We start from the raw sequence: 113080 nt of genomic DNA, 5'->3' as shown, positions 1-113080 counted from the left end.
CGGGTCGGGACGCTGTTCGCCGGCGTCCAACACGGCGAACACCCGCTCCGCGGAGGCCACCCCGGACTGGAGCAGGTTCGCCATCGAGGCCACCTGGGTCAGCGGCTGGGTGAACTGCCGGGAGTACTGGATGAACGCCTGCACCTCACCGAGGGTCATCGCCCCGGAGGTCACCCGCAGCCCGCCGACGACCGCGATCGCCACGTAACTGAGGTTCCCGATGAACATCATCGCCGGCATGATGATTCCCGACACGAACTGGGCACCGAAGCTGGCCCGGAACAGCTCCTCGTTCTTGTCGGCGAAGGCCGCCTCCACCTCCCGCTGCCGGCCGAAGACCTTCACCAGTTCGTGCCCGGTGTACGCCTCCTCGATCTGGGCGTTCAACGCCCCGGTGTGCGTCCACTGCGCGATGAACTGCTTCTGCGAGCGCTTCGCGATCCGCTGCGTGACCAGCACCGACAACGGCACGGCGACCAGCGCGATAAGCGCCAGCAACGGGGACACCACGAACATCATCACGAGTACGCCGACCACGGTGAGCAGCGACGTGAGCAACTGGCTCAGGGTCTGCTGGAGACTCTGCCCGACGTTGTCGATGTCGTTGGTGACCCGACTGAGCAACTCGCCGCGCGGTTGCCGGTCGAAGTACGGCAACGGCAGGCGGTTGAGCTTGTCCTCGACGTCCGCCCGCAGCCGCAGGATGGCCCGTTGCACCACTCCGGTGAGCAGGTAGCCCTGCCACCAGCCGAGCAGGCTGGATACGACAAACAGGCCGAGAGCCAGCGCCAGCACCTGGGACAGCAGGGGAAAGTCGATCCCGACCCCGGGCACCACGTGCATCCCGGAGAGCATGTCGGCGAACGTGCCGTTGCCCGACACCCGAGCGCCTTCGGCGGCCTGCTCCGCGGTCGTCCCCGGCGGCAGCTGCTTGCCGATGACGCCGGAGAAGATGATGTCGGTGGCCCAGCCGAGGACCCGTGGCCCGATGACGCTGAGGCCCACGCTGATCACCGCGAGGCCGATGATGACGACCAGGCTCAGCCGGTACGGCGCGAGCAGGCCGAGCAGCCGTCGGGCCGACGGGCCGAAGGTCATCGGCTTCTCGGTCGGCATCCCGGCGCTCATCCAGTGGCCGCGCCGCGCCTGCGTACCGGCCTCCGGAAGGCGCCTCGGCGTGGCTTCGTCGGTGCGTTCGGTGCGTTCGCTCATGCCGGGCTGGCTGGGCATGGGCTCACGGCCCTCGCTTCGCTCGGTGCGTTCGCTCATGCCGGGCTGGCTGGGCATGGGCTCACGGCCCTCGCTTCGCTCGGTGCGTTCGCTCATGCCGGGCTGGCTGGGCATGGGCTCACGGCCCTCGCTTCGCTCGGTGCGTTCGCTCATGCCGGCACCGCCGTGGTCTGCTGGGACGCCACGATCTCGGCGTACGTTGGACAACTGTCGAGCAGTTCGTCGTGCCGGCCGCGGCCCACGATGGCGCCGTCCTCCAACACGATGATCTGGTCGGCGTCGATGATCGTGGAGACCCGCTGCGCGACGATCACCACCGTGGCGTCGGCGGTAACCGGTGCCAGGGCGGCCCGCAGCCGGGCGTCCGTGCCCAGATCCAGGGCCGAGAACGAGTCGTCGAACAGGTAGATCTCCGGTCGGCGGACCAGGGCCCTGGCGATCGCCAGGCGTTGTCGCTGCCCGCCGGAAACGTTGGTGCCGCCCTGGGCGATCGGCGCGTTCAGTCCCTCCGGTAGCGCCGCGACGAAGTCGCGGGCCTGAGCGACCGTCAGCGCCGCCCACAGTTCCTCGGCGGTGGCGTCCGAGTTGCCGTACCGGAGGTTGCTGGCGATCGTGCCGGTGAACAGGTACGGCCGTTGCGGCACCAGCCCGATGCGGCGCCACAACACTTCCGGGTCCAGGTCGCGGACGTCCACTCCGTCGACAAGCACCTGACCGCGGGTGGTGTCGAAGAGCCGGGGTACCAGGGAGACGAGTGTGGTTTTCCCGGCGCCGGTGCTGCCGATGATCGCGGTGGTCTGCCCGGCGGTGGCCCGGAACGAGATGTCCCGCAGCACCGGGGCGACCGCGCCGGGGTACTGGAACTCCACGCCACGCAGTTCGAGTTCGCCGTGACCGGTGACATCGGTGACCGGCCGGCTGGCCGGGACGACCGAGGACCTCGTGTCCAGCACCTCGGTGATCCGTTCTGCGCAGACCGCCGCGCGCGGCACCATCATCATCATGAAGCTGGCCATCATGACCGCCATCAGGATCTGCATCAGGTAGGCGAGGAAGGCGGTCAGCGCGCCGACCTGGATCTGGCCGGCGTCGACCCGGCCCGCCCCAAACCACAGCACCGCGATGCTGGAGGTGTTGAGCACCAACATCACTACTGGGAAGATCAGGGCCATCAACCGGCCGGTACGCACGGCGGTGGCGGTCAGTTCGGCGTTCGCGACGCCGAAACGCTCCGTCTCGTACGGCTCCCGGACGAATGCCCGGACCACCCGGATGCCCATGATCTGCTCGCGCAGCACCCGGTTCACCGTGTCGATTCGGGTCTGCATGAGCCGGAACTGCGGCATCATCTGCCGGATGATCGCGCCGATCGCGAGGGCCAGCACGGGCACGCTGATGACCATGAGCCAGGACAGGCCGAGGTCCTCACGGAGCGCCATGATCACGCCCCCGATCATCATGATCGGGGCGGCCACCAGCATCGTGCAGGACATCAGCACGAGCATCTGCACCTGCTGCACGTCGTTGGTGTTGCGGGTGATCAGGGACGGGGCACCGAACTGGGCCACCTCCCGGGCCGAGAACGTGCCGACGCGGCCGAAGATGGCGGCCCGTACGTCGCGGCCGAAGGCCATCGCGGTGCGGGCGCCGAGGTAGACGGCGGCGATCGAGCAGGCGATCTGCACCAGGCTTACCAGCAGCATCCAGCCGCCGGTGGTGACGATGTAGCCGGTGTCGCCGAGCGCGATGCCCCGGTCGATGATGTCGGCGTTCAGGCTCGGCAGGTAGAGCGACGCGATGGTGCCGACCAGTTGGAGCAGCACCACACCGGCGAGCGGCGCACGGTAGGGCCGAAGGTTGGTGCGCAGCAGGCGAGTCAGCACGGTTCACCGCCCGGCGTCCGCCCGCCCCGGAGATGTGCCTCGATCACTGTCGGGTCCTCTCCCTCGGAGGTGGCTTGGATCAGTTCGAGGAGGAACTCGCGGATCACGGCCGCCTTGGCCGGGTCGGCGTCGACCGAGGTGAGCGGCCGGTCGGTGGAGATGACGCCGAGCAGTTCCCGGGCGTGCCGTTCGCCCTCGCTGGTCAGCGCGAGATGCACCGCCCGCCGGTCGGCCGCGTCGCGGCGCCGCTCGACCAGGCCGCTGCGTTCCAGCGTGTCGACGATGCCGGTCAGTGTGGCCGGTCGGACGTAACAGACCTCGGCCATCCGCCGGTGTGTCATGTGCCCACCCTGGGCGAGGGTGAACAGCACGGACATCCCGGCGGGGGTCAGCCCGTGATGCTCGGCGAGGTATCGGCTCCAGCGTTGGGACATCAAGCGGGCGGCAAGGTCGATCAGCCGGCCGAGCGGAAAGTCCCGGGGGGTGAGCAGCTCCACGCGGCTAGATTAGCCCCCTCACCATTAGGGGCCAAACTAATATCCGACGACCACCGCCACAGCGGCGGCCAGGAATACCGCCTGGAGCAGGGTGCGCAGCGGCAGTGGCGTTACCGGACGGCCACCCAGGGTGAGGTGGCGGCGGGCCGCGGAGACGTTGGCCGGGAACATGGCGATCATGAGCAGGGCGAGCCCCCCGGCGGCGAGCCGGGCGGTGGCCGGGACTAGCAGCCCGGCCGCGCCGGCCAGTTCGAGTACGCCGGTGATCGTGACCAGCAGGTCGGGCCGCGGCATTCGGGGTGGCACCATGGCCACCAGGTCGTCCCGTCGGCCCACGAAGTGCGCCAGGCCGGTGACGACGAACATCACCGCCAGGCCGACCCGGAGGGCGGGGTGCCAGCCGTCCAGGGGATCGACACCGACCAGGCCCGCCAGCCGGGCCAGCAGGAATCCGCCGATCAGGGCGATGAGGGGTGCCATCGGGCCGCTCCATCCGTCGCGTCAATCTTGTCGCTGACAAGACTGGTCCGGATGACGCATCTTGTCAACGACAAGATATGGTGACGGGCATGACACCGCGTGCGTACCACCACGGAGACCTACGGCGAGCGGTGCTCGCGGCGGCGGTCGAAGCGGTCGAGGAAACCGGCGTCGCCGCACTCAGCCTTCGCGACCTGGCCCGCCGGGCGGGCGTGTCGCACGCGGCGCCGGCCCACCACTTCGGCGACAAGGCCGGGCTGCTCACGGCCCTCGCGGCCGAGGGCTTCAACCGGCTCGCCGAGAGGTTACGGTCGGCCGGGGACGACCTGCTCGCGGCCGGCATGGCCTATGTCGATTTCGCCGCCCGGCACCGGGCCCACTTCGAGGTGATGTTCCGGCCGGAGCTGTACCGGGCGGACGACCCCGAGGTCGTGGCCGCGCGGACCCGTGCCGGACAGGCGCTGCGGGCCCGGGTCGACGGCCTGGCCGGCGGCGACCCGGACCGGGACGCCCTCGCCGCCTGGTCCATCGCGCACGGGTTCGCGTCACTCTGGCTCGCCGGCGCGTTGCCGGAACCGGTAGGCCCCGATCCGGCGGTCGCCGCCCGGCCGGTCCTCCGCCGCCTCTTCGAATGAATGGACGTCCGGACGGCGCCGCCCGGCCCGACGAGAGGCGGGCCGGGCCGTCACCAACTCGTCGGCAGCGGCATCCCTTCGGTGTACCCGGCTGTGCTCTGCACCCCGACCAGCGCACGCTCGTGGAACTCGGCGAGGTTCGCCGCACCCGCGTAGGTGCAGGCGCTGCGGATCCCCGCGACGATCTCGTCGATCAGGTCCTCCACCCCCGGGCGGTGCGGGTCCAGGTGCATCCGGGCCGACGAGATGCCCTCCTCGAAGATCGCCTTGCGGGCCCGCTCGAACGGGCTGTCGTCGCCGGTCCGGGCACTGACCGCCCGTGCCGAGGCCATCCCGAAGCTCTCCTTGTAGCGGCGGCCGTCCGGATCGACGTACAGGTCACCGGGGGACTCGTAGGTGCCGGCGAACCAGGAACCGATCATCACGTTGGACGCTCCGGCGGCCAGTGCCAGCGCCACGTCGCGCGGGTGGCGGACCCCGCCGTCCGCCCAGACGTGCCGGCCCACCCGGGCCGCCTCGGCGGCGCACTCCAGCACGGCGGAGAACTGCGGCCGGCCCACCCCGGTCATCATCCGGGTGGTGCACATCGCGCCGGGGCCGACGCCGACCTTCACGATGTCCGCGCCGGCGTCAACCAGGTCCCGTACCCCGTCGGCGGTCACCACGTTGCCCGCGACGACCGGGACCGGCGGGTCGACCTTGCGGACGGCCCGCAGCGCCGAGATCATCCGTTCCTGGTGGCCGTGCGCCGTGTCGACGACGAGCGTGTCCACGCCGGCTTCGACAAGCGCGGCGGCCTTGCCCGTCACGTCGCCATTGATGCCGATGGCGGCCGCCACCCGCAACTGTCGGTCGCTGTCGAGCGCCGGCCGGTAGAGGGTGGCTCGCAGGGCGCCCTTGCGGGTCAGCACCCCGACCAGCCGACCGTCCGAGTCCACCACCGGAGCCAGCCGGCGCCGCCCCGCGGAGAGCCGGTCGAAGCCGGTTCGTGGATCGGCCTCGGCCGGTACGGTGTGCAGCTCGGTGGACATCACGTGTCGGAGCTGGGCGAACCGGTCCTCACCCTCGGTGTCCGCCTCGGTGACCACGCCGAGCGGCCGGCCGTCCGGGTCGATCACCACGACGGCGCCGTGTGCGCGCTTGGGCAGTAGGTGGATTGCGTCACCGACGGTATCCGTCGGCCCGAGGGTGATCGCGGTGTCGTGCACCAGGTGCCGGCGCTTCACCCAGGAGATCACCTCGGCCACCACGTCGATCGGGATGTCCTGCGGCAGCACGGTCAGCGCGCCGCGCCGGGCCGTCGTCTCGGCCATCCGGCGCCCGGCGACCGCCGTCATGTTGGCGACCACCAGCGGGATCGTGGTGCCGGTGCCGTCGGAGGTGGACAGGTCGACGTCGAGCCGGGACCCGATCTCGGAGCGGGCCGGGGCCATGAAGACGTCGCTGTAGGTCAGATCGTGCGCGGGAGCCGCGCCGGAGATGAACCGCACCCGGCCATCATCGCCGGTCGGCACCGGACTCGCTCTGCGATGGTTAGGTATCCCACGTCAACCGACGAGCAGTGACACGGCGAGTGCCGCCATCAGCACCGCGATCACGCCGTCCAGCACCCGCCACGCCGCGGGCCGGGCAAGCACCGGCGCCAGCCGGTGGGCGCCGACGCCGAGCGCGGTGAACCACACCGCGCTGGCCAGCGCCGAGCCGACGCCGAACAACCAACGGTACGGGTGCCGCTGGGCCACCGAGCCGATCAGCAGCACTGTGTCCAGGTAGACGTGCGGGTTGAGATAGGTGAAGGCCAGGCAGGTCAGCAGCGTCGCACGCAGCGCGGCGGGGGGCCGGTCCGCGGGTACGAGAGAGGTGGGGCGCAACGCCCGGCGGGCGGCCAGTACCGCGTACCCGGCGAGGAAGGCCGCGCCCAGCCAGCGGACCGCGAGCATCGCGGTGGGCCGCTCCGTCACCAGCGCACCCAACCCGGCGATGCCCACCGATATCAGCAGGGCGTCGGAGACCGCACAGGTCAACACCACCGGCAGCACGTGTTCCCGGCGCAGTCCCTGACGTAGGACGAAGGCGTTCTGGGCGCCTATCGCCACGATCAGGGCGAGCGTCACCGAGAAGCCGGCGACCATCGAATTGATCATGAGTTGGGTACGGGGTGGGTCACGAGGCGACGGTAGGCCGGTCCGCCATCGCATTCCAGCTAACCTTTCTATGGGTCATTAAGCTGAGCTTATGGTTGACCTTGACTCCAGTCAGCTCCGCACCCTCGCCGTGGTGGTGGCGGAGGGCAGCTTCGAGGCCGCCGCTCAGGCCCTGCACGTCACCCCCTCGGCGGTCAGCCAGCGGATCAAGGCGCTCGAAGCGGCCGTCGGTCAGGTGTTGGTCCGCCGTTCCCGGCCATCCCGGGTGACCGACGCCGGCAAGCCGCTGCTCCGGCTCGCCGGACAGTTCGCACTCCTCGAACGGGAGGCGCTGGACGCCGCCAGGATCGCGCCGGCCGGGGGTCCCGACTGGACCAGGGTGGCCCTCGTGGTGAACGCCGACTCCCTCGCCACCTGGTTTCTCGACGCGTTGGCCCGGCTACCGGCGGAGCCTCGGCTCGCCTTCGAGATTCACACCAACGACGAGGGGCACACGGCGGAACTGCTGCGGGACGGCACGGCGATGGCGGCGGTCACCGCGGAGAGCGAGCCCGTGCAGGGCTGCCGGGTCGAACGGTTGGGTGCCATGCGGTACCTCGCCGTGGCCGCGCCGGCGCTGGCCGACCGGTACTTCGCGGACGGATTGACCCCCGACGCCCTCGCCGCCGCGCCGGTGATGGTCTACGACCGGCGGGACCAGACGCAGCACCGGTTCATCCGGGCGGTGACGGGCCGCCTGCTGGATCCCCCGGTGCGGTACGTCCCGTCAGTCCCCGGCTTCAGCGAGGCGATCCGGCTGGGCCTGGGCTGGGGGTTGGTCCCGGAAGCCCTGGCCCGCCCGGACCTGGCCGGTGGGCGGTGCGTCGACCTCGCTCCCGGCCGGCACGTCGACGTGCCGCTGTACTGGCAACACTGGCGGCTGGACTCGGTGGTGCTGCGCTCCCTCGCCGACGCGGTCCGGGAAGCGGCGGCGGTCGCCCTCAGGTGATTGCGCAGATGGCGGCGCCAGCGGTGATGACGGCGCCGACCTCGGCACTCAGGCCACCCACCACACCGCCCTTGTGCGCGTGCAGCGGCTGCTCCATCTTCATCGCCTCCAACACCACCACCAGGTCGCCCTCGGCCACCGTGTCACCCTCGGCCACGGCGATCTTGACGATGGTGCCCTGCATCGGCGAGGTCAACGTGTCACCGCCGGCCGCCGCCCCCGCCTTCGAACCCCTGCCACGCCGGGCCGGCTTCCGGGCGCCGGGGGCGCCTCCGGGGCCGGCCACGGTGGTCGTACCGGCGCCGAGGCCCGCGGGAAGGGTGACCTCCAGCCGCTTGCCGCCAACCTCGACCACCACGGTCTCGCGCTCCGCCGGCGCGTCGGCCCCACCCGCGCCCCCGGTGTACGCCGGCACGGTGTTGGCGAACTCGGTCTCGATCCACCGGGTGTGCACGGCGAACGGCGCACCGGTGAACGCCGGGTCGCGAACCACCAGCCGGTGGAACGGCAGCGCCGTGGCCATGCCCTCGACCACCATCTCGTCCAGCGCCCGGCGGGCCCGCTCCAGCGCCTCGGTACGGGTTTCGCCGGTAATGATCACCTTGGCCAGTAGCGAGTCGAAGTTGCCGCCGATGACGTCTCCGGCGGAGATGCCGGTGTCCACCCGGACCCCGGGGCCGGTCGGCAGCCGCAACTCGGTCACCGTGCCGGGGGCAGGCAGGAAGTTGCGGCCCGGGTCCTCGCCGTTGATCCGGAACTCGATCGAGTGACCTCGCGGCGTCGGGTCGGCGCCGAGCCGGAGTTTCTCCCCGTCGGCGATCCGGAACTGTTCGCGGACCAGGTCGATCCCGGCGGTCTCCTCGGTGACCGGGTGTTCCACCTGGAGGCGGGTGTTGACCTCCAGGAACGAGATGGTGCCGTCGGCGCCGACCAGGTATTCCACGGTGCCCGCACCGTGGTAGCCGGCCTCGCGGCAGATCGCCTTGGCGCTGTCGTGGATCTGTCCCCGCTGCTCGTCGGTGAGGAACGGCGCCGGCGCCTCCTCGACCAGCTTCTGGTGCCGGCGCTGCAACGAGCAGTCCCGGGTGCCGACCACCACGACGTTGCCGTGCTGGTCGGCCAACACCTGCGCCTCGACGTGCCGCGGCTTGTCCAGGTAACGCTCGACGAAGCATTCGCCCCGACCGAACGCGGCCACCGCCTCCCGGGTGGCCGACTCGAACAGCGCCGGGATCTCCTCCATCGTCCGGGCCACCTTGAGCCCGCGACCGCCGCCACCGAACGCGGCCTTGATGGCGACCGGCAGGCCGTGGTCGACGGCGAACGCGATCACCTCGTCCGGGCCACCCACCGGGTCCGGGGTGCCGGGTACCAGTGGCGCGCCGGCCCGCTGCGCGATGTGCCGCGCGGTCACCTTGTCACCCAGGTCGCGGATCGCCTGCGGGGTGGGGCCGATCCAGGTGAGACCGGCGTCGATCACCGCCTCGGCGAAGTCGGCGTTCTCGGACAGGAAGCCGTAACCGGGGTGTACGGCGTCGGCGTCGGCCCGGGCGGCGACGTCCAGCAGTTTGTCGATCCGGAGGTACGTGTCGGTGGCCGAGTCGCCGCTCAGCGCGTACGCCTCGTCGGCCAGGGTGACGTGCAACGCGTCCCGGTCGGAGTCCGCGTACACGGCCACGCTGCTCAGCCCAGCGTCCCGGCAGGCGCGGATGACCCGTACGGCGATCTCGCCCCGGTTGGCGATGAGTACCTTGCGCACGGCGGGGGTTCCCCTTCTTCCGGCGAGGAGTGGACGTTACTGCCCGGGAGTGTATCGGTCTACTTGATCAACTTAACGATGGCTCGGTGTGATCTGAACGGGATGCGTCATCGGTGACCGTCATTATTCGTGGAGTTCGCCCCGGGGTGGACGGGTCGTTCCGCCGGTCGGGGTGACTTGCGGAGCGGATTGGCGGGCGCTACGGTATTTGCATGTACATGCAGTCGTCCTCCGGTGAGACCCCGGTCAGTGATGCCGGCCTGAGTGCCGCGTGGTCACGGGTCGCCGCGTTCGCTTCCGCGGTCGACGCCGACCTGGACAGGTGGCTCGCGGATGCGTACCGGGTCGGGCTCACGGAGTTCCGCGCCCTCGCCCTCCTCGGTCAGGCGACGGACAAGGAGTTGCGGGTCAATGACCTCGCGCAGCGGGTCGGGTTGAGTCAGAGTTCGGTGACCCGGTTGGTGAGCCGCCTGGAGGCGAAGGGGCTCGCGCGTCGGGACCTCTGCCCGGATGACGGGCGTGGTGTCTACGCGGTCCTCTCCGGGGAGGGTGAGACGTTGCTGCGTGAGGTGCGGGAGCCCTACGAGCGGCGGGTTCGGGAGCTGTTGAGTCAGGCGTCCGGGCATTTTCCGCACCTCGACCTGGGGCAGCTCGGCCTCGCTCTCGGTGCGGTCAGGGCCCTCGTCGCGGACTGACTGCCAGGGTCCGTGGTGGCGGGTTCGCGACCACGCGCTCCTATACCTGCATGTACATGCATTGGAATTCCCATCGGAAAGGGCGCCATGGACTCGAAAGGAAGACCATCATGAGCTGGCTCTACCTGGGCATCGCCGTCATCTTCGAAGTCGCCGTAGGCATCCTCGCCAGCAAGGCGCAGGGCTTCACGAAACCAGGCTGGACGATCGGCACCCTGGTCAGCGGTGCGATCGCCACCTTCTTCCTCAGCCTCGCGCTGCTCACCTTCGACGTCGGCGTCGGCTATGCCATCTGGACCAGCGTGGCCGGGGTCGGGATCGTCATCGTCGGCGCGCTCTTCCTCAACCAGCGCCTGAACTGGAAGAAGGCCCTCGGCATCGCCGTGGTCATCGCCGGCGTCGTCGGCCTCCAGCTCAGCGGAGCAGCGTGAACCGTCGCACCCCCACCAACCTGAAAGGACGAGATGCGATGACCACCACCGCGAACACCAGGAAGGCCGGCCCCTGGCTGGTGCTGCTGTTGGCCGGAGCCTTCGAGGTCGGCTACGCGCTCAGTGTGGCGGGCAGCGAGGGCTTCACCATCCTCGGATGGTCGATCTCCGCCGCCATCTTCTTCCTGCTGACCCTGTTCTGCCTCAGCGTCGCCCTCAAGGCGATCGACGTCGGCATCGGCTACGCCGTCTGGGCCGGTATCGGCGCCGTCGGCGCGGCACTTCTCGGACCGGTCTTCTTCGACGAGGTGCTGAGCCCGGTCCGCGCCTCCTGGCTGGCCGTCATCATCGGCGGGGTCGTCTGGCTCAAGCTCGCCGACAGCCCGCGGAGCCGGCGGAGTCCGGCCGAGGTGACGGCGTAGCGCCCGTCCCGACAGGAAGGGCGGTTGTCCCCGCTGCCGGCGCGCGGCACCGCGCGCCAGCAGCGGGGACAACCGCCCGCTACTCAAATTTGGCTATTACGCTTGACGGGTGTCTGCCACCCGAATGATGATCCTCGGCCTGGTCAAGTGGATGCAGCCGGTGCACGGCTACGACGTGCGCCGTGAGCTGCTGAGCTGGAACGCCGACAAGTGGGCAAATGTCCAGCCCGGTTCGATCTATCACGCGCTGCGCAAACTGACCGAGGAGGAACTGCTGCGCGCGGTCGCGACCGAGCAGGTCGGCGCCCGGCCGGCGCGGACCACGTACGAGATCACCAACAAGGGCATCGACGCGTTCGAGGGGATGCTCCGGGAACTGTGGTGGGAGTTGCGCCAACCGGCTGACCCGTTTCTCGCCGCGTTCTCCTTCCTGCCCGTGCTGCCTCGGGAGGAGGCGGTGGCCGCATTACGTAACCGGGCCCGGATGCTCGCCGCCAGCGTGGCTTCCGTACAGGCGTCGGTGGAGTCGTTCTGGATTCAATCGAAGCCAACCAATGTCGCCTGGATGATGGAGTTGTGGATCGCGCGGGGTGAGGCCGAGGCGGCCTGGTGCGAGCGGGTCGCCGACCAGATCGAGGCGGGAGTGTCGTACCTGCCTGTTGAACTGTCACCGGGCGAAGGCTGGGCCGGTTGGCGGGACCAGGTGCGCCAGGGCGCGACGGCCGAGGGGCCGGGTGCCGCCGACGGCCCGGCTTCCGGCGCCGGGGGCGCGAACGCCGACAGCTCCCGCTGATCCAGTTCAACCGTTAATATTCAAGCTTGACCAACGAAGCTATATCGCGTTAGCGTGCTCCGCGACGCGATTGGGGTTGGGCGCCACTGGCGTGGCCCCGGGATCACCGTCGACCCCGACGGCCGTCAGGAGCGGCCCGGCGGTGTCGACGAATGCGGCCAGCGACCGGCGCCGGCCCGGCCAGACCAGGAGCAGAGATGATCGAGACCAAAGGGCTGCGGAAGTCGTTCCGCTCCCGGCAGGGACGGGAAAAGAAAGAGGTGGAGGCCGTCCGCGGCGTCGACCTGCTGGTGCGGGAAGGGGAGATCTTCGGCTTCCTCGGACCGAACGGTGCAGGCAAGACCACCACCCTGCGGATGCTCGCCACCCTGATCGAACCGGATGGTGGCGAGGCCGTCATCGCCGGCGCCAACCTGCGTACCGACCCGGCCGAGGTACGCCGCCGGATCGGTTACGTCGCCCAGGGCGGCAGCACCTGGGACGACTCGACCGCCCGTGAGGAACTGGTGCTCCAGGCCCGGATGTACGGACTGGGCAAGGCGGAGGCCCGGGAACGAGCCGACCGGGCCCTGGCCGCCTTCCAGCTCAGCGAGTACGCCGACCGCAAGTGCAAGACCTACTCGGGTGGGCAGCGGCGGCGGGTGGACATCGCGCTCGGCATCATCCACGAGCCGCGCATCGTCTTCCTGGACGAGCCGACCACCGGGCTCGACCCACAGAGCAGGGCACACATGTGGGACGAGATCCGCCGGCTCCGCGCCGAAGGCATGACGGTCTTCATCACCACGCACTACCTCGACGAGGCCGACGCGCTGTGCGACCGCATCGCGATCATGGATCACGGCGAGATCGTCGCCGAGGGCACGCCGGCCACGCTCAAGCGGGAGATCTCCGGGGACATCGTCGAGATCGGCATCCGGGGGCAGGCGGCACGCGGCGCTGAGGTGCTGGACACCCAGCCGTACGTGACCAAGTTGGAGACACCCGACGAGGGCGGCCTGCGGCTGTTCGTCGACGACGGGGCGGTCGCCATTCCGCAGATCCTGCGCGCGTTGGACGGCGCCGGGATCGAGCTTGAGACGATCGGCCTGCACCGGCCCAGTCTCGACGACGTGTTCCTCACCAAGACCGGCCGCTCCCTGCGGGAAAGCTGAAAGGCACCGATCATGAAACTCGCCCGGGACACCTGGCTGATCTTTCAGCGGCAGATCATGCTGTTGCTGCGCAACCCCGTCTGGATCTTCGTCGGCGTCTTCCAGCCGGTGATGTACCTGCTCCTCTTCGCGCCGCTGCTCAAGCCGGCGCTGGCTCCCCTCGGCGCGACCACGGACGCGGAGACCTACCGCATCTTCGTGCCCGGTCTGCTGGTGCTGCTGGCCATCTTCGGCGGCCTCTTCCAGGGCTTCGGACTGATCGCCGAGCTGCGCGCCGGAGTCATCGAGCGGTCCCGGGTCACCCCGGTCAGCCGGTTCGCCCTGCTGCTCGGCCGTTCCCTGCGCGACGTCGTCTCGCTGCTGGCCCAGGCAGTGATCATCACGCTGCTGGCACTCGCCTTCGGGCTGCGTGTCCACCTCGGAAACCTGCTGCTGGCGTACCTGCTGCTGGCCCTCATCGCGCTGATGACCTCGGCCGTCTCCTACGCGGTCGCCCTGATCACCAAGAGCGAGGACGCCCTCGCCCCGCTGATGAACACCGTCGCGCAGCCGGTCCTGCTGCTCTCCGGCATCCTGCTGCCGCTCGCCTTCGCACCGACATGGCTCCAGCGGATCGCCGACTGGAACCCGTTCTCCTGGGCGGTCGACGGCGCCCGCGCGCTGTTCGCGGGCGACATCGGAGACAACTCGGTGTGGCAAGGGCTGGTCGTGGTGGGCGTTATCGCGGTGCTGGCCGTGGTCTGGGCCGCCCGGGAGTTCGCCCGCAGCGTCCGCTGAACCGCGCAGCGTCCGTCGCCTCCGCGCCGCTGCTCGCCCGGGTCTCCGGCATCGCGGCCAGCGGCGCCTCGCTGACGATCCGCTCACATCGGAGGGTGGGCACGGCTTCGCCACTTGTAGCGTCGGGCCGTGCCCCGCCTCGTCCACGACCGGACCACCTGGTTGGCCTACGCCCAACTCGGCGTCTGGGGTTACTTCCTCTACGGCTTCGGCCCCGTGGTGCCGTTGCTGCGCGACGAACAGGGCACCACGGCCGCCGTCGCGGGCCTGCACAGCACCGCCATCGCGGCCGGTGCGTTGCTCGGCGGATTCCTCTTCGCGCCGCTGGTCAACCGCCTCGGCCGGGGCGGCACCGGCTGGCTCGGCCTGGCCGGTGTCATGGTGGGCGTGGTCGCGCTGACCGCGCTGCGACCGCTGCCGGCCACGCTGACCTCGGTGGCCGTGACAGCCACCTTCGGAATGCTGGTGGTCAACGGAGTGGTCGCCACCCTCGCCAGCCGCCACGGACCGGCCGCGCCGGCCGCGATCAGCGAGGCCAACGCCGCCTGCGCGGGCATGGGGCTCCTCGCCCCGCTGGTCGTCGGGATCACCGTCGGCACCGGCCCGGGCTGGCGGGCGGCGATCGCCGTCGAGGTCGGGCTCATCGTGGCGGTCGCGCTGGTCGCCCGCGTTTTCCGGGTACGCCCCCCGCGGCCCGCCCCCGCTGTCGCGGCTGCCGCCGGCAACCCGCCGGCGTCCGCCCCCGCTGTCGCGGCTGTCGCCGGCAACCCGCCGGGCCGGTTGCCCCGGCCGTACTGGATCGCTTGGCTGCTCATGTCCGCCACCGGCTCCATCGAGGTGTGCCTGTCCCTGTGGGCGGCGCTGGAACTACGGGACAACGCGAGCATGTCGCCCGGCGGCGCATCCGCGGCGCTGTCCGCGATCGTCGGCGGGATGTTCCTCGGCCGGTTATTGGGCGGCCGGGTCGCGCTTCGGGTGGCACCGGTCCCGCTGCTGTTGGCGGCCCTGCTGGTGTCGCTGTCCGGGTTCGCCCTGTTCTGGACGGCCCCGTCGGCCGGGGTGGCGGTGGCCGGGCTGCTGGTGCTCGGCCTGGGCAACGCGCTGCATTACCCGCTGGCCATCGCCATCGCCATGGCCAGCGCCAAAGATCACGCCGACCGGGCCGCCGGTTACGCGTCGTACTCGATGGCGGTGGGGTTCGGTCTCGCCCCGGTGCTCCTCGGCGGGATAGCCGACGCCGTCGGGGTACACCTGGCGTTCCTGCTGCTGCCGGTCTTCATCGTGGCCGCGGCGCTGCTGGCCGGGCGGCTGCGCCGGATACCGCGACCGGCGGTCGCCGGGTCGCCGGTTGGCTGATCCACCGGCGCGGACGGCCCCTGTGGTCCGCTGGCGCGGACGGCCGGCTGATCTGCTGGCGCGGACGGCCCCTGTGGTCCGCTGGCGCGGACGGCCGGCTGATCTGCTGGTCAGCGCAACGCCTCGCGGCGCCTCATCCGGCAGACGTCGCCTGCTTCGGCGATGTCGCCTCACCCGGCGTCAGCGCCGACGGGCCAGCGTCATCCCGTCGGCGACCGGGAGCATCACCGCCTCGACCCGGTCGTCCCGGGCCACCGCGTCGTTGAAGTCGGAGATCACCCGGTCGGACTCGTCCTGTGGCGCCAGCACCCGGCCGCCGCGGAACACGTTGTCGACGCCGATCAGTCCGCCGGGACGCATCCGCGGCACCAGTTCAGCCCAGTACGCCGGGTAGCCGACCTTGTCGGCGTCGATGAACGCCAGGTCCAGATGCGGCTCGGTGGGCAACGCCCGCAGTGTCTCCAGGGCCGGCGCGATCCGCAGGTCGATACGGTCCTCGACACCGGCCCGTCGCCAGTACCGTCGGGCGATCGCGGTGTACTCGTCGGAGATGTCGCAACAGATCAGCCGGCCGTCCGCAGGCAGGGCGCGGGCGATGGCCAGCGCGGAGGTGCCGGTGAAGGTGCCAACCTCCACCGCGGTACGCGCTCCCACCAGACGGGTCAGGAAACCGAGCAGCGCCGCCTGTTCCGGGGACACCTGCATCTCGGCGTTCTCCGGCAAAACCGCGCGCGTCTCCGCGTACAGTTCCCGGGCCACCTCGTCAGGCGCCGAACCGTGCGCGACAAGATAGGAATGCAACTCGTCGGTGATGGGGACGGATCTGGTCGTCATGAGGGAACCGTAGCGCCGTCCTGAGCACGCATGGGTACCCCCGTCCACAGGTCGCTGACCCGAAGCCCGAAGTCGGCCAGCAAGGCGCGCAGCATGGGCAACGACAGGCCGATCACGGTGCCGGGATCGCCCTCGATCCGCTCGACGAACGGACCGCCGAGGCCGTCGATGCAGAATGCCCCGGCCACCTCAAGCGGCTCGCCGGTCGCCACGTACGCTGCGATCTCGGCGTCGTCCAGATCGCCGAAGTGCACCGTCGTCGCGGCGACCGCCTCCGCCCGGGCACCCGCCGGGTCGATCATGCAGTGGCCGGTGTAGAGAACCCCGCTGCGGCCTCGCATCGCGGCCCAGCGGCGGAACGCCTCCTCCGGGCTGGCCGGCTTACCGAGCACCTCACCGTCGAAGGCGAGCACCGAGTCACAGCCCAACACCAGGGTGCGGTACAGACCGTCGGCGCCCTCGTCACCGGCTCGCCCGGCGAGTGGCGTCCGGCCCTCGGCCCCCCATCCGGGGCGACTGATCCGCTCCACCACGGCCTCGGCCTTGAGCCTGGCGAGCTGGAGGCACAGGCGGTCCGGCTGGGACGTCACCACCTGCGACTCGTCGACGCCGCTGACAATGACCTCGGGGTCGATCCCGGCGGCACGCAGCAGCTTTCGGCGGGCCGGGCTGGCGGAGGCGAGCACGAAGCGGAGCGGGCTGGCATCAGGCACCCGCCCAACATACCGGCGGCCGGGCCGGCGCCGTCGCCGCGGTCGATCCGCCGCACGTGGTGCATGCCCCGTCCGGGACCGTGGTGCGATCCCTACCGGGCGTCGTCGTCGGGGGACCGTCGGCGCAGTCGGGGCACGAACAGGACCAGCGCCACCGCGACCGAGAGCAGCGCGGCCACCGAGACCACGATCCCGGTGAGAACCCGTTCGCCGGTGTCCCGCCGCGGTTCCCGCGCCGCGACGGACGGGCTGCCGGCGGTCGGGCTGTTTGCGTCGGGCGTCGGGTCCGCCGACCCGGAAGGCGCCAGCGGCGGTACGTCGGCGGTCAGCGCGGCCAGCAGGTTCAGCTCCCCGTAGCCGTACTCGGGGTCACGGCCCGGCAACCCGCGGTCGGTGGCGGTCGCGGTGAGCCGATGCACCACCTCGGCCGCCGACAGATCGGGAAACCGGCTGCGCACCAGGGCCGCCGCGCCGGCCACGATCGCGGTGGCGTCCGAGGTGCCGGTGCCCCGGCGGTACCTGCCGTCCCGACTGGTGCTGTAGATATCCACCCCGGGCGCGACAAGAGCCAACTGCGGACCGGTGACCGAGATCGACGCGCGGTTTCCGTTCCGGTCCGACGCCCCCACCGCCACCACACCCTCGTACGACGCAGGAAACCCCACGCTAGTGCTGTTGGGCCGATTACCAGCGGCAGCAACCACCACCGCATCAGCCTTGATTGCCGTATCCAGGGCTCTTATCTCTTCTACAGAAGACCCACCACCGAATGGCATGCAGATCACTTCGGTAACCCGTAGCGCAGCAATATTGATGGAGGTAGCCACCGCCTTCGAATCAGTAGTTTCTTCGCCAGCTGCTTCGGTATACCGGAGCGACAGGACTTTCGCCCCGGGCGCCACGCCTAGGGCGCCGGTGCCGGGTCCCCGTCCGTGGGCGGCGATCAGTCCGGCCATCCCGGTCCCGTGTCCGTCCGCGTCCTGCCGGCCGTCGCCGGTGCCGCCCGGGAACGTCTCCCGTCCGGGGAGCACGTTGTCGCGCAGGTCCGGGTGAGGATCCACGCCGGTGTCGATGACTGCGACGGTCACCCCGGCCCCGGTGCTGATCCGGTGGGCCTCCGCCACCCGCAGGTAGCGCAGGTGCCACTGGTCGTCGCGGATCCGGTCCGCCCGAGCCGGGGCGGCCGGGAGTACGATGAGCGCGGACGCACAGAGGGCAGCAATCAGCCGCCGGCCGCGCTCTCGGATCACTGGTCGAGGCCGATCGCCGGCCCCGGGTCAGCCCGCCTTGGCTCGGGAGGTGGATGGATCACCGGCGGCACCCCGCTCGCGGTCCGCCATTGGCGACTCGGACCCGAGCGCTGCCCGTCCGAACCGAGCGCGGCTGGGGGATACCCGAGCGGTGTAGGCGGGGAGCTGGACGGTCGACCAGCGGGCGTCGGGACCGTCGGACTGCCTAGAACGCCGCCAACCGGGTTGACCTGCCGGGCAGGGGCGGTCCCCGCGACCTGGGGGACTCCGCTGATCACGCCACCGGGCGGCAGCGCGCGGCCGGGACCGGAGCCCTCGCCGGCCGGCGTCCGCAGTGGGCCCGGCATCAACGACCCGACGGAGGGAGGTGTAACCACTGGTCGACTGCCTGTGGCGGGCGGCACGACCTGCGGCGGTACGACGGGAAGCTCATGGTTCATCGACGGCGCCGGGATGAACGGCCCGGAACTTGCCAGTCCGTAAGCACGTACCGAGCCTGTCATCATCGCGGGTTCGGACGCTCCAGTTAGAACTGGGCCGGAGCCTGGCGGGGTAGCCAGCCCGGCGGCGGTGACGGGCGCCTTGGCCGACCTCTGCGCGCCGGTCGGTACGGGCACTATCGGTGGTATGGACGGCGGCTCTGATTCGCCGTAAACGTCCGGGTTGGCTACATCGAATGACGGCCGTCTGTTGTACGTCGGAGGTTGGCGGATCTGGGACCGTGCCTGAGTCAGCTCACCACTGAGCGCGATCATCACATTCCGGGCCCGGTCGTTGAGTTGTTCCACCTCCGCCTCGGTCACCGGCGCCGGTCGCCAGGGGTGGTATCCGATGGCGGCCAACTCGGCCCGCTGCCGTTCGTACGTCTCCCGGGCGTGCCGCATCTCGACGTACTCCTGATGGATCTTCTCAAGCCTGTCGCGCGAGGCGGCGATGGCGCCGGTGGTGGCGGCGAGCACCGTGTAGTTGGCGCTGGCCACCTCGGCGGTCCGCGTCACGCTCTCGATGAGGTGGTCGAGCCGGGTCAGGTAGGCCCGCGCCGCCGGGCTTCGCTCCGGCGACCAGGCCCGCGCCACCGCCTCCCGGTATGACCGCAACCGGCCGACGTGCGACGAGGCCAACTCGGCGGTCCTGCGCCAGCCGGCCACCTGCCGCCACTGGGCGTCGGTCCGCTGGGGCTCCAGGATGCGCCACATCGACGGTACGTCGTGCCGGCTCCAGTCGGTGCCGGCCCGACGCTCTACCCCGGCGTCGAACTCACTCATCGACCGGCACCCGGGCCACGGCGGTGCGGTCCAACGCGGATTCCACGTCCCGGACCCGGGCGGCGGCGAACGCGTCGGTGCCGGCGTACCGCTGGCTGATCTCGCTGGCGGCGAGGGCGAACCCGCCGGTGGCGTCGCGGAAGGCGTACGCGTTGTTCGTGGTGTTGACCTGGGCGACGCGGTGCTCGTCGAGGAATGCGCACAGTTCCGGGAAGTCTGCCGACGGGGCCGGGATGTCGACCGCGACATCGTCGTCGATGACGGCCAGGTGCGGCTGGTAGTTCTGTCGTACCTCGTTGTCCAGCGCTGCCGCGAGCTGCGTCATCTCGCGGATGTCGGCCTCGATGCCGGTCAGGTCGCGCAGCCAGGCCGGCGGCCGATCCTCGTCTGGTGTCGCCACGGACTCCTCCCCGCTGTGACGGTGCGCTGTCCCAGCGTGAGGTTAGTCCGTGAGTGTCGGTTCCGGCAGCCCCGACTCAGCTCGGGAGCCCGGAGCGCCGCCAACCGTCCCGGCCGGCGGTGACGGCGGTACGCGGCAGGGCGCTGCGCCGCCACGCGGACGGCGCCGCAGGTGTCGCCGCGGCGACCGGACGGGACCGGGCCACCAGCACCCCGACCAGCGCCGCCACCTCGGCTGCCGTGGGGGTGCCGCGAACCACGCGGAACAGGGGTTCTTGCTCAGCCATTCCGTGAGGGTAGCGTGGGTGGCGCGCACCACGATTTGTCCATGGCGTGCCGCCGGTGTAGGGCGGGACACGGCCGGGTACCGTCACCGGGATGTCCACGCCCCAGCCCCGTCTTGTCGCCGACCGCTACCGGCTGCTCGAGCCGCTCGGTCAGGGCGGCATGGGCCGCGTCTGGAAGGCCCGGGACGAGGTGCTGCACCGGGACGTGGCCATCAAGGAACTGGTCCCGCCGCCCGGCCTCACCGACGACGAACGCCGCGAGATGCGGGAACGGTCGCTGCGTGAGGCGCGGGCGATCGCCCGGCTCAACCACATAAACGTGGTACGCGTCTTCGACGTTCTGCGCACCGACGCCGACCCGTGGATCGTCATGGAGTACGTCGCCTCCCGGTCGCTGCATGACGTGCTGACCAAGGACGGGCCGGTGTCGGTGGACCGGGGCATCGACATCGGGCTCGGCGTGCTCGGCGCGTTGAAGGCGGCGCACAAGGCCGGCGTGATGCACCGTGACGTCAAGCCCGGCAACGTGCTGCTCGGCGACGACGGCCGGGTGGTGCTCACCGACTTCGGCCTGGCCACGGTGCCGGGCGATCCGAACGTGACGCGTACCGGCCTGGTGCTCGGTTCGCCCGCGTACATCGCGCCGGAACGCGCGAAGGACGGCACCGCCGGGCCGCGCTCCGACCTCTGGTCGTTGGGCGCCACGCTGTACGCGGCAGTGGAGGGGCAGTCGCCGTTCGCCCGGTCGTCGGCCATCGCGACGCTCGCGGCGTTGGCCACCGAGCCGGTGCCGCCGCCGCGCAACGCCGGTCCGCTGAAGGGTGTGCTGGCCGGGCTGCTGCGCAAGGACCCGGAACAGCGGATGACCGCCGAGGAGGCGGAGAAGCAGCTCCGCCGGCTCGTCCACAGGCGAAACCGGGGCGGGTTGTCGCTGCTGGACGGCGTACGCCGGGGTGGGTCGCGGTCGGCCGCGCTGCCGAGCCAGCGGTCGGCGGGGGACCAGGCGGGTTCCGGGTGGTCGGGCCGCGGCGGCAGTTCGGGTCCGGCACGCGGTGCCGCCGCCGTGGGTGGCGCGGCGGCCGGTGGCGCCGTGGCCGGTTCCGCCGCCGCTGGTGGCGCGGCTGCCGGTGGCGCGGCGGTGGCCAAGGCGAAGGCTTCGGTGCCGACCAGAATCGATGCGCCGGGGAAGGCCGACTCACCGGCCAAGACCGATGCCCCGACCAAGGCGGATGCGCCGCCCGCGGACGCTGGCTCGATCAATCCACCTGCTTCGGACGGTGCCGCCAAGGCGGAGCCAATCCCGGGCGCCGGGAAGAGCGCCGCTGGCGCGGTGGGCGCCAGCGCCCCGGAGGGCGCCGCCGGCGAGAACGCCGCGCGGGCCCCAGCCGAGCCGGACGTCGACGCCGGTCCGGATGCCACCGCGACGGATGCCGAGGCCGTGCCGGAGGTCCATGCCGCGACAGGTGGCACCGCGGCGGATGCCGAGACGGCGCCGGAGGCCGAGCCGATCCCCGGGGCCGGGCGTAAGGACGCGGCGGCACCGGCCGAGACGGGCGACGTCGACGCCGAGGGAATCGCCCCGGCGAATGAACCGCCGAACCGCGTCGTCGGGCACGGCGCCGCGGCGGGTGGAGCCGCCGGTACGGTTGCCGAGCCGGCGGCCGTACCCGATGAGGCAGCGCCTGGCACGGCGCCGACGCGGACCGACGGCACCCCGGTGGACGGCACCCGGGTCGACGGTGTCCCCGTGCGCGGTCGGGCGCCGATCACGACGCCGCCGCCCGCTCCCGCCCGGTCCCTGCCGGGTAGCCGACGGGCCTGGTTGATCGGCGTGGGGCTGGCGGCCCTGTTGCTCGTGGTGCTCGTGGCGGTGCCGCTCGCTCGGGACGCGGCCGACGATGATGGCCGGGCGGCCGGCCCCAGCGGGGCGGCGTCGGTATCACCGGCCGGTTCCGCACCGGCCGGCACACCATCGGCGGCGCCCAGCGCCGCGCCGACATCCGCCGCACCCACGCCGAGCGCGGCACCGCCATCCGGCCCGCCGCCGCTGCCCGCCGGCTGGTCCCTGCATTCGGATCCCACCGGGTTCAAGGTGCCGGTCCCCAACGGCTGGCGGGTGTACCGGGGAAGAACCTCGGTCAGCTTCAGCGAACCGAACGGCCAGCGTCTCCTGCTCATCGACCAGCGACGGGATCCGCAACCCGACCCGGTCGCCGACTGGAAGAGCCAGGAAAGCGCCCGACGCGCCAGGGTCCAGAACTATCAGCGGGTCGGCGAGATCCACGCCGTGGACTACTGGGACAAGTGTGCCGACTGGGAGTGGCTGGAGACCCAGGACGGGGTCCGCATGCACGTCCGCAACCGGGGCTTCGTGACGGCCAAGGACCAGGCGTACGCGATCCGGTGGGAGGTTCCCGCAGCCGCCTGGCAGCAGAACCTGGAAAACTTCGACATCATCGCCAACGGTTTCATTCCGCGCGGCAAGAGCAGCGGCTTCGTCCCGGGTTAGGGCTGACTGGCCGATCAGGCATGGCTCGGGGCCGATCTGGGTACTTCTCCCCGCACGACGGGAGGGAGGTACGACATGAGTCTCCGACGGCGGGCGAACAAGACGAGGGTCGCGCTGTGGATGCTCGTCGCGATCGGCGACGTGCTGCTGATCCTGGCCGGCATCGGCATGGCCGCGCTGGTCGCGGTGCTGAGTGTCGTGACCGTGGCCGTCGCCGCGGTGGGCGCGTCGCTGCTGCTGCGGCGGCAGGCGGCGACCCGGAGCGTCATCACGACGCCGACGGCGGGTGCGGGGTCCGGGTTGCCGGGCATGGCACGCCGGAAGGCATGAATCCACGATGACGGCATAGCGGCCGCAGGACCAGTCACCTACCGGCGGATCCGGTGGTGCCCGATCCCGCGGCCGCCATGCCGCTGGGTGGCCGACTCCTCGGCCGCCATGATGCTCAGTAGTGGTGGCGGACCCGGTCCCAGACGCTCGGCGGTCGCAGGCCGGCAGCGGCGCGCAGCGGCGTGCTGGCCAACTCTCCGGCGCCGCTCACCGCGAGCCGACCGTACTCGGTGTCGGCCGCGATCCCCGTCGGCACGGGTGGGATCTGGGCGTCGAGCCGGACCCGCAGACCCGGCCACCCCACCACGACGACCTTCTCCACGGCGTTGATCGTGGTGCTGCCGGTGCCCTCCGGACCGCGTACCGTGCCGACGGGCGCGCCGGCTTCGACAAGTGTGTGGACGGAGAGCGCGGACACCGTCGACCGCAGCAGCGACCGGGTCGCCGCGAACGTCCGGTCGAGCTGCACCGGAGTGTTGGCACCCGGCTGACCCAGCACCGCACCGACTATGTTGACGTCGCGGCCACCGACGGTGACCATCGCCGCGAACACGAGACAGCCGCCGGCCTCGTCGGTGGAGCCGGTCTTGATGCCCACCACGCCGTTCCGGCCGACCAGCTCGTTGTAGTTGTGGACGGTGCCCGCCACCGGCAGGGTGGCCCGCTTCTGCTTGACGATCTCCGCGAACGCCGGCAACGCCATCGCCTTGTTCGCCAGGATCACCTGATCCCGGGCGGTGCTCACGGTGTCGGGGTCAAGGCCGGGTGAGTCGGCGTACCGGGTGCCGGTCATCCCCAACCGGGCGGCGGTGGCGTTCATCTTCTCGACGAATGCGGCCTCGCTGCCGGCGTCCCACTCGGCGAGGACCCGCGCGACGTTGTTCGCCGACGGCAGCATCAGCGCCTGCAACGCCTGCCGTTCGGTGAGTTTCTCGCCGGCCCGCACCTCGACAAGTGATTCGCCCCGGGCCAGCTCCGTCGGGTACGCGGCTGCCCGCTCGGCACTTACCGTCAATGTCGGCCCCGCCTCCCCGACGTCGAGGGGATGCTCGGTGAGGATGACGTAGGCGGTCATCACCTTCGCCACGCTCCCGATCGGCAGCGGTTGGGATCCGCCGGAGGCGCCGAGCGTCCCGAGCCCGTTGACCGTGATCATCGCCTGACCCGAGCGCGGCCAGGGCAGTCGCGGTGCCGTGCCGGGGATTGTCATCGACGTGGGCACGGTCAACTCCACCGTCGGGGCTGGCGGCGGGTTCCGCAGGGGAGCTACGGCGTACAACCCGCCGAGGAGCAGCAAAACCAGCAGGCAGCAGGTCAGTCCCCAGACCAGACCCCGCCGACGCTGTCGGGCGGGACCTGCCTGCACCGCGGGGAACTGCACGGTAGGGTCCTCCGTCGGACCGTACATCGCTTTCCTTTCCGGGACGGGAACGCGGCGCGGCGGCGGTCCGGCCGGTGCCATCGGGCGGTACCTCCACCATTGTCTTCCTCGACAGGTTGGAGTCTTCGCGCACCGGCGCACCGGCCAGAGCCAGCGAACGAGCGTGGTCAGCGGGGATGCCGCGGTTATCGGCCGATGGCGGCTACGAGGTACGCGGTGGCCTCGGCGATGAGTGCCTGATCATACCCGGTGTCCCTGGTGGCCTGCCGCGACATGATCGAGATCAGCCCATGGCGTCGGCAGTCGGTGGGCTGTCGTTGGTGCTTCCCGCTTCCAATACCAGGTCATACGAGCACAGCGCACCCGGCGCCATCCACGAACAATCGCCACCCGGCTCGCCGCCCGGGTCCACCACGCGGATCTCCCGGGCCAGGGCTCGTCCGGTGTTCGGGTCGACAATCAGACGTACCTCAAGGCCGTTGCCTGGACGGGTGGCCCCCGCGAACGCAACTGCCTGCCCACGTCGGCCACGCATGTCATCAACGACTCCCAGCCCGCGCACCCCTGGCATCGCTGCGAGCATGCGATATGCGGCGGCGCGGACCTCGTTGCTGACCGGCAGGTCCATCACCAGGGAGCCGGCGACGGTGAACAGCCACTCGTCGCCGGTGTTCGTGTCGGCCTCTCCTCCGTCGAAGAAGCGGCTGAGCAGTGCGTCACGGAGAGCGGCCGGATCGGTCGGCAGCGCGTCGAGTTGTGCCTGCGAGACGCTTCGGTCGCCAAGCGCGAAGTGGTTCGCCGGGTCGACCTTCCAGCCCTCGACCTTGCCCGAGGCGATCTTCAGGTCGTGTGGCTTCGGCTTTGTGACCTTCATGATGGCCGGGGAACCGTTTCGGCGCCAGCGGGCCGCATCGGTGGGTGTGACGGGCGCGGCGCCGAGCGGCTGCGAGAATGCCCAACTGCTGTCAGCGCTGGAGCGGGCCAGCCAATACTGGTCGCCGATCTTCTCGAACATGGTGTATGTGCCCTCGGCGGCCTCGACCGGTACCGCGTAGCCGCGCTCCTGTTGCATGGTCAGATAGCGCCCGCCGGCCTGCGGCGCCTTTTCGCTGCTTTCGGCTGCCACGAGCAACAACCGCTTGTGGTCCATCGGCGCATCCGAGCCGGGTGACGCGACGCCGGATGCGGCGTCGGGTGCGGCGTCGGGTGCACTGCGCGGCGCGGCGCCTGGTCCGGCGACAGCCACGACGACGACGGCTGCTGCGATCGCCCCCACCGTTCCGAGGAAAGCCACACGTAGCGGCCTGGGCCTGCGGATCTGGCCGAGCGCGGCGTGCCCTTCGGCGGCCGGATCGTTGGCCATGATGTCGACAACGGCCTGTGCGGTGTGCTCGCCTCGGTTGGGCGGTGCGTCCAGTCGTGCCGGCCGGGCCTTGGCAAGCAGGTCCATTACATCTGGTGATCGGCTCATCTGGTCGACTCCTTCGGTATGAGCGTGGCGGTGGGGCGAGGCAGTTCCACTTCGACGGCGGCAGCCATGGCGTCCTTGAGGTGACGCCGGGCGCGGTGCAGGCGCACGTAGTACGTCGCTGTAGAACAACCGAGGACCCGAGCCGCGTGCCGGGCCGCCAGCCCTTGCCAGGCAACCAGCGTCAACAGCTCGCGGTCGTCGTCGGACAATTGGGCCAGAGCGTTGAGCACCTCGGCCCGCTCGGCGACGCCGTCTGCCACGTCGGCGACGGACAACTCCTCCTCGCTGATCCACGCGCGCATCTCAGCAGCGGCGGCCTTCTGCCGTTCCTCCGCGCGGTATCGCTCACCTACGACATTGCGGGCGACAGCAAGCAGCCACGGCAGGGGCGTTGCCTTCGGCAGTGCCGGCATCCGCCGCCACGCCACCAGGAACGTCTCGGCGACGACATCATCGGCCAGGTGGCGGCCGGCGCGCGTGACGGCGTACGCATACACCTGCCGGTAGTGCGCCTGATACACGGCGGTAAATCGGTCATCCGGTTCGGGTTCTGGCACTGGCTTCGGCCCTCCCTGTCAAGGTGTCTCCGTCAACAGGAAATGACTCCCGCACGCCACTTCTTACAGCGGTCGCCACCCCGACCTGATCGCACCCCGAGTGACCTGACGGGCGAGCAGTGGGCGGTGGTCGGACGCATCTCCTTAGCGCCGTGCCGCCGTCCGGGGTCGCGGCAGCCGACGAGGCGGAGAGGGCCGGCCGGCGCGTAGGCTGGCGCCTTGTGTCGATCGACTCGCTGACGGATCTCTGGGCCGAACTCTTCGGGGCGCAACCCGATCCGCCGCCGCTGCTGGTCCTGGTCACCGGGTTGGTGGCGCTCGCCGTGGTGGTGACCCGACTGCCGTGGCGGATCGGTCGCAACGCGATCACGATCGCGCACGAGGGTGGGCACGCGCTGGTAGCGCTTCTCACGGGCCGCAAACTGCGCGGCATCCGGCTGCATTCGGACACCTCGGGACTGACGCTCTCGGCCGGCCGACCGAGCGGTCCCGGCATGGTGTTCACGCTGCTCGCCGGCTACATCACCCCGTCGCTGCTGGGTCTCGGCGGCGCCTGGCTGCTCGGCGGCAACCGGATCACGCTGCTGCTCTGGGTGGCGGTGGCGTTGCTGCTCGCCATGCTCGTGATGATCCGTAACCTGTTCGGCATCGTCTCGATCGTGGTCACCGGCGGGGTGGTGTTCGCGGTGTCCTGGTTCGCGTCGCCCGAGGTGCAGGCCGTGTTCGCGTACACCGCGGTGTGGTTCCTGCTGATCGGTGGGGTGCGCCCGATCGGGGAGCTGCAGTCGCTGCGCCGGCGGGGCCGGCAGCCGCAGTCGGACGCCGATCAGCTCGCCTGGGTGACGCCGCTGCCGGCGCTGTTCTGGGTGACCCTGTTCGGAGCGGTGACGCTGGCCGCGCTGGTGGTCGGCGGGGGGCTGCTGGCCGGGCCGATCCTGACCGAGCTGGGGATCACCGCCTGAGATAAGGGACCCGCGAGGGGCTGTCGCTCACAACGGGATGTTGCCGTGCTTCTTCGGCGGCAGGGTCTCCCGCTTCGTCCGCAGCACCCGCAGCGCGCGGACGATCTGCGGGCGCGTCTCGTGCGGCGGGATCACCGAGTCGACATAGCCTCGCTCGGCCGCGACGTACGGGTTCGCCAGCGTGTCCTCGTACTCCGTGATCCGTTCGGCGCGGACGGCGGCCGGATCGTCGGCGGCGGCCAGCTCCGCCCGGTACAGGATGTTGACCGCACCCTGGGCCCCCATCACCGCGATCTGCGCGGTGGGCCAGGCGAAGTTCAGGTCCGCTCCGAGGTGCTTCGAACCCATCACGTCGTACGCGCCGCCGTAAGCCTTCCGGGTGATGACCGTGACCTTGGGAACGGTGGCTTCGGCGTACGCGTAGATGAGCTTCGCCCCGCGCCGGATGATGCCGTCCCACTCCTGGTCGGTGCCGGGCAGGAAGCCGGGCACGTCCACGAAGGTCAGCACCGGGATGTTGAAGGCGTCGCAGGTGCGCACGAACCGGGCCGCCTTCTCCGAGGCCCCGATGTCCAGGCAGCCGGCGAAGTGCATCGGCTGGTTGGCCACCACCCCCACGGGGCGGCCCTCCACCCGGCCGAAGCCGACCACGATGTTCTGCGCGTACAGGGGCTGGACCTCAAGGAACTCGCCGTCGTCGAGAACGTGCTCAAGCACCCGGTGGATGTCGTACGGCTGGTTGGCCGAGTCGGGGATCAGGGCGTCGAGTTCCCGGTCCTCGTCGGTCACGTCGAGGTCTGCCGGGGCGTCGAAGACCGGAGGCTCGTCCAGGTTGTTCGCCGGCAGGTACGCGAGCAGGGCCTTCACGTAGTCGATCGCGTCCTCCTCGTCGGCGGCGAGGTAGTGCGCGTTGCCGCTCTTGGCGTTGTGGGTGCGCGCCCCGCCGAGGTCCTCCATCGCCACGTCCTCACCGGTGACCGTCTTGATCACGTCGGGGCCGGTGATGAACATGTGCGAGGTCTGGTCCACCATCACGGTGAAGTCGGTGACGGCGGGGGAGTAGACGGCGCCGCCCGCGCACGGGCCCATGACCAGCGAGATCTGCGGGATGACCCCGGATGCGCGCACGTTGCGGAAGAAGATCTCGCCATACAGACCGAGACTGACCACACCCTCCTGGATGCGGGCGCCGCCGGAGTCGTTGATCCCGACCACCGGGCAACCGATCTTCATGGCGAGGTCCATCACCTTGACGATCTTCTCCCCGAACACCTCGCCGAGGGAGCCGCCGAAGACGGTGAAGTCCTGGGCGAACACGCAGACCTGGCGGCCGTCGACAGTGCCGTAACCGGTGACCACGCCGTCGCCGTAGGGGCGGGTCCGGTCCAGTCCGAAGTTGGTCGACCGGTGCCGGGCCAACTCGTCCAGCTCGACGAAGGAACCCTCGTCGAGCAGCATCTCGATGCGTTCCCGGGCGGTTTTCTTGCCGCGCGCGTGCTGCTTGTCCACTGCCCGGGCCGAGCCGGCGTGTACCGCCTCGTCGATCCGACGGTCCAGGTCCGCCAGCTTGCCGGCGGTGGTGTGGATGTTGACCTCGGTCTCGGTCCCACTAGTCACGCCAGGGATCGTAACGATGGTTCAGTCCGCTGTTCACCCGCGGGCCTCGAACATCACACCAATCCTTCCCGCCCCCTTGCTCGACCTCTGCCCACCCCCTTGATCGACCCCTGCCACCCCCTTGATCGACACTATGTCGGCGAAGTAGGTGGTTTGGAGACGCCCCGACACCCCAACTTCGCCGACATCGCGTCGATCAAGGCGTGTTTTGGGATAAACGCGCGCCGGCATCGGCCGCCCGCGCCGGGTCCGACCGGGTCCGGGTTCGCGGACCGTACGCTGGCCGGATGGCCGGATCCCCGTACACCGATCTTGACCGCCCGCCGCTGGACGGGCGGCGGCTGGGGCGCGCGTTGACCGCTCCGGCGGGTCCGTGGCGCCGGTTCGAACTGGTGGCGGAGACCGGGTCCACAAACGCGGACGTCGCCGCGGCGGCCCGGGCCGGCGAGCCGGCCGGGTACGTGCTGGTGGCTGAGCGGCAGAGCGCCGGTCGCGGGCGGCGCGGCCGGTCCTGGGAATCGCCGGCCAGGGCCGGCCTCGCGACAAGTGTCCTGCTTCGGCCAGGGCTGGCCGAGCCGGAACGGGATTGGCCGGCGGCGCCGTCATCCGTCTGGGGCTGGTTGCCGTTGCTCGCTGGCGTGGCGTTGGTCGAGACCGTGACCCGGGTGGCCGAGTTGGACGCCGTGCTCAAGTGGCCTAACGATCTGTTGCTCGGGGACGCGAAGTGCGCCGGCATCCTGGCCGAAGCCGTCCCCGCCGCGCCGGCTGGTCCACCCGTGGCCGCCGCGCCGCTGGCTGGTCCACCCGCGGCAGCCGCCTCGTCGGCTGGCCCACCCGCGATCGTGCTTGGCGTTGGGCTGAACGTGACGCTCCGGGCGGGCGAGCTGCCGGCCAACCCCACCGGAATGCCGGCGACGTCGTTGGCTCTGGCCGGGGCCGTGGCCACCGATCGTGACCCGCTGTTGCGGGAGCTGCTGCGGAGGCTGGCCGCCTGGTACGACCGGTGGCGGTCGGTCGGCGGCGACCCCGAGGAGTGCGGTCTGCGTTCGGCGTACCTGCGGTGTTGCGCGACCGTCGGGCGCGAGGTGCGGGTGCTGCTACCCGGTGGGGCGGAGGTGCGCGGGACGGCCAGCACGGTGGACGGCGACGGCCGGCTTGTGGTCAACACCGGGGGGACTGATCACGCGATCCCCGCGGGCGACGTCCTGCACCTGCGCTGACCGCGACACCCGCGTCACCGGAACCCCGCGCCGTCGAAATCACCGAACCGCGCGTGCCGTCGTCACCGTCTCGGTACGTGGCCGGTGCCGTGCAGTTCCGCGTCGATGCCGGCCCGCAGTTCGGCCTCCACCGGGTCGGGGTGCTGGGGGAAGCCATTCAGCTGCCGCTCCTCGCGGGCCGCTTCGTCCTCCTGCTCCTCCAGCTCGATGACCTCGGCGACCGGGTCCAACTCGGCACTCACGTGGTGCTCGGGGTGGGCGCCGGCGGGGTGCGGCCGGAAGACGAAGGTGCGATAGGCCCAGAACCGGAAGGCCGTGCCGAACACCAGGCCGACCGTCTTGGCTACGTTCAGTGCCAGCAGGCTGGTGATGCCGAAGCCGTATTTGATCGCGGCCAGCATGCTCAGTTCGATTGCCAGGCCGGTCGCATTGAACAGGAAGAACAACGCGTACTCGCGCCGCATCGTCGATTTCGGCCGGTCCCGGTACGTCCAATGCCGATTCATCAGGTACGACGTGAAGGTGGCGACGACGGTGGCGATCACAGTGGCCTTGAGCTGGCCATCCCTGAATACGGTGAGTGCCAACGCGTTGAACACGGCGTAATTGATGACGGTGTTGACGCCACCGACGAGGCCGAATTTCAGCGCCTCGTTGATGAATTTCTGCCAGCGGTCGGGCAGCATGCGGACAAGACGCATTCGGGACACCTTACGGCAGATGGCCTCTCGGTTACGACCCGAGCGGCGAGTTTGGGTGGTGACTCACGCCGTCAATCACTCTTGGTAACTACGTCAGGGGCGTCCGGTGCCGCGCGACCCACGAAGACGAACCGACGGTACGACCAGAACCGGAAGGTGCTGGCCATGGCGACGCCGACCAGGTTGGCCGAGATGTTGTCCGCCAGCGGGGTCTTGAAGACGGCGGGCCATACGCTGCCCAGGCCGTAGTGGCTCACGGCGAGGCAGGCCAGGGCGATGCCGAGGCCGACCGCGTTGAAGAAGAAGTAGAGCGAGTACTCCCGGGCCATGCTGGAACGCTCGCGGTGCCGCCACGTCCAGAACCGGTTGCCGACGAACGCGACGGTCGCGGCGACGACCGTGGCGATCGTCTTGCCGGCCAGTTGCTCGACGCCCAATACGTAAACCAGCAGATTGAACAGCGCCAGGTCGATGACGAAGGCCACGCCGCCCACCGCGCCGAACTTGCCGAGCTCGTGCACGAGATGCCCAAAGCGGTGCCAGAGCCGGCGGAACAGGCCCTGCTTGGCCCCCGACGGGGTGGGCTGGTCGCCGGTCACGGTCGCGGACACGACGTCGAGCGTACCGGGTGGTGGCGCGACGCAACGCCCACAACGGCGAGCGCGACGGCGAGTCGCGTCAGGGTCCGGGGCGCGCAGTCCTCGGTGCGGTGGATAAGCGCTCAGTGAGCGACGCGTCACCGATAGCCATCCTGACGGTTGTGATGCTGCTGGGGCTGCGCGGAAAGATTTGCGTGAAACTGCGCGGGGAAGCGTCGAAAAGATCGTGGGATGGCACCGATGCCGATGCTTGTGCACTTCTTCACAATCGGTCCCGCTGCTTCCAAGGGTTAGTCGGTTTACGCTGACGGGAACTCCCAGGTGCTACACGGCGACGCGGTTCCGCTCTCATCGCGCGGTCCCGTGGGGCCGACGTTCTCGCACCCCTCATATCGGTCAGCGTCGACCACAAGGAGAAACGTCATGGCTGCTCCGGCTACGATCCGGGGTCTGGATCAGGCTCCGACCTCCCATCCCAAGCTGCTCGCCTGGGTCCGTGAAGTCGCGGAACTGACCACCCCCGACGAAGTGGTCTGGGTCGACGGCTCGGATGAGGAGTGGGAACGGCTCACCAATGAACTTGTCGAGGCCGGGACACTGATTCGCCTCAATCCCGACAAGAAGCCCAATTCTTTCTATGCGCGGACAGACCCGTCGGACGTGGCCAGGGTCGAGGAGCGCACCTTCATCTGCTCGGTCGACGAGGCCGACGCGGGGCCCACAAACAACTGGATGGACCCGGCCGAGATGAAGGAGACGATGACGGCGCTGTACCGCGGCTGCATGCGCGGTCGCACCATGTACGTCATCCCGTTCGTGATGGGGCCGCTCGAGGCCGAGCAGCCGATGTTCGGCGTGGAGATCACGGACAGCCCGTACGTGGTCGCCTCGATGCGGATCATGACCCGGATGGGCGCCAAGGTGCTCGCCGGGATGGGCAACGACGCCGACTTCGTCCACGCCCTGCACTCGATCGGCGCCCCACTGGAGCCGGGCCAGCCGGATGTGGCCTGGCCGTGCAACCAGACCAAGTACATCTCGCACTTCCCGGAGACCCGGGAGATCTGGTCCTTCGGCTCCGGGTACGGCGGTAACTCGCTGCTCGGCAAGAAGTGCTACTCCCTGCGGATCGCCAGCGTGATGGCCCGGGACGAGGGTTGGCTGGCCGAGCACATGCTGATCATGAAGCTGACGTCGCCCGAGGGCCGGGTGCACTACATCGCCGGTGCCTTCCCGTCCGCGTGCGGCAAGACCAACCTGGCAATGCTCGACCCGACCCTGGAGGGCTGGAAGGTCGAGACGATCGGTGACGACATCGCCTGGATGAAGTTCGGTTCCGACGGCCGGCTCTACGCGGTGAACCCGGAGTACGGCCTGTTCGGGGTGGCCCCGGGGACGGACTGGAAGACCAACGCCAACGCGATGCGCACCCTGGACCGGGGCAACTCCGTGTTCACGAACGTGGCGCTTACCGACGACGGGGACATCTGGTGGGAGGGCATGGGGGAGCCACCGGCCCACCTCACCGACTGGAAGGGCCGCGACTGGACGCCGGACAGCGGCGAACTGTCGTCGCACGCCAACAGCCGGTTCTGCACCCCGATCAAGCAGTGCCCGATCGTGGCCGACGAGTACGAGGACCCGAACGGCGTGCCGATCGACGCGATCCTGTTCGGCGGCCGCCGCAAGGACACCGTCCCGCTGGTCACCGAGGCCCGGGACTGGGTGCACGGCGTCTACATGGGAGCGACGCTCTCCTCGGAGACCACCGCTGCGGCCTCCGGCCAGGTCGGCGTCGTCCGCCGCGACCCGATGGCCATGCTGCCGTTCATCGGTTACCACGGCGGTGACTACTTCCAGCACTGGATCGAGATGGGCAAGGGCGCCAGCGGCGACGAGGCGAAGCTGCCCAAGATCTTCTACGTGAACTGGTTCCGCAAGGACGCCGACGGCAACTTCCTCTGGCCCGGTTTCGGCGAGAACTCCCGGGTTCTCAAGTGGATCGTCGAGCGGATCGAGGGTCGTGGCGAGGCCGTGGAAACCCCGATCGGTCACGTTCCGGCGCCGGGCGCGCTGGACACCACCGGTCTCGACGGGTTCACCGAGGAGGACATGCGCATCGCGACAAAGGTCGACGTCGACGAGTGGCGCTCCGAGATCCCGCTGGTCACCGAGTGGTTCGAGAAGTTCGGCGACAAGCTGCCGGCCGTGCTCTGGGCGGAGTTGGACGCGCTGAAGGCCCGGCTGGACGCCGAGGCGCAGCGGGTCGGCGCCGAGCCGGTCAGTCAGGATCAGGCCAGGTAACGTGCGTGCCCGACCCCGCTCGGGCACAATTCGGCACATGACGACGGCCGCCGGGACCCAGCTCCGGCGGCCGTCGGCCGTTCGCGTCCTGACTCCGCTGCTGGCCACGACCGCCGTGGCCGGCGTCGTGGTCGAGCTGCTCAATTTCCGGTACGCCCCGGAGCCCGGCTACACCCTCGGGGTACGCACCGGGTGGGCGGTCCTCCGCTCGCTCGGCTTCCTCGTGTTGATCTGGCATGTCCGGCGCGGTCGCGCGGCGGCCAGGCCCTTCGGACTGATCCTCACGATCACCACGATCTTCGCCGTCGGGCGGCTGGTGGTGCCCCGCGAGGGGACCCCGCCGTTGCCCGGCGTCATCGGGTTCGCGATCCTGACCGCCCTGTGCGCGGCCGTGCTCTGGCTGCTGTACCGGTCACCGGCGGTGCGCGGGTACCTGGTCCGGCACCCGCGGCAGCTGATCTTCGACCGGACCGGGTTGTCCTGGCAGGAGCGGGTGCCGCGCCGTCCGCCCGTGACCGGCTGGCTGCTCACCGCAAGGGTCGCCGCGTTCACCTACAGCCCGTTGATGCTGGTGCCCTGCCTCGTCGCGGTCGGCCAGGTGTTCGACGGGCGGATCGACGCGGTGCCGCTGCTGGGCGCCTGGTTCGTCGCCGGGCTGGCCACCTCGTACCTCGTGTTGTTCTGCACGTTCTTCCTGCTCCGCGGCCGGCCCTGGGCGGCCCGCCTGCTGGTCGGCGTGACGTTTGTCGTACTCCTGGTGGACCTGCCGTTGTGCTGGGTGCTGCTCGGGCCGGACGGCCTGGTCCGCGACGGCGGCCCGTTGGTCGTCGCGGCGGCGATCACCTGCTACGGGCTGTGGCGAGGCCGCCGGGCGGTCGTCGGCGCGCCGGACGCCCGGGACGCCGCGGTCGGGGGGCGGGTGGGCTGATGGACGTCGTGGACGTGGCGGTGATCGGCGCCGGTCCGGCCGGGTCGGCCGCGGCGCTCGCCGCCCGGCGGTCGGGCGCGTCGGTGGTCCTGCTGGACCGCGCCGACTTCCCCCGGGACAAGCCGTGCGGTGACGGGATCGCCGCGCACGCGCTGGACGTGCTGGCCGAGCTGGGCGTACCGGATCCGGTCGCCGGATTCGCCCCGGTTCCCGCGTTGCGGCTGGTCGGTCCGGGCGGCGGCGAGGTGGTCCGGGCGCTGCCCCGGCCGGCGTACACGGTGCCGCGCCGGGTCTTCGACGCCCGGCTGGTCGCCGCGGCGGTGGCGGCCGGTGCGACGTTGCGCCGGCACACCCTGCGGCGGTTGGACATCCGCCCCGACCTCGTGGTGCTGGACGGGACGCTGGCGGCGCGGGCGGTGGTGGGCGCCGACGGCGCCGGCTCGACGGTCCGCCGGGCACTCGGGTTCGGCGTCAACCCGGACCGGCATCTGGCCCTGGCGATCCGTGGGTACGCCCCGAGCGGCCGTGGTCCGGTGGAGCAACGCATCGTGACCTCCGGACCGCGCTGGCCGGCGTACGCCTGGATGTTCCCGGTGGGGTGGTCGGGCCCGGCGGCGGACCGGCCGCCCGGGTTGTGCGGCGCCGACGGCGGCGGGAACGTCGGGTACGGGGAGGTGCTGCGCGGTCAGCCGCTCACCCGGGCACACCTGCTCGCCCGGCTGGCGGATCTGCTGCCGGACCTGGACCCGGCCGCGGTAACCGGGTTGCGGGCGCACCACCTGCCGTTGTCCACCCACCGGCCGGAGCCGGGCCGGGGTCGGGTGGTGCTGGCCGGCGACGCGCTGTCACTGATCAACCCGTTCACCGGGGAGGGAATCTTCTACGCGGTGCTGTCCGGGTCGCTGGCCGGGACCGCCGCGGCGGGCGCCCCGGACCGGGCTGCCGAACAGTACCGGACAGCTCTGCGTCACCGGCTCGGGCGGCACCTGCGGCACAGTTCGGCGGCCGCCGGGCTGGCCCGCCGGCGGGCGGTGGTCGATGCCGCGGTGTACGCCGCTCGGCGGGATGCCCGGGTTTTCGGGACGGTGGCCGAGCTGGGTCTGGGGGAGGGGCTGCTGGACGCGCGGACGTTGACCCGGATCGGCCTGGGACTGTTGGCGCGCGCCGGACGGTGACCTCGACGTGTGTCGAACGCCTGTCGGCGCGCCCCGGAATCGAGCGTTCAGACGCTAGTCTGCTCAGTGATGACTCTGCGGGACCTGATCTATTCGATCTACGAACGACGGCTGACGGCGAAGCTCGCCGGAAAGCCGGTGCCCGGGCACGTCGGCGTGATGTGTGACGGCAACCGCCGGTGGGCGCGCGAGATGGGTTTCGTGGATCCCAACGACGGCCACCGGGTCGGCGCTGCCAAGATCAAGCATGTGCTCGACTGGTGTGACCAGGCCGGTATCGGTCACGTCACGCTCTATCTGCTCGCCACCGACAACCTGCGGAGGCCGGCCCGGGAACTCGACCCGCTGCTCAAGATCATCGAAGATCTCGTGGTCGAGCTGGCGGAGGAGGGCAACCCGTGGCGGTTGCGCATGGTCGGGGCGCTCGACCTGCTGCCGGCCCAGACCGCCACCGCCCTCAAGGCCGCGGAGGAGCGCACCCGGGAGCGGGCCGGCGGAGCACAGGTCAACATCGCCGTCGGGTACGGCGGCCGGCGGGAGATCGCCGACGCGGTCCGGTCGCTGCTGCACGAGCACGCCGCCCGCGGCGGGACGATCGAGGAGCTGGCCGAGGTGCTGGATGTCGAGCACATCGCGGAACACCTCTACACCCGGGGGCAGCCCGATCCCGACCTGGTCATCCGGACCAGTGGGGAGCAGCGGCTCTCCGGCTTCCTGCTGTGGCAGTCGGCCTTCTCCGAGTTCTACTTCTGCGAACTCAACTGGCCGGATTTCCGGCGCGTCGACTTCCTGCGGGCGTTGCGCTCGTACGCCAGCCGGCAGCGCCGCTACGGCGCCTGACCGGTTCCCCGGGCGCTCCGCTCGTGCGCCAGCCGGCGGCGCCGCCACGGCGCCTGACCCGGCGCGCGACCCTCAGCGTCCCGCGAACCGGTGAACGGCTTCGGTGAGGAAGTCGCCGAGCGCCTCGGGAGAGTCGATGGTCAGGTCGGCCGCCTCGGAGACCTCGCGCCCGGTCTCCGGGTTCGCCACCGCGACGCAGATCCCCCGGAAGTCCTCGTCGACGGCCTCGCGGTCGCGCAGCGCCGCGAAGGCCTTGATGTCCGAGACGTCGTCTCCGAAGTACCAGGCGCAGCCGGCGTCGCCGATCGCGCCGCCGATCACCAGCCCCTTGTCCTGGTCGACGGGCGGCTTCAGCTCGACCACCATCCGGCCGACCTGCACCTTGAGCCTGAGCCGGGCGGCCCGCTCCTGGGCCCACGATTCGACCGCCTCGGCGAGCCGCGGGGCGGTGCGGTAGTGCAGCGCCACGGAAAGCCGCTTGTATTCCACCAGGGTGCCCTCGGGAAGCTCGGTACGGGCGTCGTCGGCCAGCTCCGCCATGGTGGGGATCCACGGCACGGCGGCCTCCTCGGTCACCGTCTCGCCGCCGTCGTGGCAGTGTTCCAGCCCGTACAACCCGTAGAGATCGACGTGGCCCAACGCGGCGAAGTGCTCGCGCAGGAAGTCGACCGGCCGGGCGGAGACGATCGCGATCCGCCGCACCTGCCCGGCGAGAGCGTCGATGGCGGCCAGCACCTTGGGCGCCGGCTGGACGGCGGTGGGATCATCCCGCACCGGGGCGAGGGTGCCGTCGAAGTCGAAGAACATGACGCATTGGTCGGGCCGATCGACAGTCGCGCGCCAAGCCTCGTCGGCGGTGAACGGGCGGGTCAGACGCGGAATACCCTCGTTGAGCGGCGGCACGGGCGTCAGCGTACCCCGACCGGATGACCGGTAGCCGGCTAGCCGGGCAACGCCTCCGGAGACCCGCGGCAGGGGCTGGCCGGCTCTCTCAGTCATCGCCCCCGATCATGACCCGGCGGCCGGACAGCCGGGGCGCGAGGGGCACCACGGCACCCTCCCGGCCCTGGCCGAGCAGGTAACCCTCGACGAATCCGGCGTTCCGGTCGCCGGCGCCGGTCTCCACGTCATCGAGCCGCGCGACCATGAACTCGGTCAGGGCGGTCAGCCGCCCGTTGAGACGATCGTGCAACTCGGCGACGAAGGCCAGCAGCGTCGCGCTGCCGGCCGTTGCGATGGCGAGCAGGTTGACGACGACCGGGATCTGCCGACCGTCCAGTGTCATCGTCACCACGTTGGCGGTCACGCACAGCGTGAACGACACGGCGGCGACCACGACGGCCGCCCATTTCAGGGTCATGGCGGACCCCTCCCTCTGTCCCGCAGGGCCAGTTCGGCCTTGTCCGTCCCCCCGCCGACGACGCCCAAGCAGTACGAAAACGCACGTTAGCCGGCAGCCGGCGGTGGTGTGTCCGGTACGGAAGAGACGAGGGCCTGTTCTTGCGTCATCTGAGGAACTAGACCACCCTCCTCGGAGCATTACGGGCACGAGTGTTCACCGAGGGTCGATAGGCCAGGTAGCGGATGGTCTCCCTGATGTGGAACTTCTCCGCGTCGGAGACCTGGGGATCCACCAGCCGTCGCAACAGCGCGGCGACGTCCGGGTCCATCGGCGGGACGGTCGCCTCTCCCGCGCCCGACGTCGCGCTCTCCCACCCGAGCACAGCGAACGCGTCGCCCGGCCGGAGGCCGAGTCCTGCGCAGAAGGCGATCACCCGGTCCGGTTCCGGATCGCTTATCCATTCGCCCCGCAGCCAGCGGTTGATGGTCTGCCGGGAGACACCGGTACGGCGGGAGACCTCCGTCCCCGTCCAGGCCCGCGCGGACCGGGCATCGTCCAGGGCGCGCCGGACGAACGCGGCGAAAGCGACCTTGCGGGCCTGGGCACGGTGGGGCATCAGGTGACGGTACGGCGAGGGTCCCCGTACCCGCAGCAACCACTACGTCGTTGTCATGTGTGCGTGACACCGTGGTCGGCCGGGTGTTGAGTCAGGTTTGGCCGGCTACGGTGCGCCTATTCGGGCCAGGATCGGTGTCTGCCTGTTCGGGCGAAATCAGACGAAAAGCTGATAGTGTCACGTAGGCGAGACGTCCGGCCGGGCGTGCCGGCGACGACCGCACCACCGGGGTTAGCTGACACCACGGGAGGAAGCCGGTGACCGAACTGGCCACCCGCGCGCAGGCGTTCGGCCTTGTCGCCGATGGCGTTGCCGCCGGGCTGAGCGCACCCTGGCGCCTCTATCTCGCCCGGGGTTGTCGATACCTGTCGCTCACGGTGGGCGACCGGGCCGAGTGGAACGCCTGGCGAACCCATCTCGGTTGCCCGGAGCTGAGCGTCCGGGTCTACGACTCGGATGGCGAGATTCGACGGGCGTCGCTGGCCGAGATCGTGCTGGACGGCTGCCGGATCAGTGTCGAGCTGGTGGAAGAGGTGAGCACGGACGACCTCGACCAGTTGCCGACCGTGCCGGAAGTCGATCCACCCGACGGGACCGGACCCTCGACGGATCACCCGGGTTCGTCGGGGTCGGTCGCGGAGCGCGGAGCGGCCGGATGAGTCCGCTCTTCGCGATCTTCCTGGTGCTGTTGCTCGGTTCCTCGAGCTACGCCGCCGGGCGGCTGCACGGGCAGCTCAGTTACCGGGTCGGCTACCGGTTCGGTTACCGGCAGGGTTACTTCGACGGGGACCGGGGCGCGTGGAACCGGCGCCGCCGGGAGGCCCAGGCGGCGCTCGCCTCGGTGCTGATCAACCCGCCGGCCCGGCAACCGACGATGCGCACGGGGACGACCTACCGGGGGGCGGCCTGCGCGTCCACCGCGGTCTCCCGGTCGCGCCCCACCGCGGAGCTGGGCGGTTCGGCCGACGAGCGGCGGGAACTGGCCGGGCGACAGTCCTGACCGCAGCGAACAGCGGTCGGTCTTCCGCTCGTCGATCTGATCTTTGCCGCTTGTCGATAGGCCTCGCACGCCCTAGCGTTCTCGGCATGGCACGGGGGCGTCCCGAGCCAGCCGGTCGGCCCGGGTTCACGCACGTCACGGGGTCCGCACCCGACCCCGTACCGGTCGCCGGACGAGGCGGAACGCGGGCGGTCGGGTGCCCGCTCGCCGGAGCGACCTGTGACGACTCGTCCCATCTCCACCCGAGCCAGTCAGGACCCGATCGCCGCCGACGACGCGGAGCCGGGGCCAGCAAGCCGCGCGTACGTCCTCGACACGTCGGTCCTGCTCTCCGATCCGGCGGCCGTGCACCGCTTCGCCGAACATCAGGTGGTGCTCCCGCTGGTCGTGATCTCCGAGCTGGAGGGCAAGCGGCACCATCCGGAACTCGGCTGGTTCGCTCGGCAGGCCCTGCGACTCCTCGACGAGTTGCGGATCAAGCACGGACGGCTGGACCGCCCGGTGCCCGTGAACGACCTGGGCGGCACGGTCCGGGTCGAACTCAACCACGCGGATCACGCGGCGCTGCCGCCAGGGTTCCGCAACGAGTCAAACGATGCCCGGATCCTGTCGGTGGCCCTGAACCTGGCCGCGGAGGGGCAGGCCGTGACCCTGGTCACCAAAGACATGCCGCTGCGGGTCAAGGCTGCCTCGGTCGGTCTGCCCGCCGACGAGTACCGGCACGGCCAGGCCAGCGACCCGACCTGGACCGGGATGGCCGAGCTGACGCTCGACGAGGACCGGCTCGATCAGCTGTACGCGGGCGCGCCGCTCGACCTCGACGAGGCTGCCGGGCTGCCCTGTCACACCGGGCTGGTGGTGCAGTCGGCGCGCGGTTCGGCGCTGGCCCGGGTGCTGCCGGACAAGACCGTCCGGCTGGTGCGGGGGGACCGGGACGCGTTCGGCCTGCGTGGCCGGTCGGCCGAACAGCGGATCGCGCTGGATCTGCTGCTCGACGACTCGGTCGGGATCGTGTCGCTGGGCGGCCGGGCGGGCACCGGAAAGTCGGCGCTCGCCCTGTGCGCCGGCCTGGAGGCGGTCATGGAGCGGCGCCGGCACAAGCGGGTGGTGGTGTTCCGCCCGTTGTACGCGGTCGGCGGTCAGGAACTGGGCTACCTGCCCGGGACCGAGTCCGAGAAGATGTCGCCGTGGGCGCAGGCCGTCTTCGACACCCTCGGCGCGGTGGTGCACGAGAACGTGATGGAGGAGGTGCTCGCCCGCGGCATGCTCGAGGTGCTGCCGCTGACCCACATCCGGGGGCGGAGCCTGCACGACGCCTTCGTCATCGTCGATGAGGCGCAGTCGTTGGAGCGGGGCGTCCTGCTGACCGTGCTGTCCCGGATCGGGCAGGGTTCCCGGGTGGTGTTGACGCACGACGTGGCGCAGCGGGACAACCTGCGGGTGGGCCGGCACGACGGTGTCACGGCCGTGATCGAGGCGCTGAAGGGCCACCCCCTCTTCGCTCACGTTACGTTGACCCGCTCGGAACGCTCGGCGATCGCCGAGGTGGTCACCGAGCTGCTGGAGGACATCGACCTGTAGGCCACCGATGCCCGGGAATTTCGCAGCTTCGTCCGTATTTGTCCTGTGACCCAAATCACTTTTTGCGTTGACAATTTTCCCACCAGCCGCACCGTGCGCAATGGTGTCCATCGAGCGCCCGTCGCACCGGAAATCGGTGATCCACGATCAGCCGGTGGCGGACGAGCCCGGCGACGGTGACCGAACGCCGTCGACCGGGGGTCGTGATCCGCACAGGATCGCCGGTGCTCGCGGCGCGTGATTCCGGCGTACGCCGGAGGGCCGCCGTGCCCTTGCCCCCGATGAAGGGACCAGTACGTGAGTCGGCTGTGGAGCCGGTACGGCGTCCGCACGGCCGCGGTTGCCCTGCTGTCCGTCGGCCTGGCCGGCGGTTACTACCTGGGCGTGGACCGCGACAAACAGGAACAGGACGCCAAAGCCCAGTTGGCCGCGCAGAGCGAGCAGGCCCAACTGGATTACCTGCACGCCAAGAACGCCGCGCGTACCCTCGCGACGGCGCGCCAGCAGGTCGCCCAGCAGGAGGCCTCGAAGATGGCGGCCGACGCGGCCCGGGCGGACGCGCAGCGGGTACGGCGGGCGAACGAGGCGGCGAGCCGGAGGAAGGAACGGGAGCGCCAGGAGGCCGCCGAGTCGGCCTCGCCCAAGCCGTTCACCGGTCCGATCCCGGCGTCCTGCAACGAGTACTCGGGCAACCGGAAGACCGGGTGCGCGCTGCTGCTCGACAAGGGCTTCAAGATCGACCAGATGCCCTGTCTCGACAAGCTCTGGGACAAGGAGAGCGGCTGGAACCACAAGGCCAGCAACCCCTCGTCCGGGGCGTACGGGATCCCGCAGGCGCTGCCGGGCAGCAAGATGGGCTCGGTGGCGGACGACTGGCGGACCAACCCCGCGACCCAGATCACCTGGGGGCTCGGCTACATCAAGGGCCGGTACGGGAACCCCTGCGGAGCCTGGGCACATTCCCAGGATGTGGGCTGGTACTGACCGCTGGAGACGACCGGTGCACGGGGTGCGGACCGCGGTCCACACCCCGTGCACCGTTTCCGCACCCGGCGTCGGGTGGCGGTTCGTCGCGGGAAATGATAGCCACGAGGCGTGACCTCCGACCTGTCCGGCCGCTCCGACGCGCAGCGATTCGGCACCGAGGCGTTCTACGCCTCGCTCGGCCGAGCCTTCGTGGCGATGTGCGCGGTCGTGCCGCTGTTGTTCGGCATCGAGGCCGCGGACTACTTTCTCCGCCTGGGCCTCGATCCGGCCGCCGGCATCATTCCGCGAAACCTCCAGGGCCTGGACGGCGTGGCGTTCGCTCCGTTCCTGCACGCCGACTTCGACCACCTGTACGGCAACAGCATTCCGCTGATCCTGCTCGGCACGTTCGTGCTGGCGGCGGGGTCGAGGCGGTTCCTCTACTCCACCCTGTTCATCATCTTCGTGAGCGGGCTGGGCGTCTGGTTCACCGGCGACCCGGCCACCATCGTCGTGGGAGCCAGCGGCGTCATCTTCGGCTACCTCGGCCTGCTGCTCACCCGAGGGCTGGTCGAGCGGAGCTGGTGGAACCTCGGGGTGGTGCTGCTCGTCGGGTTGCTCTACGGCTGGCAGCTGTTTGGTGTGCTGCCCACCGATCCCCGGGTCTCCTGGCAGGGGCATCTGTTCGGGTTGGTGGCCGGGGTGCTGGCCGCGATCCTGTTCCGGCGCCGGTCCGGGGAGCGGTCCACCCGGGAGGCTCCGTACGCGTACTGAGCGCGGTGCCGCGTACCCGATGAGCCGACCGGCCGGGGAGCCGGCCAGTCGTCGCGGCGGCGGGCCGCGACGCCGGCCAGTCGTCGCGGACCCGCCGCACGGTCTTGCCCGGGACACCGCCGGCCGCCTACCGTCGGCAGCAACGCGCGCGTGGCTGGAGGCGGTGCGGATGCGGGAGGTCGATGTCGCGATCGTCGGCGCGGGGCCGACGGGACTCTTCGCGGCCTACTACGCCGGTTTCCGCGGGCTGTCCGTCGCCGTGGTGGACGCGCTCCCCGAGGCCGGTGGTCAGGTCACGGCCATGTATCCGGAGAAGCTCATCTTCGACGTCGCCGGCTTCCCCTCGATCAAGGGCCGTGACCTGGTGGCGAACCTCGTCGCCCAGGCCGACACGGTCGGGCCCGACTACCTGCTCGGCGTCCGCGCCGAGAAGTTGTCGTACGCCGACGGCCGGCCGGTGCTCGGCCTGGACATCGGCGACGAGCTGCGCTGCGGAGCGGTGATCATCACGGGTGGGCTGGGCAGCTTCACGCCGCGGCCGCTCCCGGCAGCGGACGCGTTCGCCGGCACCGGGGTGCGCTTCTTCGTGCCCGATCCGAGCGAACTCGCCGACCGGGACGTGCTGATCGTCGGGGGCGGCGACTCGGCTTTCGACTGGGCGCTCACCCTGCACCCGGTGGCTCGGTCGGTCACCCTGGTGCATCGGCGGGACAGGTTCCGGGCGCATGCCGGCTCGGTCGCCAAGGTGCAGGCCCTGCCGGTGCGGATCATCGTGAACGCGGAGGTGCGCCGGCTCCTTGGCTCGACCGCCGTCACCGGGGCGGAGATCGCGGCACGCGGCGCCGCGGTGGAGACGCTGCCGGTCGATGCCGTGGTCGCGGCCCTGGGCTTCACCGCCGATCTCGGTCCGCTGGCCGAGTGGGGGCTCACGCTGGACCGGCGGCACATCACTGTGGACAGCACGATGGCCACCAACCTGCCCCGGGTGTACGCGGCGGGGGACATCACCGAATATCCGGGCAAGGTCCGGCTGATCGCCACCGGTTTCGGTGAGGCGGCGACCGCCGTCAACAACGCGGCGGTGGTCATCGACCCGACCGCGCACCTGTTCCCCGGTCACTCGTCGGACGCCAGCTGACCCGTCGCCGTTCCCCCGCCTCAGCGGGCCCGGGTCAGGGCAGCCCGACGAAGTCAGCCATCAGTTCGGCCTGGTGGACGAACCAAGCGTCCCGGTCGTTTATCGCCTTGTCCAGCCGGCCGAACAGCTCGAAGCTGATCGCTCCGAAAAGGTGTGTCCAGGCAACCATTCCGCGGGCGAGCAGTGACACCTGCACGCCGGGAAAGAACTCGGCCGCCACGGCGTGCAGGTCGTCACGCACGGAACTCGGAAGGTCGTCGGCTGGCTGTGGCGCACGCTGTCCGGCGGCGACGCTGTCCCGCAGGATGCCCATCAGGACAAGCGGCGGACGCTGCGCCGGCGCCACCGTGTCGGTGGGGGCCGCGTAGCCGGGGACCGGGCTGCCGTAGATCAGGGCGTACTCGGCGGGGTGGTCCAGTGCCCAGCGGCGTGCGGCATGGCAGACCGCCATCCACCGGACCCGGGGGCTGTCGCCGTGGAGCCGGGGATCGGCGGCCTCCACCGCGTCGCCGAGGGCGTGGTACGCCTCGATGATCAGCGCGGTGAGCAGGTCGTCCCGGCTGGGGAAGTATCGGTAGACGGCGGAGGACGCCATCCCGAGGTCCCGTGCCACGGCGCGCAGGGAGAGGTTGGCGCCGGCCGTGGCGAGGTGGCGCCGGGCCACCGCCTTGATCTCCTCGACCATCTCGGCCCGCACCCGGGCTCGGATCGACGCCGCACGCATGGCATCAGCCTGCCATAGGGAGATCGCAAGTCCAAATAGAGAGCACCGCTCTTGACTTCGTCTGCGCGAGGCGTGCATCCTGAGCCGTAGGAGAGCGGTGCTCTCGTTTCATGCTTCTGATCTGAAAGGGAGTCGGATGGCGTTGCACGTGGTGGTGGGTGCCGGCCCGGTGGGGACGGCGACGGCTCGGCTACTGGCCGCGCGAGGGGAACGGGTGCGGCTGGTCAACCGGCGTGGCACCGGGCCCGAGTTGGCCGGCATCGAGCGGGTCGCGATGGACGCGGCCGACGGCGCCAGGCTGACCCAGTTGTCGACCGGGGCGGTGGCGCTGTACAACTGCGTCAACCCGGCCTACCACCGTTGGGCGCAGGACTGGCCGCCAGTGGCGCGGGCCCTGCTGACCGCGGCGGAACGGACGGGGGCGGTGCTGGCGGTCACGGGAAACCTCTACGGCTACGGGCCCGTCAGCGGCCCGATGACCGAGGCGACCCCACTAGCGGCGACCGGATCGAAGGGCCAGGTCCGAAACGCCATGTGGACCGACGCGCTCGCCGCTCACCAGGCCGGACGGGTGCGGATGACCGAGGTGCGGGGCTCCGACTACGTGGGTGCTGGTTCCTACTCCATGGTCAACGTGCTCGTGCTGCCGCGGGTGCTCACCGGACGGCGGGCGCTGGTGCCGGCCGACCTGGACGCTCCGCATACCTGGACGTACGTCGGCGACGTGGCCCGCACGCTGGTGGCTGCCGCCCTCGACGAACGCGCCTGGGGCCGGCCCTGGCACGTGCCCAGCGCGCCGGCGGTCTCCATCCGGGAACTGGCGGAGCGGGCGGCACACCTCGTGGGCGCACCCGCGCCCGCGTTGACCCGGATGCCGTACCCGGTGTTGTGGCTGGGCGGCCTCGCCGACCGGGTGGCGCGGGAGATGCGGGAGACCGCATACCAGTTCGCCCGGCCATACCTGATGGACTCCACCTCGGCGACACGGACCTTCGGTATCACGGCCACCCCCCTGGACGAGTCGTTACGGGAGAGCGTCGAGGCCATCCGGTCGACTCCGGCGCCGGTCACCTGAGCGGCTGCCGGCCAGGGGGGCTCTCGTCGGCCCCCCGGTCCGGTCCGGTCCGGGTGGGACCAGCGCGCGGCCGGATCGCCGCGATGCCGACCGCGAGCAGCGTCAGCACGGCGCCGACAAGCGTCACCGGTTTGGGTGACCCTGCCTGTGGCGGTACCGCCAGGTCGATCAGGAGCGCGCCACCGACCTGACCGGCGATGGTGGCCAGACCGAGCAGCAGCACGCCGATGTATCGGACCACCGCGGCGGCCACCGCGATGAAGACGATGCCGATCGGGCCGCCCAGGTACAGCCACGGCTCGGTCGGCCAACCAACGGTTGGCCAACCGCGTACCGCCACGTCGACCGTGCCGGCGGCCAGCAGCGCGACCGTGCCAGCGGCGAAGTTCACGGCAGTGGCGGCGACCGCGCTGCCGGAGGCGACCCGGACGCGGCCGTTCACCGCCTGCTGCCACGCGATGCCCACACCGGCCAGCGCGGGCAGCGCCGCCAGGCCCAGCGCCCGTGGGTTGCCCAGCCGGTCACCCACCGCCAGCAGCACCGCGAGTACGGTAAGCGCGGCGCCGACCAGCCGACCCGGGCTGACCGGTTGCCGCCCGGTCGGTCCGATGCCGGCCCGGTCCACCGCGAGTCCGCTGGAGGTCTGCCCGGCCACCACCGCGACGGTGAACACGGCCACGCCGAGCACGCCGACGGTCAGGCCCTGGGCGGCGACCAGGAACGCGCCGCACACGCCCCCCAGGCAATGCCAGGGACGCAGGGTGCCGTCCCGGAGGGTGACGCGCAGCGCGGCCATCCCGCGCCGGGCGCTGGGCACGACGGGCACCAGGAACACGAGCAGCAGCAGGCCCAGCCCGAAGGAGACCACCGCCGCGAGGATCCCGTCGTCGAGCCGTACGCCCAGTTCGCCGTTGATCCGGGACTGCACCGCCACGGCCAGCCCGGACGCCACCGAGAGCAGGAGGCCGACCGCCAGCCGGTTCACCGGGGCGGCCGGGACGCCGCCGGGGTCACTCCTGCTCGGCCAGGGGCCGACCGTCGAAATCGACAGCCGAGTAGAGGGCCAGCTTCTCCAACCGGTGGTACGAGTCGATCACGCGGATCGTGCCGCTCTTCGAGCGCATCACGATCGACTGGGTGTACGCGCCACCGGCCCGGTAGCGGACGCCGCGCAGCAGGTCACCGGAGGTGATGCCGGTCGCCACGAAGAAGCAGTTGTCCCCGGTCACCAGGTCGTCCGTGCCGAGCACCCGGTCGAGATCGTGTCCGGCGGCGAGGGCCTTGTCCCGCTCGTCGTCGTCCCGGGGCCACAGCTTCGCCTGCATCGCCCCGCCCATGCACTTGAGCGCGCAGGCGGCGGTGATCCCCTCGGGCGTACCACCGATGCCCATCAGGACGTCGACGTCGGACTCGCCGCGGGCGGCGGCGATCGCGCCAGCGATGTCACCGTCACTGATGAACCGGATCGGTGCCCCGGCCCGGCGGATGTCGGCGACCAGTTCGGCGTGCCGCGGGCGGTCCAGCACGCAGACGGTGACCTCGGAGACGTCGGTGCCCTTCACCTTCGCGATCCGGCGCAGGTTCTCGGCCACACCGGCGTTGATGTCGATGACGTCCGCGTAGAGCGGCCCGACTGCCAGCTTCTCCATGTAGAAGACGGCGCTCGGGTCGAACATGGCCCCGCGCTCGGCGACCGCCAGCACGGCGAGCGCGTTCGGCATCCCCTTGCTCATCAGCGTGGTCCCGTCGATCGGATCGACTGCGACGTCGACCTCGGGGCCGCTGCCGTCACCGACCTCCTCGCCGTTGAAGAGCATCGGGGCGTTGTCCTTCTCGCCCTCCCCGATCACCACGACACCACGCATCGGGATCGAATTGATCAGCTTGCGCATGGCGTCGACGGCGGCGCCGTCGCCACCCTCCTTGTCACCGCGACCGACCCAGCGGCCGGCGGCCATGGCGGCGGCCTCGGTGACGCGGACCAGGTCCAGCGCGAGGTTGCGGTCCAGATCCTGGGGAATCCGGGTCCTGGTGGTGGTCATGGCGGCTCCTCCTCGCGACGCTGCGGGGTTGGGCCGGTACGGCGCGTCGTCACCGGCCCTGCCAGGAATCCTGGCATGATGGTGAACGTAATGCTGGCCCGGGCCCTGGGTGGCGCAGATCGCGGGAACCATGCCGCATGCTCGGCGGCCTTGAGGGGCTGCCAAGATGGACGGGTGGACGCCGCTGAGCCTGCCGGTCCGGCTTCGGACAACCGGGCCGGATTCGACCCTACCCGTGCCCCGATGTCGTCGCCCGCCCAGGATCGGCCACCGGCCGACCACGGGCCACGGCCACCTGACGTGACAACGCGGCCCGCCGACGGGTCGCACCTCGATGAACCCGACCGGGGCGAGGTGGTCCGGGCGGCTCGCAAGGCCGAACGCTCGCCCAAGGACATGGCGATGTCCCTGCTGATCCTGCTGGTGCCGATCGCCCTGTTCATCGGCTTCTACCGGATTGTGCTCGGCGGTGACGAACCCGTGGTGGTCGATCCGGCGCCGGCCGTAGAGTCGGCCCGGGCCGCGAAGGCGTTCCCGGTGCTCGATCCGTCCGCGCCGCCGTCGGGCTGGCGGCCGATCAGCGCCGGCTTCCAGCGGGCCGACGGCACCGCGACGCTCCGCATCGGGTACGTGGGTCCGGACGGCGGCGGCGCTCAGCTGGTGCAGAGTAACGCGCCGGTCGAGCGGTTGCTGAGCGACGAACTGACCGGGGCGGCCCGGCCGACAGGTGCGGTGGAGGTCGGCGGGCGCTCCTGGCAGTGGTACACAGCACGGCCCGGGGAACGGGCGCTCGTGCTGCTGGAGCCGAACCGGACAGTGATTGTGGTCGGTGCCGTCGGGGAACAAGAGTTACGTGGTCTGGTTGGCGCGTTGCGCTAGTCGGACCGCGAGCCGACAGCGGTGGCGTACGTCGTGCTGCCGCCGCCCAGCTTCCGGCCGGCACACCGGCCGGACGGACTCTTTGGAGATCCCGTGAACATTCGACGGTGGAGCATCGTCGGCGTGACCGCCGTGGTGCTCGTTCCCGGTCTCGCCGCCTGCCAGCAGGCGGATCCGGACTCGACCGCAGGCGCGTCGGGCTCGCCGTCGCCGTCGGCGTCCGCCTCGCCATCCACGGCGGGCGACGTGAAGCAGGCGCTGCTCGACTCGACCAGAGAGATCGGTGACGGCAACTTCCGGTTCACCCTGGCCGCCGGCGCCACCACCGGCAGCGGTGTGGTACACAAGCCGAGCCGCAGCGCGCAGCTCACGATGACGCTCGGGCAGGCCGACGCCGACCTCGCGATGGGCCTGGACCTGATCTACGTCGATCCGGAGAGCTGGGTCAAGGTCAAACTGTCCGGCCCGGCGGCCACCGCGGCACCCGGGCTGGACCGCTTCGCCTCGGACAAGTACCTGCACGTCGACCCGGCGCGGGCGCAGAACATCAAAGATCTGCGGTTCGACTTCAACCAGGTGGACCCGGCCGGTAGCGAGGCGCTGACGAAGGCGGTCGTGGATGTGAAGTCCGAAGGCTCGGGCCGGTACACCGGCACCATCGACCTGACCAAGGCGACCGAGGGCGCGATGGCCGACAAGCGCCTGGTCACCGCGCTCGGCTCGCAGGCCAGCTCGCTGCCGTTCGAGGCCGCTGTGGACGAGCAGGGCCGGCTCAGCAAACTGACCATCCAGGTGCCCGCCACCCAGCAGACGAAGGCGCAGGACCTGACGGTCAGCTACTCCGACTACGGCTCCGCCACCCCGCCGCAGAAGCCAGCGGCGAGCGAGACCCAGGAGGCGCCCCCGGAGCTGTACGGCCTGTTCAACCAATGACCCGGTGACGCGGTGACCCGATGAGCCGGGCGCCGGTGACCCGGGCGGGCGTGCCGCCGACGGGGGCGGGCGTTCCGGCCCGGCGGGGCGCCCTGGTCAACTCGGTGTGCGGCATGTCGCGGGGTCCTGGGCCCATGGATCGCGCGACATGCCGTATCTCGTGTCGATCGAGGCCGCTATTCCGCTCGGTCCCGGCGCGCGGCGTCGATGCGTTCCCGGGCACCGTCCAGCCAGCTCTGGCAGACGTCGGCCAGCTGTTCGCCGCGCTCCCACAGCGCGAGCGAGTCCTCCAGCGAGGTGCCGCCCGCCTCCAGTCGCTCCACCACCGAGGCCAACTCGGCGCGCGCCTGCTCGTAGCTCAGCCGCTCGTCCGGCCCGGTTCCGTTGGTCATCTGCTCAGCCATGGCGGTCTCATCTAAGCACGGAGGTCGGTGCCAGGGGCTCAGCCGTCGACGGTGGCGGCCAGCTCGCCCTCGGCGAGCCGGACCCGCACCGAGTCACCCTTGGCCACGTCGGCCGCGGCCCGCACCACGTGGCCGTCGGCGCGCTGGACGATCGCGTACCCGCGGTCCAGGGTGGCGGCCGGGGATAGGGCCCGCAGCCGGGCCAGCGTGTGCCGCAGGTCGCCGGACGCCGTGGCCAGCCGGTGATCCAGGCAGCGTCGGGCCCGGTCGCGTAACGCCGCCGCGTCGACGGCCCGCTGTTCCAGCATCACCGCCGGGCGCGCCAGTACGGGACGGGAACGCAGCCCGCCGAGGCGGTGCTCCTCCCGGTCCACGAAGCCGATGACCGCCCGATCCAGGCGCTGCCGGGCCTGCCGGATCAGCCGCATCTCCTCGCCGAGATCCGGCACGATCCGCTTGGCGGCGTCGGTGGGGGTGGAGGCCCGCACGTCGGCCACGTAGTCGAGCAGTGGGATGTCGGTCTCGTGGCCGATCGCGCTGACCACCGGGGTACGGCAGGCGAAGACGGCCCGGCACAGCGCCTCGTCGGAGAAGGGCAGCAGATCCTCGACCCCGCCGCCCCCACGGGCGATGAGGATCACGTCGATGGTCGGGTCGGCGTCCAGCACCTTGAGCGCGTCGATCATCTGCGGCACCGCGGTCGGGCCCTGCACCGCCACGTTCACCGTACGGAACTCCACCGCCGGCCAACGGCGGCGCGCGTTGGTCAACACGTCCCGCTCGGCCGCCGAGGCCCGACCGGTGATCAGGCCGATCCGCCCGGGCAGGAACGGTGGCCGCCGTTTGCGGGACCGGTCGAAGAGCCCCTCGGCGGCGAGCAGCTTCTTGAGCTGTTCGAGGCGGGCCAGCAACTCCCCTAGGCCGACCTGGCGGATCTCGTCGGCGCGCAGGCTCAACGTGCCCCGGGCAGCGTAGAACTCGGGTTTGGCGTGCAGCACCACCCGGGCCCCCTCGGCCAGCTCGGGAGCGCCGGCGTCCAGCACGTCGCGGTTGGTGGTGACCGTCAGGCTGAGATCGGCCGACGGGTCACGGAGGGTGAGGAAGACCGTACTGGCTCCCGGGCGCCGGGAGATCTGCGCCACCTGACCATCCACCCAGACCCAGCCGAGCTTGCCGATCCAGGCACTCACCTTCTGGCTGACCACCCGGACCGGCCACGGCTGGTCTGAGGTGCTGCGCTGCTGTTCGGCGGTGCCGCGCGGGCTCTCGGGTCCGGTCACCCGGACAGCCTACGGCGCCTCCTCTCCGCCGCGGCGGCTCCAGTGTTGATCAAGAGGTTCGCGTCGCCGGGACCGCCCGTGGGTGACGCGATCCTCTTGATCAACGAGGCGGGGATCGCTTGATCAACCGGGGCGGGCGGGAGGGGGCACGTAGGATGGGATCCGTGACCGAGGCTCAGGCGAAACCCCAGACCGGAAAGCGCGTCCTCCTGGCCAAGCCGCGCGGTTACTGCGCGGGAGTGGACCGGGCGGTGCAGACCGTCGAGGAGGCACTGAAGCTCTACGGTGCGCCGATCTACGTACGCAAGCAGATCGTGCACAACAAGCACGTCGTGTCGACCCTGGAGAGGCAGGGTGCGATCTTCGTAGAGGAGAACGAGGAGGTTCCCGAGGGCGCCATCGTGATCTTCTCGGCGCACGGCGTGGCGCCCGAGGTGTACGAGCAGGCCAAGGCGCGTTCACTACGGGCCATCGACGCCACCTGCCCGCTCGTCACGAAGGTCCACCAGGAGGCCCGGCGGTTTGCCGCGGACGACTACGACATCCTGCTCATCGGCCACGAGGGCCACGAGGAGGTGGTCGGGACGGCCGGCGAGGCACCCGCGCACATCCAGCTCGTGGACGGTCCCGAGGCCGCCGACACGATAAACGTTCGGGACCCGGAGAAGGTGGTCTGGCTGTCCCAGACCACGCTGTCGGTGGACGAGACGTTGGAGACGGTGGCCCGGCTCAAGCGCCGGCTCCCGATGCTCCAGTCGCCGCCGAGCGACGATATCTGCTATGCCACCTCCAACCGGCAGCACGTGGTGAAGCAGATCGCACCCGACTGCGACGTGGTGATCGTGGTCGGCTCGCGCAATTCCTCGAACTCCGTACGCCTGGTCGAGGTGGCCCTCGACGCCGGGGCGCGGACGGCACACCTGGTCGACTACGCCGCCGAGATTTCCGACGACTGGCTGGTCGGGGTCACCACGGTCGGTGTGACCTCCGGAGCGAGCGTCCCCGACGACCTGGTCATGGAGGTCCTCGACCATCTCGCCGAGCGGGGCTTCGCCGATGTGGCCGAGGTGACGACCGCCGACGAGCGGCTCACCTTCTCGCTCCCGCGTGAACTCAAGCGGGACATGAAGGCCGCCGCCGAGAAGCGGGCCGAGGCCGCCGCCACACTGGCCGCCAGCGTTGCCGAGCGCTGACCAACGCACCCGCTGTGATCAGGTGATCGCGCCAGGTAACCCTCGGGTGCGCGGGAACTCACCGGTGCCGACTTCCGTCGAACACTCATGACCAGAACCCGGATGGCCGCCCCGGTCCTCGTCGCACTGCTCGCGCTCACCGCGTGTGGACAGGGTGAAGGAGTGGGGTCGTCCCCGACCGAATCCGGAGGACCGTCGATGTCCAGTCCCTCCGCGACCCCGAGTCCGACCGGTGGCGGCACGCCGACCGGCGACACGTCCTCGCCCGGCCCGGGCAGCGACCCGTCGCTGCCGTTGCCACCGAGACCCACCGGTCCACCGAAGTCGCCGACCGATCCCCGGCCGGGTGCTTCCATGACGATCAGTGGCACGGTCTCCGCGGGGGTTGAGCCCAACTGCCTCCTGCTGAACGGCTATCTGCTGGTCGGCGGGCCGCGCGAGGTGCTGCGGCCAGGTGCGCGGGTCACCGTGCGGGGCCGGGTGCAGGCGGATGTGATGACCACCTGCCAGCAGGGGACCCCGTTCCTGGTGAGCGACGCGAAGGCCTCCTGACGCGCTGAGGGAGCGGGGGACGCGCGGGTGGGGCGGGGCGGCTGACGCGGTGGAGCCCGCCTCCCGGGTTACCGGGAGGCGGGCTCCGTGTTTCGGATGAATCGGGTCAGTTGACCGAGCCGATGGTCACCTGACCGCGGCCGACGACCGCGCCCTCGCTGGTCACCACAGTCATCTCACCGAAGAGTTGCCGTCCGGCGACCGGTGTCGCCTCGGCGGTCACCGTCCCGTCGAAGGTGGTGGACTCGCCGTTGCCGAGCGCCACCGACTTGTCCGCCACCGTGACGTTGCCGAGGGCCGGCGAGAAGAACACGTCGCGGTAGTCGTACGCGGTGCTGCCGGCCGGGACCGAGTAGCCGTGCACCTCGGCCTCGTAGGTGCCCGGCTCCGGGTTGGCGAGGGAGATGGACTCCTCCGAGTCGCCGTCCGCGTCGTAGGCGACCTCCTCACCGGCCTCGTTGTAGAGGAACAGGTCCAGGTCCGCCGCCGGGTCGGCCGGGTTGCCGATCGACACGTCCAGCCGGCTGGCTCCCTCCGGCACCGTGATGCTGAACCGCTGCCGCTCGCCGTTGGCGATGGTCGGCCTGCTGGCCGCCGAACTGCCCAGCGCACCACCCTTGGCGGTCACCGTGACCGGACCGAACGTGTTTGTCACCGTCCAGGTCACCGGGGCCGGCTCGCCGGCGGTCACCGTGGGCAGGTTGAGCACGGCCGGCTCCACCTGTACGCCCTGCACCCGCGCGGTCAGCTTGAACGGGTTGTCCAGCGCCGGCGACGTGCGCCGGGCCTCGACCTCGATCTCCCAGACGCCCGGGGCCGGGTTCTGGTAGTCCCGCTCCTGGGGCTTGCACTGGTTGGCGTCGGAGAAGTTGGTGAAGCACGCCAGGCTGGACGTGCTCTCCACCGGAACGCCGTCCGGGTTGAACGCGATGAACCGGGTCTGCGAGCCGGTCGCGATGCCGGACAGGTTCACCTGCAACGCGGCCGTGCCCTCGGGGACCGTGACGAAGTACGACTTCGTCAGGTTGCGGTCGACCGAGCCTTCGGTCGAGAAGGCGTAGTCCGGCTTGGTGACCTTGTTGCCGATCACCACGGTATTCATGATCTCGAAGTCGACGGCCGGCGTCGCCGGGTCGTCCACCCGAAGCACCGCGCCGTGCGCACCCGCGTCGCCACGGGCCTTGACGGTGAAGCTGACCGTCTTGTTCAGCGGCAGCACCACCCGGGCCGGGGCCCGGAACGTGCCGTCGTTGCCCAGCCAGCTCAGGTTGTGCGCGATCCGGCCGGCCGGACCCGAGGTGCGGGTGATCTTGACCTTGTAGTCCTTCGACACACCCGGTCGCTGGCCGCCGGCACCGGCGGAGCACCGGTTGTAGATGCCGCTGCCCTTGCCGGGGGTCGGCGCGTACTCACCCTTGGCGTTCTTGCGGGTCAGGTAGTCCGACAGCGACGAGCAGACCGGCGCCACCACGTCGTAGTCGCGGGTCTCCACGCCACCGCGCAGCAACTGCCATGCGCCCGGCACGGTGAGCCGACCGTTGCCCTGGCCGTACGCCGGAGTGCCGTCCATCCACTTCGCTGACGAGTACATCGCCCGGCGCAGTGCCGCCGGGGTCACACCCTTGCTTGTCGCCTTGGCCGCCGAGAGCAGCAGCGCGGCGCCACCGGTGGTCTGCGGGGCCGACATCGAGGTGCCGTTGGCCATCGCGTAGCCCGGCGGTAGCGGGTAGCCGGCCTGCGGCACCGGCGAACCGGCCTGCCACATCGGCGTGGTCGAGATCGCCGAGCCCGGGGCGGTGATGTTCGGCTTGAAGCCGCCGTCCTCGCGCGGTCCGCGGGAGGAGAAGTTGAACAACTGGTACGGCGTCCGGGTGGCCGACCCGTAGTTGGCCAGCCAGGTCGCCTTGCTGATGCCGGCGGCCACGCTTATCGCGTCGCTGGCCACCGACGGGTCACCGACCGTGTTGATGCCGGGACCCGAGTTGCCGGCGGACAGGATGATCTGCACGCCGTACACGTTGATCAGTTCGTTGTAGAGGTCGGCGCGCGCGTTGTGGCCGTCGTTGAGGGCCGGCAGACCGCCGATCGACATGTTGACCACGTCGACGCCCCGATTGGTGACCAGCTCGATCATGCCGTCGGTGAGCGCCACGGCGGTGCAGCCACCACCCCACGAGCAGGCGCGGGCCGAGACCAGCTTGGCACCGGGTGCCGCGCCGTCGAACTCGGCGTTGCCCAGCATGTCGTTGGCGGCGGTGATGCCGGCGACGTGCGAGCCGTGCATGGACTCGACGATGCCGATGTTGACGAAGTCGGCGACGCCGGGCAGGTCGGCGGGTTCGAGGCTGACGTCCTCGCGGTACTCGACGACGAACGGCATCTGCTCGCGGACCGCCGTGTCCGGGTTGTCGGTGCCGAAGTGCCCGACGTCGAACTTCTCCTGGTACGGCCGCATCACGGCGTCGTCGGTGAAGTCGCGGTTCTGGTTGGCGTCCACCCGGATGTCGTGGCTCACCGGGTCGTACAGGATGCCGAAGGTGTCGGTGGTGTCGCCGTCCCGGTTGACGTCGCCACCCGGCTCGCTGCCCTGGGTGGTCGACTCGGAGAACCGGTTGACCCGCCAGGTGCCGGCCGGCGCGGTCCAGTCGGCGTTGGCGTAGGTGAACGTCGGGCCGGTCACCTCGGTGAGCATGGCCCGCCAGGTGAAGTCCTGCTCGACGAGCGGATCCGTCGCGGTGAACCAGTCGACGATCTTCCGTTCGCCGGTCGTCGTGGTCTGCAGCGCCGGGTTGTCCAGGTCGACGCCGGAGTCCATGATGCCGATGGTCACACCGCGGCCGTCCCACTCGGGGTGGGCCTTCTTGAACGCGACGGCACCGGTCTCGTGGGTCGGCATGAAGGGGTTGGCGGCCGGGGTCGACGGACCGGGGCCAGCGACGCCCTGCGTCGACGCCGCCCGGTCGGCCCCGGTCACCGGTTCCGGCTTGGGCAGCGGGATGACCTCGTTGAGGTCGACGGACTTGACGCCGGGCAGCCGGGCAGCGGTAAGCACCTTGTCGGTGGGCACCGTGGCTCGGACGTAGCCGACACGGTCGACCTGCTTGCCGACCTTGCCGCCGAGCTTCTTCAGGCCGTTGGCGACGTCCTTCGTCCTGCCCTTGTCCGCGGCGACGATCAGAACGACCGTCTTCTCCCGCTTGGCCTGCGCCTTGGCGAGCAGGTCGGCGTCGTGGGCGCCGAGTGTCGCGGCGGGAGAGTCCTTGAGCGTGTCGGGATCATTTGCTGGGTCGGCGGTGGCCGGGGAACCACCGCTCATCGTCATGGCGCCAGCGGCCATGACGGCGGCGAGGAGCCCGGTCGACACGCGCCGGCTCCAGCTGGGGGGTTGGGTCACAGTCTCTCTTCCTCCAGAAGAGGGCCCCATCGATGCAGGGCACGTGTGACGCATCTTTCATTCCTGCGTCGGTGCGTGTCACTAGTGCACTGTCTGTTGTGACAACCACGTGACATAGGGCGATCGACATCAATGATTGCGAGGCGACAATCATCGCGTCTGTTCGCGCACCTCCGGCGAGGACAGCGCCACATGGGGTGACGGTTCGTCGAGCAACTCGGGCGCCTGCGGCTGCCGAGGAGCCAGTTCGACCTGGGTCGGGGCCACCAGCTCACCGCCGGACACCCCCAGATCGGCGAGCTTGCGCGCACTGACCAGCACCCGTGCCTCCAGCGAACCCACCGCCCGGTTGTACGCGGTCACCGCACCACCCAACGCGTTGCCGAGTCGACCCACATGGTCGCCCAACGTGGACAAACGCCCGTACAACTCGCGGGCCAGCGAGTGCACCGCCACCGCGTTGCGGGCCAGGGCCTCCTGCCGCCAGGCGTACGCCACCGTCCGCAGCAGCGCCACCAGCGTGGCCGGGGTCGCCAGCACGATGTCCCGGGCAAACGCGTGCTCCAGCAGCGTCGGATCGCGCTGCAGCGCGACGTCCAGGAAGGGGTCGGCCGGCACGAACAGCACCACGAACTCGGGGGTCGAGTCGAACGCCGCCCAGTAGGACTTGGTCGACAGCGCGTCGACGTGCGCCCGCAACGCCCGGGCGTGCGCGTCGAGCCGCTCGTCCCGGCCCCGCTCGTCCCGAGCCTCCATCGCGGACAGGTAGGCGTCGAACGGCGCCTTCGCGTCCACCACCACCGAGCGCCCACCATGCAGCCGCACCACCAGGTCGGGGCGGACAACCTGGTGGTCGGTGCTGGCGGTGACCTGCTCGGCGAAGTCGCAGTGCTCCAGCATCCCGGCCGCTTCGACGATCCGCCGCAACTGGTGCTCGCCCCACCGGCCGCGTACCTGCGGCGCGCGCAACGCGGCGACCAGTTGCTTGGTCTCGGTGCGCAGCTCGCCGGAGACGGCGTTCATCGCCCGGACCTGCTCGCGCAGCTCGGCGTAGGAGTCGACGCGGTCGCGTTCCAGCTCGGCGACCCGCTGCTCGTACCGCCGGAGGGTCTCGTGCAGCGGTGCGACCGCGCGGGCGACCGCCTCCTGCGACTGCGCCGTGGCCTCGTACGACAGGGCCCGCATGGACTGCTCCAGGCGGCCCTCGCCCTCCCTGGTGGCGCGCAATGTCGCGTCCAGCCGGGCGATCTCCGTGGCGGACCGGGACCGGGCGGCGAGCCAACCCACCGCCGCGCCCACGCCCAGGCAGACCACCACCACGGCCAGCGTCGAAGGACTCACGCCGCGAAGCATGCCAAACGGGTACGACGGACGCACGTGCTGCCGCGTCCCGGGCGGCCGTGGCCGAGTCGGGTTACCGTCGTAAAGGTGAGGTTGATCTGGCTGTTGTTGCTGGTAGCGATCATCGTCGGCGCGGTGCTGTGGTGGCGCGGGGAGAGTGCGCGCCGACGCGTTCGGGAACTCGCCGACGCGCGGGCCGACGCGCAACGTTGGTACGAGCGGCTCGGCGGTCAACTCATGAACCTGCACGGCGAGGAACCGGCGGTCCGCCAGGCGCTCTCCGACGCGGGGGAGCGGTACAACGCCGCCGGCAGCCAGCTTGAGCAGGCCGGATCGGCCCGGCAGTACGAGTTGGCCCGGGAGACCGCGCTGGAGGGCCTGACGTACATCCGCGCCGCCCGGGTGGCGATGGGCATTGATCCGGGGCCGGAGCTGCCCCAGCTCGCGGCGGCGCGCGGCACCGGCCAACTCACAAAGGAACGTCAGGTGGACGTCCAGGGGCAGACGTTCCGCGCCGGACCGCAGCCGGGGGCGGCGACACCGTACTACTACCCCGGCGGTCGCTTCCAGGGCCGGCCGGTGCCGGCCGGCTGGTACTCCACCCCCTGGTGGAAGACCGCGCTGGGCGCCGGCGTCGGCGTGGTCGGTGGTCTGCTGATCGCCGACGCGCTGTTCTCGCCGACCTTCGGCGACCCGGGTTACGGCGCCGGTGACCAGGAGGACCTGGCGGCCGGCGGCGAGGACTTCGGCGGCGACCAGGACCTCGGCGACGCCGGTGGTGGTGACTGGGGTGGCGGTGGCGACCTCGGTGGCGGCTGGGGCGGCGGCGACTTCGGTGGTGGTGACTTCTAGCCGGAAGCGCCGTCCCCGGGCCGGCCGGCCGGCTGCGCGGTTGGCTGGTCGGCGGCGAGCCGCTGGTAGGTGGTCGCCCGCCGGAGCTGGACCCTCGACTGCCAGACGGTGACGACCGCGGCGAGCGTCACCAGCGCGGCGGCCATCCACCAGCCCGGCTCGCTCCAGACCGCGAGGGCCGCGGCGATCAGTGCGAGGCCGCCGAACAGGATGCCGAGCACCGCCGGCGCGTGTCGCTGGCCGAGCTGCGTCCGGGTCACCGCCAGCGCGGCCGCCGCCACCCGCGGATCGGCGGGCGGCTCACCGCGCCGCACGGCCCGGATCGCCCGGCCCCGTTCCTCCGGGGTCAGCGGCGGCCCGTCCGGCGGATCGAGCCGGCGCTGCTGCCGGGCGATGACCAGGGTCATCGCGAGGGCGTACGGGATGGTCAGGGCCAACGCGCTAAGCGCGACGGGCGAGGTCGGACGTTCCCCGGAGAACACCTGCCAGCCGAACATGAGCCCCCCGAAGAGGACACCCGCCACCGATCCCCTGGCCCACAACGGCCATTCGCTCATGCCACGCATGCGTCGACGCTAGATCAACCAATTGCGCGCTTCGACCCGTACGCCGGTCGGATTGTCGCTGTTCGCGGACGGCGCCATGATGTCACGTTCCGGTTGCGCCCGGTGACCGCTTGCCACTTCGGCTCCGTCGGCGCGGGTCCCGCGGGCGGGACGGTCGCCGGACCATCCGGTCTGCCGGTGCGGGGATGGTAGGGCTGGCCGGATGGCATCGACCAGCCGCCGGCCGGCAGAGTTGACACCGTGAGCACGCAGACGCCGACCGCCGACCAGACCCGCGCACCGCTCCGCCGCGCCACCGCCTGGCTGCTCAGTACGGCGGTCGCGGCGGTCGCGGTGGCCACGGTCACCACGATCTCCCAGGTGCTCGAACGGTTCCACTGGTGGGCCGGATTCGTGCTGCTCCCCGGGGCGCTGATCGCCGCGGCAGGGGGCCCGTGGCTGCTCCGGGGCGGCGCCCGCGCCGTTGGCGGTTACGTCGTGACCTGCGTGGGGGCGCTCGTCTTCACCGTCGGGACACTGCTCATGCTCGGTGCGATGGGCGACGGCTGGCCCATCATGATCAGCCTGCCGGCGGCCTTCGTCGCCGGGACGTACCTGTGGCGCCCGGAGCATCCGTTGCTGCGCGGCCTGCACCGGACCGTGGCCATGCTGGCGCTGCTGACCGTGCTGCTGGGGTTCACATTCCTGGTGCTGCGGGCCGGCTGGTTCTACCCCCGCTCCGGCTGGTGGGGGGCCTTCATGATGGCCGCCGGCCTGATCGTCGCCGGGAACGGCGTCGAGGTGGCCCGGCACCGCATGCCCTACCGGCTGTCGGCGGCCACCCTCGCCTTCGGCCCGGCCGTGCTCACGTTCCTGCTCGGCCTGCGCTTCCTGCGCGGCTGGTAGCCCGGCTCCGCCATCGCCGCGCGGGCGGCCGCGACGCCCGCCCGCTCCGGCCCGGCACCACTATCCCGTCACCGCCCGGAGCGCTTGCCCCTCACTTACGCGAGGGAGTCCTGCCATTGGCGATGCAGATCGGCGTACCGACCGCCGCCGGCGATCAAGGTGGCCGGCGGGCCGTCCTCCACGATCCGGCCGTCGGACAGCACCAGCACCCGGTCGGCGATCTCCACGGTGGACAGCCGGTGGGCGATGACCAGCGCGGTCCGGTCCCGCAGGATGGTTCGCAGCGCGCGCTGCACCAGCCGTTCGCTCGGCACGTCCAGCGCCGAGGTCGCCTCGTCCAGGATCAACACGGCCGGGTCGGCCAGGAACGCGCGGGCGAACGCGACGAGCTGTCGCTGCCCGGCGGAGAGCCGGCCGCCCCGGCGGTGCACGTCCGTGTCGTACCCGTCGGGCAGCCGGGTGACGAAGTCGTGCGCGCCGATGGCCTGCGCGGCGGCCTCGATCTCGGCGGCCGTGGCGCCTGGTCGGCCGAACCGGATATTGTCGGCCACCGTGCCGGTGAACAGGTGCGTCTCCTGGGTCACCATGACCACCGCCCGCCGCAGGTCGGCGTCGGCCAGGCGGCGCAGGTCGATCCCGTCGAGCCGGACCGTGCCGGCCGTCGGGTCGTAGAAGCGGGCCACCAGCTTGGCGATTGTTGACTTGCCGGCCCCCGTCGTGCCCACCAGGGCCACCGTCTGGCCGGCCGGCACGGTCAGTCGCAGTTCGGGAAGGACGACGGTGTCCGGGCGGTAGCCGAAGGTCACGGCGTCCAGCTCGATCCGGCCCCGACCCGGACCGGTCCGGGCCGCAACGGGCCGCGCGGGCTCCGGCACCGACGGCTTCTCGTCGAGTACGCCGGACAGCTTCTCCAGCGCCGCGGTGGCGGACTGGAGGGCGTTGTAGAACTGGCTCAGCTCCTGCATCGGCTCGAAGAACCGGCGCAGGTAGAGCAGGAACGCGGCGAGCACGCCCACCCCGACCGCGCCGCTGAGCACTCGCCAACCGCCGTACGTGAGCACCACGGCGATTGTCACGTTGCCGATCACCTTGATTCCCGGTGAGTACAGGGCGACCAGCCGGAACGCGCGCAGGTTGGCGCGCCGGTGCTCGTCGTTGACCGCGTCGAAGATCTGCTGGTTGCGCGGTTCGCGGCGGAACGCCTGCACCGCCCGGATTCCGCCGAGCGACTCGACGAAGTGGACGATCACCAGCGCGATGGCCTCCCGGGTGCGCCGGTAGGCCGCCGCCGAGGCGCGCGCGAACCAGGCCGACAACCACAGCAGGAACGGGAAGGCGAGCAGCGTCGCGGTGGCCAGCGGCGGGTCCAGCCAGAGCAGGATGCCGGCCACCGACGCGATGGACAGGACGGCCAGCACGAGGGCGTCTATCCCGCCGTCCACCAGTTCGGCGATCGAATCCATGTCGCTGGTCAGCCGGGCCACCACCCGACCCGAGGTGTACCGCTCGTGGAATCCCACGGACAGCCGCTGGAAGTGGCCGTACAGCCGATTGCGCAGGTCGAACAGGACGGCCTGGCCGATCCGCGCGGACAGGGCGAGGAAGCCGCGCTTGCCGGCGTACTCGGCGGCGGTGGCGACCCCGAAGGCGACGATGATCCCGGTCAACGGCGCCCAGTCGCCGGCCCGCAGCGGGTCGATGGCCCGGTCGATACCCAGCATGATCAGGTACGGGCCGGCCATACCGGCGGCGTTCTGCACAAGCAGCAGGCCCACCGTGACGGTCAGCAGCTTCCGGTGCGGGCGCAGCAGCGAGCGCAGCAACGCCCGGCTGCGGGCCCGCAACAGCGCGACCGCCGGGGCGGTGGCCGCCTCGGCGGCGGTCCGGTCGGCGTCCGCCTCGACGGCGACGCCCCGCCACGCCGTCAGGTCCGGGTCGCGGTGGTGGCCGGCCGGCGTACCCGTCCGGTCACCGGTCGTCCGGTCGACGGTCTCGGGTCGCATGGTCACCGGACGAATCCCAGCTCGTCAGCGGGAAGGCCGACCGCGTCGGCGGACGCCGGCTCAGCCGGGGCGCGAGCCGCCTCATCGGTCTCCAGCCCCGCGGGGTCCGCGGCGGCCAGCACGGCCCGGTACGCCGGCACGGTGGCCAGCAGCTCGGAGTGGGTACCGACGGCGGTGATCCGGCCCCCGGAGAGCAGCGCGACCCGGTCGGCGAGGGCGACGGTCGACGGTCGGTGCACCACCACGAGGGCCGTGCTGCCCCGCAGCACCCGCGTCAACGCCCGCTCCACAAGCGCCTCCGTGTGCACGTCCAGGGCGGAGAGCGGGTCGTCGAGCACCAGCACCCGCGGCCGACCGAGCACGGCCCGGGCCAGCGCGAGTCGTTGCCGCTGCCCGCCCGAGAGTGACAGGCCCTGTTCACCGATCCGGGTGGCCAGCCCCCACGGCAGCTCGTACACGAACTCGGCCTGGGCCACCGCCAGCGCGGCGCGTACCTCGTCCTCGCCGGCGTCGTCACGGCCGAGGGTGAGGTTCTCCCAGACAGACATGGAGAAGAGGGTGGGTTCCTCGAAGGCGACCCCGACCGCCCGGCGCAGCGAGTCCAGCCGGATGTCGCGCACGTCCCGGCCGTCCAGCGTGACCCGCCCGGCGGACGCCTCGTACAACCGGGGCAGCAGGGACAGCAGGGTGGTCTTGCCGCTGCCGGTGGCGCCGACGATGGCCAGCGTCTCGCCGGGCCGTACGGTGAGGTCGACCCCGCGCAGCACCGGCTCCCGACCGCCCGGGTAGGTGAAGCTGACGTTGTCGAAGCGCACCGCACCGGCGGTGTCGGCGACCCGTAGCGCGACGGCGTTCGGCCGGTCCACGATCGCCGGCTCGGTGTCCAGCACCTCCTGGATGCGGTCGGCGGCGGTCATCGCCTCCTGACCGTTCGCGATGATCCAGCCGAGCGACTCCACCGGCCAGACCAGCATCAACTGGAGGGTGACGAAGGCGATCAACTCGCCGATGGTCAGCGCACCGCGGGCCGCCGCCACCGTACCGGCGACCAGTACCGCTCCCATTGTCACGTTGGACACGAGGTCGAACTGGGCCGCGGTGCGGGCGAGTAGCCGGCCCTTGCCGACGGCGGTGTCCCGCAGGCCGCGGGTACTTCCGGCGAATCGGGCCGTCATCTCGGGGCGGCGGCCGTACGCCTTGATGGTCCGCAATCCCTGCGCCGACTCCTCGACAAGCGTGGCCACGTCGCCGAGCTGGTCCTGCATCCGCCGCGAGGCGGTCAGGTAGAACCTGGTGAACCGGCGGCTGACCAGGAACAGCGGCACCGCGCTGGCGGCGACGAGCAGGCCGAGCCAGCCGTTCAGGCCGATCAGCAGGGTCACCACCACGATGTAGGTGGCGAGGTTGACGACCAGGAAGATCAACCCGAAGGAGAGGAATCGGCGGATCACCGAGAGATCGCTGACGGCCCGGGACAGAAGTTGGCCGGACTGCCACCGGTCGTGGAAGCCCGCCGGCAGCCGCTGGAGGTGGGCGTAGAGGTCGGTACGGATAGCCGCCTCCAGGCCGACCGCGTACGACGACTGAACCCACCGACGAACGAAGATCAACAGGGCTTCGATCAGGCCGAGCAGCAGCGCCAACCCGCCCAACCAGAACAGCCCGGCCCGGTCTCCGTGGGCCACCGGACCGTCCACCACCCGCCGCACCACAAGCGGTACGGCGATGCCGGCGCCGGTGGAGGCGAACGCGCCGAGCCCCAACCAGATCAGTTGCCCCGCGTACGGCCGGACGTAGCGGCGCAGCCGCCAGAGGTTGTGCATGGGGTGCCGGTGTCCGGGGGGCCGCCGCGCGGGGCGGTCGGTCCGGCTCGGCAGCACGGACCGACCCTATCGGCCATCGATGAATTCCGGCGTCAGCTTGGTGTCAACTGCCGCTCGTGACCGAGAAGCCACTTCTTCACGTCCAGACCCCATCGGTAGCCGCCCAGCCCACCGTCGGTGCGCAGCACCCGGTGGCAGGGCACGAACAGCGCCACCGCGTTGTACGCGCAGGCAGCGGCGGCGGCTCGCACCGCCCGGGGCCGACCCGTCAGCTCGGCGTACCCGGTGTAGGTCACCGGTTGGCCCGGCTTCACCTCCCGCAGCACCCGCCAGGCGTGCTCCCGGTATGGCCCGCCGGTGTGCTGTTCCACGACGATCGCGTCGAGGACACCGAGATCGCCGGCGAGGTAGTCGGCAACGGCGGCGTCCACCGGTCCGGCGGGCGGACTGTCCCGCACCGGTGCCCGTAGCCGCGGATGGACCAGGGCGAGCAGCGGTTCGGGGTCGGTCGTGAAGCCGGCGGCGCGGACCGCGCCGGCCGGCGTGACCAGGGCGGTGAACGGCCCGACCGGCGTGTCGATCGTCATCCTCGCCAGGGTCTGCATGGTTCATCTCCTCGATTCGGCATCGGATTCGGGCGCGGCGCAGGTCTTGGGTCCGGTCTCGGATGCGGCGTCGGCTCCGTGGTCGGACGCGGATCCGGGCTCGGATACGGGTTCGGGTCCGGGCTGGGGCCCGGGTTCGGCTCGCCAGAGCCGGGTCACGGCGTACGAGCGCCACGGTCGCCAGCGTTCGGCGTGCCGGTCGAGCGTCCGCGGGTCGTCAGGCAGACCGAGGGTCGCGGCGCCGCGGCGGACACCCAGATCAGTGGGGAGGAACGCGTCGGGGTCGCCGATCGCCCGCATCGCCACGTAGGCGGCGGTCCAGGCACCCACCCCGGGCAACGCGGTCAGCCCGGCCACCGTCTCGGCCCGGTCACCGCCGGGGTCGAGGTTCAGGGCGCCGTCGACGACCGCCCGGGCTATCGCGCGGATCGTGCTGCGCCGGGCCATCGGCATCCGGAACGCCTCGTCGGGTAACCCCAACACCTCCCCAGCGCTCGGAAACCCCCACCCCCCGTCCCCCCACCCCCCGTCGTGTTGATCAAGAGGTTCGCGTCACCGTAAGGCCGGATCGGTGACGCGAACCTCTTGATCAACGCGGTAGAGCGGGAGAGGCGGGTGGGGGCGGGCGGCGCGGACCAGGTGGGCGAGCACGGTCCGGGCGCCGGCCACCGAGATCTGCTGACCGACGACGGCCCGTACCGCCATCTCGAACCCGTCCACGGCGCGGGGCACCCGTACCCCCGGCTCCCGGGCGACCGCGGCGGCGAGCGCCGGATCCGCGGCGAGCGTGCTGTCGACGGCCACCGGGTCCGCGTCCAGGTCGAGCAGGCGGCGGCAGCGGGCCACCGCGGGCGCGAGATCGCGTACGTCGTGCAGCCGCAACGTGGCGGCGACAAACCCGGTGAGCGGGGTGAGCATCACCTCCGCCGGACCGTGTGGCAGCGTCAGTCCGCGCCGGTATGCCCCGGCGCTTACCTCCTCGACGCCTGGCACCGCCCGGGCGGCCAGGAAATCCAGCAGCGCGCCGGTGTGCAGCGGTGGCCGGTACGCCAACCGGAGTGAAATGGTGCCGGCCTCCCGCTGGGCGTGCTGGCCGCTCCCGCGTTGCTGGCCGGGGTGCTGGCCGGCCTCGCGTTGCTGGCCGCCCCCGGGTTGCTGGCCGCCCCCGCGGCCGTGCCGGCGCCCGCGCAGGTCTGACGGCGCGGCCCCGTACACCTCACGGATGGTGTCGTTGAACTGCCGGACACTGCCGAATCCGGCGGCGAAGGCGATCTCGGCGAGGCCGAGGTCGGTGGTTTCCACCAGGATCCGGGCGGTCTGCGCCCGCTGTGCCCGGGCCAGCGCCAACGGGCCGGCGCCGAGTTCGGTGGTGAGCATCCGGTGCAGATGCCGCTCGGTGTAACCGAGGCGGCTTGCCAGGCCGGGCACCCCCTCCCGGTCGACCACGCCGTCGCCGATCAGGCGCATCGCCCGGCCCACCAGGTCGGCCCGGGCGTCCCATTCCGGCGAGCCTGGGGAGGCGTCCGGCCGGCATCGGCGGCAGGCCCGGAAGCCGGCCCGCTGCGCCGCCGCCGACGACGGATAGAACCGGACGTTCTGCCGCTTCGGGGTGGTGGCCGGACAGGACGGCCGGCAGTAGATGCGGGTGGTCGTGACGGCGGTGTAGAACCAGCCGTCGAACCGCAGGTCACGGCTGTCGACTGCCCGATAGCACCGCTCGAAGTCCAGGTCCACACGGCAATACTGCCGCGTACCGCGGTCCAGGGCTCGCGGGAATCGGACATGGTGGTGTCCCCTCCCCGCCGCCTCCCCGGCTGGCTCCGCGTCCCCGGCTGGCCCCCGCCTCCCCGGCCGGCTCCCGCCTCCCCGTGTCGATCATGAGATTATCGTGGTTTCGATCACCGAGAGCCCCGCAACGTCATGATCAACGGAGTCGGGTTGCCGGCCGCGTAGACTGGCCGCCCGTGAGTCTCACCATCGGAATCGTCGGGCTGCCCAACGTCGGCAAGAGCACCCTGTTCAACGCCCTGACCAAGAACGACGTCCTCGCGGCCAACTACCCGTTCGCCACGATCGAGCCGAACGTCGGCGTGGTCGGGCTGCCTGACGAGCGGCTCGGCAAGCTCGCCGACATCCACGGCTCGCAGAAGATCATTCCGGCGGCGGTGTCGTTCGTCGACATCGCCGGGCTGGTCCGTGGCGCGTCCAAGGGGCAGGGCAGGGGCAACGCCTTCCTGGCGAACATCCGCGACGCCACGGCGATCTGCCAGGTGGTACGCGCCTTCTCCGACCCCAACGTGGTGCACGTCGACGGCAAGGTGTCGCCGGCCGACGACATCGAAACGATCAATACCGAGCTGATCCTGGCCGACCTCCAGACGATCGAGAAGGCGCTGCCCCGGCTGGAGAAGGAGGCCCGAGTCCGCAAGGACCGCGCCCCGGCGGCCGCCGCCGCGAAGCAGGCCGCCGAGCTGCTCAACACCGGCACCACCCTGTACGCCGGGGCGAAGGCTGCCGGCGTCGATGTGGCCGAGCTGCGCGAGTTGCACCTGCTCACCACGAAGCCGTTCCTGTACGTCTTCAACGTCGACGAGGAGGAACTGGCCAACGAGGCGTTCCTCGACGAACTGCGAGCCCTCGTGCACCCCGCCGAGGCGGTGTTCATGGACGCCAAGGTCGAGTCGGAGCTGATCGAGCTGCCCGCCGACGAGGCCCGAGAGCTGCTCGAATCGATCGGACAGCCGGAACCGGGACTGGATCAACTGATCCGGGTCGGCTTCCGCACGCTCGGCCTCCAGACGTACCTCACGGCGGGCCCGAAGGAGGCGCGGGCCTGGACCATCCCGGTGGGGGCTACCGCCCCGGAGGCCGCGGGGGTCATCCACTCCGACTTCCAGCGCGGCTTCATCAAGGCCGAGATCATCTCGTACGACGATCTGGTGGCCGCAGGGTCGATGGCGGCCGCCAAGGCCGCGGGCAAGGTACGCATCGAGGGCAAGGACTACGTCATGCGGGACGGCGACGTGGTCGAGTTCCGGTTCAACGTCTGATCTCGGTTCAACACCTGCCTCCTAGACTTCGTCCATGTCGAAGCTGAAGGCGTTGGCCGTCCGCTGGCGCTCCGACGATTTCCCTGGCTGGGTCGAGGTCTTGATCCGGGACGCACGCGGGCAGGTCCACCGCATCATCGAGAAGGTCCCCGTCCTCACATCGCTGAACATGACGCGCGATTCGTCCTTCCCGCTCCAGTTCTGGATCGAGGCGAGGACCGAAAGCGTTGACGGCGGCGAGATGGTCGTGACCCTGCCGTACGGAATCGAATCGACGGAGGGCAAGCGGAGCCTGGTCGTCGTCCCGGTTGACGTCGATCAGGCCAGCTACCGCCATGCCCGCCAATGGCTCGACCACGCGGTTCACGAGCTTCCAGTCGGTGTGCTCTGGGGTCCCGATGGCGCAACACCTGGCCAGTGCGCCGAAATGCTGGACGGCCTGGACGAGTTCGCCCGGATCTGTGCTCGCCTTGGGCTCGACGACCATGCGGAGTTCATCGAGGCGTGCCGGTGGCACTTCGACCATTACCCGCACTACCTGGGGCGCCGTCGCCACTTCGTGGACTATGCGACCTACATTCGGGACCGACGCGGACCGTTGCAGGTCCAATCTCCCGCGAGCCCGGGCTGGCTGGGGCGGCGCTGACGACCGTTGCCTGACCTTGGTAACACCGTGGTATGGTCGGCGAATGGCGAGGACGAAGAAGGTCACGATCACGCTGCCGGCGGAGCTGCTGGAGAGCATGAAGTCGCACACCGACAACGTCTCCGGCTACCTGACCGAGTTGGCCGAACGGGCCGAGCGGCGCAGGCTTCTGCGTGAGGAGCTGGACCGCTACCAGGAGGAGTTCGGGGCGTTCACCGCCGAGGAGATGGCCGAGGCGCAGGTGCTCCTGCACGGGTCTGAGGGGATGGGGCGTGCGGCGTGAGCCTCGAGTCGCTGGTGCTCGACTCGCAGGGCTTCGCCAGGTGGATCGACCGGGACCGCACGGTGATGCGACTGCTGGAGCAGGCGGAGCGTGATGGGACCGATCTGGCCATGTCGGCGGCAACGATCATCGAGGTTGTCCACTCCGGGGTGGACGTTGCCCGGCTGAGCTGGCTGCTGTCCCGGATCCGGGTGGAGGCGGTGACGAAGGAGAGTGCCCGCCGCAGCGTGGGTCTGTTGAAGGCGGCGGGGCTGCACGGGCACAAATACGCCATCGATGCGATGGTCGCCGAGTTGGCGCTGCAACTGCCCGCGCCGGTGGCGGTCCTGACATCCGACGTCGACGACATGGTCAAGCTGTGCGGGCAACGGGTCCGGGCCATCAGGCTGTAGACAGGCCCTCCGACCGAGGTTGATCCATATCGGGATCCGCTAGTGTCTGCGCCGTGAATCTCATGATCGACGAGAGCAGTCGCCAGGTACGGGAGTTCGTTTGCCAATGCTGCAACACGCCAGCAGACCGGACTTGGGCCAACATCCATGACGGTGACACCGCCATGGCTGTCTACTTCGCAAGTTGCTACCACCACGGCGGGGTTCACGAGGTCTGGATCGATGCCATCCTGGGGAGCTGGGGCGACGACCGCTTCGACGATCACATCACCTTCGGCTGCCGGGTTGGCCCGGTGGCCGGCTCGCCTACACCTGCGGCGACGCTGGTCAACGGTGGTGAGGTCGCCGGAGACAGCCCGATCTTCGGCCGCAAGCTCAGCCGTGAAGATGGCTTGAGTCACCCTCGGGTTGCTGACTTCTGGCAACTTGTTGACCTGATCTTGGAGCAGGATGAGCTGGTTCGCCGCCACGTTTACGGGCCGGTGACCTCCGACGGGGCCGCGCCCGCCGAGTAGCTTGAACGGCGGCGGCAATCGTTGGCGCAGTCTGGCTCCCTGCGTCCGGGTGGTCACGACGACGATGTCGGCCAGGAAGTCCACATCCGCCATGGTCGCCACTCTCAACCCGTACACCTGTGGAGTGAACCAGGTCTGATTTAGTGGTCGCATGGGTGATCGGTTGCCGCTGTCGGCCGACGAGTTGCTGGACATCGTCGACGAGCGGGACCGGGTGGTGGGGCAGGCACGGCGCAGTGTCGCGTACGCCGAACGGTTGCGCCACCGCTGCGCGTTCGTGCTTGCCCGGGACGCCGCTGGGCGGACCTTCGTGCACCGGCGGACCGCGGGCAAGCTCGTCTTCCCGTCCAGGTACGACATGTTCGTCGGCGGAGTGGTCGGCGCGGGCGAGTCGTACGACGAGGCGGCGTTGCGCGAGGCGGAGGAGGAGTTGGGGGTGACCGGCCTGCCCGCGCCCGTACCGCTGTTCAAGTTCCTGTACGAGACGCCGCGGCATGCCTGGTGGTCGGCGGTGTACGAGGTGCGCTGCCCGGTCGAGGTCGCCCCGCAGGTCGAGGAGGTCGCCTGGTACGCGTTCCTGACCGAGGAGGAGTTGCATCGGCGGCTCACCGAGTGGGACTGGGTGCCGGACGGCCTGGACGCGTACCGCCGGTTGCTCGCCTGGCGGCAAGCGGAGGGCAGCGGCTGACCGGCTGCTCGACGCGGCGCTATGGTGTGCCGCATGGTCGTCCACCGGCTGAGCAAGGATGAGGCCCGCCGCATCGCGATCCACGCCCAACTGCTCGACGCGCCCCGCCCGGTCGATCTCGTCGAGGTCGTCGACCGGCTGACCGTGTTGCAGATCGACCCCACCGCGGCCATCGCGCCGAACGCGGACCTGGTCCTGTGGAGCCGGCTCGGGTCGACCTACGATCCCGCCGATCTGACCAGGGCGGTCGAGCACGATCGGACGCTTGTCGAGACGGTCGCCTACGTCCGTCCGCCCCGGGACGTGCCGGCCGTCATCGCCGAGGTTCGCGACGCCGAGACCTATCCCGCGATGACGGAATGGCTCACCGTCAACGAGCCGTTCCGCCGCGACATCCTCGCGCTGCTGGCGGAGAAGGGGCCGTTGCTCTCCCGGGACGTCCCCGACACGAGCGTGCGGCCCTGGCCGTCGTCGGGCTGGACCAACAACCGGAACGTCACCAAGATGCTGGAGGCGCTCGCGCTTCGCGGGCACGTCGCCATCTCCGGTCGCAAGGGCCGGCAGCGCTACTGGGATCTTCCCGAGCGGGTGTATCCGCCCGACCTGCCGATCCTCGATCTGGATGCCGCGATCAGGCACCGCAGGCAACGGCGGCTCGCGGCGCTCGGCATCGCCCGGTCGACCGGCCCGCAGATCCCGGGCGAGCCGCCGTACGCTGGGGACGCCGGCGAGGAGGCCGTCGTCGAGGGCACGCCCGGCACCTGGCGGGTGCATCCGGCGTACCTGGGCCTGCCGTTCCAGGGACGGACGGCGTTGCTGTCACCGTTCGACCGGCTCATCCACGACCGGGTGCGGGCGGAGCAGATCTTCGAGTACGAGTACGTCCTGGAGATGTACAAGCCGAAGGAGAAGCGCCGGTGGGGTTACTTCGCCCTGCCCGTCCTGCATCGGGACCGGCTGATCGGCAAGCTCGACGCCACGGCGGACCGGCGGGCCGGCACGCTCGTGGTCAACGCCGTCCACGAGGACGTGCCGTTCACGGCGGAGATGGCGGCGGCGGTGCGCGCCGAGATCTCCGATCTGGCGGGGTGGCTTGGGCTCGCGGTCACCGGGGTCTGATACCGGGGTTGCCGACGGGGTCCGCCGGGTCGAGGATCGGCGGATGGGCGTACGTCGGGTGGTTCCGGATCTGAAGAGCGGTGATCTGTTGGCGGCGGTCGCCTTCTACACCTCGGTGCTCGGGTTCCGGGTGGTGATGGACCTCGGCTGGGTGGTGACGCAGGTCCGGGCCACTCCAGGCGGACGACCGACGTTCATCCCACCACCCTGGATCGACCCCCAACAACAACCCCGACGCAACACCTACCACCGGCGATGCTGAACCCACCGGCGACGCTGAGCCCCACCGGCGATGCCGAACCGGCTCCGGCCGGGCGGCGGTGCGCCGGCTCAGCCGGATGGATGGTCGCCGGTCGCCCCGTCGATCAGTTCCCGGAGGATGTCCAGATGGCCGGCGTGCCGGGCGGTTTCCTCGATCATGTGGATCAGCACCCAGCGCAGCGTCACCGACTGACCCTGCCAGTGGGTACCCTCGGCGGTGACGTCGAGGTCATCGATCACCTGGTTGGCGGCGGCCCGCGCACGCCCGTAGAACGCGACGATGTCCGCGGTGGTCTCGTGCGGCTCCACCCGCAGGTCTGCCTCCGGGTCATCGTCGTCGAACGGCAACGGCTCGGTCGGCCGGCCGAAGGTCTCGCAGAACCACCCGTAGTCGACCGCCGCCAGGTGCTTGACCAGGCCCAGCATGGTCGTGCCAGAGGGGGTCATCGGCCGCCGGAGCTGCTCGTCGGTCAGTCCGTCGAGCTTCCACAGCACCACGTCGCGGTGCCGGTCCAGACTGACCTTGAGGCTCTGCTTCTCGTCGCCGGTGTACGGCACCCATCGCGTCATCCGCGGACGGTAGCAGCGCCGGCCTCCGCCATCAGCCGGACGTCAGCGCAGTCGAACGTAACGCTCTTGATATAGCTGGCCACGTCAGGAGGGGTACGGCCCGACGGCCAGGCGATAAGCTGATCCCCGGCGGCCGGGACATCACCTGGCTGCAAACCGCCTACCTGGTCCCATCGTTCGTCCTGCTCCTGGCCGCGCTCGCCACCACCTGCGGGGTGCTGCTCACTGCCCGGCTCTGGTGGCTGACCCGGCGGCACCGGCCAGACACCGCGGCGGAGCGGGCGTAGTGCGTCGGCCGGAGGATGGTCAGGTCGGAGGGACGGTCAGGCCGCCATCCGGCCGGCGTCGGCCGGCACCGGCTCGGGCTGGGGAACATCGCCGCCCCGGCGCGGCAGCAGCAGGGCGCTGGCCAGGCAGCAGACGCCGGCCACGGCGAGCGCGACCCGGGTGGACGTGACGGCCGCGATCGCGCCGCCGGCGGCCATGAACAGCGGCTGGGCGACCTTGGACCCCATCGACCAGGCGGTCGCCACCCGGGCCATCACCGTGTCGTCGGTGGCCTCCATCCGGTACGTGGTGAAGGACGGGTTGAACACGCCGACGATGAACAGCAGGCCGGTCTCCGCGATGGTGATCACCACAAGGCCACCGGTGCCGGGCGGCGCCAGCGGCAGGAGCAGCAGCCACGGTGCGCGCAGCGCCCCGAAGACGATCAGGGTGCGCCGCAGGGTCAGCCGCCGGATGATCGCCGGGGCGAACCGGGCGCTGAGCACGGCGCCGAGGCAGGGCACGCCGATCGAGAGGCCGTACTGCCACGGCGACAGCGCCAACTCCCGCAGCATGAAGACGACAAGCAGCGGCGAGGTCAGCATCACCGCGCCGCCGAACAGCATCGCGTTCCAGAACAACGCCCGCAGGTCAGGACGGGCGAAGATGTATCGCCAGCCGGCCGTGAGATCGGTGAACCGCCTCCCGCGTACCGGCTCCGGTGTCGGTTCGGGCGCCGGCTCCGGCCGGCGGACCCGGCGGATCCATGCGGCCGACAGCAGGAACGAGACCGCGTCCACGACGAGCGTGGCGGTAGCCCCGAGCCAGCCGATCAACGCCCCACCGGCCGGCGGCCCAAGGCTCAGCGTCAGCCACCGCGTCGACTCGAACCGGCTGTTGCCCTCCGCCCGGTCCGCGGGTGGCAGCAGCGCCTTGAGGTGGGCACCGCTGGCCGCGGTGAAGGCGATGGTCGCCGTGGTGTGCAGCACGCCCACGACGCACAACTGCCAGTACGTCAGGACGCCCAGCGCCGCGGCGACCGGGACGCTGATCAGGGCGGCGAACCCGACCAGGTCGCTGACGATCATGGCGGGCCGCTTGCGGCGGGCGTCGATCCGGGCGCCGATGGGCAGCAGGAGCATCGCGCTGGCCAGCCCGCCCAGGGCGGCCAGCAGCGACACCTCGAACGCGGAGACATCAAGCAGCAGCACCGCGACGAGCGGCAACGCGCCGGAGCCCACCGCGCTGCCCGCGCTGCTGAACGCGTACGCCGTCCAGAGCCGATCGAAATCCGCGCCGAGCCCCCGCTTCCGCACCCGGCGACCCTACTGGATCAGGCGGGCGTGGGGATCCGCGTCACACGGCGCGTCGCAGCGTCAACGCCTGGAATCGCAGCTCACCGACGGGTACGGCGTGGAAGTCGACGATCTCGAACGCGTCGGCGGCGAACCGCTGGATCTCCTCGTCGGTGCGGAACGAGAAGAACCGGGGCGGATCGTGCTGGTCGTCCGCGGCGATGCCCTCCTCGGCCAGGCCGCCCCACAGGCCGAGGAAGAACAACCCACCCGGGCGCAGCGCGGCGCGGACCCGCCGGAGCACCGCCGGCAGGTCTGCGGTCGGCACGTGTAGCAGGCAGTTCACCGAGTACGCCGCGTCGAACGGTCCGGGCAGGTCCTCCCGCCGGATGTCCAGCACCCGGGCGTCGATGCCCTTGGCGCGGCACCGGGCCACCATCGCCGGCGACAGGTCCGTGGCCAGCACCTCAAACCCATGACCACGGAAGAACGCGCTGTCCTGCCCGGTGCCGGCACCGATCTCCAGTAACCGGACCGAACGGTCGAGGGGTGCCTCCGGCTGGGTGGACGTGCCGGGCTGGGTGGGCGTGCCGGCGTCCCGCAACCGGGCCAGGAAGGTGTCCCGTTCGACAAGCCTGAACGGCTGCTTGTCCGCCCGGTCCCGGGCCGCGGCGCCGTTGTCGTACGCCGACCGCAGCCGTTCGGCGAGGCTGCGGTCAGGGTCGTCGGTGACCGGAGTCAGGGACAGGCGGGCCATCAGGTGTTCTTGACGGTGCTGCGCAGCCAGGTGGACAGTTCGGCCCGGGCACCGGAAGCGAACCGGAACTCGTGGAAACCGGCCATCATGCCTCCTCGGCGGAGATGCTGACCACCCTCACGGACGGTGGGATCCCGCGACAGTAGCGGCCCGGCGATACCGATCCGGAGGCGGCAACCGCCAGCGTCCGTCCGGACCAGGGCCAGGTCCATCCCGTCGGCCCGGATGAACCCGCCGCTCCCACCGGTACGCCCGCAGCACCCGCGGACGCGCGAAGCCTAGCCAACTCGGGGCGGATCCGGTGCCCCGTCGTGGGGCACCGGCATGATGGGGATATCCACCTGAGGAGGCAACCGTGCCGGCCAGTGAACCGACCATTCTCGCCACGAGCATCGGATTCTTCAGCCGGCACCGGGGACCGTGGGACTGGCGGGCAGGTCCGATCTTCGAGTACGCCGCCGAGTTGGCCGAGGCTGGTGACCAGCCGCGGATCTGTTTCCTGAACCAGGCCGAGGGCGACCAGCCCACCACGTTGGCCGCCATCTACGGCGCCTTCGCCGGCACCCGATTCCGACTGTCCCATCTCAACCTGTTCCCCATGCCCAACGTCGACGACATCCGGGCCCACCTGCTGGCCCAGGACATCGTCTGGGTGGGCGGCGGCAGCGTGGCCAACCTGTTGGCCGTCTGGCGGGTGCACGGGCTGGACGAGATCCTGCACGAGTGCTGGCAGGCCGGGGTGGTGCTGGGTGGCGTCTCGGCCGGATCCCTCTGCTGGCACATCGGCGGACCGACGGACAGCTTCGGTCCGACCCTGCGTCCGTTTACCGGCGGGCTGGGCTTCCTGCCGTACGGCAACGGGGTGCACTACGACGCGGAGGAGCAGCGTCGGCCCCTGACCCACCGGCTGGTCGGTGACCGGACGCTGCCGGTCGCGTACTGCACCGACGACGGCGTGGGCCTGGTCTACCGGGGGACCAGGCTGGTTGAGGCGGTCGCCGACCGCGAGGACGCTTCCGCGTACGAGGTCCGTCGAGAGGCGGACGGCTCGGTGGTGGAGACCCCGGTCGCGGCGCGGCTGCTGATCTGAGTTGCTTCGTTCCTCGACGGTACCGTGGCGTGATGGCGGTACAGGTGTCGATCGACGATGACCGGTTTATCGTACGGATGCTAGGGCTGGACGCGGTCTGGGCGCTGAAGGGAAGTCTCGACGTGACCCGGCGGCCGGCTACGAGATGAAATGCAGGACCACGTTGTGTACGTGGTGGGCCTTGTCGGAGCCGCGGAACTCCACCTCGTAGGTGTGCGTGCCGACGTGGATGGCGATCGCGCCGGTGGAGAAGAACTGACCGCCCCAGGACTTGTTGCTCACCACGCTCACGCTTGTGATCTTCGGGTACGGGATGCTGGTGATGGCGAACCGCTTACCGACGAACGACTTGTCCTGGATGATGACCCGGCGGTTGGTGAGCCCGATGAATCCGGTCCCGGTGCCTACGGCGTCGTAGACGGCGATGATCTGTTCGCCGTCGAGCAGGCCGCTCTGGATCTGGTTGAGTTGGTCCCGCCGGTCGTACCGCACGTCTGCCATGTGATCCAGGCTAGGCGGGCCGTGCCACCTGGACCGACGGGACCGCTGAGCCTTGGCTCAGTTGGGTCCGGTGCAGGACCGGTAGACATCCTCGACCCGGGCCGCGAGGGTGACCTCGTGTTCGGTGATCTCCTCACCGTTCCGGGCCATGATCTTGACCTGGGTGTGGCCGTCGAGGCGGCGGATCTCCGGACGGAGGTGGAGCACGTCGGCCGCGATCTTGATCCGTTCGGTGAGCGCGGCGTGCTGGGCGTCATCGAGCAGTAGGGTGCGCTTGAGTAGGGCGCCGTCCCTGGTCCAGCCCTCGAGCAGAGCGAGCGCGTCGCTCACATGGTCATGCCGGGACCGGCTCCACAGCGCACGCATCATCGCACCTCCCAGGCGTCGTTGCCGGCTTGTGGCCAAATCGTCGCCATCCCGTTGTCTACTCGGTGCCCTCCAGTCTGTCGAGCCGAGCCTTGTGTGTCCACGCCCACACTTCCGTGTTGCGGTGACCATGCGGACGGTAAGGGAAACCGAATTGCCGATTGATCTGGCACGCTTGACGCCCGTGCGAACCGAATGTGCCACCGTGACCGGAGCGGACCGATGAAGGTGATCGTGGGAGCCGCGATCATCGCCGGGACACGGGTGCTTGCCTGCGAGCGGTCCAGCCCACCCGAGGCCGCCGGACGCTGGGAGTTTCCCGGCGGCAAGGTGGAGCCGGGCGAGACCGAGGTCGACGCGCTGGTTCGGGAGTGCGCGGAAGAGTTGGCCGTACCGGTGACCATCGGGGACCGGGTCGGCCCGGACGTCCCGATGGCGCGGGGGCGCGCGGTCCTTCGGGTGTACGCGGCCCGGCTGGTCGGTGCGGCCCGACCGCGTCCGCTGGAGCACGCCGCGCTGCGCTGGCTGGCCGCCCACGAGCTGAACAGCGTGCCGTGGCTGCCGGCCGACCAGCCGATCGTGGCCGCCCTGCCCCCGCTGCTTGGCGCGGCCGGCTGACCCGGCCCGCCGACCCCTCCGGCCGTGACCTGGCCGGCCGTGACGTGACCGGCCGTGACCTGACCGGCCGTGACCTGGCCGGCCGTGACGTGACCGGCCGTGACCTGACCGGCCGTGACCTGACCAGGCACAACGGGACGGGGGACCGGCGGCCGGGTGGCCGCCGATCCCCCGTATGCCTGGTGCCCGGATGTCAGGACTTGTCTCCCTGGTCCGGGTGTGCGTAGTTCAACCCGTGGGTCGGCAGCGGGAACTGGACATCCTCTCCGAACGGTGACGGCGCGGCCGGCCGGTCGAAGGTGAACTCGGACAGCGGCAGCCTCCCGGTCGAGTCCACCGCAGCGGTCTGCGGCTGCGGGATCTGGCGATGCCAGTGCACACCGTGCTCCGCCTCCTGCTCGGCCGCCGCGTCGTGTGAGCCACCGGCGTGCGAGTGCACCCCGGTAGGCAGGGTCGAGTCCGTACCCGAGACGTGTCCGAGCTGGTCCGGCTCGGATTCCCGACGGCGGAAGATCTTGCTACCTAGCCACACAACCGGATCGTACCGCCGGTCGACGACGCGCTCCTTCATCGGAATGATCGCGTTGTCGGTGATCTTGATGTGTTCCGGGCAGACCTCGGTGCAGCACTTGGTGATGTTGCAGAACCCGAGGCCCTGCTCCGCCTGTGCGTACTCCTTGCGGTCGGTCTTGGCGTCCAGCGGGTGCATGTCCAGTTCCGCGGCCCGGATGAAGTACCGCGGCCCGGAGAACGCCGTCTTGTTCTCCTCGTGGTCACGTACCACGTGACACACCGTCTGGCACAGGAAGCACTCGATGCACTTGCGGAACTCCTGTGACCGCTCGACGTCGACCTGCTGCATCCGGTACTCGCCCGGAGCCAGATCCTCCGGCGGAGCGAACGCCGGCGTCTCCCGCGCCTTCACGTAGTTGAACGAGACGTCGGTGACCAGGTCCCGGATGACCGGGAAGGTGCGCAGCGGGGTGACCGAGACGGTCTCGTTCTCCTCGAAGGTCGACATCCGGGTCATGCACGCCAATCGCGGCTTGCCATTGATCTCCACGGAGCAGGAGCCGCACTTGCCGGCCTTGCAGTTCCACCGGCAGGCCAGGTCCGGGGTCTCGGTGGCCTGCAACCGGTGAATGACGTCCAGGACCACCTCACCCTCGTTGACCTCGACCTGGTAGTCGGTCAGGTCACCGCCGGTCTCGTCGCCCCGCCAGATCTTGAACTGGCGCTTCTCACCCATTACTTGCCCGCCTCCTCAGCGAGAGCGTCCTGCCCGAGGGCGTCGAAATCGGCGAGTTCCTCGTCCGTCAGGTACTTGGCCAACTCGGCCCGGTCGAACAACTGGACCAGCTCGGCGCGCATGGTCGGCAGCGGCTTGCGGTCCAACCGCACCTTGTCGCCGTCGAGCGCACATACCAGGTTGACCCGGCGCCAGTCGGCGGCCATGGCGGGGAAGTCCTCCCGGGTGTGACCGCCGCGGGACTCCTCACGCTCCAGCGCCGCCTTGGCGGTGCACTCCGAGACCAGCAGCATGTTGCGCAGATCCAGCGCGAGGTGCCAGCCGGGGTTGTACCGTCGGCCGCCGGTGGCGCTCACCTTCGCCACCCGCTCCCGCAGCTCGGCGAGCTTCACGAGAGCGTCCTCCAGCTCACCCTTACGACGGATGATGCCGACGAGGTCGCCCATCACCGCCTGCAGGTCCTGCTGGAGGGTGTACGGGCTCTCCCCGGTGTCCCGCTGGAGCGGCGCCAGGGCCGCGTCCACCGCGGCCTCCACGTGGGCCGTGACGACCTTCGGCCGCGCGGGCAGCCCGTCGGCGTACGCGGCGGCGTGCTCACCGGCCCGCTTGCCGAACACCAGCAGGTCGGACAGCGAGTTGCCGCCCAGCCGGTTGGAGCCGTGCATGCCACCGGAGACCTCGCCCGCCGCGAACAGGCCACGGACGGTGCCGGCCGCGGCGCCGCTGTCCGGGTCGACCTCCACCCCGCCCATCACGTAGTGGCACGTCGGACCGACCTCCATCGGCTCCTTGGTGATGTCGACATCGGCCAGTTCCTTGAACTGGTGGTACATCGACGGCAGCCGGCGGCGGATCTCCTCAGCCGGCAAGCGGGAGGCGATGTCCAGGTACACGCCGCCCGCCGGGGTGCCCCGGCCGGCCTTCACCTCGCTGTTGATGGCTCGGGCGACCTCGTCGCGGGGAAGCAGCTCGGGCGGGCGCCGGTTGTTGTCCGGGTCGTCGTACCAGCGGTCCGCCTCCTCCTCGGTCTCCGCGTACTGCTTGCGGAAGACGTCGGGGACGTAGTCGAACATGAACCGTTTGCCCTCGGAGTTCTTCAGCACCCCGCCGTCGCCGCGCACCGACTCGGTGACCAGGATGCCCTTCACCGACACCGGCCAGACCATGCCGGTCGGGTGGAACTGGAGGAACTCCATGTTGATCAGCGTGGCGCCCGCGCGCAGGGCGAGAGCGTGCCCGTCGCCGGTGTACTCCCAGGAGTTCGAGGTGACCTTGTAGGACCGGCCCACCCCGCCGGTGGCCAGCACCACCGCCGGCGCCTCCAGCAGGATGAACTCGCCGGACTCGCGGTAGTAGCCGAACGCGCCGGAGATCCGGTCGCCGTCCATCAGCAGCTCGGTGATGGTGGTCTCGGCGAAGACCTTGATCCGGGCGTCGTAGTCGCCGTACTCCTGCTTGTCCTCCTGCTGAAGCGAGACGATCTTCTGCTGCAGGGTGCGGATCAGCTCCAGGCCCGTCCGGTCACCGACGTGCGCCAGTCGGGGGTACTCGTGCCCACCGAAGTTGCGCTGCGAGATCTTGCCGTCCTTGGTGCGGTCGAACAGCGCGCCGTACGTCTCCAACTCCCAGATGCGCTGTGGCGACTCCTTGGCGTGCAACTCGGCCATCCGGAAGTTGTTCAGGAACTTGCCGCCGCGCATGGTGTCGCGGAAGTGCACCTGCCAGTTGTCGCGGCTGTTCACGTTGCCCATCGCCGCGGCGGCGCCGCCCTCGGCCATCACCGTGTGCGCTTTGCCGAAGAGCGACTTGGAGATGATCGCGGTCCGCTTGCCGGCCAGCCGGGCCTCGATCGCCGCGCGCAGGCCGGCACCGCCGGCGCCGATGACGACGACGTCGTAGTGGTGTCGTTCGATTCGCGTAGTCATGTCCAGGGCCTTCTAGTTGATGAACCGCAGGTCGGGGAACCACTCAGCTGCCAGGCCCATGATGTAGAAGTCGGTAAGCGCGAGCGTGCCGAGGGTGATCCAGGCCAGCGCCATGTGCCGGGTGTTGAGCGCGGACACGAACGTCCAGGCCCGGTATCGCACCGGGTGCTTGGAGAAGTGCTTCATGCGGCCGCCGATGATGTGCCGGCAGGAGTGGCAGGAGATGGTGTACGCCCAGAGCATCACCACGTTGCCGACCAGAATGATGTTGCCCAGGCCGAACCCGAAGCTGCCATCGCCGGTGCGGAATGCCAGGATCGCGTCCCAAGTGTTGATCAACGAGATGATCGCGGCGGCGTAGAAGAAGTACCGGTGCAGGTTCTGCCCCAGCAGCGGGAACCGGGTCTCGCCGGAGTACGTCTTGTGTCCGTCCGGCACCGCGCAGGCCGGCGGCGACAACCAGAACGACCGGTAGTAGGCCTTGCGGTAGTAGTAGCAGGTCAGCCGGAAAAGCAGCAGGAACGGCAACGTCAGCGCCGCGTCCGGGATGATCCACCATCCGGGCAGGAACTGGCCGAAGTGGCTGGACCCCTCCACGCAGCGTTGGGTGACGCAGGGGGAGTAGAACGGGGTGAGGTAGCTGTACTTCTCGACCCAGTAAAAGTCGTGCATGAATACCCGGACGGTCGCGTACAGCACCCAGGCGCCCAGTCCCACCACCGTGATCAGCGGGGCGAACCACCAGCGGTCGGTGCGCAGCGTCCTGGCCGCGATCGCAGCGCGCGGTCGCGCCGAACCCGGCAGTCGCGCCGGCGGCGTGGCCGACTTCGTCGTCATCAGTATCTCCCTCGCGGGGCCCGGTCTGGCTGACGGGCACAGGTTGGTCTCTCCGCCGGGCACGCGCCGGTCACCGGGACCCGCAACCGGGCGACCACCTGCGCGCACGGGGACTGCACCGGGGTCCCCGGGCAGTTCGATGCACACGTTACGCCGTGCGCGAATCCCCGCACGCGGAGGGAGTGCGATGGATGATCTGGGCCGCCCGGGCCGGCTGGGCTGGCGGTTCAGCCGGCGGCCCCGCCGGTGAAGTTCCACCGGGCGAGGCGCACCGCCGGGGCCGTCCACCAGGCACTGTCCCAGCTGTCCGGTTGCCGGACCGCGGCCCGGCCGAGGCCGAGCACCGCCCCTGGCGCGAGGGCGCGCGGGTACGACTGGGTGAACCGGAAATCGCGCACCGGCCGGGTCACCTCCCCGTCCTCGATCAACCACACGCCGTTTCGGGTCAGCCCGGTGACCACGAGGGTCAACGGATCGAGCACCCGGGTGTACCAGAGGTCGCTGACCAGCAGGCCGCGGCGTACCCCGGTCAGCAGGCCGGACACCTCGGCGTCGGCGGCCGGCCCGGCGGCCTCGGCTAACCCGGCGGCCTCGGCCGGCGGCCCCGCCGAAACCGCGCCGGGCCGGTCTGCGCCGGGCCGGTCCGCGTCGCCCGCCGGGAACCGATCAGCCGGGCCCGCGGTCGCGCCGGCCGGGAGCAGGCTCAGGCTCAGCGGCATCGGGCCGAACGACGACGCTGTCAGTTCGTGACCGGTGGATGCGGTGCCCGCTTCGGCCGCGGTGCGGCGGTTGTGCGTCACCGCGCGGGTGATCCCGTCCTCGACCAGGACCAGCCGGCCGCGCGGCGTTCCCTCGGTGTCGAACGGCAGCGCCGGCGTGCCCGGCGCGTCGTCGACCATGGTGATCGACGGGTCGAACTGGGCGGTGCCGACTTCGGCGAAGGACTGCCGCTCGATGTGGTCCTTACCGTTGAATCCGTAGTAGGCGAGGTTCGCCAGCACGTCCGCCACCGCGGCCGGCTCCAGCACCACCTCGTACTCGCCCGGGGGCAACTCAACCGGCCCGGCCCCGGCGCGGGCCTTGGCCGCCGCCCGCGCGCCGAGCACCGCGCCGTCGATGCCGGCCAGCCGGGAGGACGCCAGCCTGGCCACCCCGTCCGCGCCGGCGTACCGGACAATGCCGTCCATCGCCGCGTCGGCGGCATGCCCGTACGCGGCGTGGCCGGCCGAGTTGGCGAACGCGGCGGACCGTCGGACGGTGCGGCAGTAGCCGGCGGCCTCCAGCCCTTCGCCAGCGGCCACGAAGTCGCGGACGCGTCTGGCCCGCTCCGCCGGCTCGGCGCGGGCGGTCGCCTCGTCCACGTCTGCCGCCGGTCGGGTCGCGGCCGGCGGGGTCAGGCCCGGCCAGCCGTGGTCCGGTGGGCAGAGCCGGGCGGCGGCGATGGTGCGGTCCACGAGGTCGCGCAGGCCGTCGGCGCCCAGCACGGTGGTCGAACCGGCCGCGGTACGGCCGGACAGGTGCAGCCGCAGCCGGACCCGGGTGGTCGCGTCCGCCACGTTCTGGTGGATGACCGAGTTGGCGAACCGGGTGAGCGCCAGATCGGTGCTCGTGACCAGCACCTCGACCTCGGCGTCCGGCCCGGCGTGCTGGCGGGCCAACTCGACCACCCGGCCGGCCAGATCCGGTTCCGACGTCATCCGTGCCCCCTCGCCGATCATCCCCGCACCCCCACTCGGACGTCTCGGAAGCGGGCCGGTGCGGCCGGATGCCCGGTGTGGCCGATCTGGCCGGGTTGCCCCTTACCGCAGTTCGGCGTGCCCCAGGCCACCGTCTCGCCGGACAGCATGTCCATCGAGCGCCAGAACCGTGGACCGATTCCGGTGTACGTGGGGTTGCGCAGCATCCGTCCCCGCCGACCGTTCTTGATCTCCCAACCGATCTCGCAGCCGAACTGGAAGTTCAGCCGCTTGTCGTCGATCGACCAGGAGCGGTTGATGTCCATGAGCACGCCGTCGTCGGTCGCCGCGATCATTTCGTCCAAGGTGTGCGGGCCGGGTTCCAGCCCGACGTTCGTCATCCGGACCATCGGGAGCCGGGCCCAACCGTCGGCCCGGACGCTGCCGGCGTAGTCCAGCCCCGCGACGGCGGCCGAGTCCCGGCCGGCCAGCACGCCGACCCAACGGCCCTCGCGAACGGCGGGTCGCGGGGCCGCCGGGGTGCCCTCGTCGTCGTACCCGAAGCTGCCCAGCGCGCCGGGGAGGGTTGGATCGATTGTGATGTTCATCAGCTCGGATCCGTACCGCAGCTCTCCCAGCCGGCTGAGGTCCAGCCAGGAGGTGCCGGCGTAGGCGGCCTCCCAACCGAGGATCCGGTCCAGTTCGATCGCGTGCCCCACCGACTCGTGGATCTGCAGGGCCATCTGCTCGCCGCCGAGGATCAGCGTGGTCTCCCCGGCGGGGCAGGCCGGGGCGGTGAGCAGGGCCCGGGCCTCCTCGGCGATCCGGGCGGAGTGTGCCGGCAGGTCGAGTGAGTCGAGCAGTTCCCACCCGCTGGTGGCGTACTGGCCGCCGTGGCTGGGGTAGGAGCGGCGCTGGGTCTCGCCCGTGCCGATCGCGGTGGCCCAGATGCCGCCGCCGCACTCCCGGATGTGCTGGTCGACGCGGTGACCCTCGCTGGAAACGAACCACTTGCGGGTGTCCCAGATCTGGTAGAGCCCTTCGGCGAGGTCGGCGCCGTGCTCCCGCATCGTCCGGGTGGCGCCGACAAGCAGGTCGCCCTTGTCGGCGAGACTCACGGACAACGGGTCGACCCGGCAGGGGGAGGACCAGGATCCGGTGACCGCCGGCGTGCGGACGAGGTCGCCACCGGGACCGGGAACGCGGGCACTCGCCGCGGCGATCCGCGCGGCGCGTTCGCCGGCCGCCCGCGCCACGGGCTCCGACAGATCGGGTACGGCGTAGAAGCCCCACCCGGCGCCGACCATCGCGCGTACGCCGATCCCAGCGTCCTCGTCCTGGGTGAGCTCCTCGATGTCGCCGTCGCGGGCGGACATCGACTCGTACCGGCGGTGCATCACCCGGGCGTCGGCGTACCGGGCTCCCGCGTCGAGCGCCGCCCGCACCGCCGCCGTTGCCACGTCGAAGTGGGTCATGGGGCGACCCTATGCGAGGGGTACGTCAGGCCGGGGGCAGCAGCCGGTCCGGACTGATCTCGGCGCCCACCGGTTCGGTCAGCCGTAACGTCTCGCCCCGCTTGGCCACCGCGTGCTCGACGTAGTGCTCGCCGTCGAGGCGGTACAGGTGCAGGTCCCCGGTGTCCTGTTCGACAAGCAGATACCAGGGGATGCCGGCTCCGGCGTAGAAGTGCATTTTCAGGACTTTGTCGGCCGCCGCGTTGCTAGGGGAGATGACCTCGCACACCAGTCGCACGGCCGCCGCGTCGATGATCAGCTCGTCGAAGTTGATGTCATCGGTGATCACCAGATCCGGAATCGGGATTCGGCTGGAGCGCAACCGGACGTTGACCGCCTCCAGGACATGGAGCCCGGCGGCGTCGGCACCAGGATCGAGCGCGATGCCAAGTTTTCGCGAGATGTACTGGTGGCGAGGGGTGGGGGCAGGGGTCACGTGCAGGCTCCCGTCGAAGAGTTCGACGCGGTCCGACGTGGTGTCGAGGGCGAGGTACTCCTCCTCGGTATATGGCCCCGAGCGCCCGAAAACTGCCGAGGTCATCATCACCTCCGAATGCTGTCCGGCCGAGTCTCCCACAGCAACGAGCGGTGCCACAGGCGGTGACGGATGTCGCGAGGACTTCTCGATGATGACGCTCCGTTACGGCGCCCTCGTGACGCGCGGCGGCGGGGTCGCGGCGGACGCCGGCGCCTCGGCTCGGTCGCCCGGCGCGCGGCCGCCAGCCGTCCGGCGCCGGGTTGTCAGCGTAGCGGCCAGTCGTGCTAACGGTTTCGTCGCGTTCGACATCGGACGGTGACGTGGGTGCGTGCCTGATGCGAAGTCGTTATCGCGCCGTCACTGACAGGCATGGATCTCGTAGCTTACTTTCAGCCTCAGTAACCCGTTGAAGAATATCTTCGTCCGGTCGAGCCTCGTTGCCGAGCGTGACGGACGGAGATCGCGACGGCGAAAGGGGGCGCGGTGGCGATCCCGGCACCAGCCGCACCGCGGGGTCCGTACCTGCGGGTGGCGGACCTGCGGGTGCGGTTCAGTACCAGTGATGGCGTGGTTCGGGCGGTGGACGGCGTCTCGTTCGAGGTGGAGCGCGGACGAACCCTCGGCATCGTCGGCGAGTCCGGCTCCGGGAAAAGCGTCACCAGCCTCGCCGTGCTCGGGTTGCACGACCCGAAACGGACGGCGGTCAGTGGCCGGATCCTGGTCGGCGGGCGGGACGTGGTGGGGCTGGACGAGGAGTCGATCCGGCGGCTGCGCGGCCGCGACATGGCGATGATCTTCCAGGATCCGCTCTCCGCCCTGCACCCGTACTACTCGGTGGGCCGGCAGATCGCGGAGGCGTACCGGATCCACCACCCCGGGGCCGGCCGGGCCGAGTCGCGGACCCGTGCCGTGGAGATGCTCGACCGGGTGGGCATCCCGCAGCCCGCGAAGCGATACGACCAGTACCCGCACGAGTTCTCCGGCGGTATGCGGCAGCGCGCCATGATCGCGATGGCGCTGGTAAACGATCCGGACCTGCTGATCGCCGACGAGCCGACCACCGCGCTGGACGTCACGGTGCAGGCGCAGATCCTCGACCTGCTGTCCGACCTGCAGGCCGAGTTCCACTCGGCGATCGTCCTCATCACCCATGACCTGGGCGTTGTCGGCCAGGTCGCCGATGACGTCCTGGTGATGTACGGCGGACGGGCCGTGGAGTACGGCAGCGCCGAGCAGGTGCTGCGCCGGCCGCAGCACCCGTACACCTGGGGGTTGCTCTCCAGCGTGCCGTCGTTGCACGGCGACGCGGCGGCGGACCTGGTGCCCATCCCGGGCAGCCCGCCAAGCATGATCAACTTGCCTGCCGGCTGCGCGTTCCATCCCCGGTGCCGGTACGCGGACCGCACCCGGGACCGGGCCTACCACGACGTCCCGGAACTGCGGCAGGTGCGTGAGCGGGGCCACCTGGTCGCCTGCCACCTGCCCGAGGACCTGCGGTTACGGATCCACGCCGAGGAAATCGCCGACGCGGGGGTGGCCTGATGGCGGCGCTGCTGGAGGTCGCTGGCCTCACCAAACACTTCCCGGTCCGCGGCGGGTCGCGCTCGGCCGGTCCGGTCCGCGCCGTGGACGGCGTCGACTTCACGGTACGCACCGGTGAGACGCTGGGCCTGGTCGGCGAGAGCGGCTGTGGGAAGACCACCACCGGGCGGATGCTGGTCCGGCTGCTGGAACCCACCGCCGGGCGGATCGTCTTCGCCGGGCGGGACATCACCCATCTCGGGCGCCGGGCGCTGCGGCCCTTGCGGCAGGACCTCCAGATTATCTTCCAGGACCCGTACGCCTCGCTGAATCCCCGCCACACGGTGGGCCGGATCGTGGCGATGCCGCTGCGGGTCAACCGGATCTCGCCGCCCGGCGGCGTCCGGCAGCGGGTGCGCGAACTGCTGGACCTGGTCGGTCTAAACCCGGAGCACTACAACCGCTACCCGCACGAGTTCTCTGGTGGGCAGCGGCAGCGGATCGGCATCGCGCGGGCGCTCGCGTTGCGACCCAAGCTCATCGTCGCCGACGAACCGGTCTCCGCCCTGGACGTCTCGATCCAGGCGCAGATCGTCAACCTGCTCCGCGACCTGCAACGCGACCTGGACCTGGCGTTCGTGTTCATCGCGCACGACCTGTCCGTGGTGCGGCACTTCTGCCAGCGGGTGGCGGTCATGTACCTGGGTCGGGTGGTCGAGATCGGTGATCGGGCCGACATCTACGAGCGCCCGCAGCACCCGTACACCCGGGCGCTGCTCTCCGCGGTGCCGGACGTGACGACGCTCGGCCCGGCCGGGCGGATCCGGCTCACCGGTGATGTGCCGACGCCGCTGGACCCGCCGTCCGGCTGCCGGTTCCGGACCCGCTGCTGGAAGGCGCGGGAGCGGTGCGCGACCGAGGAACCGGCGTTGGTCGCCCGGGACGGCGGTCGGCAGCTCACCGCCTGCCACTTTCCGGAGGGGGGAGCCGTCCTGAGCGAGCCGGCGGACGTCGACGTCGGCGGGCCACCGGACGTCGGCGGGCCACCGGACGTCGGCGGGCCGGGGGACGTCGACGTCGGCGGGCCGGCAGATGTCGGCGGGCCGGCGGATGTCAACGAGGAGGGGAGGGGATCGTGAGTGACCAGCAGGTCGGCGGGCCGGTCGGGCTCGCGGTGGCGGCCAGTCCCACCGAAGCGGGCATCGATCCGGCGACGGGCGCGGCCGGTGCGTCGACCGGAACGGTCGTCGGCCGGTCGCCCGGCCAACTCGCCTGGTTGCGCCTGCGGCGGGACCGGGTCGGCATGGTCAGCGGCGCGGCGCTGATCTTCTTCGTCCTGCTCGCCGCCGCCGCTCCGCTGGTGGAGCGGTTGTACGGCAAGGGCCCGCAGGAGCGGTTTCCGGAACTGCTCGACCGCAACGGCACGCCGCTCGGCTACGCCGGTGGGATGAGTCCCGAGCACTGGCTCGGCATCCAACCCCGGCTCGGCCGGGACATCTTCATCCAGATCGTGTACGGGTTGCGAACCTCGCTGATGGTGGCCTTCGTGGCCGCGCTGCTCACCATCGCGTTGGGCATCGGCGTCGGCATTCTCGCCGGCTACCTGGGCGGCCGGGTCGACGCCCTGGTCACCTGGCTTATCGACCTGACCCTGGCGTTCCCGTTCTTCATCTTCTGTTTCGCGTTCGTGCCCATCGCGGCGGCGCAGTTCTACGGGCCCCGGGACGCGGAGGCCACCTGGTTCCGGCCGCTGCTGCTCGTTCTGATATTCGCGTTGTTCAACTGGACCTACACCGCCCGGATCGTCCGGGGTCAGGTGCTCTCGCTGCGGGAGCGGGAGTTCGTCGAGGCGGCCCGGGCCTCCGGGGCCGGCCTCGGGCACGTGCTGTTCCGGCAGTTGCTGCCCAACCTGTGGGCGCCGATCCTGGTCGTCTTCTCGCTCAACGTGCCGGCCTTGATCACCGCGGAGGCGGCACTCTCGTTCCTCGGTATCGGCATCCTCGAACCGACGCCCGACCTGGGCCGGCTGATCTCGGACAGCGTCGTCTACATCCGTGACGATCCGGCGTTCACCCTGACCGGCGGCGTCACGCTGTTCCTCCTGGTGCTCTCCTTCAACCTCTTCGGCGACGCGTTGCGCGACGCGCTCGACCCGAAGTCGACCCGGTAGGGGGCGACATGCTGCGCTTCGCGGTCAGGAAGGCGCTGCTGGCGATCAGCACCCTGTTCGCGGTAAGCGTGCTGACCTTCGGGCTGTTCTTCGTGGTGCCGACCAACCCGGCCGAGCTGATGTGCGGCAACCGCAAGCAGTGCAGCCCGGAGCAGCAGGCGGCGATCGAGCGGCGGATGGGCCTGGACCAGCCGGTCCTCGCCCAGTACGGCGACTTCATGACCGGCATCGTCACCGGGCGGACGTTCGGCGAAGGGGAGGCCGCCCGCCGGTGCCCGGCACCATGCCTGGGCTACTCGTTCCGCAACGACGAGCCGGTGACCGACATCATCGGGCGTACCCTGCCGGTGACGCTGAGCATCGTGTTCGGGGCGGCGGTGGTCTGGCTGCTCATCGGGGTCTCCATCGGCATGGTATCCGCGCTGCGTCGGGGCACGGTCTTCGACCGGCTGGCGGTCGGTACCTCGCTGGTCGGCGCGTCGATGCCGATCCTGCTGTTCGGCCCGCTGCTGCTGATCGTCTTCGTGTACGAGGGCGGACTCCTCTCCTACCCGCAGTACGTGCCGCTCACCGAGAGTCCCGTGCGATGGGCGTCCGCGATGCTCCTGCCCTGGTTGGCGCTGGGCTTCCTGAACTCCACGTCGTACGCCCGGCTGTCCCGGGCGCAGATGCTGGAAACGATGTCGGAGGACTTCGTCCGGACCGCGCGGGCGAAGGGTCTGCCGAAGATCCAGGTGTACGGCCGGCACGCGTTGCGGGCGGCGATCACGCCGATCGTCACCATCGCCGGCCTGGACCTCGGAACGTACCTGGGCGGCACGGTGATCACCGAGACGATCTTCGGCTTCACCGGGCTCGGCCGGGCGTCCCTCACCGCGGCGGTGAACCTCGACATGCCGCTGGTGATGGCGACGGTGCTGCTGGCCGCGGTGTTCATCGTGGTCGCCAACATCATCGTCGATGCCCTCTACGCCGTCATCGATCCGCGGGTGCGGCTCGGCTGACCAACCCGATCGACCGACCTTCGATCGACCGACCTTCGACCTACCGACCTTCGATCTCCCGAAGGTCGCGCTACCGAAGTCCGACCTACCGGAAAGGACGTGACATGCGACAGAGAAGGATGGTGGCCGGCACGGGAGTCGCGATGCTGCTCGCGGCGGTCGCGCTCGGCGGATGCTCGAAGAACACCGGGGAGGGCGGTGGCGCCGAGGAGGACCGCGCCGATCAGCAGACCAGTGCGATCGCCACCGACCCGAAGGACTCCCAGGGCCCGGCACCCGAGGTCGAGGGGGCCAAGCGGGGTGGCGTCCTCCGGCTCATCACCGAGCAGGACTTCGAACACATCGATCCGCAGCGGACGTACACGGTGCAGCCCATGTCGGTCCAGCACCTGCTGGTGCGCACCCTCACCCAGTTCCGCGAGGACGGCAAGGGCAAGCTCACCCTGATCGGCGATCTGGCCGAGACCCCGGGCAAGGACGTCAACGGCGACTGCAAGACCTGGGAGTACACCCTCAAGAAGGGGGTGAAGTACGAGGACGGCAGCGAGGTCAAGGCGTCCGACGTGGCGTACGGCATCGCCCGCTCGTTCGAGGAGTCGCTGGACGGTGGGCCGACGTACATCCAGGAGTGGTTGGCGGACAGCCCCGATTTCGGCGCCGCCTACCCTGGCCCGTACACCTCGGGCAGCACGACGGTGCCGGGGCTGACGATCAGCGGCGACTACGGCCTGACGTTTGAGTTCACGAGCCCGCACTGCGACCTCCCGTACGCGCTGGCCCTGCCCACCTCGTCGCCGGTGCCGCCCGCGAAGGACACCAGGACCGAGTACGACCGGCGGATCTTCTCCTCGGGTCCGTACAAGATCAAGGAGTACGTCAAGGGCACCCGGATGGTGCTGGAGCGCAACCCCAACTGGGATCCCAAGACCGACGCACTGCGGCACGACTACCTCGACGGGGTGTACATCGAGTTCGGCCCGGACGACACCGCGCAGACCGAGCGGGTGCTCGCCGCCTCCGGCGACGACGCGTCCGCCGTGGCCTGGGACGGCGTCCCGCAGTCCCTGGTCAACCGGGTGCTCGGCGGAGACCAGGCGATCAAGGACCGGACGATCGACAAGGCGAACCCGTTCGTCTGGGTGCTCGGCATCAACAACGACCGGATCACCGACGTGAACGTCCGCAAGGCCATCGGCTGCGCGCTGGACAAGCAGGGAGTCCTGCTCACCCAGGGCGGCGACGCGGCGGGCAAGCTCACAAACACGCTGCAGGCCGACACCACCATCGGCTGGACCGAGTACGCCGACCCGACCGGCTGCGGACCGACCGGCGACCCGGAGAAGGCCAGGCAGTTGCTCGGCGGGCAGACCCCGAAGCTGGTGTTCCTGTCCCGCAACACGGCGTACGGGCAGCAGACCGCACCGGTGGTGAAGGAGAGCCTGGAGAAGGCCGGCTTCCAGGTGGTGGTCTCCAACATCGAGCGGACCCTGCACAACCCGACCGTGAAGACCCGCGGCAACCCGTACGACATCTACATCACCAACTGGGCGGCGGACTGGCCCAGCGGCGCGTCGACCATCCCGGTGCTCTACGACGGCCGCAAGCTCGGCGCGCCTGGGTCGAAGGGGAACAACAACTCCTCGTACGTCAACGCCGAGGACGTGAACGCGGAGATCGCCAAGGCGGAACAGTTGCCGGCCGGCGAGGCGGGTGACGACTGGGCGCGGATCGACCAGATGATCCAGGAGAAGCACTACCCGGTGGCACCGATGTACCAGTCCAAGACGTTGGACATGCTCGGCCCCAGGGTCGGCGGGGTCTTCCTGTCCGACAACATCGGCACCGAGGTCTTCTACAACGCGTACCTCAAGTAGACGGGTGCGGGACCCCTCGGCGTTGACGCGTTGCCGCGGGGTCCCGCCTCACACGTGGCGGCGCAGGAAGTCGAGTTCCAGGCGGAGCGTCCCGGCCGTGGTGGTGTCCCGGTCGACGGCGGGCAACGGCAGCACGACGTGCGGCCGGCCGGCGGCCAGCAGCGCCGCCGACAGGTGCAGCGTGTGCGCCGCCGGAACGGTCCGGTCGGCCAGCCGGTGGACCAGCAGCAGCGGGCGGACCGGCTCGCCGTCGCGGGGCGGATCGGCCGCCAGGTCGAGCAGTGAATGGTGTGCGTAGACCTCGGCGCCGTCGGACGGCAGGCCCAGGTAACGCTCGGCGCACGCGCCGTCGTGCCGGGTCCAGTCGCTGATCGGGGTGGTCGCGATCGCGCACCGGAACAGTTCCGGCCGGCACAGCACCCCGAGCGCCGCCAACCAGCCCCCGAATCCGGTGCCCCGGATCGCTGTACGGTCCAGGTCGAGGTCGGGATGCTTGCCGGCCAGCGCCGTCAAGGCGTCGATCTGGTCGGCCAGGATCACGTCGGCGAGCCGGCGGTGCACCACCTTCTCGAACGACGGCGCCACTCCGGGCGTACCACGATTGTCGATGGTGACCACGGCGAACCCGCTGTCGGCCAGCCACTGCCGGTCCAGCCAGGCCGACCGGGCGGCGCGTACCTCCTGGCGCCCCGGGCCGCCGTCCGGGTCCAGCAGCACCGGAAGCCGGCGACCGGCGACGTGGTCGCGCGGATAGAGCACCGCGGCCGGCAGTCTCCGGTCGGTGACCCGGTCGAGCATCGGGCGGGGCGCGTACGGTGGCTCGGCGGCCATCGTGCGAAGGGTGGCCACCTCCTCGCCGCTGCCGCGCCAGACGGTCCACCGCACGGCCGGCTGGTCCAGCGAGGCGGAGCCGATCGCGAGCACGTCGCCGCCGACCGCGCCGACGTGCCAGCCCGGGTCGGCGGTCATCCGCCGGGCCTCGATGCCGCCCCCACCGATGGCGGTGCGGACCCGGAACAGGTGCTGCTGGCTCGGCTCCCCCTCGCTGCCCTCGACGATCAGGTCCGGCGACCCGGCCCGGGTGGGAATGAGGCCCACCACTCGACGCACGTACAGCGACGGCGGGGTGAGCAGCGTGCCGTCGGCGAACAGGCACCGCGCGTCGTACCCGTCGTGGGCCAGCTCGCCGCCGACCAGCACCCGCCCGTCGGGCAGGTGCACCGGCGTGCCAGCCACCGGCTCCACCCAGCGCGGATCGGCCAGTTCGGCGTGCACCTGGGTTTCCCCGGTACGCGGATCCACCGCCAGCACCAGCCCGTGCTGCTGCAACCGGCGCAGCACGGTGATCAGCGGGCCGCCTTCGGTCCAGCTCACCGACACCAGGTACGGGTACGTCTCCCGGTCCCAGTGCACGTCCACCCAGCCGCCGTCGAGGTCCAGCAGGTGCAGGCTCACCTCGGCGATCGGGCCGCCGGCCGGGGGATAGGCGAGCGAGCGCGGTGGGGTCGCCGGCTCGGCGGGATCGTGCAGGTGCCACCGGGGTACGCGGGACTCGTCGACCCGGGTGGCAAGCACCGACCGCCCGTCCGGCGCCCACCAGTAGCCCCTGGTCCGCCCGAAGTCCTGGACCGCTGCGAACTCCGGAAGTCCCCAACCGACCCCGCCGTCCTCGCCGCCGAGCAGCGTGTCGGTGCCGTCGGGGCCGACCACCCGGAGCTGAGCGCCGCCCGGCTCCCGGTCCCGACCCGGGGGCACCGACACGTAGGCCAGGCGCTCGCCGGTCGGGTCGGGGCGCGGATCGAGGACCGGGTCGGCGACCGGCACCTCCACCACGTCGCCGTGCCGCAGGTCGGCCCGGAACAGCCGGTCGGCCAGCCCGAACGCGGCCACCCGACCGGCCGGGTCGGTGGCGTACCCGGCGATGCCGCTGCCGGTGCCGGCCAGCAGCTCCGCCGGATCCGCGACGAGCCGCTCGGTGCCGGAGGCCACCTCCAACGCCCAGAGCGCGTCGGCCGGGTCGTCCGGGCCGGCCGAGCGGAGGAAGAGCACCCGGGCGCCGTCGCCGGCCACCGTCACCGCCCGCGGCGCGCCGCGGGTGAAGCGGCGGGTACGTGCGGCCAGCTCCGGATATTCCACACGCCGATCGTAGGTCTGCGGGACCGTACGCGGGGGCGCTTGACCGCCACGACGACCCGGCCGGGCGACGGCTGTCGCGTGGGGGCGACCGTCTCGCTTCGATGGCGTGGGGCATGCCAGCGTCAACGTGCAGACCCTGCCGTCCGTGATGGGCGGCGGCCTCAACCACCGTGCCGCGTACAGTGTCGGGCGTGACAGACCCCGCCGTCTCACCCGGTCCGCGTACCAGCCGCGACCAGCATCGGGGCGCTCCGGCTGGCCGGCCGGGGCCCCACGCGTCCCGTCGGTTGCTGTTGGTGCACGCGCATCCCGACGACGAGGCGATCGGCACCGGCGCGACCATGGCGCACTACGCCGCCCAGGGTGCCCACGTCACCCTGGTGACCTGCACTCTGGGGGAGGAGGGCGAGATTTTCGTGCCGACCCTGGCCCAACTCGCCGCCGGCGCGGCGGACCAGCTCGGCGGCTACCGGATCGGGGAACTCGCTGCCGCGTGCCGGGCGCTGGGCGTCACCGACCACCGGTTTCTCGGTGGTGCGGGGCGCTACCGCGACTCGGGGATGATGGGCATGCCCACCAACGGGCACCCGCGCGCCTTCTGGGGGGCGGACCTGGACGAGGCCGCCGGGCACCTGGTGGAGATCATGCGCGAGGTCCGGCCGCAGGTCATGATCACGTACGACGAGCAGGGCTTCTACGGCCACCCGGACCACATTCAGGCGCACCGGGTGGCGATGCGGGCAGCCGAGCTGGCCGCCGCGGACGGCTGTGCCCCCGCCAAGATCTACTGGACCGCGTTGCCCCGCAGCGTGCTCGCGGCGGGCCTCGCCGAGTTCGCGGAGGCGTCGGACAACCCCTTCGGCGATGTCGAGTGCCCGGAGGACCTGCCGTTCGGCACGCCGGACGAGGAGATCGCCGCCCGGATCGACGGCACCGACCAGCACGCCGCCAAGGAGGCCGCGATGCGGGCACACGCCTCGCAGATCCCGAGCGACTCCTGGCTCTACTCGATCGCGAGCAATTTCGGCGGCGAGTTCATGGGCGTCGAGTTCTTCACCCTGGCCGTCGGCGAGCGGGGTCCCGGCCGCGGCCCGTACGGCTGGGAGGACGACCTGTTCGCGGGGCTGCCCGTCGGGGCGGACGCGGGCGGTGCCACGGGTACGGACGGGCGCGTTGCCACGGGCACCGGCGCCGCCACCCCCGCGGCGGAGGCCGGCGTCCGGTGACGGCGCCGAGCCCGTCCATGTCGCCGCCGATCGACCTGCCGCCGGAGCCCGCGCGAGAGCCGGCGCCCTGGATGGATCCGCTGCTCCGGGTGGCAGGAGGCGTGGTCGCGGTGGTGGCCGCGGTCGTCACCGGTCTCCTGGAGCTGGCGCTCGCCACCGTGCGGGTGGGCGGCCAGCTCATCGGGGTGTCGGTCCCGCTGACGATCGTGGCGAACGTCGCGCTCGCCTGGTTCGCCCATCGGGCCACCGGTCGACGCTGGGCGGTGGTGCTGCCGGCGGTCGTCTGGTTCGCGCTGATGGTCGTGGCGGCCGGCGGCACCACCGAGGGGGACTTCCTGCTCGCCGGCAACAACTGGGTGGGGCTCGCGATGATCGTCGCGGGGGCGATGACGTTCGCGGTGATGGGCTTCCGGTTGATTATCGCGCCGCCCAGCACCCCGGCCGTTCCGGGTCCGGCCGTTCCGGGTCCGGCGGCTTCCGGTCCGGCGGCTTCCGGTCCGGCCGCTCCGGGTCCGGCTGCCTCGGGTCCGGCCGCTCCGCCGACGGGCGACCGGACGGACCCGTGACCGTTCGGCCGCCGGATGGTAGATATCTGGGGCAGACGTGCTGCGGGAGGGACGGCGATGAAGCGACGGTGGTTGCCGGTCGGGGTGCTCGCGGGAGTACTGTTCGCGATCAACGTGGTGGCTCGACTGATCATCAGGCTGGGTTTCGAGGACGACACCGAGGCGGCCGATCGGGTGTCGCTCGCGATGTTCGCGGTGATCGGGCTGATCCTGGCCGGTGTCGCGTTCACCTGGGGGCGGGACCGGCCAGTCGCCCGGTGGAGCGCCGACATGGCGGCCGCGGTGCTGGCGGCCATGCTGCTCACCATCTTCGTCGGCCCGTTCGTCAGCGGCGTCACCCCGTTCTCCAGCGGCGCCGGCGCCTTCTTCGCGCAGATCTGGCTGTACGCCGGGTTCACCGCGGTCGGCGCCCTGGTCGGCTACCTGGTGCTGGTGGCGCTGGGTAAGGACCACCGGTCCGAGTCGCTGCGCCGGTACGCCCAGACGCGGCAGGCCAAGCCGCGCCGGGTCATCCGCCGCCGCTGACCCTCGGCGTCAGTTCGGCGCGATCCGGGTGAGATAGGTGTGGTGGCTGCGGAAGCCGAGCCCGCGATAGAGCGACACCGCCGCCTCGTTCTCCCGCACCACCTGGAGGAACGCCTCGGTGGCGCCCAGTCCGGCGGCCCACTCGGCCAGCGCGGCCATCATCAGTCGGGCCAGCCCGCCCCGGCGCGCCGAGGGAACCACCTCGACCAGACTCAATCCCAGCCAGCGACCGTTCCCGGTCACCGTGCCCCGGGCCGCCGCGAGCAGTTCGTCGGTGCCCTCGGGGGCGTACACGTGGGCGAAGCGGACCTGGTCCACGGCGGTGAGCACGTGCCGGGCGGCCGGCGGGAGGCCGGTTTTGCGGGCGGCCGCCAGGGCGAGCCAGCCGTCGGACGGCGTCTCGGCGAGCCGGACCTCGCGCCGGTCCGGCCCGGCGCTCGGGCCCGCCGACTCCCGCACGGTGGCTAACGGCGCGGTCTGCACCAGCACCGGCGGGGCGGTTGACCAGCCGCGCGAGTCCAGCGCGGCGTTCACCGGGGCGGCCAACGGCAGCGGCACGTTGACCCGAGCCGGCAGCCCGCGGGCCGCATACCATGCCTCGACCGCGTCGAGCGCGGCGTCCAGTGGACGGTCCGGGTCACCCACCGGCAGCGCCGAGTTGGCCCGCCCGGTCCACCCGTCGGCGGCCCGCAGCAGCCAGTCGCCGAGCCGGTCCCGGACGGGGGCCGGCCACGCCTCGTCGGCGGCGTGTTCGAGTGCCGCCACGGCCGTGGCGGTCGGCCGCCGCGCGGGCGGCACCCGCTTCGCCCGGTGCACCTCGGCCAGCGGCACGCGCAGTTCCCCGCGCGCGGTGGCGATGCTCAGGTGGGTGTCGGTGAGGGCGGTCAGCTCACCGAGGGCGTCGGAGAACAGCGGCCGTCCGGCGCGACTGCCCACCACCCGCCGCACCACGACCCGGTGACCAACATCCCTGTGCTGGAGCACGATCGACCACCTCCCGGGCGAGATACTAGGCTCTAGCTTGTCGCGGGAACTCGCGGCATCGTCGCGGGAGATCGCGGCGTCGCTTCGCGGAGGAGAAGATCGGTGACCTACATCATCGCCGAGCCGTGCGTGGATCTGCTCGACAAGGCATGCATCGAGGAGTGCCCGGTCGACTGCATCTACGAGGGCAACCGGATGCTCTACATCCACCCCGACGAGTGCGTCGACTGCGGGGCGTGTGAGCCGGTGTGTCCGGTGGAGGCGATCTTCTACGAGGACGACGTGCCGGAGCAGTGGAAGGACTACACCACGGCGAACTACGAGTTCTTCGAGGATCTCGGCTCGCCCGGTGGCGCCTCCAAGGTCGGGAAGATCGACAAGGACACGCCGTTCGTCGCCAGCCAGCCGCCGCGCGGGGACGCACACTGAGCGGCCCACCGGTCACCGGGACCCGCGGCTTGTCCGCGCGGCTCCCGGAGTTCAACTGGGACGTCCTGGAGGACGCCGCCGCGCTGGCGGCGGCGCACCCGGACGGCGTGGTGAACCTGTCCATGGGGACACCCGTCGATCCGGTGCCCGAGGTGGTCCGGGCGGCGCTGGCCGCCGGGTCGGACGCCCCGGGCTACCCGCTCACCGCCGGCACGCCCGCCCTGCGCGCGGCCATCGCCGGGTGGGCCGAGCGGGCCTGCAGGGCGACCGGAGACGGGCTCGGTGTGCTGCCCACCATCGGCTCGAAGGAGCTGGTGGGCTGGCTGCCCACCATGCTGGGCATCGGCCCGGGGGACGCCGTGGTGATCCCCCGGATCTGCTACCCGACATATGCCGACGGGGTGCGCCTCGCCGGCGCCGAGACCATCCGGTCCGACTCGCTGACCGCGGTCGGCCCCTCCCGGGTCAGGTTGGTCTGGGTCAACTCGCCCGGCAACCCGACCGGGCAGGTGCTGCCCGCCGCCCACCTGCGCAAGGTGGTCGACTGGGCGCGCGAGCGGGGCGCCGTGGTGGCGAGCGACGAGTGCTACCTGGGTCTGGGCTGGACGGCCGAGCCGGTGTCGGTGCTGTCCCCGCAGGTGTGCGGCTCGTCGTACGAGGGCGTGCTCGCCGTCCACTCGCTGTCCAAGCGGTCCAACCTGGCCGGTTACCGCGCCGGGTTCGTGGCCGGCGACCCGGCGCTGGTGGCCGAGCTGCTCAAGGTGCGCAAGCACGCCGGGATGATCGTGCCGGCGCCGATCCAGTCGGCGATGGTCGCCGCACTCTCCGACGAGGAGCACGCCGCGGCCCAGCGGGCCCGGTACGCGGCCCGCCGCGACGTGCTGCGGGAGGCGTTCGCGGGCGCCGGATTCGAGATCGAGCATTCGGCCGGCGGGCTCTACCTGTGGATGACCCGGCACGAGGACTGCTGGCAGACCGTCGACTGGCTGGCCCGGCGCGGCATCCTGGTGGCGGCCGGGAGTTTCTACGGTCCGGCCGGCCAGCGGTACGTCCGGGCGGCCCTGACCGAGAGCGACGAACGGATCGCCAGCGTCGCCGCCCGGCTCGCCGGCTGACCCGGTGGACGGATCGGCCCGGACCCGGGCGGCGGTAGTCGGCACCGGGCTCATCGGTGGGTCGATCCTGCTGCGACTGCGGGACGCGGGTTTCGACGTGTCCGGCTGGGATCCGGACGCCGGCACCCGGTCCGCCGGGCGGGACCGGGGCCTCCGGTTTCCCGACCGGCTCGTCGAGGTGGTGTCGGATCGGGACGTGGTGTTCCTCGCCGGGCCGCTCGCCACGTTGCCCGCGACGCTCACCGAGGTGGCCGCGCTGACCACGGAGGGCTGCCTGCTCACCGACGTGGGCAGCACCAAGGTCGGGATCGCGGCGGCGGCCGGACGGGCCGGACTCGACCACCGGTTCGTACCTGGTCATCCGATGGCCGGCACCGAGCGGGCCGGCTTCGCCGCTGCCGACGGAGAGCTGTTCCGGGGAGCGGCATGGGCTCTCTGCCCCGGTCCGAACCTCGGCGCGTTCCGCCGGGTGGCGGGGCTGGTCATCGAGGCGTTCGAGGCCTGTGTCGTGCCGCTCACCCCCGACCGGCACGACGAGGCGGCGGCGATGTCGTCGCACGTACCGCACCTGCTGGCCCGTGCGCTCGCCGGTGCCGCCCAGCGGTCGCCCGTACGCGCAGCCATCCTCGCGCTGGCGGCGGGGAGCTTCCGCGACGGCACCAGGGTCGCCGGTACGCCGAGTTCACGCACCGCCGAACTGCTGTTGGGCAACCGGGAATCGGTGCTGCGGGGGCTGTCCGCCGTGGAGTCGTTCGCCGGTGAACTGGCTGGGGCGCTGCGCAGCGGAGACGTCGAGCGGTTGGTCCGGTTGCTCGACGAGGGCTCGGCGCTGCGGGCCGAACTGCCGACGGCACAGTCGGCTGGGACTGGTATGACCGAGTCGGCTGGTATGACTGAGTCGGCGGATTCCGCAATGGTGTCGCGAACGGTGCGGTTCTCGCTCGCCGATCGCTCCGACGAGTTGGCATACCTGCTGGATCTGGGCGTGGCCGGTGGTTATCTGGTCGACTGCGCGGAAACCCAGGACGAGGTCGTCTACCACGAACTCCGCCCCCGCTGACCCCCCACCCCACCCGCCATCGCGGCGATCTTGCTGTTTCGGCTGCGGCAGAACGGCCTGTTTGCCGCGAATTGCCAACCCAAAGCGCAAGATCGCCGCAGTGGGGCGGGGGATGGCGCACGGTCGCCGCAGTGGGGCGGGGAGGGCGGCGCACGGTCGCCGCAGTGGGGCGGGGGGATGGGGGGCGGTGTCGTTAGGGTGGGCGGATGGTGGACACGCCGGTGGTCAGGGTCCGTGGTGAGATCGAGCGCGAGGTGCCGCCGGAGGTGGCCCGGTTCGCGGTGACCGTCGCCGCTCGGGACCGGGACAGGGAGACCACGCTGCGCCGGCTCGCCGAGCGGTCGGCGGCGCTCCGGTCGCTGCTCGACCAGTACCGCGAGGCGATTGAACGGCACGAGACCGGTCAGGTGTGGATCCGGCCGGAGCTGAAGCGTTCCGGCGAGCGGGTGGCCGCGTACCACGGGTCGGTGGGCACCACCGTGACCGTCACCGACTTCGCCGCGCTGGGCGAGATGATGCTGCGGCTGGCCGACCAGGACCAGACCACGGTGGCCGGTCCATGGTGGTCGCTGCGGCCGGACAGCCCGGTGTACGGCGAGGCGCGCCGCGACGCGGTGCGCGCGGCCATCGACCGGGCCGGCGAGTACGCGGACGCGCTCGGCGCCCGGGTGATCTCACTGGTGGAGCTGGCCGACACCGACCTGGCGGCCGACCGGCCGATGCTTATGCGAACCGCCGGGTTCGCTGGGGGAGCGGAGGCGGGCGGACCACCGGCCCTGGACCTCGACCCGCAACAGCAGACCGTCCGGGCCAGCATCGAGGCCACCTTCACGATCAGCGCACCGGCGTTGCCTGGCACGTCCGCCGAATGACGCCTCCGTCCCGGCCGTTCAAGGACCCCCGGGCGGTTACCGCGTACCCCGTGGAAGAAATCGTGGCGCGGGCCCGCGCCCTCGCCGCGACCGGGCCGCGCCGGTTGCTGGGCATCGTCGGCGCCCCGGGTGCCGGCAAGTCCACCCTGGCCGAGCGGCTGGTTCGTGATCTCGGGCCGGTGGCGGCGCTGGTGCCGATGGACGGCTTCCACCTGGCCGAGGACGAATTGCGCCGGCTGGGCCGGCACGACCGCAAGGGTGCTGTGGACACCTTCGACGCGGCCGGTTACGTGGCCCTGGTCCGGCGGCTGCGGGCGCCCGACGGGGAGACGGTCTACGCGCCCCGGTTCCGCAGGGACCTGGAGGAGCCGATAGCGGGTGCGATCCCGGTGTCGCCGGACGTGCCGCTGGTGATCACCGAGGGCAACTACCTGCTGGTGCCGGACGGGCCATGGGCCGATCTGCGTGGGCTGCTCGACGAGGTGTGGTACCTCGACCTGGACGAACGGGTCCGGCTCGACCGGCTGACCGAGCGGCACCGGGCGTACGGTCGGCCGCCCGAGGTCGCCGCCGCCCGGGCGCGCGGCTCCGACCAGGTCAACGCCGACCTGATCGCCACCACCGCCGACCGCGCCGACCTGGTCTTCCGACTGACAGTCTGATCAGCCTGACCGCACGCCATGATTGACTCGGTGTGCGGGAGGTCGGGGGTTGCGGGCGAGTTGATCCCCCGACATGCCGCAGACCGCACCGATCAGTGAGAGGTACGGTGGCGGTGGCCCGGTGCGGCCGGCCGCTCGCGCCCTGCAACGGGTCTGGTGAACGCACCAACGCCTGATCCCGTGCGTCGGCTTCGACTCGCGGCACCGGCCGACAACGCGAGCATCGGCATCCCGTGCCGGGTGGAGGCCACCGCATGACCAGCGCCGAACGCGCCAAGAACCTCGCCAAGCTGCTGCGCCGCGACCTCGCGGCGGCCGGCATCGACATCCCACACAGCCTCGGCCTGGAGCTGGTCGCGCACCAGCAGGGCGCCAGGGACTGGAACACCCTGGCCGCCTCGGGTCGCCCCAGTTCCGCGCCCGAGGTCGGCGCCGCTTCCGGGCCTGATGTCAACGCCGGTTCCGCACCGGCCTCTCGGCCCGAGGTGGCGTCGGCTGGTCAGCCTGACGCCGCGCCAGCCGGACGGCCCGCCGTCGGGCCCGGGGTGCCGGTGCTGCGGGTGATGTCGGTCGAGACGGCGCTGCCGTTCTATGTTGACTACCTGGGGTTCAGGCTGGACTGGACGCACCGGTTCGAGCCGGGCCTGCCGGCATACGTGCAGGTGTCGCGGTCGGCGGCGGTGCTGCATCTGTCGGAGCACCACGGCGACGGCAGCCCGAACGGCGTCGTTTGGCTGCCCGTGGCCGACGTGTACCGCCTCCATCGGGAGTTGCTGGCGCGGCCCGACGTGCCGATGCGGCCCGGGGTGGACGCCGACGCGCCAGGCGGCCCGACGCTCGCGGTGATCGACCCGTACGGGAACGTGCTGCGGTTCGCCCAACCCGCCCAACCCGCCCAACCCGCCTGACCGGCTCAACGACGCTTCTATGGATCGTGGATTATTGCCCCCGGGAGGGCCTCAGGAATCCACGATCTACTCCGCGACTGGGGTCCGGTCCGGTCAGCGTGGTAGGCGGGAGGCGCAGGCGGTCTATGACCTGCTGGCGAAGATCGAGGACCTGACGTATCCGCCGGGTACCCCCTGCCGGCCGGTCGCGCCCCCTCGCTGATCATTACGACGTCTCCCATTCGACCATCCAGCGTGCGGTGGCCACGCTGCGCGAGCAGGGTGTGCTGGTCGGGCGGCCGGGCCACGGCGTCTTCGTAGTCGAGGACAAGAAGCGATAGAGCGCGCTGTCCAGCCGCCTCCCGCGACGTTGGGTACGTGAATCTTGGACAGGTTCCGTCCAAATACGACGGAACCTGTCCAAGATTCACGTCAATGGGGGAGGGCTGATCAGTCCGCGTGGGCGGGTGGGTCGGCGGGCGCGGCGCGGGGCCGAGGGCGCTCAGTACCGCCACCGCCGCGGCCCGTTCCCGCAGGTACTCGATTGACAGCGGATAGCCGCCGTGGCTGCGGATCGGCGGATCGCGCACCTCGCCGTCGCGGGGTGCAGCGACTCCGGGTCGCGCACCACGATCTCCCGCTCGCCGGCCGGCACCGGCCAGCCCAGTGGGTCGGTGGGTCGCCAGAAGTTGGTCCACCGGATCCGGTCGTCCGGACCGGTAAGCGCCGCGGTGACGGCGGGCAGCCGGTTCGGGCCGAAGTAGGCGGGGAACACCCGGCCGTACAGCCGGCTGAGCAAACCGTACTCTTTGGGGACCGGGTGGATGACGTTTTCGGTCACCGCGTCAGGGGTCGGTGCCCATTTCTCTGGTAGCCGGCGTTCCGGTACGCCCACGGCCGTCGATACCTGATCAGGAAGCCGACCAGGATGAGGGTGAGGACCGCCGCTCCACCGTCAGTGATCAGGGAGGGAAGCAGCCCTGCCGGACCAAACTCGGCCCGGGTCGCCGTGAATACCTCGGGTGGGATCGCCACCACGCCGGCCGCCTGGGTCACGTTGACACCGAGCACTGTCCAGAAGACCCAGCCGTGCCCGGCCCGGGCCAGCAGGCCGATCGCGTTGCCGACAATGTAGAGGCAGCCGACGATTCGGAATCCGGTTACGAAGCCGGGCGCCGACATCTGCGCCTCGGCGGGCGTCGAGCCGGCGAGTCGCATCATCTCCGTGACGGTCCCGACATCGATGATCAGAAAATTGTGCAGCGTCGTTCCGATGACGAAGACGACCGAGCAGACGACGGTGAGGAGTTGCAAGGGTCGGGTCCAGCGGGAGGGAACCTGGGATCCGGGTTCGGTGGTGGACGAGGTCATGGCGAACGACCGTATTCACGAAACCTCGCCCGCTGATCGGGGATCGACCCGATCCGGGCCCGGAACCGACCCTGAGTCGGCGTGCGGGTCGGCGGGGCACGGAACCGCCGCCGGGTCGGGTGGGTCGGTGGGCGCCGGGATCGGCGGCAGCCGGGGTGCCGGGCCGAGGGCGCTCAGGAATGCCACCGCCGCCGCCCGTTCCCGCAGGTATTCGATCGACAGCGGGTAGCCGCCGTGGCTGCGGATCGGCGGATCGCGTACCTCGCCGTCGCGGGGGTGCAGCGACTCCGGGTCGCGCACCACGACCTCCCGCTCGCCGGCCGGCACCGGCCAGCCCAGTGGGTCGGTGGGCCGCCAGAAGTTGGTCCACCGGATCCGATCGTCGGGACCGGTAAGCGCCGACGTGACGGCGGGCAGCCGGTCCGGGCCGAAGTATGCCGGGAACACCCGGCCGTACAGCCGGCTGAGCTGGCAGCCGTACGAGAAGAACCAGATCCGGCGGCGCCAGCGGGCCGGGACCTGGAGGATCACCGCGACCAGGATCACCGCGCCCTGGCTGTGCCCGCTGAGGATCACCCCGTCGGCGCCGCGCGGGTCGTCGGCGGGCAGCGCCATCAGGCCGGTGGCCCGGGTCTGCACCTGCGGCACCGCCCGCTCGGCATAGCTCGGCGGGGCGAGCGGGTGGGCGGCCCGCGGCCAGAACGTGCCGATGTCCCAGACCACGCCGACGACCCGGCGGACCGAGTCGTGCCGATAGACCAGCAGCCCGACCATGCCGACGACGACCGGCAGCAGGCCGGCGAGCGCCGCGCCGGCGTCGATGGTCCCGTGCACCAGCATCGCCCAGTAGCGCGGACTGCCTGGCGTCGGTCGCAGCCCGGTCAGCGCGGCGGCGCTGGCCACCACCGCGAGTCCGCCCGACACGGCGGTGAACTGACCGACGAGACGCAGCGCACGTTCGCCGACCAGTCGGTGCAGGGCGTGGTACGCGGCCACGTCCCGGGCTCGCCGCCGGTCGTGGGCGGACAGCCGGTGGCCGGCGGTGATGATGCCGGCGAGGCTGTTCCGGCGCAGCGCGGCGAATTCGAACCAGACCCGTGCGGCGGTGCCGAGCAGGGTGAGTGCGGCGGCCAGCACAGCCGGGCCGGCCCACATGGTGGGGACCGGCGCCAGCACCGCCGCCACGCCGGTGCCCGAGACGTCCCGGTTCAGTCGGGCGGTGGTCCAGTGCAGCGCTCCCGCGCTGTACGCGGAGCCGAGCAGCCAGCCGAGCCCGGCCAGTACCGCCGGTCCACAGCCGGCCCAGGCCGGCCGGTGGTCGCGCGTCGGGCCGGGGCCGACGGACGACCGGCGGGGCAGCAGCAGGGTCGCGGCGGCGGTCACCGCGAACACCAGCAGGATCGCGGCCCAGGCCGGCAGACCCGCCGGCGGATCGGGTACCCGGGGCAGCGCGCCGGCGTACCAGGAAAACGCCGTCACCAGGGCGATGGCGCCGGTCACCGGCCCAGCGAGCGCCCGGCGCCCGGTGCGCGACACCCCGCCGATCGCGATCAGCAGCAGCACCTGGAGGCTGGCCAGCCAGGCGATCAGCGCGTCGTAGCCGGGCAGCGACCGATCCGCGCCGCAGCCGGGCTGACCCCGGTCGGCGAGGCAACCGACCGGCGGCCGGAGGTCGGTCAGCGGGATGCCGCGCGGTCCGTCGGGCAGCAGCAGGGTGACGACGGTGACCAACACACCGGCCAGCGCCAGGGAAAGCATCAGGCGGGCGTACCAACCCACGGGAGCCTGGCCGGCGCGGCGGGCGAGGTAGGGGTGGCCGAGCGCGGCGGCGGCCAGCGTGACGGTCGCGACCAGCGCACCGGCCGCGCCCCAGCCGAGCGCGGCGCGCGGACCGGTCGGTGGATCCATCAGCAGTACCGCTCCCAGCGGGACGCTCGCCGCCGCCGCGGCGCCGGTGGCCAGGTGCACCGCGGCGAGCCGGCGGACCTGACCCTCGCCACACCAGAAGGTGGGGTGCCGCAGTGGGTTGTCCAGCGGGTCCTCGTCCGGCGGGTCGACCGGTGCCGCGGGCAGTTCGGCCTCGTACTGGAAGGTTCGCCAGGTGAGCAGCCCGACCATGGCGAGCAGGCCGAGCGGCAGCAGGAGCCCGACGGCGAGCGGGCGGGCGGCGGTGCTCCACCAGCCGTGACCGAGAAAGCCCCACGGGCCGGGCAGTTGGGCGAGGCAGCGCGGGTCGACGCACTGCCAGGCGATCAGGTCGACCCCGATGCCGGCCGCCGCGAGCACCAGGGTCGCGGTCAGGCTGAGGCAGAACAGCCGGATCAGCCAGGCGGCGATGCCGCTGCGGCTGTTCCAGCGCTCGTCGGCGGGGTCGGCCGGCACGTCCGGCCGGGCGTGCAGGGCGATGTTGGCGAGGGTGAACGGCAGCAATGCGGTCCACAGCGCCCGCTCGATGTCCCGCGCGGTCCGCGCGCCGGAGGTCAACTGCCCCCAGCTGTACGCCTCGACAACGACCGGTTCGTCGCCGGCGGGGCCGATGGGACCGGCGGGGCCAATGGGACCGGCGGGAGCGGCGGGAGCGGCGGGGCCGATGGGACCGGCGGGGTCGATGGGGAAGCCGGGGTCGGCGAGTCGGTAGAAGCCGGTGGTGGCGTCCCCGGCCACCAGCCGGGGCGGGACGGGGTCCACCGCGGCGCCCGGATCGACGCCGAGGCTGTCCGCCGGCGGGGTGTTGGAGACCCCGTGGACGCGTAGCTCCAGAATTCGCCCGCGCACCTGGTCCTCCGTAGAGTAATCGGCTCATTACTCAGAGTGCGCGTACAGGTGTTCGGCCGGATCCACCGTTCGGCCGGGAAGCGGTGTCCGTTTGCACCGCATTCACGTCGGGTTTCACCCGGTCTGACCTGCGGAGATGGAAATTGCCGGCCGAGGCTACCCGATCTCGCGGAGCACCCGGGCTGGATTACCGACCGCCACCACGCCGGCCGGGAGGTCACGGGTGACCACGCTGCCCGCCCCGACCACGGTGTCCGATCCGATGGTGACGCCGGCCAGCACGATCGCCCCGCCACCCAGCCAGACGTTGTCACCGATGGTGATCGGACGGGCCGACTCCCACCTGTCCCGGCGCGGACCGGGCTCCACCGGGTGCGTCGGGGTCAGCAACTGCACGTTGGGGCCGATCTGCACGTCGGCGCCGATGCCGATCCGGGCCACGTCCAGCAGCACCGCCCCGTAGTTGACGAACGTCCGGTCCCCGATCGTCGTCTGGTAGCCGTAATCGACGTACAGCGGTGGCCGCACCTCGACACCGTCGCCCACCGCGCCCAGCAGCGTGGCGAGCAGCCGAGCGCGCTCCTCCGGGCGGTCGACGCTGCTGGCGTTGAACCGCTCCATCAGGCTCGCGGCCCGCTTCAGGTCCGCGACCAGGTCCGGGTCGTCGGCGATGTACGGCTCGCCGGCGAGCATCCGGTCCTTCTGGAGGCCCATCGGATCAGTCGTTGGCGTGCAGCGCCGAGTTCAGCTCGATGCCCCGACCGGTGCGCGGCCGGGCCTCCAGCGCCCCGGTCACCGAGTTACGCCAGAACAACAGCCCGTCCACCCCGGACAGCTCGCGGGCCTTGACCACCCGCCCGTCCGGCAGGGTGATCTTCGAGCCCGCCGTGACATAGCAACCGGCCTCGACCACGCAGTCGTCGCCGAGCGAGATGCCGATGCCGGCGTTGGCACCGAGCAGGCTGCGCTCGCCGATGCGGACCTTCTCGGTGCCGCCGCCGGAGAGGGTGCCCATGATCGAGGCGCCGGCGCCGACATCCGAGCCGTCCCCGACCACGACGCCCTGCACGATCCGCCCCTCCACCATCGAGGCGCCCAACGTGCCGGCGTTGAAGTTGCAGAAACCCTCGTGCATGACCGTGGTGCCGGCGGACAGGTGGGCGCCCAGGCGAACCCGGTCGGCGTCGGCGATCCGCACCCCGGCGGGCACCACGTAGTCGGTCATCCGGGGGAACTTGTCCACTCCGTACACGCTCAGGTGCCGGCCGGCGGCCCGCTCGACCACCCGCAGTTCGTCGACCCGGTCCGGTGGGCAGGGCCCGGCCGACGTCCAGGCCACGTTCGGGAGCACCCCGAAAATGCCGTCGAGGTTCAGCTCGTTTGGCCGCACCAGGCGGTGCGAGAGCAGGTGCAGCCGCAGATACGCGTCGGCGGTGTCCTTGATCGGGTCGGCCAGCGAGGCGATCTCGGTGGTCACCTGCTCGGTGCGCAGCCCCGGCAGCGCCCGCTCGCCGACGGCCGACGGCGGCAGATCCAGCACGTCCCCCTGGTCCTCGCCGGGCACCAGCGGAAGCGCGCCCAACCCCAGCTTGCCGGTCGGGTACCAGGTGTCCAGCACCTGGTCGCCGCTGGTGACGGTCGCCAGGCCGATGCCCCAGGCCGACTGCTCGGTCACGACGGTTGCCCTTTCGTCCGCACCTAAGGCGCGAACCGCTCACGTCCCGCTCGCCCGCGCCCAGATGACGGTACCGTGCCGAGCATGGACAACCCGCTCACCCCTGAGGTGTTGGCCGATCCGGTGACGCTGACCCGCGTCCTGGTCGACATCGAGTCCGTCTCCCGCAACGAGAAAGAGTTGGCCGGCTACGTCGAGGAAGTGCTCCGTAAGGTCCCCCACCTCTCCGTGTCCAGGCTCGGGAACACCGTGATGGCCCGCACCGACCTGGGCCGGGACCAGCGGATCGTGCTGGCCGGGCACCTGGACACCGTGCCGATCAACAACAACTTCCCGTCGGAGTTGCGGGGGGATCTGATCTACGGCTGCGGAACGTCCGACATGAAGTCGGGCGTGGCGTACGCCCTGCATCTGGCGGTCATGGTGCCGAACCCGCGGTACGACGTGACGTACTTCTTCTACGAGGCGGAGGAGATCGAGTCCCGGTACAACGGCTTGTTCCTCGTCTCCGAGGCGCACCCGGAATGGTTGGACGCGGACTTCGCGGTGCTGCTCGAGCCAACCCACGGGGTGGTCGAGGCGGGTTGCCAGGGCACCATGCGGTCGTTGGTCAGCACGCTGGGGCGGCGGGCGCACTCGGCCCGGTCCTGGCACGGCGTGAACGCCATCCACGGCGCGAGCGAGGTGCTGCGGCGGCTCAACGAATACCAGGCGCGCACGGTGACGATCGACGGCTGCGCTTACCGCGAGGGGATGAACGCGGTCCGGATCAGCGGCGGAGTGGCCGGCAACGTGGTCCCCGACCGGTGTGACATCGAGGTCAACTTCCGGTTCGCGCCGGACCGTACCGTGGCCGAGGCCGAGACCCACCTGCGCGAGGTGTTCGCGGGTTTCGACGTGGTGATCACGGACTCGGCCGCCGGCGCGCTGCCCGGTCTCGGCGCCGAACCGGCCCGGGAGTTTCTCGCCGCGGTGGGGGAGGCCCCGATCGGCAAGCTGGGCTGGACCGACGTGGCGCGGTTCGCCGCCATGGGGATCCCGGCGCTCAACTTCGGACCGGGCGATCCGAACCTGGCGCACCACCCGGACGAGCACGTCGAGATCAGCAAGGTGCGGGACGGGGCGGCGACGCTGCACCGCTGGCTCGCGGCCTGATCGGCCGGCCCGGTCGACCGGGCCCGATGGGTCCACCGGGCCCGGTCGACCGTCGTCACCCGCCGATCAACGACTCGTCCTCCACGGCAGCCTGGTCGCGTCCCGCGGTCGCCGGCTCACCGGCGCTGTCCGCCGGCGCGGCGCTCCGCATGGCCAGTCGCCGCTCGGCGACCACCTCGCGGATCCGCCGGTGCATCTCCCGCCGGTACCGCAACATCTGCCGATCGTTCATCACGGTTGGTCCTCCCCCCGAGGTGCCCGGCGCGTCGGCGAACCGCCGGGCCAGGTCGCCGTGCGTTAAGTATGTGCAGAGTAAGACGTGCGTGCGACAGTTTTGGTTGCGTCGGCACGTGGTGTTCCTCTCCAGAAACCCGGTGGGCAACTCTCCAGCGGCACGCCGGACAGACATCTCATCCGGGTCCGGGTCGCCGGTGTGCCGCGATCCGACCGGCGCTACGGCGTCCGGATCCGACCGGCACTACGGTTGACCACATGAATCACGATGTCGGCGGGGGTCGAGCGGACGGAGGCCGGTCACCGGCCCGGGAGCGGCACCGCGGCGCGGTCACCCTCCGACGTGAGGCCATTCCGGCCTCCACGGCGGACCAGCGGCTCCTGGACTCGCGCCAGCGGGCCGACTGGAAGACCAAGGACGCCTGGCGGGCCCTGCGGATCCTGTCCGAGTTCGTGGAGGGCTTCGACACACTCGCCGACCTGCCGCCGGCGGTAAGCGTCTTCGGCTCGGCGCGCAGCAAGCCGGACAGCCCCGAGTACGAACTGGCGGAGCAGCTCGGCGGGGCGCTGGCCCGGGCGGGCTACGCGGTCATCACCGGGGGTGGCCCGGGTCTCATGGAGGCCGCCAATCGCGGGGCGAGCGAGGCTGGCGGCATGTCGATCGGGCTCGGCATCGAACTCCCCTTCGAGCAGGGGATCAACGACTGGGTGGACCTTGCCATCGACTTCCGCTACTTCTTCGCGCGCAAGACCATGTTCGTCAAGTACGCGCAGGCGTTCGTGGTCTTGCCCGGTGGCTTCGGCACCATGGACGAGCTGTTCGAGGCGCTCACCCTGGTGCAGACCGGCAAGGTCACTCGGTTTCCGGTGGTGCTGATGGGTGAGACCTACTGGCGAGGGCTGCTCGACTGGCTGCGGGACACGATGGCCGCGCATGGCAAGATCGGGCCGGTTGACCTCGACCTGGTCCGCGTCACGGACAGCGTCCAGGTCGCCGTACGGCATATCGTAGAGGCGGACGCCGCGCTCACCGCGGAGCAGACGGTGTTGCAGGACGCGGCGGTCAGTCAGACAGCGGCCGACCAGCAGGCGGCCAGTGCACACCGGGAGGACCGCTAGACCCATGGCAGCCATCTGCGTCTTCTGCGCTTCCTCCCGGGTCCTCGACAAACGCTGGCTGGACCTGGCCACCGAAACCGGTCGGGAGTTGGCCCGGCGTGGCCACACCGTGGTTTCCGGCGGGGGCTGCGTCGGCATGATGGGCGCGCTCGCGGACGGCGCCCGCACCGGTGGTGGCCGCACCTTCGGCGTGATCCCGCAGGCGTTGGTGGATCTGGAGGTCGCCGACGTGCACGCGGACGAGCTGGTGGTGACCGACGACATGCTCGGGCGGAAGGCCGTCATGATCGAGAAGTCGGACGCCTTCCTCACCCTGCCTGGTGGGCTGGGCACGATGGACGAACTTTTCGAGGTGTGGACCACGGCCACCATCGGCATACACCGCAAGCCGGTGGTGCTGCTCGACGTGGACGGCTTCTATCGCGGTCTGCTGGACTGGCTCGCCGGACTGGCCGGCACCGGTTTCGTCGGCGCGCGGGCGTTGGACACGCTGGTGGTGGTCGACTCCGTGGCGGCGGCGCTGGATGCCATGGAGGCCCGGCTCGGGCAACCTGTCCCGCCGCCGCGAGACGGCACGCAGTAGGGACTGTCGGTCACTCTCCGCGCTGCCCGATCATGGGTGGGCGGAGCCTGCGCGTGCGGAGGGGGTGCGGCGTGGTGGTGGGTAGGCGTCGTACCGGCGTGCTGTGATGTCGGCTGTGCAGAGGTACCGGCTGGTCCGTGGGCCCACGGGGTCCAACCGGCAGGACCGGTCGGTCGACGCTCCCGGACCGGGTGGCGGCCGGCCGGTGGCCGGCCGGATCGCGGATCCGGTGCAGCGGCACGTCGTGGCGCACACCGACGGTCCGCTGCTTGTTATCGGCGGCCCCGGCACCGGGAAGACCAGCACCCTGGTCGAGTCCGTGGCGGCCCGGGTCGCCGAAGGCGTCGATCCCGAGCGCATCCTGGTGCTGACCTTCGGCCGCCGGACGGCCGGCGCGCTGCGCCGACGCATCGAGGCCCGGATCGCGGGCGGGGCGCGCCGCGTGGTGCACGAGCCACTGGTCCGCACCTTCCCGGCGTACGCCTTCGGCCTGCTCCGCCGGGCCGCGGCCGAGCGGGGTGAGCCGTCGCCGCGGCTGCTCACCGTCCCCGAACAGGACCTGGTGATCCGGGAGTTGCTGGAGGCGGTCGGCGAGGGCGAGAGCGACGCGATGGGCTGGCCCGAGGGGCTGCGGCCAGCGCTGCGCACCCGGGCGTTCGCCGAGCAACTGAGGGACCTGCTCATGCGGGCCGCCGAGCGTGGAGTCGGGCCGGTGGAGCTGGCCCGGCTGGGCGAGAAGCTGGACCGGGCCGACTGGCCGGCGGCCGCCCGGTTCCTGCGGGAGTACGTCGCGGTGCTGGCACTGCGCGACGCCACCACCCGCGACTCGGTCGCCTACGATCCGGCCGAGCTGGTCCGGGCCGCCGCGGGTCTGCTCAACGACGACCCGGAGCTGCTGGCCGCGGAGCGGCGCCGGCTCGCCCACGTGTACGTCGACGAGTTGGCCGACACCGATCCGGCCCAACTGGACCTGCTGTCGCTTGTGGCCGGTGGTGGGAAGCCGCTGGTGGCCTTCGCCGACCCCGACTCGTCGACGTACGCGTTCCGGGGCGCCGACCCGGCGGGCGTGACCGCGTTTCCGCGCCGGTTCCGCACCGCTTCCGGAGCGGTGGCCGAGACCGTGCTGCTGACCACCTCGTACCGGGCCGGGCCGATGCTGCTCGACGCGCTGCGGCGGGTGGCTCGCCGGCTGCGTGGGCCGGTGGCGCACCGTGACCTGCGCCCGTTGCCCGACGCCCCGGCCGGTGAGGTGCGGGTGCGCACCTTCCGGTCGGCCACCAGCGAGTCGGCATATCTGGCCCACGCGTTGCGCACCGCGCACCTGATGGACGGCGTGCCCTGGTCGGAGATGGCGGTGCTGGTGCGGTCCACCGCGCTGGCCCTGCCCTCGGTGCAGCGGGCGCTGCATGCGGCCGGCATCCCGACCGTGGTGCACGGGGAGGACCTGCCGCTGCACCTGCAACCGGCGGTGGCGCCGCTGTTGTCGCTGCTGCGCTGCGCGCTGGAGCCGGACCGGCTGGACGAGGAGACGGCGGTCGCCCTGCTGCACTCCCCGTTGGGTGGGGCGGACCCGTTGGCCGAGCGGCGGTTGCGGCAGGGGTTGCGGGCCCTGGCACTGGCCGCCGGCGATCGGCGACCCTCCGGCGAACTGCTGGTGGAGGCACTGCGGGAGCCGGCCGAGCTGGCCGCCGTGGAGCGGCGCTGGGCGGCCCCGGCCAAGGCGATCGCCGGCCTGCTCGCCACCGCGCGGGACACGGCTGCGCGCGGTGGCTCCGTCGAGGACGTGTTATGGGCGGTCTGGCAGGCCAGCGGCCTGGCCGATCGGTGGTTCGGCGCCGTCACCCGGGATCGGGCCCAGGGCGGGGACGTCGAGGCCGGGGTACGGTGGCGAGCCGCCGCCGCGGACCGCGACCTGGACGCGGTGCTGGTCCTGTTCGACGCCGCGGCGCGGTTCGTCGACCGGCTGCCGGGCGCCCGTACGGAGGTCTTTCTCGACCACGTGCTCGGTCAGCAGCTCCCGGCCGACACGCTCGCCCCCACGGCCGATCGCGGCGACGCCGTGCGGTTGCTCACCGCGCACGCCGCGAAGGGCCTGGAGTGGCAGCTCGTCGCGGTGGTGGGAGTCCAGGAGGGCGTGTGGCCCAACCTGCGGCTGCGCGGGAGTCTGCTCGGCGCCGAGCGGCTGGTCGACGTGCTGGCCGGGCGCGGTGAGGGCGCCGGCCTGCGGGCCACCCTGGTGGGCCAGACCTCGGCGTTGCTGGACGAGGAACGCCGGCTCTTCTACGTGGCGGCCGGCCGGGCCCGGTGGACGCTGTTGGTCAGCGCCGTCGCTTCGACGTCTGTAGGCGGTGCCGACCACGAGGAGCAGCCCAGCCGGTTCCTGCACGAACTGGCCGGCTCCGATCCGGCCGGCCCACCCGATGACCCGCGCCCCCCACACGACACCGGCCCCCCCGACACCACCCCACCCCCCACCCCACCCCCGC

General features: G+C 71.2%; 107 protein-coding genes and 6 pseudogenes (1 of these 113 cut by a window edge). 59 read left to right on the top strand and 54 right to left on the bottom strand.

The genetic code is table 11. The features are described from left to right. The 4 genes and pseudogenes from ACFQUZ_RS18215 to ACFQUZ_RS18200 form a co-directional block, all read right to left on the bottom strand. Positions 1-1212, bottom strand: a pseudogene (locus tag ACFQUZ_RS18215) (ABC transporter ATP-binding protein); its annotated part reaches 757 nt to the left of the window's first position; the annotation flags it as partial. A gap of 167 nt (positions 1213-1379) precedes the next feature. Then, entirely contained in the window at positions 1380-3113 is a 1734-nt protein-coding gene (locus tag ACFQUZ_RS18210; protein WP_377443633.1) for an ABC transporter ATP-binding protein, read from the bottom strand. After that, a complete protein-coding gene (locus ACFQUZ_RS18205; RefSeq protein WP_377443631.1) occupies positions 3107-3610 on the bottom strand; it encodes a MarR family winged helix-turn-helix transcriptional regulator in 504 nt (167 codons plus the stop codon). The genes ACFQUZ_RS18210 and ACFQUZ_RS18205 overlap by 7 nt, the downstream gene beginning before the upstream one ends. Before the next feature lie 36 nt (positions 3611-3646). Beyond that, a complete protein-coding gene (locus ACFQUZ_RS18200) occupies positions 3647-4090 on the bottom strand; it encodes a DoxX family membrane protein (RefSeq protein ID WP_377443630.1) in 444 nt (147 codons plus the stop codon). Positions 4091-4179: 89 nt separating this feature from the next. On the opposite strand from ACFQUZ_RS18200, the gene ACFQUZ_RS18195 reads away from it, so the two are divergent. Next, positions 4180-4725 carry a TetR/AcrR family transcriptional regulator gene (locus tag ACFQUZ_RS18195; RefSeq protein ID WP_377443628.1) on the top strand — a complete coding sequence of 182 codons (546 nt, stop codon included), beginning with the start codon at positions 4180-4182 and terminating at the stop codon, positions 4723-4725. Between the two features lie 50 nt (positions 4726-4775). On the opposite strand, the gene ACFQUZ_RS18190 is transcribed toward ACFQUZ_RS18195, so the two are convergent. Continuing rightward, positions 4776-6215, bottom strand: coding sequence for a GuaB1 family IMP dehydrogenase-related protein (locus ACFQUZ_RS18190; RefSeq protein ID WP_377443626.1), 1440 nt, complete (start codon positions 6213-6215; stop codon positions 4776-4778). Positions 6216-6272: 57 nt separating this feature from the next. Then, the gene (locus ACFQUZ_RS18185; RefSeq protein WP_377443753.1) at positions 6273-6869 is read right to left on the bottom strand and encodes a LysE/ArgO family amino acid transporter; all 597 of its coding nucleotides are present in this window, start codon (positions 6867-6869) and stop codon (positions 6273-6275) included. A gap of 91 nt (positions 6870-6960) precedes the next feature. Between ACFQUZ_RS18185 and ACFQUZ_RS18180 the strand changes: the two genes are divergently transcribed. Further along, positions 6961-7857, top strand: coding sequence for a LysR family transcriptional regulator ArgP (locus ACFQUZ_RS18180; protein WP_377443624.1), 897 nt, complete (start codon positions 6961-6963; stop codon positions 7855-7857). Here the strand turns inward: ACFQUZ_RS18180 and ACFQUZ_RS18175 are convergent. After that, positions 7850-9616, bottom strand: a complete 1767-nt coding sequence (locus ACFQUZ_RS18175) for a biotin carboxylase N-terminal domain-containing protein (protein ID WP_377443622.1) — start codon at positions 9614-9616, stop codon at positions 7850-7852. The genes ACFQUZ_RS18180 and ACFQUZ_RS18175 overlap by 8 nt on opposite strands. Positions 9617-9828: 212 nt before the next feature. Between ACFQUZ_RS18175 and ACFQUZ_RS18170 the strand changes: the two genes are divergently transcribed. From ACFQUZ_RS18170 to ACFQUZ_RS18140, 7 genes are all read left to right on the top strand, one after another. Beyond that, a complete protein-coding gene (locus ACFQUZ_RS18170) occupies positions 9829-10311 on the top strand; it encodes a MarR family winged helix-turn-helix transcriptional regulator (RefSeq protein WP_377443620.1) in 483 nt (160 codons plus the stop codon). Between the two features lie 110 nt (positions 10312-10421). Continuing rightward, a complete protein-coding gene (locus tag ACFQUZ_RS18165; protein WP_377443618.1) occupies positions 10422-10742 on the top strand; it encodes a DMT family transporter in 321 nt (106 codons plus the stop codon). A 38-nt stretch (positions 10743-10780) separates the two neighbouring features. Then, a complete protein-coding gene (locus ACFQUZ_RS18160; protein ID WP_377443617.1) occupies positions 10781-11164 on the top strand; it encodes a DMT family transporter in 384 nt (127 codons plus the stop codon). 109 nt (positions 11165-11273) lie between these two features. Continuing rightward, positions 11274-11957 (top strand): PadR family transcriptional regulator, encoded by a 684-nt coding sequence (locus tag ACFQUZ_RS18155; RefSeq protein ID WP_377443615.1) that lies wholly within the window; start codon positions 11274-11276, stop codon positions 11955-11957. Positions 11958-12154: 197 nt separating this feature from the next. After that, positions 12155-13111, top strand: a complete 957-nt coding sequence (locus ACFQUZ_RS18150) for an ATP-binding cassette domain-containing protein (protein WP_377443613.1) — start codon at positions 12155-12157, stop codon at positions 13109-13111. 12 nt (positions 13112-13123) lie between these two features. Next, positions 13124-13888 (top strand): ABC transporter permease, encoded by a 765-nt coding sequence (locus ACFQUZ_RS18145; protein WP_377443611.1) that lies wholly within the window; start codon positions 13124-13126, stop codon positions 13886-13888. 129 nt (positions 13889-14017) lie between these two features. Further along, entirely contained in the window at positions 14018-15244 is a 1227-nt protein-coding gene (locus tag ACFQUZ_RS18140; protein ID WP_377443609.1) for an MFS transporter, read from the top strand. Between the two features lie 180 nt (positions 15245-15424). On the opposite strand, the gene ACFQUZ_RS18135 is transcribed toward ACFQUZ_RS18140, so the two are convergent. From ACFQUZ_RS18135 to ACFQUZ_RS18110, 6 genes are all read right to left on the bottom strand, one after another. Beyond that, positions 15425-16078: an O-methyltransferase gene (locus ACFQUZ_RS18135; RefSeq protein WP_377443608.1), complete on the bottom strand. Its 654-nt coding sequence runs from the start codon at positions 16076-16078 to the stop codon at positions 15425-15427. Continuing rightward, positions 16075-16791 (bottom strand): Maf family protein, encoded by a 717-nt coding sequence (locus tag ACFQUZ_RS18130; protein ID WP_377443606.1) that lies wholly within the window; start codon positions 16789-16791, stop codon positions 16075-16077. The genes ACFQUZ_RS18135 and ACFQUZ_RS18130 overlap by 4 nt, the downstream gene beginning before the upstream one ends. 92 nt (positions 16792-16883) lie before the next feature. Further along, positions 16884-18038: a type VII secretion-associated serine protease mycosin gene (gene mycP, locus ACFQUZ_RS18125; protein WP_377443751.1), complete on the bottom strand. Its 1155-nt coding sequence runs from the start codon at positions 18036-18038 to the stop codon at positions 16884-16886. Then, positions 18038-19306: a hypothetical protein gene (locus ACFQUZ_RS18120; protein ID WP_377443604.1), complete on the bottom strand. Its 1269-nt coding sequence runs from the start codon at positions 19304-19306 to the stop codon at positions 18038-18040. Before ACFQUZ_RS18120 ends, mycP begins: the two co-directional genes overlap by 1 nt. Continuing rightward, positions 19299-19706, bottom strand: coding sequence for a hypothetical protein (locus tag ACFQUZ_RS18115; RefSeq protein ID WP_377443602.1), 408 nt, complete (start codon positions 19704-19706; stop codon positions 19299-19301). Before ACFQUZ_RS18115 ends, ACFQUZ_RS18120 begins: the two co-directional genes overlap by 8 nt. Before the next feature lie 76 nt (positions 19707-19782). Continuing rightward, positions 19783-19992, bottom strand: a complete 210-nt coding sequence (locus ACFQUZ_RS18110; RefSeq protein WP_377443600.1) for an acyl-CoA carboxylase subunit epsilon — start codon at positions 19990-19992, stop codon at positions 19783-19785. Between the two features lie 91 nt (positions 19993-20083). On the opposite strand from ACFQUZ_RS18110, the gene ACFQUZ_RS18105 reads away from it, so the two are divergent. Both ACFQUZ_RS18105 and ACFQUZ_RS18100 read left to right on the top strand, forming a co-directional pair. After that, positions 20084-22501, top strand: coding sequence for a protein kinase (locus tag ACFQUZ_RS18105; RefSeq protein WP_377443598.1), 2418 nt, complete (start codon positions 20084-20086; stop codon positions 22499-22501). A 75-nt stretch (positions 22502-22576) separates the two neighbouring features. Further along, on the top strand, positions 22577-22831 hold the full coding sequence (locus ACFQUZ_RS18100) for a hypothetical protein (RefSeq protein WP_377443596.1): 255 nt from the start codon (positions 22577-22579) through the stop codon (positions 22829-22831). Between the two features lie 115 nt (positions 22832-22946). Here ACFQUZ_RS18100 and ACFQUZ_RS18095 read toward each other — a convergent pair whose 3' ends face one another. The 3 genes from ACFQUZ_RS18095 to ACFQUZ_RS18085 all read right to left on the bottom strand — a co-directional run bounded on the left by ACFQUZ_RS18095 (position 22947) and on the right by ACFQUZ_RS18085 (position 26240). After that, positions 22947-24212: a D-alanyl-D-alanine carboxypeptidase family protein gene (locus ACFQUZ_RS18095; protein WP_377443594.1), complete on the bottom strand. Its 1266-nt coding sequence runs from the start codon at positions 24210-24212 to the stop codon at positions 22947-22949. Between the two features lie 283 nt (positions 24213-24495). Further along, the gene (locus ACFQUZ_RS18090; protein ID WP_377443592.1) at positions 24496-25683 is read right to left on the bottom strand and encodes a CU044_5270 family protein; all 1188 of its coding nucleotides are present in this window, start codon (positions 25681-25683) and stop codon (positions 24496-24498) included. Next, positions 25680-26240: an RNA polymerase sigma factor gene (locus tag ACFQUZ_RS18085; RefSeq protein ID WP_377443590.1), complete on the bottom strand. Its 561-nt coding sequence runs from the start codon at positions 26238-26240 to the stop codon at positions 25680-25682. The genes ACFQUZ_RS18090 and ACFQUZ_RS18085 overlap by 4 nt, the downstream gene beginning before the upstream one ends. Before the next feature lie 221 nt (positions 26241-26461). Between ACFQUZ_RS18085 and ACFQUZ_RS18080 the strand changes: the two genes are divergently transcribed. Further along, the gene (locus ACFQUZ_RS18080; protein ID WP_377443588.1) at positions 26462-27202 is read left to right on the top strand and encodes a M50 family metallopeptidase; all 741 of its coding nucleotides are present in this window, start codon (positions 26462-26464) and stop codon (positions 27200-27202) included. 27 nt (positions 27203-27229) lie between these two features. Here the strand turns inward: ACFQUZ_RS18080 and ACFQUZ_RS18075 are convergent, their stop codons facing one another. Further along, on the bottom strand, positions 27230-28819 hold the full coding sequence (locus tag ACFQUZ_RS18075; RefSeq protein ID WP_377443586.1) for an acyl-CoA carboxylase subunit beta: 1590 nt from the start codon (positions 28817-28819) through the stop codon (positions 27230-27232). 287 nt (positions 28820-29106) lie between these two features. Between ACFQUZ_RS18075 and ACFQUZ_RS18070 the strand changes: the two genes are divergently transcribed. Next, positions 29107-30039 (top strand): biotin--[acetyl-CoA-carboxylase] ligase, encoded by a 933-nt coding sequence (locus ACFQUZ_RS18070; RefSeq protein WP_377443584.1) that lies wholly within the window; start codon positions 29107-29109, stop codon positions 30037-30039. A gap of 62 nt (positions 30040-30101) precedes the next feature. Here the strand turns inward: ACFQUZ_RS18070 and ACFQUZ_RS18065 are convergent, their stop codons facing one another. Then, positions 30102-30740, bottom strand: coding sequence for a GtrA family protein (locus ACFQUZ_RS18065; protein ID WP_377443582.1), 639 nt, complete (start codon positions 30738-30740; stop codon positions 30102-30104). 71 nt (positions 30741-30811) lie between these two features. Next, complete coding sequence (locus tag ACFQUZ_RS18060) at positions 30812-31351, bottom strand: GtrA family protein (protein ID WP_377443581.1); 540 nt, start codon at positions 31349-31351, stop codon at positions 30812-30814. 411 nt (positions 31352-31762) lie between these two features. On the opposite strand from ACFQUZ_RS18060, the gene ACFQUZ_RS18055 reads away from it, so the two are divergent. The 4 genes from ACFQUZ_RS18055 to ACFQUZ_RS18040 all read left to right on the top strand — a co-directional run bounded on the left by ACFQUZ_RS18055 (position 31763) and on the right by ACFQUZ_RS18040 (position 36586). Beyond that, on the top strand, positions 31763-33643 hold the full coding sequence (locus ACFQUZ_RS18055) for a phosphoenolpyruvate carboxykinase (GTP) (RefSeq protein ID WP_377443579.1): 1881 nt from the start codon (positions 31763-31765) through the stop codon (positions 33641-33643). Between the two features lie 37 nt (positions 33644-33680). Next, positions 33681-34571 (top strand): hypothetical protein, encoded by an 891-nt coding sequence (locus ACFQUZ_RS18050; protein WP_377443577.1) that lies wholly within the window; start codon positions 33681-33683, stop codon positions 34569-34571. Further along, positions 34571-35746 (top strand): NAD(P)/FAD-dependent oxidoreductase, encoded by a 1176-nt coding sequence (locus tag ACFQUZ_RS18045; protein WP_377443575.1) that lies wholly within the window; start codon positions 34571-34573, stop codon positions 35744-35746. Before ACFQUZ_RS18050 ends, ACFQUZ_RS18045 begins: the two co-directional genes overlap by 1 nt. A gap of 69 nt (positions 35747-35815) precedes the next feature. Then, positions 35816-36586 (top strand): isoprenyl transferase, encoded by a 771-nt coding sequence (locus ACFQUZ_RS18040; protein ID WP_377443573.1) that lies wholly within the window; start codon positions 35816-35818, stop codon positions 36584-36586. A gap of 72 nt (positions 36587-36658) precedes the next feature. Here ACFQUZ_RS18040 and otsB read toward each other — a convergent pair whose 3' ends face one another. The 3 genes from otsB to ACFQUZ_RS18025 all read right to left on the bottom strand — a co-directional run bounded on the left by otsB (position 36659) and on the right by ACFQUZ_RS18025 (position 38544). Further along, a complete protein-coding gene (gene otsB / locus ACFQUZ_RS18035) occupies positions 36659-37489 on the bottom strand; it encodes a trehalose-phosphatase (RefSeq protein ID WP_377443749.1) in 831 nt (276 codons plus the stop codon). Positions 37490-37577: 88 nt separating this feature from the next. Then, the gene (locus ACFQUZ_RS18030; RefSeq protein ID WP_377443571.1) at positions 37578-37946 is read right to left on the bottom strand and encodes a hypothetical protein; all 369 of its coding nucleotides are present in this window, start codon (positions 37944-37946) and stop codon (positions 37578-37580) included. Between the two features lie 157 nt (positions 37947-38103). Beyond that, positions 38104-38544, bottom strand: a complete 441-nt coding sequence (locus ACFQUZ_RS18025; protein ID WP_377443569.1) for a helix-turn-helix domain-containing protein — start codon at positions 38542-38544, stop codon at positions 38104-38106. Between the two features lie 257 nt (positions 38545-38801). Between ACFQUZ_RS18025 and ACFQUZ_RS18020 the strand changes: the two genes are divergently transcribed. From ACFQUZ_RS18020 to ACFQUZ_RS17995, 6 genes are all read left to right on the top strand, one after another. Beyond that, a complete protein-coding gene (locus ACFQUZ_RS18020) occupies positions 38802-39203 on the top strand; it encodes a hypothetical protein (RefSeq protein WP_377443567.1) in 402 nt (133 codons plus the stop codon). After that, positions 39200-39544 (top strand): hypothetical protein, encoded by a 345-nt coding sequence (locus ACFQUZ_RS18015; RefSeq protein WP_377443565.1) that lies wholly within the window; start codon positions 39200-39202, stop codon positions 39542-39544. Before ACFQUZ_RS18020 ends, ACFQUZ_RS18015 begins: the two co-directional genes overlap by 4 nt. 219 nt (positions 39545-39763) lie before the next feature. Further along, positions 39764-41125 (top strand): PhoH family protein, encoded by a 1362-nt coding sequence (locus ACFQUZ_RS18010; RefSeq protein ID WP_377443563.1) that lies wholly within the window; start codon positions 39764-39766, stop codon positions 41123-41125. A gap of 297 nt (positions 41126-41422) precedes the next feature. Next, complete coding sequence (locus ACFQUZ_RS18005) at positions 41423-42109, top strand: lytic transglycosylase domain-containing protein (RefSeq protein WP_377443561.1); 687 nt, start codon at positions 41423-41425, stop codon at positions 42107-42109. A gap of 111 nt (positions 42110-42220) precedes the next feature. Next, the gene (locus tag ACFQUZ_RS18000) at positions 42221-42865 is read left to right on the top strand and encodes a rhomboid family intramembrane serine protease (RefSeq protein WP_377443560.1); all 645 of its coding nucleotides are present in this window, start codon (positions 42221-42223) and stop codon (positions 42863-42865) included. A 169-nt stretch (positions 42866-43034) separates the two neighbouring features. Beyond that, on the top strand, positions 43035-44003 hold the full coding sequence (locus tag ACFQUZ_RS17995; protein ID WP_377443558.1) for an NAD(P)/FAD-dependent oxidoreductase: 969 nt from the start codon (positions 43035-43037) through the stop codon (positions 44001-44003). Positions 44004-44037: 34 nt separating this feature from the next. On the opposite strand, the gene ACFQUZ_RS17990 is transcribed toward ACFQUZ_RS17995, so the two are convergent. After that, complete coding sequence (locus tag ACFQUZ_RS17990; RefSeq protein ID WP_377443556.1) at positions 44038-44727, bottom strand: TetR/AcrR family transcriptional regulator; 690 nt, start codon at positions 44725-44727, stop codon at positions 44038-44040. Positions 44728-44863: 136 nt separating this feature from the next. Between ACFQUZ_RS17990 and ACFQUZ_RS17985 the strand changes: the two genes are divergently transcribed. Further along, positions 44864-45802, top strand: a complete 939-nt coding sequence (locus ACFQUZ_RS17985; RefSeq protein ID WP_377443554.1) for an NAD-dependent epimerase/dehydratase family protein — start codon at positions 44864-44866, stop codon at positions 45800-45802. Here ACFQUZ_RS17985 and ACFQUZ_RS17980 read toward each other — a convergent pair. Both ACFQUZ_RS17980 and glpX read right to left on the bottom strand, forming a co-directional pair. Next, complete coding sequence (locus ACFQUZ_RS17980) at positions 45795-46787, bottom strand: DMT family transporter (protein ID WP_377443552.1); 993 nt, start codon at positions 46785-46787, stop codon at positions 45795-45797. The two genes, ACFQUZ_RS17985 and ACFQUZ_RS17980, sit on opposite strands and share 8 nt — an antisense overlap. Positions 46788-46812: 25 nt before the next feature. Beyond that, a complete protein-coding gene (gene glpX, locus ACFQUZ_RS17975) occupies positions 46813-47844 on the bottom strand; it encodes a class II fructose-bisphosphatase (RefSeq protein ID WP_377443550.1) in 1032 nt (343 codons plus the stop codon). 243 nt (positions 47845-48087) lie between these two features. Between glpX and ACFQUZ_RS17970 the strand changes: the two genes are divergently transcribed. Together ACFQUZ_RS17970 and ACFQUZ_RS17965 are read left to right on the top strand one after the other, a co-directional pair. Beyond that, entirely contained in the window at positions 48088-48723 is a 636-nt protein-coding gene (locus ACFQUZ_RS17970; protein WP_377443548.1) for a DUF4245 domain-containing protein, read from the top strand. Positions 48724-48816: 93 nt separating this feature from the next. Further along, the gene (locus ACFQUZ_RS17965; RefSeq protein ID WP_377443546.1) at positions 48817-49656 is read left to right on the top strand and encodes a hypothetical protein; all 840 of its coding nucleotides are present in this window, start codon (positions 48817-48819) and stop codon (positions 49654-49656) included. A gap of 176 nt (positions 49657-49832) precedes the next feature. Here ACFQUZ_RS17965 and ACFQUZ_RS17960 read toward each other — a convergent pair whose 3' ends face one another. Continuing rightward, complete coding sequence (locus ACFQUZ_RS17960) at positions 49833-50048, bottom strand: exodeoxyribonuclease VII small subunit (protein WP_377443747.1); 216 nt, start codon at positions 50046-50048, stop codon at positions 49833-49835. A gap of 50 nt (positions 50049-50098) precedes the next feature. After that, the gene (gene xseA / locus ACFQUZ_RS17955) at positions 50099-51340 is read right to left on the bottom strand and encodes an exodeoxyribonuclease VII large subunit (protein WP_377443544.1); all 1242 of its coding nucleotides are present in this window, start codon (positions 51338-51340) and stop codon (positions 50099-50101) included. Between the two features lie 155 nt (positions 51341-51495). Here xseA and ACFQUZ_RS17950 point away from each other — a divergent pair, with 155 nt between their 5' ends. Together ACFQUZ_RS17950 and ACFQUZ_RS17945 are read left to right on the top strand one after the other, a co-directional pair. Beyond that, positions 51496-52533, top strand: coding sequence for a 4-hydroxy-3-methylbut-2-enyl diphosphate reductase (locus ACFQUZ_RS17950; RefSeq protein ID WP_377443542.1), 1038 nt, complete (start codon positions 51496-51498; stop codon positions 52531-52533). Positions 52534-52731: 198 nt separating this feature from the next. Further along, positions 52732-53085 carry a hypothetical protein gene (locus ACFQUZ_RS17945; protein WP_377443540.1) on the top strand — a complete coding sequence of 118 codons (354 nt, stop codon included), beginning with the start codon at positions 52732-52734 and terminating at the stop codon, positions 53083-53085. Between the two features lie 106 nt (positions 53086-53191). Here ACFQUZ_RS17945 and ACFQUZ_RS17940 read toward each other — a convergent pair whose 3' ends face one another. Continuing rightward, positions 53192-56479, bottom strand: coding sequence for a S8 family serine peptidase (locus ACFQUZ_RS17940; RefSeq protein WP_377443539.1), 3288 nt, complete (start codon positions 56477-56479; stop codon positions 53192-53194). A gap of 150 nt (positions 56480-56629) precedes the next feature. Then, complete coding sequence (locus tag ACFQUZ_RS17935) at positions 56630-57832, bottom strand: DNA recombination protein RmuC (protein WP_377443537.1); 1203 nt, start codon at positions 57830-57832, stop codon at positions 56630-56632. Between the two features lie 84 nt (positions 57833-57916). On the opposite strand from ACFQUZ_RS17935, the gene ACFQUZ_RS17930 reads away from it, so the two are divergent. Further along, on the top strand, positions 57917-58672 hold the full coding sequence (locus tag ACFQUZ_RS17930; protein WP_377443745.1) for a hypothetical protein: 756 nt from the start codon (positions 57917-57919) through the stop codon (positions 58670-58672). On the opposite strand, the gene ACFQUZ_RS17925 is transcribed toward ACFQUZ_RS17930, so the two are convergent. Next, on the bottom strand, positions 58669-59238 hold the full coding sequence (locus ACFQUZ_RS17925; protein ID WP_377443536.1) for a hypothetical protein: 570 nt from the start codon (positions 59236-59238) through the stop codon (positions 58669-58671). The genes ACFQUZ_RS17930 and ACFQUZ_RS17925 overlap by 4 nt on opposite strands. A gap of 240 nt (positions 59239-59478) precedes the next feature. On the opposite strand from ACFQUZ_RS17925, the gene ACFQUZ_RS17920 reads away from it, so the two are divergent. Next, positions 59479-60123, top strand: coding sequence for a hypothetical protein (locus ACFQUZ_RS17920; RefSeq protein WP_377443534.1), 645 nt, complete (start codon positions 59479-59481; stop codon positions 60121-60123). A gap of 95 nt (positions 60124-60218) precedes the next feature. Here the strand turns inward: ACFQUZ_RS17920 and ACFQUZ_RS17915 are convergent, their stop codons facing one another. From ACFQUZ_RS17915 to ACFQUZ_RS17900, 4 genes and pseudogenes are all read right to left on the bottom strand, one after another. Beyond that, a complete protein-coding gene (locus ACFQUZ_RS17915; RefSeq protein ID WP_377443743.1) occupies positions 60219-62126 on the bottom strand; it encodes an ABC transporter ATP-binding protein in 1908 nt (635 codons plus the stop codon). 2 nt (positions 62127-62128) lie between these two features. Then, the gene (locus ACFQUZ_RS17910; RefSeq protein ID WP_377443532.1) at positions 62129-63949 is read right to left on the bottom strand and encodes an ABC transporter ATP-binding protein; all 1821 of its coding nucleotides are present in this window, start codon (positions 63947-63949) and stop codon (positions 62129-62131) included. Positions 63950-64041: 92 nt separating this feature from the next. After that, positions 64042-64554: a methylated-DNA--[protein]-cysteine S-methyltransferase gene (locus ACFQUZ_RS17905; protein ID WP_377443530.1), complete on the bottom strand. Its 513-nt coding sequence runs from the start codon at positions 64552-64554 to the stop codon at positions 64042-64044. A gap of 138 nt (positions 64555-64692) precedes the next feature. Continuing rightward, a pseudogene (locus ACFQUZ_RS17900) lies at positions 64693-66288 on the bottom strand (DNA-3-methyladenine glycosylase 2 family protein); the annotation flags it as partial. A 230-nt stretch (positions 66289-66518) separates the two neighbouring features. Here ACFQUZ_RS17900 and ychF point away from each other — a divergent pair. The 8 genes from ychF (at position 66519) to ACFQUZ_RS17860 (ending at position 71509) form a co-directional block, all read left to right on the top strand. Further along, positions 66519-67604, top strand: a complete 1086-nt coding sequence (gene ychF, locus ACFQUZ_RS17895; protein ID WP_377443528.1) for a redox-regulated ATPase YchF — start codon at positions 66519-66521, stop codon at positions 67602-67604. Between the two features lie 34 nt (positions 67605-67638). Then, entirely contained in the window at positions 67639-68250 is a 612-nt protein-coding gene (locus ACFQUZ_RS17890) for a hypothetical protein (protein WP_377443526.1), read from the top strand. Positions 68251-68293: 43 nt separating this feature from the next. Further along, entirely contained in the window at positions 68294-68533 is a 240-nt protein-coding gene (locus ACFQUZ_RS17885) for a hypothetical protein (RefSeq protein WP_377443524.1), read from the top strand. Beyond that, positions 68530-68925, top strand: coding sequence for a hypothetical protein (locus ACFQUZ_RS17880; RefSeq protein ID WP_377443522.1), 396 nt, complete (start codon positions 68530-68532; stop codon positions 68923-68925). The genes ACFQUZ_RS17885 and ACFQUZ_RS17880 overlap by 4 nt, the downstream gene beginning before the upstream one ends. A gap of 53 nt (positions 68926-68978) precedes the next feature. After that, positions 68979-69440: a hypothetical protein gene (locus tag ACFQUZ_RS17875; RefSeq protein WP_377443520.1), complete on the top strand. Its 462-nt coding sequence runs from the start codon at positions 68979-68981 to the stop codon at positions 69438-69440. A 151-nt stretch (positions 69441-69591) separates the two neighbouring features. Continuing rightward, positions 69592-70128, top strand: a complete 537-nt coding sequence (locus ACFQUZ_RS17870; protein WP_377443519.1) for an NUDIX domain-containing protein — start codon at positions 69592-69594, stop codon at positions 70126-70128. A gap of 33 nt (positions 70129-70161) precedes the next feature. Beyond that, on the top strand, positions 70162-71247 hold the full coding sequence (locus ACFQUZ_RS17865; protein ID WP_377443516.1) for a DNA glycosylase AlkZ-like family protein: 1086 nt from the start codon (positions 70162-70164) through the stop codon (positions 71245-71247). A gap of 43 nt (positions 71248-71290) precedes the next feature. Beyond that, positions 71291-71509 (top strand): hypothetical protein, encoded by a 219-nt coding sequence (locus ACFQUZ_RS17860; RefSeq protein WP_377443514.1) that lies wholly within the window; start codon positions 71291-71293, stop codon positions 71507-71509. 68 nt (positions 71510-71577) lie between these two features. Here ACFQUZ_RS17860 and ACFQUZ_RS17855 read toward each other — a convergent pair whose 3' ends face one another. The 3 genes from ACFQUZ_RS17855 to ACFQUZ_RS17845 form a co-directional block, all read right to left on the bottom strand. Next, positions 71578-72078, bottom strand: coding sequence for a DinB family protein (locus ACFQUZ_RS17855; RefSeq protein ID WP_377443512.1), 501 nt, complete (start codon positions 72076-72078; stop codon positions 71578-71580). A gap of 323 nt (positions 72079-72401) precedes the next feature. Further along, positions 72402-73661 carry an MFS transporter gene (locus tag ACFQUZ_RS17850; RefSeq protein WP_377443510.1) on the bottom strand — a complete coding sequence of 420 codons (1260 nt, stop codon included), beginning with the start codon at positions 73659-73661 and terminating at the stop codon, positions 72402-72404. 40 nt (positions 73662-73701) lie between these two features. Further along, positions 73702-74397: a class I SAM-dependent methyltransferase gene (locus ACFQUZ_RS17845; protein ID WP_377443508.1), complete on the bottom strand. Its 696-nt coding sequence runs from the start codon at positions 74395-74397 to the stop codon at positions 73702-73704. A 355-nt stretch (positions 74398-74752) separates the two neighbouring features. On the opposite strand from ACFQUZ_RS17845, the gene ACFQUZ_RS17840 reads away from it, so the two are divergent. Beyond that, complete coding sequence (locus tag ACFQUZ_RS17840) at positions 74753-75487, top strand: Type 1 glutamine amidotransferase-like domain-containing protein (RefSeq protein WP_377443506.1); 735 nt, start codon at positions 74753-74755, stop codon at positions 75485-75487. A gap of 138 nt (positions 75488-75625) precedes the next feature. Here the strand turns inward: ACFQUZ_RS17840 and ACFQUZ_RS17835 are convergent, their stop codons facing one another. Both ACFQUZ_RS17835 and ACFQUZ_RS17830 read right to left on the bottom strand, forming a co-directional pair. Beyond that, entirely contained in the window at positions 75626-75988 is a 363-nt protein-coding gene (locus tag ACFQUZ_RS17835) for a PH domain-containing protein (RefSeq protein WP_377443504.1), read from the bottom strand. A gap of 57 nt (positions 75989-76045) precedes the next feature. Beyond that, on the bottom strand, positions 76046-76354 hold the full coding sequence (locus ACFQUZ_RS17830; RefSeq protein ID WP_377443502.1) for a 4a-hydroxytetrahydrobiopterin dehydratase: 309 nt from the start codon (positions 76352-76354) through the stop codon (positions 76046-76048). A 222-nt stretch (positions 76355-76576) separates the two neighbouring features. Here ACFQUZ_RS17830 and ACFQUZ_RS17825 point away from each other — a divergent pair, with 222 nt between their 5' ends. Continuing rightward, positions 76577-76972, top strand: a complete 396-nt coding sequence (locus ACFQUZ_RS17825) for a (deoxy)nucleoside triphosphate pyrophosphohydrolase (RefSeq protein ID WP_377443500.1) — start codon at positions 76577-76579, stop codon at positions 76970-76972. Positions 76973-77165: 193 nt separating this feature from the next. Here the strand turns inward: ACFQUZ_RS17825 and ACFQUZ_RS17820 are convergent. From ACFQUZ_RS17820 to ACFQUZ_RS17790, 7 genes and pseudogenes are all read right to left on the bottom strand, one after another. Further along, positions 77166-77420 (bottom strand): annotated as a pseudogene (locus ACFQUZ_RS17820) (succinate dehydrogenase/fumarate reductase iron-sulfur subunit); the annotation flags it as partial. A gap of 50 nt (positions 77421-77470) precedes the next feature. Beyond that, positions 77471-78221, bottom strand: a pseudogene (locus ACFQUZ_RS17815) (succinate dehydrogenase/fumarate reductase iron-sulfur subunit); the annotation flags it as partial. Continuing rightward, positions 78221-80146 (bottom strand): fumarate reductase/succinate dehydrogenase flavoprotein subunit, encoded by a 1926-nt coding sequence (locus tag ACFQUZ_RS17810; RefSeq protein ID WP_377443498.1) that lies wholly within the window; start codon positions 80144-80146, stop codon positions 78221-78223. The gene ACFQUZ_RS17810 and the pseudogene ACFQUZ_RS17815, both read right to left, overlap by 1 nt. 12 nt (positions 80147-80158) lie before the next feature. Next, a complete protein-coding gene (locus ACFQUZ_RS17805) occupies positions 80159-80983 on the bottom strand; it encodes a hypothetical protein (RefSeq protein WP_377443496.1) in 825 nt (274 codons plus the stop codon). 227 nt (positions 80984-81210) lie between these two features. Next, on the bottom strand, positions 81211-82680 hold the full coding sequence (locus tag ACFQUZ_RS17800) for a metallopeptidase TldD-related protein (protein WP_377443494.1): 1470 nt from the start codon (positions 82678-82680) through the stop codon (positions 81211-81213). A gap of 17 nt (positions 82681-82697) precedes the next feature. Beyond that, positions 82698-84134, bottom strand: a complete 1437-nt coding sequence (locus ACFQUZ_RS17795) for a TldD/PmbA family protein (protein ID WP_377443492.1) — start codon at positions 84132-84134, stop codon at positions 82698-82700. 25 nt (positions 84135-84159) lie between these two features. After that, positions 84160-84714: a Uma2 family endonuclease gene (locus ACFQUZ_RS17790; RefSeq protein WP_377443490.1), complete on the bottom strand. Its 555-nt coding sequence runs from the start codon at positions 84712-84714 to the stop codon at positions 84160-84162. A 420-nt stretch (positions 84715-85134) separates the two neighbouring features. On the opposite strand from ACFQUZ_RS17790, the gene ACFQUZ_RS17785 reads away from it, so the two are divergent. From ACFQUZ_RS17785 to ACFQUZ_RS17765, 5 genes are all read left to right on the top strand, one after another. Continuing rightward, a complete protein-coding gene (locus tag ACFQUZ_RS17785; protein ID WP_377443488.1) occupies positions 85135-86193 on the top strand; it encodes an ABC transporter ATP-binding protein in 1059 nt (352 codons plus the stop codon). Beyond that, positions 86193-87311, top strand: a complete 1119-nt coding sequence (locus ACFQUZ_RS17780) for an ABC transporter ATP-binding protein (RefSeq protein WP_377443486.1) — start codon at positions 86193-86195, stop codon at positions 87309-87311. The genes ACFQUZ_RS17785 and ACFQUZ_RS17780 overlap by 1 nt, the downstream gene beginning before the upstream one ends. After that, positions 87308-88342, top strand: a complete 1035-nt coding sequence (locus ACFQUZ_RS17775; RefSeq protein WP_377443484.1) for an ABC transporter permease — start codon at positions 87308-87310, stop codon at positions 88340-88342. Before ACFQUZ_RS17780 ends, ACFQUZ_RS17775 begins: the two co-directional genes overlap by 4 nt. An 8-nt stretch (positions 88343-88350) precedes the next feature. Beyond that, positions 88351-89346, top strand: coding sequence for an ABC transporter permease (locus ACFQUZ_RS17770; protein ID WP_377443482.1), 996 nt, complete (start codon positions 88351-88353; stop codon positions 89344-89346). Between the two features lie 104 nt (positions 89347-89450). Then, the gene (locus ACFQUZ_RS17765) at positions 89451-91220 is read left to right on the top strand and encodes an ABC transporter substrate-binding protein (protein WP_377443480.1); all 1770 of its coding nucleotides are present in this window, start codon (positions 89451-89453) and stop codon (positions 91218-91220) included. 48 nt (positions 91221-91268) lie between these two features. On the opposite strand, the gene ACFQUZ_RS17760 is transcribed toward ACFQUZ_RS17765, so the two are convergent. Beyond that, positions 91269-93356 carry a prolyl oligopeptidase family serine peptidase gene (locus tag ACFQUZ_RS17760; protein WP_377443478.1) on the bottom strand — a complete coding sequence of 696 codons (2088 nt, stop codon included), beginning with the start codon at positions 93354-93356 and terminating at the stop codon, positions 91269-91271. Positions 93357-93643: 287 nt separating this feature from the next. On the opposite strand from ACFQUZ_RS17760, the gene mshB reads away from it, so the two are divergent. The 3 genes and pseudogenes from mshB (at position 93644) to ACFQUZ_RS17745 (ending at position 95673) form a co-directional block, all read left to right on the top strand. Further along, a complete protein-coding gene (mshB, locus tag ACFQUZ_RS17755; RefSeq protein ID WP_377443741.1) occupies positions 93644-94582 on the top strand; it encodes an N-acetyl-1-D-myo-inositol-2-amino-2-deoxy-alpha-D-glucopyranoside deacetylase in 939 nt (312 codons plus the stop codon). Between the two features lie 17 nt (positions 94583-94599). Further along, positions 94600-95013, top strand: a pseudogene (locus tag ACFQUZ_RS17750) (hypothetical protein); the annotation flags it as partial. Between the two features lie 192 nt (positions 95014-95205). Continuing rightward, positions 95206-95673: a hypothetical protein gene (locus tag ACFQUZ_RS17745; RefSeq protein WP_377443476.1), complete on the top strand. Its 468-nt coding sequence runs from the start codon at positions 95206-95208 to the stop codon at positions 95671-95673. Positions 95674-95682: 9 nt separating this feature from the next. Here the strand turns inward: ACFQUZ_RS17745 and ACFQUZ_RS17740 are convergent, their stop codons facing one another. Further along, positions 95683-96657 carry a GNAT family N-acetyltransferase gene (locus tag ACFQUZ_RS17740; RefSeq protein WP_377443474.1) on the bottom strand — a complete coding sequence of 325 codons (975 nt, stop codon included), beginning with the start codon at positions 96655-96657 and terminating at the stop codon, positions 95683-95685. 102 nt (positions 96658-96759) lie between these two features. Between ACFQUZ_RS17740 and fdxA the strand changes: the two genes are divergently transcribed. The 7 genes and pseudogenes from fdxA to ACFQUZ_RS17705 all read left to right on the top strand — a co-directional run bounded on the left by fdxA (position 96760) and on the right by ACFQUZ_RS17705 (position 102023). Next, the gene (fdxA, locus tag ACFQUZ_RS17735; protein ID WP_377443472.1) at positions 96760-97086 is read left to right on the top strand and encodes a ferredoxin; all 327 of its coding nucleotides are present in this window, start codon (positions 96760-96762) and stop codon (positions 97084-97086) included. 29 nt (positions 97087-97115) lie between these two features. Further along, positions 97116-98201 carry a succinyldiaminopimelate transaminase gene (dapC, locus tag ACFQUZ_RS17730; RefSeq protein ID WP_377443470.1) on the top strand — a complete coding sequence of 362 codons (1086 nt, stop codon included), beginning with the start codon at positions 97116-97118 and terminating at the stop codon, positions 98199-98201. A 4-nt stretch (positions 98202-98205) separates the two neighbouring features. After that, on the top strand, positions 98206-99261 hold the full coding sequence (locus ACFQUZ_RS17725) for a prephenate dehydrogenase (protein ID WP_377443468.1): 1056 nt from the start codon (positions 98206-98208) through the stop codon (positions 99259-99261). Positions 99262-99467: 206 nt separating this feature from the next. Continuing rightward, positions 99468-100133, top strand: coding sequence for an SIMPL domain-containing protein (locus ACFQUZ_RS17720; protein ID WP_377443466.1), 666 nt, complete (start codon positions 99468-99470; stop codon positions 100131-100133). After that, positions 100130-100795, top strand: coding sequence for a nucleoside/nucleotide kinase family protein (locus ACFQUZ_RS17715; protein WP_377443464.1), 666 nt, complete (start codon positions 100130-100132; stop codon positions 100793-100795). The genes ACFQUZ_RS17720 and ACFQUZ_RS17715 overlap by 4 nt, the downstream gene beginning before the upstream one ends. 254 nt (positions 100796-101049) lie before the next feature. After that, positions 101050-101703, top strand: a complete 654-nt coding sequence (locus ACFQUZ_RS17710) for a glyoxalase superfamily protein (RefSeq protein ID WP_377443462.1) — start codon at positions 101050-101052, stop codon at positions 101701-101703. Between the two features lie 130 nt (positions 101704-101833). Further along, positions 101834-102023, top strand: a pseudogene (locus ACFQUZ_RS17705) (winged helix-turn-helix domain-containing protein). A 161-nt stretch (positions 102024-102184) separates the two neighbouring features. Here ACFQUZ_RS17705 and ACFQUZ_RS17700 read toward each other — a convergent pair. From ACFQUZ_RS17700 to dapD, 5 genes are all read right to left on the bottom strand, one after another. Further along, positions 102185-102523: a hypothetical protein gene (locus tag ACFQUZ_RS17700; RefSeq protein WP_377443460.1), complete on the bottom strand. Its 339-nt coding sequence runs from the start codon at positions 102521-102523 to the stop codon at positions 102185-102187. Further along, positions 102520-103053, bottom strand: coding sequence for a hypothetical protein (locus tag ACFQUZ_RS17695; RefSeq protein WP_377443458.1), 534 nt, complete (start codon positions 103051-103053; stop codon positions 102520-102522). Before ACFQUZ_RS17695 ends, ACFQUZ_RS17700 begins: the two co-directional genes overlap by 4 nt. Before the next feature lie 15 nt (positions 103054-103068). Then, positions 103069-105828 (bottom strand): hypothetical protein, encoded by a 2760-nt coding sequence (locus ACFQUZ_RS17690; protein WP_377443457.1) that lies wholly within the window; start codon positions 105826-105828, stop codon positions 103069-103071. Between the two features lie 156 nt (positions 105829-105984). Then, positions 105985-106542: a sugar O-acetyltransferase gene (locus tag ACFQUZ_RS17685; protein ID WP_377443455.1), complete on the bottom strand. Its 558-nt coding sequence runs from the start codon at positions 106540-106542 to the stop codon at positions 105985-105987. Between the two features lie 4 nt (positions 106543-106546). Next, a complete protein-coding gene (gene dapD, locus ACFQUZ_RS17680; RefSeq protein ID WP_377443453.1) occupies positions 106547-107503 on the bottom strand; it encodes a 2,3,4,5-tetrahydropyridine-2,6-dicarboxylate N-succinyltransferase in 957 nt (318 codons plus the stop codon). An 84-nt stretch (positions 107504-107587) separates the two neighbouring features. Here dapD and dapE point away from each other — a divergent pair, with 84 nt between their 5' ends. Further along, positions 107588-108658 (top strand): succinyl-diaminopimelate desuccinylase, encoded by a 1071-nt coding sequence (dapE, locus tag ACFQUZ_RS17675; protein WP_377443451.1) that lies wholly within the window; start codon positions 107588-107590, stop codon positions 108656-108658. A 55-nt stretch (positions 108659-108713) separates the two neighbouring features. Here dapE and ACFQUZ_RS17670 read toward each other — a convergent pair whose 3' ends face one another. Beyond that, on the bottom strand, positions 108714-108890 hold the full coding sequence (locus tag ACFQUZ_RS17670; RefSeq protein WP_377443449.1) for a hypothetical protein: 177 nt from the start codon (positions 108888-108890) through the stop codon (positions 108714-108716). Positions 108891-109150: 260 nt separating this feature from the next. On the opposite strand from ACFQUZ_RS17670, the gene ACFQUZ_RS17665 reads away from it, so the two are divergent. The 3 genes from ACFQUZ_RS17665 to ACFQUZ_RS17655 all read left to right on the top strand — a co-directional run. Beyond that, positions 109151-110011: a TIGR00730 family Rossman fold protein gene (locus tag ACFQUZ_RS17665; RefSeq protein WP_377443447.1), complete on the top strand. Its 861-nt coding sequence runs from the start codon at positions 109151-109153 to the stop codon at positions 110009-110011. Between the two features lie 4 nt (positions 110012-110015). Beyond that, positions 110016-110594, top strand: a complete 579-nt coding sequence (locus ACFQUZ_RS17660) for a TIGR00730 family Rossman fold protein (RefSeq protein ID WP_377443445.1) — start codon at positions 110016-110018, stop codon at positions 110592-110594. Between the two features lie 115 nt (positions 110595-110709). Next, positions 110710-113080, top strand: a 2371-nt coding sequence (locus ACFQUZ_RS17655) for an ATP-dependent helicase (RefSeq protein ID WP_377443443.1), incomplete at its 3' end; no start/stop codon positions are given.

The sequence above is a fragment of the Plantactinospora sp. GCM10030261 genome (assembly GCF_042666615.1).
GTDB lineage: Bacteria > Actinomycetota > Actinomycetes > Mycobacteriales > Micromonosporaceae > KBS50.
Note: the sequence above shows the minus strand (reverse complement) of the source record. Positions and strands in the feature narration are given on the sequence as shown.

Bases quoted from the DNA above. Each gene is read 5' to 3' on its own strand.
- ACFQUZ_RS18120 (WP_377443604.1), bottom strand. From the start codon at position 19,306: ATGAGTGAGTTCGACGCCGGGGTAGAGCGTCGGGCCGGCACCGACTGG.
- ACFQUZ_RS18180 (WP_377443624.1), top strand. From the start codon at position 6,961: ATGGTTGACCTTGACTCCAGTCAGCTCCGCACCCTCGCCGTGGTGGTG.
- ACFQUZ_RS17925 (WP_377443536.1), bottom strand. From the start codon at position 59,238: ATGCGTGGCATGAGCGAATGGCCGTTGTGGGCCAGGGGATCGGTGGCG.
- ACFQUZ_RS17835 (WP_377443504.1), bottom strand. From the start codon at position 75,988: ATGGCAGACGTGCGGTACGACCGGCGGGACCAACTCAACCAGATCCAG.
- ACFQUZ_RS17765 (WP_377443480.1), top strand. From the start codon at position 89,451: ATGCGACAGAGAAGGATGGTGGCCGGCACGGGAGTCGCGATGCTGCTC.
- ACFQUZ_RS17855 (WP_377443512.1), bottom strand. From the start codon at position 72,078: ATGACGCGATGGGTGCCGTACACCGGCGACGAGAAGCAGAGCCTCAAG.
- ACFQUZ_RS18025 (WP_377443569.1), bottom strand. From the start codon at position 38,544: ATGCCCCACCGTGCCCAGGCCCGCAAGGTCGCTTTCGCCGCGTTCGTC.
- ACFQUZ_RS17860 (WP_377443514.1), top strand. From the start codon at position 71,291: ATGGGCGTACGTCGGGTGGTTCCGGATCTGAAGAGCGGTGATCTGTTG.
- ACFQUZ_RS17890 (WP_377443526.1), top strand. From the start codon at position 67,639: ATGTCGAAGCTGAAGGCGTTGGCCGTCCGCTGGCGCTCCGACGATTTC.
- ACFQUZ_RS17780 (WP_377443486.1), top strand. From the start codon at position 86,193: ATGGCGGCGCTGCTGGAGGTCGCTGGCCTCACCAAACACTTCCCGGTC.
- ACFQUZ_RS17995 (WP_377443558.1), top strand. From the start codon at position 43,035: ATGCGGGAGGTCGATGTCGCGATCGTCGGCGCGGGGCCGACGGGACTC.
- ACFQUZ_RS17865 (WP_377443516.1), top strand. From the start codon at position 70,162: ATGGTCGTCCACCGGCTGAGCAAGGATGAGGCCCGCCGCATCGCGATC.
- ACFQUZ_RS17910 (WP_377443532.1), bottom strand. From the start codon at position 63,949: ATGCACAACCTCTGGCGGCTGCGCCGCTACGTCCGGCCGTACGCGGGG.
- ACFQUZ_RS18200 (WP_377443630.1), bottom strand. From the start codon at position 4,090: ATGGCACCCCTCATCGCCCTGATCGGCGGATTCCTGCTGGCCCGGCTG.
- ACFQUZ_RS18150 (WP_377443613.1), top strand. From the start codon at position 12,155: ATGATCGAGACCAAAGGGCTGCGGAAGTCGTTCCGCTCCCGGCAGGGA.
- ACFQUZ_RS18070 (WP_377443584.1), top strand. From the start codon at position 29,107: ATGGCCGGATCCCCGTACACCGATCTTGACCGCCCGCCGCTGGACGGG.
- ACFQUZ_RS17660 (WP_377443445.1), top strand. From the start codon at position 110,016: ATGGCAGCCATCTGCGTCTTCTGCGCTTCCTCCCGGGTCCTCGACAAA.
- ACFQUZ_RS17985 (WP_377443554.1), top strand. From the start codon at position 44,864: ATGGCGTTGCACGTGGTGGTGGGTGCCGGCCCGGTGGGGACGGCGACG.
- ACFQUZ_RS18030 (WP_377443571.1), bottom strand. From the start codon at position 37,946: ATGACCCTGAAATGGGCGGCCGTCGTGGTCGCCGCCGTGTCGTTCACG.
- ACFQUZ_RS17945 (WP_377443540.1), top strand. From the start codon at position 52,732: ATGTCCAGTCCCTCCGCGACCCCGAGTCCGACCGGTGGCGGCACGCCG.
- ACFQUZ_RS18050 (WP_377443577.1), top strand. From the start codon at position 33,681: ATGACGACGGCCGCCGGGACCCAGCTCCGGCGGCCGTCGGCCGTTCGC.
- ACFQUZ_RS17990 (WP_377443556.1), bottom strand. From the start codon at position 44,727: ATGCGTGCGGCGTCGATCCGAGCCCGGGTGCGGGCCGAGATGGTCGAG.
- glpX (WP_377443550.1), bottom strand. From the start codon at position 47,844: ATGACCACCACCAGGACCCGGATTCCCCAGGATCTGGACCGCAACCTC.
- ACFQUZ_RS17870 (WP_377443519.1), top strand. From the start codon at position 69,592: ATGGGTGATCGGTTGCCGCTGTCGGCCGACGAGTTGCTGGACATCGTC.
- ACFQUZ_RS17960 (WP_377443747.1), bottom strand. From the start codon at position 50,048: ATGACCAACGGAACCGGGCCGGACGAGCGGCTGAGCTACGAGCAGGCG.
- ACFQUZ_RS17935 (WP_377443537.1), bottom strand. From the start codon at position 57,832: ATGCTTCGCGGCGTGAGTCCTTCGACGCTGGCCGTGGTGGTGGTCTGC.
- ACFQUZ_RS17800 (WP_377443494.1), bottom strand. From the start codon at position 82,680: ATGACGTCGGAACCGGATCTGGCCGGCCGGGTGGTCGAGTTGGCCCGC.
- ACFQUZ_RS17905 (WP_377443530.1), bottom strand. From the start codon at position 64,554: ATGCAGACCCTGGCGAGGATGACGATCGACACGCCGGTCGGGCCGTTC.
- ACFQUZ_RS17885 (WP_377443524.1), top strand. From the start codon at position 68,294: ATGGCGAGGACGAAGAAGGTCACGATCACGCTGCCGGCGGAGCTGCTG.
- ACFQUZ_RS18055 (WP_377443579.1), top strand. From the start codon at position 31,763: ATGGCTGCTCCGGCTACGATCCGGGGTCTGGATCAGGCTCCGACCTCC.
- ACFQUZ_RS17825 (WP_377443500.1), top strand. From the start codon at position 76,577: ATGAAGGTGATCGTGGGAGCCGCGATCATCGCCGGGACACGGGTGCTT.
- ACFQUZ_RS18135 (WP_377443608.1), bottom strand. From the start codon at position 16,078: ATGACGACCAGATCCGTCCCCATCACCGACGAGTTGCATTCCTATCTT.
- dapE (WP_377443451.1), top strand. From the start codon at position 107,588: ATGGACAACCCGCTCACCCCTGAGGTGTTGGCCGATCCGGTGACGCTG.
- ACFQUZ_RS18145 (WP_377443611.1), top strand. From the start codon at position 13,124: ATGAAACTCGCCCGGGACACCTGGCTGATCTTTCAGCGGCAGATCATG.
- ACFQUZ_RS18100 (WP_377443596.1), top strand. From the start codon at position 22,577: ATGAGTCTCCGACGGCGGGCGAACAAGACGAGGGTCGCGCTGTGGATG.
- ACFQUZ_RS18185 (WP_377443753.1), bottom strand. From the start codon at position 6,869: ATGATCAATTCGATGGTCGCCGGCTTCTCGGTGACGCTCGCCCTGATC.
- ACFQUZ_RS18105 (WP_377443598.1), top strand. From the start codon at position 20,084: ATGTCCACGCCCCAGCCCCGTCTTGTCGCCGACCGCTACCGGCTGCTC.
- ACFQUZ_RS17670 (WP_377443449.1), bottom strand. From the start codon at position 108,890: ATGAACGATCGGCAGATGTTGCGGTACCGGCGGGAGATGCACCGGCGG.
- ACFQUZ_RS18065 (WP_377443582.1), bottom strand. From the start codon at position 30,740: ATGCGTCTTGTCCGCATGCTGCCCGACCGCTGGCAGAAATTCATCAAC.
- ACFQUZ_RS18170 (WP_377443620.1), top strand. From the start codon at position 9,829: ATGTACATGCAGTCGTCCTCCGGTGAGACCCCGGTCAGTGATGCCGGC.
- ACFQUZ_RS17845 (WP_377443508.1), bottom strand. From the start codon at position 74,397: ATGGCCCGCCTGTCCCTGACTCCGGTCACCGACGACCCTGACCGCAGC.
- ACFQUZ_RS17685 (WP_377443455.1), bottom strand. From the start codon at position 106,542: ATGGGCCTCCAGAAGGACCGGATGCTCGCCGGCGAGCCGTACATCGCC.
- ACFQUZ_RS18195 (WP_377443628.1), top strand. From the start codon at position 4,180: ATGACACCGCGTGCGTACCACCACGGAGACCTACGGCGAGCGGTGCTC.
- ACFQUZ_RS17805 (WP_377443496.1), bottom strand. From the start codon at position 80,983: ATGACGACGAAGTCGGCCACGCCGCCGGCGCGACTGCCGGGTTCGGCG.
- ACFQUZ_RS18090 (WP_377443592.1), bottom strand. From the start codon at position 25,683: ATGAGCCGATCACCAGATGTAATGGACCTGCTTGCCAAGGCCCGGCCG.
- ACFQUZ_RS18165 (WP_377443618.1), top strand. From the start codon at position 10,422: ATGAGCTGGCTCTACCTGGGCATCGCCGTCATCTTCGAAGTCGCCGTA.
- ACFQUZ_RS17710 (WP_377443462.1), top strand. From the start codon at position 101,050: ATGACCAGCGCCGAACGCGCCAAGAACCTCGCCAAGCTGCTGCGCCGC.
- ACFQUZ_RS17665 (WP_377443447.1), top strand. From the start codon at position 109,151: ATGAATCACGATGTCGGCGGGGGTCGAGCGGACGGAGGCCGGTCACCG.
- ACFQUZ_RS17830 (WP_377443502.1), bottom strand. From the start codon at position 76,354: ATGCGTGCGCTGTGGAGCCGGTCCCGGCATGACCATGTGAGCGACGCG.
- ACFQUZ_RS17770 (WP_377443482.1), top strand. From the start codon at position 88,351: ATGCTGCGCTTCGCGGTCAGGAAGGCGCTGCTGGCGATCAGCACCCTG.
- ACFQUZ_RS18110 (WP_377443600.1), bottom strand. From the start codon at position 19,992: ATGGCTGAGCAAGAACCCCTGTTCCGCGTGGTTCGCGGCACCCCCACG.
- ACFQUZ_RS17810 (WP_377443498.1), bottom strand. From the start codon at position 80,146: ATGACTACGCGAATCGAACGACACCACTACGACGTCGTCGTCATCGGC.
- ACFQUZ_RS17745 (WP_377443476.1), top strand. From the start codon at position 95,206: ATGAAGCGACGGTGGTTGCCGGTCGGGGTGCTCGCGGGAGTACTGTTC.
- ACFQUZ_RS17915 (WP_377443743.1), bottom strand. From the start codon at position 62,126: ATGCGACCCGAGACCGTCGACCGGACGACCGGTGACCGGACGGGTACG.
- ACFQUZ_RS18040 (WP_377443573.1), top strand. From the start codon at position 35,816: ATGACTCTGCGGGACCTGATCTATTCGATCTACGAACGACGGCTGACG.
- ACFQUZ_RS17695 (WP_377443458.1), bottom strand. From the start codon at position 103,053: ATGACCTCGTCCACCACCGAACCCGGATCCCAGGTTCCCTCCCGCTGG.
- ACFQUZ_RS18015 (WP_377443565.1), top strand. From the start codon at position 39,200: ATGAGTCCGCTCTTCGCGATCTTCCTGGTGCTGTTGCTCGGTTCCTCG.
- ACFQUZ_RS17720 (WP_377443466.1), top strand. From the start codon at position 99,468: ATGGTGGACACGCCGGTGGTCAGGGTCCGTGGTGAGATCGAGCGCGAG.
- ACFQUZ_RS17795 (WP_377443492.1), bottom strand. From the start codon at position 84,134: ATGACCCACTTCGACGTGGCAACGGCGGCGGTGCGGGCGGCGCTCGAC.
- ACFQUZ_RS18160 (WP_377443617.1), top strand. From the start codon at position 10,781: ATGACCACCACCGCGAACACCAGGAAGGCCGGCCCCTGGCTGGTGCTG.
- ACFQUZ_RS17950 (WP_377443542.1), top strand. From the start codon at position 51,496: ATGGGATCCGTGACCGAGGCTCAGGCGAAACCCCAGACCGGAAAGCGC.
- ACFQUZ_RS17715 (WP_377443464.1), top strand. From the start codon at position 100,130: ATGACGCCTCCGTCCCGGCCGTTCAAGGACCCCCGGGCGGTTACCGCG.
- ACFQUZ_RS17970 (WP_377443548.1), top strand. From the start codon at position 48,088: ATGTCGTCGCCCGCCCAGGATCGGCCACCGGCCGACCACGGGCCACGG.
- ACFQUZ_RS18045 (WP_377443575.1), top strand. From the start codon at position 34,571: ATGGACGTCGTGGACGTGGCGGTGATCGGCGCCGGTCCGGCCGGGTCG.
- ACFQUZ_RS17790 (WP_377443490.1), bottom strand. From the start codon at position 84,714: ATGACCTCGGCAGTTTTCGGGCGCTCGGGGCCATATACCGAGGAGGAG.